The sequence below is a fragment of the Streptococcus sp. NSJ-72 genome (assembly GCF_014334035.1).
Lineage (GTDB): Bacteria > Bacillota > Bacilli > Lactobacillales > Streptococcaceae > Streptococcus > Streptococcus constellatus.
Genome location: NZ_CP060489.1, coordinates 1 through 115343, shown reverse-complemented (window position 1 = coordinate 115343; position 115343 = coordinate 1). Strand labels below are relative to the sequence as shown.

Below are 115343 nucleotides of genomic sequence, written 5' to 3'. Positions count from 1 at the left end.
GAGTACAAACTATAAAGAAAGGCTGCACTCGTTCCTACAGCAATCAAACTATCCATATTCGGATGCCGTTTCGCCAAATTCCGAAAGCCACGCACATAAAAGCCCCAGCCTACCCAAATAGCCGGTAAAGTAAGGAAAAGCTGCGCCGATACAAAAGCAATGGGATGCACCGTGTGATCCAAAAAGGAAGGAAACGGCAAACCAATCATGCTCCCCATTGAAATATAAAGAAGTGGCACAGTTGCTCCTGCCGCAAACCAAATCTGACTCGCCATTTGGCGTACTTTTTCTTTCTTTTCTGCGACCTGTTTTGCATAATCAGACTGCTTTTGTTCTCCTTTTTCTGCCGCTTGGTAGCCAGCTTCTTTCACAGCCTCTAAGACTTGCTCACTTGCAAATCCTTCTTTGGGAAGAACTGTCAATTTTTCCGTAGCCAAGTTCACAGTAGCGTCTTCTACCGTTGAAAGTTCCTTGACTACCATTTCAATAGTCATCGCGCAGGCTGCACAAGTCATTCCAGACAATTTATACTCTTTTTTATCATTTTCCATTTCTTACTCCGCCATTTTGGATTTATTCATTTCATCTTGACAATGCACGCCGCAAGTACATTGACCCAGCGGACAATTGCATTGAACTCTTTTAGGTGCTTGTACCTGCTTTTCTTTTACAACATCTAGGATACGAGACAAATCCGTTTGACTAAATTGATTACTTTCTAGTATAGAAACCACTAAATCGCCATACTTGGTGTTACACATATTATCAAGCAAGGTACGCCAACTATTTTCCAAGTGCTCATCTTCTAAAATCAATGCATCATAGTAAAATTTCCCTTCAATCTTTTCCATTGAAATAAACTCTTTGGTTTTCAGGCGATTCAGCAAGGTTTTAACAGTAGCTGGTTTCCAATCAAAATCAGCTTCTAAACGTTCCACCACTTCGGTACTCTGGCTATGAGGATACGCCCAGAGCACGCGCATAACTTGCCATTCTGCCCTACTGATATTTTGTTGTTCCATTCTTTCTTATCTCTTTTCCGATTACACTTGTAATTTTCAATTCATTTATAGTTTACATCTGTAATCAGAAATTGTCAAGCAAAAAATCGAGAAGATTTCTCAACTCGATTTTTCTCATTTTGTATAGAAAGCAGTAATTTTTTCTTTGCTTCTTCTCAACTGACACAGACTAAAGCCTTAGATAAATAGGAGAATGAACGATAAGGAGACTCCCTTAAAATGAATTTCCTATTTTTTAAACTTCTTGCATACACTTTTCATCGTGCATCAATGCGCCAGCATTTCTTGAGCAATTTCTTGTCCACTTAATTTAGTTGGGTAGTAAGTTGGCCAATTTTCTAATTCGTTGAAAAGTGCTTCTTGACTTTCACCACCGTAGAAGATATGGAAATGCGCTGCTTTTGTTGGTGCAATATTATGGTCGCTAAATTGAACGTATTTATACTTACCTGCATCTGGGTCTGTCGCTTCAAACATGAAACGCACGCCTCGGTTTCCTTTAGAGTACGTCAATGTATGCTTGCCAACATATTTATAAGTATATTTCTTCTTTTGTCCGTTGACTACAAATTCCATAGTCTTATCTGTGATATTGATATGAGACACATCTGTCTTATAGCCTTTTTCATAATACGCTTTGTACTCAGCAGCTGTCATCTTACCGCTTAATTTTGCCTTGTAATCAAATACTTGGTCTAAAGTACCATCTTGTAAGTATGGATAAACTGATTGCCATTGACCTGCATAGTCAGACAAAGTACGGTCTTTGACAGCACTATCTTCAAAGTAGCCATTTTGTACAGTCTTTGTATTTTTTTCTTTTTCAGCAGAAATTTCAGTACCAGCTTGATCTGTCGTCTTTTTCAAAGCTTTCAAGTTTGATTGCATGATGGAAATGTAGTCTGCTCCATCTTTTGTTTGCTTTTCAGTCAAACTTTCAAGCGGATTAAGGACATCTAACTTCACACCTGTTTCTTTTGCCAATGTAGAAGCCAATGCTTGAGAAGCATTTTCTTCAAAATAGATATACTTAATATTGTTTTTCTTAATATATTTTGTCAATTCAGCCAAACGCGCTGCTGAAGGCTCACTATCTGGTGAAAGACCTGAAATAGGAACTTGTTTCAAACCATAATCCAATGCAAGATATCGAAAAGCAGCATGTTGCGTCACAAAACTTTTTTGTTTTGCATTTGCTAAACCAGTTGTATATTCTTTATCCAGAGTTTCTAATTTCTTAATGTAAGCTGCTGCGTTCTTTTGGAAAGTCGCTTTCTTATCGGGATAGCGTTTACTTAAGCTGTCACGAATATTTTCCACCATTTTAATAGCACGTTTTGGTGATAACCATACATGAGGATCGTATTCATGATGATGTCCTTCTTTACCATGATCATGATCTCCTTCCTCTTCTGTACCAGGCAGTAGCAACATCTTCCCAGTCGCCTTCACCACATTCACTTTACCTTTTTTCAAGGTTTTAAGCAATTTTGGCACCCAAGTTTCCATGTTTTCATTTTCATAAACGAAAGTATCTGCATCTTGAATCGTTGCAACCGCCTTAGCAGAAGGTTCATATTCATGTGGTTCTGTCCCTGCACCGATTAGCAATTTAACATTAGCAGTATCACCTGTCACTTGCTTAGTAAACTCATAAACTGGATAAAATGTTGTCACAACATTTAGCTTCCCATTTGCGCTTTTTTGATTGGAACAAGCCACTAAAAAGAGACTTAGTAAGCTTGCTACTAATAGACCAATTTTCTTCATTTTTCACTCCTATTTGATAAATTTTTTTAATAGATTCACTAGTAAAAATACACCAACAAAAATAATCGTAATACTTGCACTGGCTGGCGTTTCAGCATAGTAAGAAATATACAATCCAGCAATCATACCTACAAATCCGATAAAATTAGCTAATAGAATAACAGATTTGAAATTTTTCCCAAGCCGTAAAGCAATACTTGCCGGCAACACCATAATGGTCGATACCAACAGCGCACCTGCCGCTGGAATCATGAGAGCAATGGCAACACCTGTCACGATATTAAATAGAATAGACATAGTACGCACAGGTAGACCGTCCACAAAGGCTGTATCTTCATCAAAGGTCAAAATATACATTGGCCGAATGAAGAGAAAAGTCAACACAAGTACAATCGCCGCAATAACAAACAGCGAAATCACCTGCTCCGTACTAATCGTAACAATAGAGCCAAACAAATATTGGTCTAGGCTCATGGAACTGGAGCTTTTGCCCCTGCTCATCACAATCAAAGCAATAGCAAGTCCTGTTGACATTAAAATGGCTGTTCCGATTTCCATAAAATCTTTGTAGATAGTGCGCAAATACTCTAGAAAAACTGCCGCAATCATCACGATAATGACTGTTGAAATTGTAGGTGAAATACCCAATACCAAGCCAAATGCAACTCCTGAAAGCGACACATGACTAAGTGTATCACTCATCAAACTTTGACGACGTAGAATTAAAAACGTTCCTAAAATAGGTGAGAACAAACTCATAGCAATCACAGCCAGAAAAGCCCGTTGCATAAAATCATAAGTTAGTAAATTAAACATGGCTCACCTCCTTGTCACTCTCATGAACGTTGAAGCAGCGCCACGGCGAATCTTGATTTCGCACTAAATGGATATTGCGGTCTGCATATTTTCGGACTTCCTCTGGATCATGTGTAATCATCAGGACAGCCTTGCCATGCCGATGAGCACTATGGTGCATCAAATCATAAAATTCATCCTTACTACCAGCATCCATCCCTGTTGTTGGCTCATCCAAGACAAAAATATCCGGATCTGAAGCAAACATTCGTGCAATCACTGCCCGCTGCTTTTGCCCACCTGACAGCGAGCCAATCCGTTTATCGCGATTTTCCCACATACCAACTGCATCTAAACTGACTTTAATATGCTCCTCATCATGGGCATTTAAACGACGAAACCAACCTTTTCGTGGATAACGACCCGATTTTACAAATTCGTAGACAGTACTTGGAAAGCCTGCATTAAAGCTAGCAATTTGCTGCGGCAAATAAGCAATCCGCAACTTTTTACCAGTCGTATTTGTCTTAGAAATAGCGATCTTGCCAAATCGAGGCTGCAAAATTCCAAGACTAGCTTTTATAAGCGTTGTTTTAGCAGCACCATTTTCTCCCGTCAAGGTTACAAACTCGCCACTATCTAAAAAGTAGTTAATATGCTCCAACACAGGCTCTTTGTCATAATAAAAAGACAAATCTTCAACTGTGATATACCTCATCTTCCGATTTCTCCTACTAAGGTTTCTAAGAATTTTTGAATGATGACTTTCTCATCAGAACTATACTGATTGGCAATTTTTTCGTAGATTTCTATCGTATGGTGATGATGGTGTTGATGTTCAACTGCAACAGGCTTCGCCAATTCTGTCAAACGATAAAAAATGACGCGCGCATCTTTCACATCTTTAAATGGCTCCAACAACTCTTGCTTAATCAACGACTTAATGGCTTTTGTAACCGCTGCCTGACTGACATTCAAACGTTTCGCCAACTCTGAATTTGTCAAAGATTCCTCAGACAACAACATCAAAATATGCTCTTGAGTATTAGTCAATGGCATGCCACTCGTGCAAGATCCAATCAAAATCTCATGTTGATTCTCAGATTTTAAAATGATTTCATTTAAAAAACGATCAATTTCATGTGCTAACCGACTCATTTTACTCCCTTTCTGATTAACCAGTTAATTCTTTACTAGTTAAGTATATCATAAAGAAAATAAGAGTCAAGTGAAAATTTCAGTGTCTTTTTCATCAGAAAGGCTCGAGTATTACCTCAAGCCTTTATATAGCTTCTTTCGCGTTCGCTTTTGCCATGAAAATGGCTCCGACTCTTCCTTTGGTCGTTCCCATTTTTCATATCCTGTTCCTTCTAAACTTGTAATTGAATCCTTGGACAAATTTTTAATATAATCTTTCGTTCCATCTCGAATAAACTCCTGCGATGTTTCTCCATTCAAGCGTAACAAATTTGTATGTGGCTGCCAAATGAAAGAATACGTGACTCCTGTTTCTACCGAACGATACCGCAAATAGTGAACATTCTTCTTACTCACCCAGCTGTCTACCAACAAAAACAATTGTTGCCGATAGAGCAATTTTTGACCTTTAGAAAATATTTTTAAAGATGGAGTTGAATAATAAATCGTTTGACTTTCCGTTTTTCGAATGAGCAGGTAACTTCCTATCGGAGAATCGCTTGAATCCGTCGGAAAAATATAAAGAAAGAAAATGGGTAAAAGGAAAAATAAAGCTGGATACAAAATAAAAATAGATAGTAGCTGCCACATTGCACATCGAAAACTCCCTCTAGATAAAAATCCTACAATACGAGATAGGTTTATGGAAGTCACCGCTAGCAGAACCAAAGCAAACCGTGTCCTTAAAGACAACCACAAACTTGTCATCCACATTCCAAAAGAGTGAACAAGTTTCATCGCCTGTGAATCTAGCAATCTCTTTTTCTGATATAAACCATACTGTCTCAAATGATCTCCATAGTTGTGATTGCCTATATAAATAACTAACCATGCTAAAAACTTTTCTAAAGCTAGGACTGTTCCATAATAAAAAGAAAAAATCTTCAACCCGTCTGGAACACTCTCTAAAAAATAAAAATAGAAGCCAACGAGAAATTGAATAATAAAGATGAGAGATCCCACAATTGTCATTATATTGCTGATAAAGTAAAATCGCAAACACCTTTTATCTACATAATGTGCCACAACAATATATAAATACACTACAAATAAAGCAAATAATAACTGAAAATAAGGAATCCGATAAATCAATGTGTAATATAGATTAGATACCGTATTGACGACTTCGTTCGTGTCATCTTGCGCTAGATAAACCATGATACGAGTAATAATCAGTGGAAAAGTGAAGTAAACACTATAGCGATACAGAAAATCGTGCTTGTGCAGATGCTTCCCGTCCTCACCTCTAGCTTGATAATAACGCGTCCGGTTTAAAAAGAGATAAACAGGCAAGGCAACATAAAACAAACTTTTCATGCAACAACGTATGAAAACATTTGTTTTAGGACAAGCAGAATACTTATATACCAGATGCAAGTCCGTATCTTGAATCTCACGAAACAAGCTTTGATCCACCAATAGAGAATAAACGATATACAAATAGTAATAAGAACTAATCGTTATCCAAAACAGATCTTCTTGATCCATATAGACACCTCCTAAAATGCTGTATTTTGGGATAATTATAGTTATACATCTTTTTGAAGCATTTATCTATATTCTTTTTTCTCTATTTAAGCTCAAAAAAAGGAGACCTAATGAGACTCTCCATGTTTCATGAGGATTCTCACTAGATTTCCAATTTTAGACTTATATTTTTCCTACAAGCTTAATTCTATCAAGATTTTTTCTTAATAAGATAAACTGCACCAGCCAAAACAATGAGTCCAATGAAAATAGCTAACATATGAATGACAGTACCTGTCTTAGGTAAGCCCTTCTTCGGTGGAGTATAGCGATTTTCAAATGTCTTCACGTCCTTATCGTAGCTTACTTTAGCGTGCAACTGACCATTGCCATCGTCTGTCACTTCAACTGTAACTTTAATGACTTTCTTATCATAAGTGATTCCTTGAAGTTTTGTATCTTTTTCAGTGATGGTGTAATGATAGGTACCAGTTTTCGTGTACTCAATGGTGTCAAAAGTTACACTACCATCTTGAGCATTCTTCTTGCTTTGAGTAACTTTATCATCTTGGCCTTTCAATTCAAACTCAAACTCGCCATCTTTCAAAGCACGACCTGTCAAGGTTTTCTTAACAGAGAGTTGTGCGTTTGTTTTAGTAGCAGAATAAGTGTTCTTGAAGGTCTGATCATCTTTTTCATAAGCAACTTTTGTTACTAAGCGGCCTTGACCATCGTCTGTGACGGTGACAGTCGCTTTGATCACTTTGGTGTCATATTTCACACCGCCGAGCTTCGTATCTTTTTCGGTGATGGTGTAGTGATAAATACCTACCTTAGTATACTCAATGGTATCGAAAGTGACGCTACCATCTTGTGCATTTGTCTTCGTTTGGCGAACTTGATCGTCTGTACCAGTCAGTTCAAATTCAAATTCCCCTTCTTTGAGGTTACGACCTTCTAATAGCTTCTTAGCAGAAAGAGTTGCAGTGGCTTTATCTGCTGAATAAGTATTCGTGAAGGTGTTTTGGTTGTTTTCATAAGCAACTGTTGCATGTAGTTGACCTTTACCATCATCCGTGACAGTGACTGTTGCTTTGATTACTTTGGTGTCATATTTCACACCGCCTAAAGCACCAGCTTGTTCTTTAATGGTATAAGTATAAGTTCCAGCTGTTTTGAATGCCAACTCTTTAAATGAAATCTTACCATCTTTAGCGTTCTTAACGGTATCCACCACTTTACCGTTTGGATCAATCAAGTCAAAGGCAAATTCATTCGCTTCTAGGTCGCGACCAGTTAGCACTTTGTTCGCTTCTAATGTCGCAGTTGTTTCCTTAGCAAGGTAAGTATTGCGGAGGGTTGGATTAGCTGTATCGTAAGATACTTGGGCAACTAACTGACCATTGCTATCATCAGTAACTTTGACAGTCGCTTTGATTTCTTTCTTATCATAGGTCACACCACCTAAGCCATTGTCTTTCTCTTTGATGGTGTAATGATAAGTTCCGACTTTTGTATAGTCAATCGCATCAAAAGTAACACGACCGTCTGCTGCATTTTTCGTAGTCTGACGAACGTTGTCATCAGATCCGACTAATTCAAATTCAAACTCTTGATCGTTTAATGCACGACCTGTCAGTTCTTTGGTTACGCTTAGTTGTGCACTAACCTTTTGACTAGAGTATGTATTGTTGAAGGTTTGGTCATTGTTTTCATAGGTTACTTTTGAAACAAGCTGACCTTTACCATTATCGGTGACTTCAACTGTTACCTTGATGGTCTTGGTGTCGTAAGTCACACCACCCAATCCTGTATTTTTCTCAGTAATGGTGTACTTGTGAGTACCAACAGTTTGATACTTGATTGCATCAAATTGAACCTTACCAGCTTTGTCATTCTTCTTGGTTTGAAGAACGTCTGCCTTGCCGTCTTCTTTCAGTTCAAAGCTAAACTCGCCATCCTTCAAAGCACGTCCGGCTAATTTCTTCGTGACAGAGAAAGTAGCATCGGTACCTTTGGCAGTATATTTATTTGTAAAGCTTTGTTTAGAAATTTTATTCTTACCGCTCTCGTCAAGACCGAGGTAGACGATATTGTAAATCAACTGTCCATCCTCTTCCTGTTGAACACGAATGGTAACCTTAATTGGTTGTTTATCGTAGCCAACACCTGGAACCTTACCAGCTTTCTCTTTGATAAGGTAGTTGTAAAGACCAGTCTTGGTGAACTTAAGAGCTTTGAAAGGAATCGTACCATCCGCTTTATTTTTAACTGTTTGAAGTAGCTTGTTTTGTCCATCGTATAATTCAAACTCAAACTCGTCATCTTGTAAATTTCGACCCGTTAAGGCTTTTGTCACCTGCAGTGGCACTGTGATTTCTTTTGGTGTGAACGTATTCTTAAAGTTCTTTTTACCACCGTCATAAGTCACAGTAGTACTTAGCTTCCCTTTACCATCATCCGTTACTTTAACTGTGACTTTGACTTTGCTCGAGTCATAAGTAACTCCTGTCAGACCATTATTTTTTTCTGTAATGGTGTAGTGGTACTCACCTGCCTTGTCGTAGTTAATAGCTTGGAACTGAACTTTTCCTTGGGCATCATTTTTAGCCGTTTGAAGAACATCTGGCTTACCATCTTCCTTCAACTCAAACTCAAACTCTTGCGCTTTCAGTTTGCGACCCGTTAACTCCTTGGTTACATCGAAGGTTGCAGAAGTAGCTTGAGTGGTGTAGGTGTTGTTGAAGGTAGTGTCGTTTTTTTCATAGACAATTTCAGAATGTAGTTTTCCTTTGCCGTCATCTGTAATTTTGACAGTAGCTTTTACTTCTTTCGTATCATAAGTAATGCCACCTAACTGACCTTTTTTCTCTGTAATGGTGTAGTGGTACTCACCTGCTTTGTCGTAGTTAATAACTTGGAACCGAACTTTTCCTTGGGCATCATTTTTAGCCGTTTGAAGAACATCTGGCTTACCATCTTCCTTCAACTCAAACTCAAACTCGTCTTTTTGTAGCTGACGACCTGTCAGAACTTTGTTCACTTCTAATCGAGCGAAAGTCTTTCCTGGAGTATAGCGATTCTCAAAAGTTGGGTTTTTAGTCTCCTCACCAGCTTTCGAATAAGTGATCTTTGTAACTTCAAGCTTTCCTCCCTTATCTTCGACAGTTACAGTTGCCGAGATAAGATTCGGTTCATATTCAACTCCTGGAACATCACCAGCCTTTTCACTAATGGTATAATGATAGATTCCTGCTTTAGTATATTTAAGCTCTTTGAATTGAACCTTACCATCAGCCGTATTTTTTACAGTTTCTAAAATCTTTTTATTTCGTTGTAGATCTTTGAGTTCAAATTCAAATTCACCTTCTTGAAGAGGACGACCTGTTAAAACCTTTTTCACTTCTAACTTAGCAGATGTTTTAACTGGAGTATAGCGATTATTGAAAGTTGGTTTTTTAATTTCTTCTCCATCTGTCATATAAGTCACTTTGCTAACTTCAAGTTTACCGGATTTCTCCTTGACTTCTACTGTTACCGTGATAAATTTTTGGTCATAGGTAACTCCTGGTGCAGAACCTTTGTTCTCTCGGATAAAATATTCATAAGTTCCTGCTTTAGTATATTCCAATGATTTGAAATTGACCTCACCATTGGCGTTATTTTTAACAGTTTGCAAGATTTTACCGACAGTTGGACTAACTTCAGTATTATCAACCAAATCAAACTCAAACTCTTGCGCTTTCAGTTTGCGACCGGTCAATACTTTCTTAACGGAGAGTTGTACATTTGTTTTAGTAGCTGAGTATGTGTTCTTGAAAGTTTGATCATCATTTTCATAGAAAATTTCAGAATTCAGTTTTCCTTTGCCGTCATCTGTGACTTTAACAGTAACTTTTATTTCTTTCGAATCATAAGTGATACCACCTAGACCATTGTTTTTTTCTTTAATAGTGTAATGGTATTCACCTGCTTTAGTATATTCAACCGTATCAAACTGGACTTTCCCAGCTGCAGTGTTTTTCTTCGTTTGGTGAATATGATCTTCCTTACCAGTCAATTCAAACTCAAACTCGTCTTTTTGTAGCTGACGGCCTGTCAGAACTTTGTTCACTTCTAATCGAGCGAAAGTCTTTCCTGGAGCATAGCGATTCTCAAAAGTTGGGTTTTTAGTCTCCTCACCAGCTTTCGAATAAGTGACCTTTGTAACTTCAAGCTTTCCTCCCTTATCTTCGACAGTTACAGTTGCCGAGATAAGATTCGGTTCATATTCAACTCCTGGAACATCACCAGCCTTTTCACTAATGGTATAATGATAGGTTCCTGCTTTTGTATATTCAAGCTCTTTGAATTGAACCTTACCATCAGCCGCATTTTTTACAGTTTGGAGAACTTGTCCATTTTCTTTTAAGTCAAACTCAAATTCATTTTTTTGAAGTTTGCGACCAATTAATTTCTTAGTTACAGAAAGTTTTGTGCTTGTCTTCTCTGGAAGGTAATAGTTTGTGAACTTATTCTTTTCTTCTCTACCACCTTGGCCATCAATACCTTCATACTTGACAGTTGACACTAACTTACCAGACGCATCTCTTGAAATAACCACTGTCACATAGATATCGTTCGGATCATAATTAATCCCTTTTTCAGGGTTTACTTTGCGTTTTTCAGAAATAATGTACTTATGCGTACCTTCTTCAGTATAGTTAATTGGATCAAATGTTACTTTACCGTTGACATCATTTGTTTTTGTTTGAATTGGATTTTGGTCTCCCTCTTTCTTCAATTCAAATTCAAATTCTCTATCTTTAAGTTTCCGACCAATTAATTCTTTCTCAATTTGTAATTGTGTAGATACTTTTTCAATTTTTTTATTGACGATATCTTTTGTTATGGATTTAGTTGTTCCAAAGTCTTCTGGTTTAACCTTAATTTCTTTGCCTGTTAACTGATAACCATCTGGCGCTTTGATTTCTCTAATAGTATAATTATCTTTCAGCAAATTAGGAATCGTGACTTTTCCTGTACTATCCGTAGTGAAGTCTCCTACAACTGCACCATTCCGATCACGTGTTACCCTAAAGACTGCTCCTGCCAAAGATATTCCAGATGTTTCATCTTTTTTATGCAAGGTTATAGAATAAACATAGCCTTCTGCACTTCCGCCCGCCTCTAGATACATGTTTGGGCGAATCGTTTCTACAATTTTAGTTTGACTTGACCAAAGAGTCGCAGTATTTTTAATAATTTCACCATTTTGTAATTTATAGTTTGGCTTCGCCTTATAGATAACATGATAGCCTTCACCAGCTTTTATATCACCTAACCTGATAGAAAATGATGAATCAGATAGAAACTCTACTGTAAATTGACTTGTAACCTCAGTTCTGTTTTTCAAAACCCAACGATTGTTTTCAATAACCCATTTCCCTTTGTAAATTTTAAAACTATTTCTAATATAGGAAATTTTCGGTGTTGTTAAAATATCTGTTACTTTTGCATCACGGATTTCTTTCCCTGACGAATTCACGACAAGATCATAGGTGATGGTACTGTCCGATTGAAAATTACCCGATTTTATCAAATTATCTTGTGATGGCGGATTTGGACCTCCAAATTCTGGTTCTCCCACCTTAATCACTTTTCGATTAACTGCAATTTCGATTGGAACTTTTTTCTTTTCCTTTACGATATGATGATTAATATAAGTATAAAAATAAAAGCTACCCTTGATATCTGATTTGTCTTCAACATATTTTGTATAGATCAACTTTAACGTTCGATTCTCTGCATCAACAGCTGCACGAGCCACAACATTACCGTTTTTATCTACAATATCAAAATCAGAAGATTTTTCAAGAACAAGTTCCTTTGGAAGAGTTATTGTTGTATAGTCACCCTCTTGAACTTCATTATTAGGTAAGGTAAATGTTCCATTTATTTTAAACCGCTCCCATTGTTGCAACGGTTTGTTTAAGGGTTTCCCATCTTTATCTGTAATACTAAATTGCGTAATCGCGTCTATTTCTTTTGCTGCCCTTTTTGTTTTAGGAGCTGCTTGGGTATCTTTAGTATCTTTAGCAGCAGGTGGAGCTCCTGGCTGAGTCTCACTCTTTTCCTCTACCTTACTAGCTTTTTGTGAAGATGTATCTTCTTTTACTTGGCTAGCATCAGAGCTTTCTTCTTTTGAGGTGCTTGGCTTATTTTCCTGCTCATTTGAATTAGCTTCCGCTTTATTCTCAGTAGCAGGCTGCTGCCCCTGACTAGAACTAGTATCTGCTGCCTTTGGCGTTGACTCAGTAGGAGACGTTGGCTGTTCAGTCGTTCCTGTTTTCGGAGATGACTGAGTTGTCACTGTAGAAGATTGATTCGACAATGTCTGAGCAACAGCACTAGCTGGTGATAAGATTGTTGAAGCCAGCAATAATGCAACCCCAACAAGATTCATCGCTTTTTTAATCATGACGATTTCCTTTCTATGGTTTTTCAGGACTTTGTACAAAAGTACAAAACTCCACTAATACCATTATATCAACTACCTTATAGTCCTTTCAATCAAAATGCTCTATATTTTAGTTCTATTTCTTGACAAACTGTAAAGTTTTAAACACCCCATTGATATACAACAGGATAGTGCAGGTGGTTTACAAAACGTAAACTTTTTCCGATGATTTTGCTAGACTACATATATTTTTTAAATTAGAATATTTATAAGGAGGGAGCAAGATGGTACTTAATACGAGAGAAAAAATTCTAGAGGCTTTTTTTGAGCTTGCTATGGAACATCCAAATAAAATGCATTTTTCTTTAGCAGAAATTGCCAAAAAGGCTGGAATTTCAAGACAAGCCATTTATAAACGTCATTTCAATGGAAATCATGAAATTCTAGACTATATTCATAAAGAACTTGATGCTGAATTTCGAATGATTTTTCAAACTTATGATAAGAAAGTTTATCCTGATCCTTTTGTCTTTTTTGCAGAGGTAGTGATTCCTATCTTATACACCCACCGAAAACAAATCAGCTGTCTTTTTACAACAGCAGCAGATCCATATTGGAGGGAATTTTTACGAAATACCTATGGACAATGGATTGAACAACATATTACGATTGACTATCAAAAATTAAACATTCCAAAAGAAAAGGCTGCTCAAGTTCTTGTTAGAGGAATTTTGATCTTTATCGAAATTTGGATTACCCAACCTGAACCTACCCCTCCTGAACAATTTGCAGAAACCTTTTTAAAGTTGATTCATTTCCCTCTCACAGACTATGTTTGTTTCAAGCAAACTTCCTCTTCTAATGACAAACTGATCGTTACAAATAGTTTAGAAGGTAAAGAAAAAGACTAGGATAAGATTGTACTGCCTCCAAAAGTTAGATTTTTTATGTCTAACTTTTGGGGTGCGGTTCATAAGATTCCTAATCTTAGATAATAAGCTTACAACATACAATCGTTGTATAGGCTTTTAATAATGATGAAAACGAGATAGATTGTAATTTTCAATAATTCAAGTTATCTCGTTTTCTTTTTATGTTATTTTTTTGTGGACTGGATAATCAGATAAAAAATCCATATCAACACCAATCCTGCTAAAGCAAAAAGACTTCTCGCTAAAAGCAACAGCTCCGGATTGAAGGTTAACATGCCCCCTGTCAATAATAAAGCCAGAAAGACAAGGCTTAGTACAAGACGATTGGTCAAAGATTCGATACGACGAAATCGTTGATTGTAGTCTATCAAGTCATGATTAACAACCAAGCGACCATTCACCACCTGCTCCACTAGCTGGTGGAGCCGTCTTGGAATGCTTTTCCCATGCCGCAGCAAATAGAGGAGTTCGATTAAGAAAGAATCATAACTCAAGGTCTGGTGTAAAATATCTGATTTCATATTTTCAAGGAAATATTGCTTGGCTAAGGTCATCAGATTTATATTAGGAGCTAGCTCGCGAAAAAGGCCTTCAATTTGCAAAGCGGCTTTTTCTAAAATTGCCATCTGAGAAGGTACTTGTAAATGATGACGCCTACAAATCGCCACCACATCCTCAAACATATCTGTAATCGACAAGGAGCCCAACTCTAAATTACCGTATTTGGTTAACATGCGCTCAATATCTTGCTCTAATTGCAATTTATTGATTGGTTCACTAGTAGTCGTAATTGTTAGAATAGCCTGTGTCATCGAATCAATGTCTTGTGTCGTAAAACTAGACAGCATGTCGTTTAGAGACACACGAAAACCCGTTTCCAATTCCCCTGTAATTCCAAAATCAATAAAATAAATCTTTCCTTCATAGATTAAAAGATTACCTGGATGTGGATCACCATGAAAAAAGCCATCTTTAAATACCTGCTTGATAAAGCTCAACATGAGTTTCTGACCAATATCTGCCAAATCGTAACCCGCTTCTTGTAAAACAGCATATTGATTGATGCGGACGCCAGGAATGTATTCTTCCACAATTAAGTGTGGAGTAGTAAAGTCTGGATAGACTTTTGGCACGCCAACACAAGGAATCTCTTGATTGTAGCGAGCAAATTCGTCCATGTACTTAGCTTCATTGCGAAAGTCAATTTCGTTCAAGAGAGTGGTCTGCAACTGTTGTAGAATCTTTGGCAAATCCACCATAGGCAGCAAATGCTTAGGAAAATGACGAGCTAGGCGAATCAAGAGCGCAATGTCTTCTGTAATTTGCTCTTGAATATGCGGACGCTGAATTTTCAGCACAACTTCATCGCCATTTAACAAAACAGCACGGTGAGTTTGTGCGACGGAAGCACTTGCTAAATGTTCCTGCGAGACGTCTAAAAAAAGTTGCTCAATTGGGCGTTTTAACTCGTCTTCAATCGCAACCATGACGGTCTCTTTGTCCAAAGGTTTGACGTCATCTTGCAACTTGCTTAACTCTTTGATATAGATTTCTGGCAATAAGTCACTGCGAGTGGACAAAATTTGACCAATTTTTACAAAACTGGGTCCTAGTTGCTCAAAAGCTTCTCGCAATTGCTTAGGAGCTTTTTTCTCGTCCAGTGGCTTCCTTCGTTCTCTCAGATTGGACCAACCAACAGCACTAAAGGCTGTTAGAATCTCTCGTAAGCGTTTGTTTGCCATAAAGTTATCCTCCTTCTATTTATTATTGTCAATTTTTCTTTCAAATCCTGCTTTTAGTTTAGCAAAAAACGCAGTCTTTATAAAGTTGTGACTGCGTTATCATGGAAGACTATTCTTCTGTTTTTGAAAGCCCTTTAAGCAATTGGTCTAGTTTGTCTTCTAATCGTTCAATATCTTGCTTGGTTGCATATACATTATCTATTTGTTCAACTTGACTTTCAGCGGTTTGTTCTTTTGCTTTGCGCTTTAATTCTGACTGAAGTTGCTTGCCTTCATCCACCGTTAAGCGACCTTTGGCAATCAATTCTTTGACAAATTCACTAGCTTTATCATAGGTCATGGAAGTCAATCCAATTCCTGCCAGCAAAACTTTTTTCAATTCGTCCATCTTGACACCTCCATATATGAGAATTTTTCCACTTTCATTATAGCGCTTTTGAGCTATTTATTCTAGAGAAAAATGAAGTAATAAATCATTTAGAGCACAAAACGTTAATAGTGATTCACTTAAACTTTTATAAAGGTTAATGCTATCCTTATTTAAACAATAAAATACTTAAAATAGCTAAAATAGCGGGACCTCCTTGGGTCAAGATGATTTTCTTATTAGCTGTTACTGCACCGTAAACCGCGACACCGATAACAAACAAAACAAAAATGGTCACGATTTCCAAATTGTGTGAAATATACAAACCATACAGTAAGAAAAGTGCTAAAAAGGCGTTGTAAATCCCTTGGTTTTTAAACAAGGATGTGACGGACGGGCGAGACAATTCTTCCTTTGTCATGTTAAAGACTCGGCTGGTACTGTCTGACTGGGCGGCAATGCTTTCCAGATAAAAGATATAGAGGTGTTCCAGTGCGACAATAGTTGCTAATATAGTGGTAATAAGTGACATGTATTCTTCTTTCTAATGTTTTTCCACGGTAATCTGATCTAAGCAAGATACAAGTTTTTCTAAGAGGGCGCTCAACGTCTTTTGTTCATCAGCCGAGAGGATTTTTTCCATTTGCTTTTTGACATTTAAATGATCGGTCGGTGGTTCATGCAACAGTTGCTTTCTTGCAACATCCGTTACATTCACTAAAACCTCTCGTTGATTTTTTGGATTGCGACTTCGTTGAACATATCCATGCCCTTCTAAGAGCCTGAAATGTTGGGCCAATACTGCGCGGGATCGATTTTCAAGACTTCTTACACCGCTGCCTGATTACACGGAATATGATTCATCAAAAATGCCACGTTAAGCTCATTACGCAAAGAATTGCGCGATAGCCTGCTCCGTTGAATGTAGTTGATATAGTAGGTGATGAATGGAACCCTAGTTCTCCTTTTTAGTTTTGGTGATTCGTCAACTATTAACAAGTCAATTGTGGACTATAAAAAAAGAAAAGCAACTATTTTGCTTCCCTTTAACGGATTATCTTTTGTATATCTACTAACTGATTGATTTTTTGATTGATCGTTGGTCGGTAATCACAGAAATTGATGGATTGAATACTGCTGTTAAAGGCAACATCTACATCTAGCATTCGGTCACCGATATAATAAGTCATTTCTTTATTCAACTGATATTTTTCCACCAGATAATCCACCCCTTCTGGATCAGGTTTTCTTGCAAATCCATTAGCCGTCGTCACAATTTCTGTGAAATAATCCAAAATATCTAAATCAGCTAAAACTTGGTAGGCATTTTCCCCCTTGTGGGTATAAACAAACTGCTGAATACCTGCTTCCTGCGCCCAAGCAAGAATTGTCTTAGCACCATCCATAAGCTTAATTTGAGCATTCTTCTCTTGCAAGCTTTGCCCTCTAAATCGATTCATCTCTTCTGCATTCAAGCCTTTTTCTACTGCAACTGTTTCCAGCAATTTTTGAACAGAATGCCGCAAAATATAAGCATGGATACCCTCTCGGTCAAAGTCCAATCCATAGTGAGTATAAGTTTCTTCAATCCCCGCCAAAATAGCGTCATAGGAATCTAGTAATGTTCCATCCAAATCCCAAATAAAAGCTATTGTCATGTTCGCTCCCTCATTTTCCGTTGGTAGAGTATTTGTAAAAATAGCCAGCGAAAGCTATTGTCCAAAAGAGTAGCCGTCCAAACTCCAGGCAAGCCCAAGCCCAGCGTTACTCCCAGAAAATAGCCTGCTACAATGCGAATGAGCCACATACCAACCGTTGTGGCATAAAAAGGCAACTTAGCATTGCCCAACCCTTGCCAAACAGCTGTATAGATGACTGTTCCTGCTGTCATAGGCACTCCCAAAAGTGAAAACAGAACAACAGACAAACTAGCCTGAACAGCACCACCGTCAGTTGTATAAAATTGTGTTAACGGCTGCCCAAACCCAAAAAGAAACAGAGCTATCGGTAACATGAGGCTTAGAGATAACCAGTACGTCTGCTTTGTCAGCCTCCTAACTGCTTGAAGGTCTGCTTGTCCCACTGCATGAGCTACCAACATGACTGTTGCAGTAGCGACACCAAAGCTCGGCATGTAGTTAAACTGGGTCAGAACCTCTCCAATAGCATTTCCTGCGACGGCATCTGTCCCGAACTTAACAATAATAGCAATCATCACAACATCCCCAGCTCGCATCATCAATCGTTCCCCAGCAGCTGGCAGAGATAAGCGCAACAGTTCCCAATCCAGCTTCCAACTCCAATGCGACAAAGGTAGCGACAATTCTTTCCATAAAATGAAGACGCCCACCAGACGAGCTAAAATAGTTCCCAATGCCACTCCAACAATTCCCATGTGGAAAATAAAAATTGCAATGCTGGAAAAAAGAACATTAAGTAGATTGCTAAAAAAGCTGACATACATAGGCAGGCGGGGATTACTGGTCGCTCGAACCAAAGCCCCTAAACTTGTCATCATTCCCAAAAGAACAATTGTTCCTCCGATTAAAGCGAGATAGAGACCACCTGCATTAGCGACTGCAGGCTCCGTTCCCAACCAAGCCAATATTTGGCGTCCAAAAGCAAGCGAGAAAAGTCCCAGAAACCCACTCAGCATCAGGGTCAATTTAATGGCCTCACTAGTATGATAAGCTAGATTATCTCGGTCTCCTTCTCCTAAACTCTTAGAAATTAGACTGGATACCGCTGATCCTAGTGCAATAAAAATGGCCTGATAAATGCTAATCATATTGCCAGCAACCGAAACTCCTGAAATAGCCACCAGACCTAGACTAGCTACTAAATACGAATCTACCATTCCCATTAGCATCTGCAAAAAATTTTCCACCATGGCTGGCAAAGCTATGTTTAAAATCTTTTTATAAGTGGTCATGCATTATGAAACTCCTGCTTTGATTATACCCTTTGCTGTACGAGACTTGCAATAGACTGTTTATATACTTTTACAAGCCGAAAACTCTCAGGTGAGTCCCCTCTGAGTGTTGAAAATGGTTAAAGTCCTAAATCCTTTTCTACTGCCGCCTGCATCTGGCCAGCAGCAACAATCATTTTATGGCGGACTTCAGCCATTTCTATGCCATCCACGGCTGCTGGAATTGACACACCACTAAGATCATGTAACTGAGCCAAAGCTTCAAAATCATTCAGTCCGGTTTGTCCAGTCACAGCTTCGACTGCAACAACTGGGAATTTGTAAGGACTGGCAGTTGAAACAACGACTGTCTTCGTGTCATCACCTGTTTTGGTCCGATATTTTTGATAAACGGCTGATGCTACTGCTGTATGCGGATCTTCAATATAGTTAGATGTTTCATAAACCCGTTTGATTTCAGCCGCGGTCTCCTCTTCTGTGGCATATTCAGCCGCAAAGAGTGCTAGCATTTCTGAGTCAAAGTTGGTCAGCTCATACTGACCATGTTTTTTGAGATTGGTCATCAACTCTGCTGTCTTTTCGGCATTATTTCCTAACAGGTGGAAAATCAAGCGCTCTAGATTTGAAGAAACTAAAATGTCCATAGACGGGCTAGATGTCACCTTAAAACAGCGCTTCTTATCATAGATATGTGTTTTAAAGAAATCTGTCAAGACATTATTTTCGTTGGAAGCACAGATTAACTTGCCAACTGGAAGACCTATTTGTTTAGCATAGTAGGCTGCCAAGATATTACCGAAGTTTCCAGTTGGAACAGAAAAATTGACTGCTTCACCAGCTCGAATCTGATCGGTTTTAACCAATTGTGCATAGGCATAGACATAATAAACAATCTGCGGCACCAAGCGCCCGATATTCATGGAGTTGGCGGAAGAAAATTGCGACTTGTGTTCTGCTAGTTTTTTGCGAAGCACAGCGTTATTAAACATCTGCTTGACATTGGTCTGAGCATCATCAAAATTCCCTTCAATAGCCACTACATGAGTATTGTCCCCTGTCTGAGTCGTCATTTGCAGCTCCTGAACCTTGCTGACTCCGTCTTTCGGATAAAAGACGATAATCTCAGTCCCAGGAACATCCGCAAAGCCTGCCATAGCCGCCTTGCCTGTGTCGCCAGAAGTCGCCGTCAAAATGACAATTTTATTTTCCAAGCCGTGCTTTTTAGCTGCGGTTGTCATCAAGTGAGGCAGGATGGACAAAGCCATGTCCTTGAAGGCAATGGTCGCCCCGTGGAAAAGCTCTAGATTATACTGACCGTCTAGCTTAACCAAGGGAGCAATGGTCGGCGTATCAAACTTGTTATCGTAAGCATGGGCAATACAATCGTCTAGCTCTTGATCTGTGAAATCATCTAAGAAAGCAGATAAAATTAATTTTGCTACTTCTTGATAGGAAGCGTCTTTTAGTTTTGCAAAATCCAACTCTACCTGAGGATAAGAAATTGGAGTAAAGAGACCGCCATCTGTTGCCAATCCCTGCAAAATAGCTCGGCTAGCTGTCGTTGTATTGTTTGCGTCACGTGTTGATTGATAAACTAAAGTCATAAATTTTTATCCCTTTCGTGTAGTCTGTTCTATTATAACATGACTTATCAGAAAATTCTCGCATTTCTATGGAAAATACTAATGTGCGTAAACTTTTGGTTTATTCTTGCTTGCACGTCTAATCATCGAAAAGAAAAACAGACGTCAACTCATCAAAGCATCGTCCGTTTTGTTTTTTGATTATCGTTGTCAGCCATAGAACTGAATGTCAGTGACAGTGATTTTAAATATCGAGTATCCCACTACCGACTTATTACACAACATTATTTGGCTACCTCAGTTTTTTGAATACTCTCCCATCATTATTTCACTTTCATAACTCTCACTAGACTAGCTCGTTCAGCTTCTTCTAGCTTCATTTCGATATATTGAATAGTTTCTATGAGATCTGGAATAGTTGCATACTCTAAGCCATTGACCCGGCGGCGAGTTTTTTCAATTTCATCCGCCATCAACTGACAGCTCTTTTCAATCTCTGCTAAGCGCAAAAGATCTGGCAATAGGCTACTCATATCTTCAATCGTCTCATCCATCTGGCTGTTGGATGCCACGTAGCTATAAACTACATCTCCCTCATCATCACCGTAAGGATTGGCAATATGGGCATGCATCTTAGGAACTCGCACGCTCATGATATTTTCCTGTTCGATATGGAGATTGATTTCTCGCATAGGGACAGCAAAAATTTCTTCCACCATAAGGTCGCTTTCCAAAGCTTTTGCCAACACAAAGTCCTGCATATGACCAACTAGAGCTTCTTCAACTTTTTGGCGAAGGCGATTATTTTCGCGAACAGCTTCAATAAAACGACGCATCAGTTCATCTCGCTTATCCTTGAGAAGTTTATGACCGCGAGTAGCTGTTTTCAGGCGCTCTTTTAGATTGTTGAGTTCCATTCGAGTGGGTTTGATATTCAAACGAGTCATCGGCTCACCTCCTTAAGCTTGCCGCCTACTTTCTGGTAAATATTGGTCAATCATATCATCCTTAATCCGCTTAAGCTCCGTCCGTGGCAAGATAGACAACAATTCCCAACCTAAATCTAGGCTTTCTTCAATCGTTCGATTGGTATAAAATCCTTGATTGATATATTCTTTTTCGAATCGCTCAGTAAATTGTACATAGAGCTTATCCCTATCAGATAATGCAGACTCTCCTAGTACAACTGCTAATTCTTTGGCCTGTTTCCCTTGTGCATAAGCCGCAAAAAGCTGATTCATCGTTGCCGCGTGGTCTCCCCGAGTCTTTCCTTCGCCAGATCCTTTGTCCTTGAGACGCGAAAGGGACGGTAATACATTAATCGGCGGACGATAACCACTATTGTAAAGGTCACGCGACAGGATAATCTGACCCTCAGTAATGTAACCAGTCAAATCAGGAATGGGATGAGTGATATCATCCTCAGGCATGGTAAGAATTGGAATTTGTGTGACCGAGCCTTTCTTCCCTACCAAACGTCCCGCACGCTCATACAAAGTGGATAGATTGGTATAAAGATACCCCGGATAGCCTCGGCGTCCTGGCACCTCTCGACGAGCAGCGGATACTTCTCGCAAGGCCTCACAGTAGTTCGTCATATCTGTCATGATGACGAGAACGTGCATGTCCTTTTCATAAGCCAAGTATTCGGCAGCCGTCAAGGCAATTCGTGGTGTCGCAATCCGCTCAATAGCAGGATCATTTGCTAGATTGATAAAGAGGATAGAGCGGTCAATGGCCCCCGTCTCCCGCAAGTCATTCATAAAAAATTCGGCTTCTTCAAAGGTCGTCCCCATAGCTGCAAAAACGACTGCAAAATTTTCTTCTGAATTGAGCACAGTAGCTTGACGAGCAATCTGAGCAGCCAATTCCTTATGAGGCAGGCCCGATCCAGAAAAGACTGGCAGTTTTTGACCGCGTACCAAAGTATTGAGGTGATCAATAGCTGAAATCCCAGTCTGAATGAACTCATCAGGATAATCTCTTGCTACTGGATTGATCGCTTGACCGTCAATGTCCAGGTATTTCTCAGGCAAAATATCTGGACCACCATCAATAGGCTTACCCATCCCATTGAAAATCCTTCCGACCATATCTTCTGATACTGGCAACTCAAGAGGATGACCGGTAAAACGCACCTTAGTTTTCCCTAGATTGATTCCGCTAGAGCCTTCAAACAGCTGCACCATCGCCTTATCTTCTTGCACTTCTAAGACCTGCCCTTGACGCTTCGTTCCATCATGGAGTTGGATTTCCACTAATTCATTGAAATGCACCCCTTCTACTCGATCCACAATCATCAAAGGGCCGACAACTTCACTGACGGTACGGTATTCTTTAATCACGTTCATTGGTTGCTCCTCCTTGGGCAAGAATATCATGCAGTTTTTCCCGAATAGCGGTATCCAAACTGCGAATTGCTTCCAACTGATCCTCTGGGATAAATTTAGAGCGGGCAATCTGATCTCTCAACTCCACAGTACCGTTCATAATCTCAGTAAAATAGGCACCTAAATTCAAAGAACGGTTAGCTTCTTCATCAAACGTTAGGATATTAGTAAGAAGAGCTACTTGTTTTTTAAAGGAAGTGTAGGTATCCACTTCGTCAAAAGCATTCTGCTGCAGGTAGTCCTCGCGGATCATTTTTGCTGTATTCATGGTAAGACGATCCTTTTCAGACAGCGAATCCAGACCAACCAACCGTACGATTTCTTGTAGTTCACTCTCTTTTTGAAGAATGTTCATTGCCTTGGTTACCTTTTCTGACCAAGTCAACTGTTCATGCTGATTGATATAGTGCCCTACCTCATCTAGATAAAGTGAGTAAGAACTAAGCCAGTTGATAGCCGGAAAGTGACGACGTTGTGCCAACTGAGCGTCCAATCCCCAGAAGACCTTGACAATCCGTAGAGTATTTTGCGTGACGGGCTCCGAAATATCTCCACCTGGAGGGGAAACGGCACCAATTGCAGTAATACTTCCCTCGCGCTCGTCACTACCTAAGGTTTTCACCCGACCGGCTCGTTCGTAATATTCAGCAATCCGACTGCCGAGATAGGCAGGATAGCCTTCATCGCCCGGCATTTCTTCCAAACGCCCGGACATTTCCCGCAGAGCTTCTGCCCAACGTGAGGTCGAATCTGCCATAATGGCCACAGAGTAGCCCATGTCTCGGAAGTACTCAGCAATTGTAATTCCTGTATAAATAGAAGCCTCACGCGCCGCAACTGGCATGTTGGATGTGTTCGCAATCAGAACGGTTCGTTGCATAATTGACTGACCAGTTATTGGATCGATTAGCTCTGGAAATTCATTTAAGACATCCGTCATTTCATTGCCCCGCTCGCCACAGCCAACATAAATCACGATGTCCACATTAGCAAATTTGGCAACCTGATGCTGAACAACGGTCTTGCCAGCTCCAAATGGGCCAGGAACAGCAGCAGCCCCGCCCTTGGTGACTGGGAAAAAGGTATCAATCACGCGTTGACCCGTCACCAAAGGTTCCTCTGGGATCAGCTTTTGAGCAAATGGACGGCCTCTCCGGACTGGCCACCTCTGCATGAGACTGCCGACAAAGACAGAACCATCCGCACGCTCAATTTCATAGACTGCTTCTTCGACCGTGAAGCTACCAGCTTCAATAGCCGTCAGCCGACCACTAACACCAACTGGTACCAGAATACGATGCACTACCAGCTCGGTTTCTTGAACGGTGCCTAGAATATCTCCAGCTTGGACTTCATCGCCGACAGCTAGACAAGGTACAAAGTCCCACTTAGTCTCACGATTCAGATTAGGCAGCTGAACTCCACGTACCAGAAAATCACTCTGTGTCACCGTTTGAAAGCGTGCCAAAGGACGTTGAATGCCATCAAACATTTGCGAAATCAGCCCCGGCCCCAACTCAACCGATAACGGACTCCCTGTTGTTTCTACTGGTTCTCCTGGCCCAAGACCAGAGGTTTCTTCGTATACCTGAATAGAAGCCTCATCTTGACGCATCTCGATGATCTCCCCAATCAAGCCCAAATTGCCTACATGACAAATATCCTGAATGTTCGCTTCCTGCATTCCAGAAGCAACCACCAAAGGACCTGAAACTTTTATAATCTTTCCTTGACTCAAGTCTTGCTCCTTCTAATTTAAAATATTTTGTCCGACTGCTTTTTCTACATTCTCACGAATGCGTCCCCGTCCTAATCCCGTTATTCCTTTATGAGTCGGGATTAAAATAATCGCCGGCAGCACTTGCTTATCATAGTAAGCCAATGTTTCAGGGATTTCTGCAGCCACATCCTCTGTCAAATAAATAATGGCAAAATCTTCTCGACTCAGTCGGCGTAAAGCATTCACAGCATCAGCTGCTCCTGTGACTGGAAAAGTCTGAAAACCAATTAGACGAAAAGGTAGAATGGCATCACGATTTCCTACCACACCAATTTTATAAGTTTTACTGGCCATAAATCGGTCTCATCCTTTCTTTAATGTTTTCTACTGGAAGCTGATTTGTCAAACCGGTCAAAATAAGTCGAAGATTTTTCACTTCTAGCTCTTTCCCCAATAAATAGCGAGCTAATGGAAGTGGACCACTTGTTTCAAATCGTCCTTGCTCTAAGAGTTTAAACGGAACCAAGTCTGCTAAATATTCCAGTTCAAGATTTGTCAGCTTCCCCAAATGCATTTTTTCTTCATAAGAGCGCAATTCTGCATCAAATTCTAATGGGTTTACTTGAGAAAACCAGTCCGTTAGTTGCCCTTTTTCTGCTAACTCAATCCACTCTGCACTTGTCAAAGACCCATCATCAGATAAGAGTTGTGTCATAAAACTATGCGGTTTTTGGTGACGAATGGCACGCTGTACCGTTGTTGCATTGTAAAAATCAATCGTCAACCGTACCAACTGCTTAAGCCGCTCATCTTCAAATTCAGATTCCAACCTTTTTAAGTGCGCGAAATAAGCTAGATCCATTCCGATTTCTAGAACACGTACATCTTGGTAATCCTGATATTCTGCCCAAGTTGCTTCTATTTCATCCACCATCAATTTTGGACAGTATTCCGTGGAAAAGGTTGTAATCAGCTGCTCCAGCATGTCTAACGAATATGACCCGACAGGAATCAACAGATGCTTTAAATTTAAGCCTGTTGCCTTGTGCTTAAGCAACACTTTAAGATTATGATAGGTATATTTAAGCGTGAAAAACTCCACCAAAGCAGATGTTGGACTGACTTCAAAAGCCCATGTATACTCTGCAAACAAATGCTTCATGAGAAATCTCTCAATCGTATTTAAGTCAGTTAGTTGTTCATGATTCGGATTATATGCTGTCCCTTCCAAAGCTGCTGATCGACTTTCAGAACTTGAAGCTCGCAACAACTGCTCATACTGCGCAGGACTTAAGAAACTACTCTCATGAATACTAATTTCCGTATTAACTTGTGCGAAAGTATTGTCATTCATGAACAGTCTCCTTACTCTTCTTTATCTTGGAAAATAGCCTGAGCGAGCCGATAGCTTTCCTCCTGCCATAAAGAATCCACCAAATAACGGTAGAGATAGTTATCGTCAACATTCCCTCGCGAAAGGAGAAAACCCGCTTCTCCACTCACAGCTGAAGAAGCTAATTTCACTTGTGGATAACGCTCTAACAATTGTTCTAATTGAACGGCTGAATATTTACCAAATGTTCGTGAACCAAATGTCAAAACCAGCTCTTCTTGAGGATACTTTTTTAAGATCTGCTCCAAAAAAGCCTGTTCCTGTTTGAGCGACCAAGCCGCCATCTGCTCATAAGCTCCTGCAAATAATTCTTTCAAAATCCGTTGCTTGGTCGCCAAAGTAGATTGACGTTTTTCATTTTCAAGTTGCTGCACTTTACGCTGTACTTGACGTTTTAGCACTTTTACTTCTTGCTCACGTTGTTGCATTTTTTCTTGTTTCAGCCGTGCTTTTTGTTCTTTAGTTTCGCGATCAAGGGTTGCTTGGGCATTAGCTACTAACTGGCGCCCATTTTCATGCGCCTGCTCTAAAACCGAATCCCTCAATTGAGATTCAAATCCCATATCTGCCTCCTTCTATGAAATCAGATGGTTCAAGACCCTAAAAACTGTCTCATTTTCATTTTACATTCAAAACCATTAAAAGAGACACAACAAAGGCAAGGATAGCATAGGTTTCGACCATGGCAGCAAGGATTACTCCTTTCATTACGTCTTCAGGACGTTTTGCCAAAATCTGCATGCCTGCTGTCGCTACATTTCCTTGATATTTAGCAGAATAATAACCAACAATTCCAATTGGAAGTGCGGCAAAAAAGAGTGCCAAGCCTGTTTGGAGAGCCATTTCAGGTTGAACTTTAAAGAAAATTAAAATTCCAATAACAAAACCATACAAACCTTGCGTACCTGGCAACAACTGCAAAATCAAAGCGCTAACAAATTTCTCGGGCTGTTCTTTTAACAACGCTGCTGCAGCCTGACCAGTCGAGCCGACATTCCGCGCAGAACCAATACCACTAAGAAAAATCGCCAGAACCACACCTAGTGCTGCGAAAAAGGCACCGCCATAAGTTGAAAAATAAGATGAAAAAGCTTGCATAAATAAACTCCATTTCTAATAGTAAATACTATTTGTTTGATTGTTCTAATTGTCAATGATATAAAATTCTGTCTGAGCAATTAAAACAATTTCGCTGAACTACTTTTTGTAGCGAACATATTTCCCTGCTGGTTTCAAAGGTTTAAAGGCTTTTCCACCACCATCGTAGAATTTTCCAAAAAATTCAACAAAAATTAAACGTGCTCCATGCACATAGCCTGATAAAAAGGAGAGGAACATATTGATACTGTGAAGGGCGATAAATAGCACAATACCAATACTGAAGCGAGCAAAAGGAGGAAAGAGACTAACAATTAAGTTAAAGGCTGAACCAATGCTCGCACCTGCAAGACCCAAAGCCATAAGTCTCGTGAAACTCACCAAATCGCCCACATAACTGCTGATATTGTATAAATTAAACAATGCAGACCCCAATCCTTTCAAACTCTTAGCGCTGATAATAGAAACGAGTACAATACCCACAGCATTTATAATAGCAAGCCCTTGTCCGATCAAACCAGCAATAGCAAGCGATGGGAATAATCGACCCGCTGCTAATAAAGCCAGCCCGACGAGAATCAGCATCCAAGCAAAGCCTGAATTATAGGCTTCCGCATAGTCTTTCATGCGAATATTCTTTGCACCACTGAGATAAAGCCCTGTCATGACTGTAATAAACCCAATCACGACCGACATAATCAGAATGGTGATCACATCCGTACTGGTATCAACAATCGCAAAAGGCAATTTGAAACCAAAGAATGAACCGTAGATGACTCCCCAGAGTGCAACGCCGACTCCTAAAATTCTAAAAAAGCGTAAATTCTTAGCCAGATTTGGCTTGATATGTAGAGCCTTCAAAGCCCAACTTGTTCCACCAAAGAGCAACAAACCATAGCCAATATCAGCTGCCATCATACCAAAAAAGATAAAATAAAACAGCGACACAACGGGTGTTGGATCTTTGTCTTCGTACTTCGGCAGCGAATACATTTCCGTTACCAACTCAAACGGCTCAATCAGCGCATTGTTTTTGAGTTTTGTCGGCACGTGCTGTCGATCAGCTGCCGTCATTTCATGGATTTGAAGCAAGACAGCACCACCAAATTGCTGCGTGAGTCCCATTCTTAAATCTTCTATCTGCTCCTGCTCAATCCAGCCCTCTAAGGCAACCAAATTCTGTGTACTAGCAAGAGCTTCCTTGATTTCTTGACGAGAAGTTAAATTCAATACATAATCCAACTGACACTTGAGTTGTTTTAATTCTTCATTTGAAGATGTCAGTTGTATTTTTGTTGAAGTTATGAGTACTTCTTGCTCTTTTATCGTCGCTTGTAATGCTACCAAACGCTCCTTTGGCAATTCCTCAAAAGCATATTCAAACAGCTTGAAACCAAGTTCTGTCAAAACTGCTTGGGTTTCTTTAGCAACTTCTGCTTTACATAATACAAGGATTCCTTTTTCTGTACTGCTAGTAAAAACCTCTTGAACTTCCAGATTAGGATAATCCTGCAATCGAATATTGAACTGATTGTTTCCACTGGTTGGAATGGTTCCAACAAACGCACGAAGATGTTTAAATTGCTTAAGTGCTACTGGAGTAACGTCTAAACTTACCCATTTTTCCAACTCCGCTACTTCCGACTGAGCCGTTTCTTTGACTTCTTGTGCTCTTGCCAACACTTGAAATTGTTGCTGAATCGCCGCAAGAAACGCTTCTTCGTCACGCGCTTGTCCCATCTGTTCTAAACTGACAAAGCTTGTTTCCAACGGAGCTTCCTTCAATGCTTCCAGCATTTTTTTCTTAGGAACAAATGCTTGCAGGTTTTCAATCATACGTGCGAGTTTTTCCTGCCGCCGAGTCAAAGCTTGAAGGTGTTCCGAAAAAGATGTATCAGGATTCCACACTAACTCTTTCTCAAAAGCACCTTTCCAGGTCTCTTTTGTTTGTAAATCCTGAATTTCAACCGATTGGAGATTTTGCAGATAGGAAAGGATTTCATCCAACAATTCTTTTGGCAACAGCAGCGACAACTCCTGCATTTGACTAATTGCCATATTTTTCTACCACCCTGTCTACAATCATTTGCAGTAACGCCTCTTTTTTATTTGACAAAGCTGCTTGGACTTTTTCTTCGTTCTCTTGTTTCGTTTTTTCCAAGTCTTGTGTCAAGCTAGCAATCTCTTTTTCAGATTGTTCCTTTAACTCAATAAGCAACTGTTGTTTTTCTTCATCATAGGCTCGCCCTAGCTGCTTCAAATCCCTAGCAGCTTGGTCTTGCAACTCCCGAATCTGATGTTGATAACCAGCTAGCACTTCATCTGCTGCTCGCTCAATTTCTTGCATTTGCTCAAGAGTAGCATTCGTCATATCTTGCACCTCCTTTGTATCATACAATGGCTGTAACGTTTACTTGTGTAAATTATAACACATTTTCAAACCATTCGTCACAGAGTTTTATTCCTTTTCTGCGCTTAATTGAAATCATTTTACCGTGTGCTATTTATCAATCTACCCAGCGTCTTATTTTGTAAAACTATGTTATAATACAAATAGGTTTTTCAAAACATTTGTTCTATATCACTACAAGTAAAGAGAGTACATCTATGAAAAATACGCGACATATTATGGCGAGAATCGAAAGCCATTTTGACAGCATGACCGACTTAGAAAAGCGGATTGCAAACTACTTTTTAAATCCTTCTAGTATCTACGACGACCTTTCTTCGCAAAAAGTTGCGCAAACTCTTTTCATCTCCCAGGCGGCACTTACTCGCTTTGCAAAAAAATGTGGATTTAAAGGTTACAGAGAGTTTAATTTTCAATATATTCATCAATTGCAAAGTAATGTAGAAGAAACCAATCACTTACAACACGATGTGTCCCGTAGAGTTTTGCGAAATTATACTCAAATTCGACAACAGACAGAGGAATTGATTGATGAAGAAAAACTGTTGCGTGTGGTGCAGTTTATCGAAGAAGCGGATCGAGTGTATTTTTTTGGTATTGGTAGTTCAGGGTTGGTAGCTCGTGATATGAAACTGCGCTTCATGCGGCTTGGGGTCATCTGCGAAGCTTTGACAGATCAAGACGGCTTTGCTTGGACGACCAGTATTTTAGACAAAAATTGCTTGGTGATTGGTTTCTCTTTATCAGGACAAACCCAATCTATCATCAATAGTCTGATGGATGCCAAAGCAATGGGAGCTAAAACTGTATTGGTAACAGGCCAATCAGACAAAGTTGACCAACAATTTACGGAAATCATTCCTGTTGCCATTCAAAGCAAACCAGAGTATATTTTGCGCATCTCAGCTCAATTTTCTATGTTGCTGGTGATTGACTTACTCTATGCCTTTTTCCTTGAAATTGATCGGGAGAAAAAAGAAAAAATCTTCAACAGCTATTGGGAAAATAAAAAATTAAATGGTTACTACCAACGACATAAATAACAAAAGAGCAAGTTGAGTTCAGATTTTCCTGAGAACCTCACTTGCTCTTTTTATCTATTGTTGTTTATTTTTAAAATGATAATAGGCACCAAACATTCCTGCTGTATTTTGATAGTAAGCGAAAGCGAGCTTGGTTTTTTTAGCGATACTTGGTACCAAGCAGGCTTTCATAGCAGCCTCAATTCGAGGACGAAGAACGGCCTCTTGCTCCATAATGCCGCCACCTAAAATCACCACTTCTGGATTGACTACATAGCAAATATTCGCAATCCCTTGTCCTAGATAGTTAACCATGCGGTCAATGCCTTGGATACAGCGTGCATTTCCTTCTGTTGCTTCCTTGAAAATGCGCCGTCCATTCCACATAGCAGGATCTTCTCCGTGAAGTTCTGCTACATAATTGACCAAGGCCGTCGTTGAAGCCACATCTTGGAATGCACCATCTGACAGATACACATAACCGACTTCACAGGCTGAATTACTAAAGCCGTGAAAAACCTGACCATCCACCAGCAAACAGCCACCGATACCCGTCCCAATCGTCAAACAAATCGCAATGTTCGCTCCCTTTCCGCTCCCGGACATGACTTCTGCTAAGCCAGCACAATTAACATCGTTTTCAATCTCACAAGGAACGGCAAATGTTTCTTCTACCACTTTCTTGAACTGAGTACCTGCATAGTTCGGAATCTGAGGACCAGCATAAAAGATTTCTCCTTTATCTGGATCGACCATTCCGGCTGAGGAGATACAAACCCCAGCAACTGGAATTTGTTCTAAATAACGTGCTACAATTCCCTTTACCTTGCGCAAAATTTCTGGACCGCCCTTATAAGCCTCTGTTGGGATTTCATGTGCTTCCAGCAAGGTGTCAGTATCATCAATCAGACCATATTTGATATTTGTTCCACCAATATCAATGGCAATATATTTCCCCATAATCCACCTCTTTTTTATTACAAGAACGTTTCCTTAGCTGCACGAATCAAACGAGCTGCTTCTTCTACAATCGGACGATCTGTGCCTGTCACTGGTGTTAACGGAGCACGAACAGAACCAACGTTTAGATTTTCATTGATTTTCAAGACTTCCTTGATGACAGAATACATATTTCCATGAGCAGCAGTTAATTTTCCGATAATAGTGTTGATGGTAAATTGTAATTCTTTTGCTCTCTCCAATTCTTTGTCGGCAATCAATTGGTTGAGCTTTAAGAAAAGTTCTGGCATAACCCCATATGTTCCGCCGATACCTGCTCTTGCTCCCATCAGGCGACCACCTAAAAATTGCTCATCTGGCCCATTAAAGACGAGGTGGTCTTCCCCGCCAAGTGCTGCAAAGGTTTGAATGTCTTGGACAGGCATGGAAGAATTCTTCACGCCAATCACACGTTCATTTTTGAGCATTTCTGTATATAAACTTGGCGTCAGAGCTACACCTGCCAACTGCGGAATATTGTAGATCACAAAGTCTGTATGTGGGGCAGCCGCGCTAATAGCGTTCCAATATTGAGCAATCGAGTATTCTGGCAAACGAAAATAAATCGGTGGTATGGTCGCAATAGCGTCCACTCCCAAGCTTTCTGCATGGCGCGCTAACTCCATACTATCCTTGGTGTTGTTGCAAGCGACGTGAGCAATAATAGTTAATTTCCCTTTTGCCACTGCCATTACTTCTTCTAAAATCAATTTTCTATCAGCAACACTTTGGTAGATACATTCACCAGATGAACCATTGACATACAATCCTTGAACTCCTTTGACGAGAAAATATTCTACCAAAGCTCGCACGCGCTCTGGACTAATCTCGCCTTGATCATCATAGCAAGCATAGAAGGCCGGAATGACCCCTTCATATTTTTTTAAATCTCTCATATTTTATTCTCCAAGTTAATTGGTTTTATCGTTTATATTTATTAAAAATAGTTTCCATAATAGGCAATTGCAAAAATCCTAAGGCTGCAAAGCCAACTAATACAAAAAGAGTAAAGCCCAGTAGCAATACAAATCCTGAACTAGAGAGGAAAAAGACAATTACAGCTAATAAGGCTATCATCAAAAAGAACCACGGGAAATGCAAACTCACCATGATCAGTCCCGTTTGTAATAGATCTTTTACCGTCATTTCAAACTTAGCTGCCAAAGGATAGATGCATAAAAACAGCAAACTAGTAAAAATGATGACACCGATACAAGTTGCTTTTAACATTTGAAACAGCATTGTTTCCTGCTTCCAAAAAAGCACGAGGTCAAATAGACTGATTCCTACAAGTAGCAGTTCTAGCAAACCAAGTTTTAAACCGACTTTCCAATTTTTTCTAAATGCTTGCATGTACATCGCTGTGACTTTTACGCGACGCGCACCCTTGATTTCAAACAAAGTTTCATACAAGCTAATTTTGGCAATACCAATCGTAACAAGTGGTAGACAAGACAGCAGAAAAAGAAGATTGACTGTCACTAAATCAAGAATTTTTTCACAAATTCTCATGAATAAATTATCCGTATTAAAAATAGATTTCACTAACTGAGAGCTTTTGTTCTCCATGCTCAATCTCCTTTATTTTTCTAGTTAGTCAAATAGCACTTTTACCACGCATTTCTTGACCGTCAACCCCTTGCCAGCAAAACCATTTGGGTGATGAGCTTCTTCTGGTAAAAACGCCACAAAATTCCGATGATCCAAAACTAGCGGATAGACTTGGTTGCAAGTGTTAAAACCAATATCTTTCTCTGCATCATAAACTTTGCGAAGTTCCGTTTGCTCATAGCCATACTGGATTATTTCTCGCCCTTCCAAGAGAAAATGCAAATCCAAATAACGATGATGAAATTCAAAGCCATCATTCTCTTCTTGATTAAGCTCATTTTCCTGCACAAAGAAGAAAACTTTGTCTCCATTAATCTCATAGCGTCCTAACTCATAATTGCTTAAATCGTGAGTTAGGAGATAATCAATGGCACAATCTAAATGATTATGGATACTTTTGTAATGGGCGAGATTTTCCAATTCATCGAAAATCATTCGTTCTCCCTCCTTATCCTTTCACAGCTCCCATGGTAATACCTTGTGTGAAGGATTTTTGGAAGACAAGAAAGACGGTTACAATCGGAACAGCTGCCATAGCAGCACCAGCCATAATCAAACCATAATTCGTTGCCATTTCAGCTTGCATCGTTGCCACTCCAAGTGAAATCGTTAGATTCTGCCGCGATGTCAGCATGACCAATTGCATAAAGTAATCATTCCATGTGTTGATAAAGGTAAAAATGGCAAGGGCAGCAAAACCTGGTTTTACAATTGGAAAAGCTACATTCCAAAAAGTCCGAATTTCACCACAGCCATCAATCTTAGCAGATTCCAACAATTCCGTTGGGATATTTTCACTAAATTGCTTCATGAGGAAAACCCCAAAAGGCCAACCGACAAGAGGCAAAATAACTGCAGCTAGTGTATCATGAATTCCCATAAAGTTGACAATACGGACCAAAGGAACCAGTACTACTTGTTTAGGCAGAGCCATAGCAGCGATAAAAGTTGCAAAAAGAATCCGCTGCCCATAGAAACGTTTTTTAGCCAGAACATAACCCGCTAAGGCAGAAGTAATGCAGACCAAAAACATGGTCGCTAGCGAGATAAAGACACTATTCCACATCCATTGCAGGGCTGGGTTTTGCACCATCAGCTGTTGGAAATTTTCTAATGTTGGCATCTTAGGCCACCATTGAGGTGGAATGACGATCGTATCTGGCTGCGATTTGAAAGCCCCTGTTAAAATCCAATAGAAAGGAAAAACAAAGAGAACGGTCAACACCAAGAGAATAATCGTTGAAATTACCGTAAAGGCACTCATTTTTTTCTGTTTCATCTTGTCTCTCCTTTCTTTAATATTCGACGTCATTTCCAAGAATCTTGAATTGGGCGAAGCTAATCAAAGCAATCATGACAGCTAAAAATACTCCCATGGTATTAGCATAACCATATTCAGATAACTTGAAGGCTTTTTCATACAGGTAATACATCAATGTACTGGTTGAATAGTTTGGCCCTCCGGATGTCAACAGCTGAATCAAGGCAAAACATTGGAAGGAATTGATTGTTGTAATGATCGCAATATACAGAGTTGTTGGCAAAAGACTTGGCCATTTAATCTTCCAGAAAACTTGCAGCTCTGTCGCTCCATCAACACGCGCAGCTTCCACCAATGAATTGTCAATATTTCCCATAGCAGCAATATAGAGAATAATAGGCTGCCCGACAGAAGTTGTCAGCAAAATCACAATAATCGCCATCAACGCCCAATGCTTATCACCCAGCCAAGAAATATTCTGATTGATGACATGACCCGACTTCAGGACGAAATTCAAAATCCCTGACAGTGGGTCGTAAATCCATTTCCATACAACCGTTACAGCTACACTCCCTGTTACCACCGGCAGGAAGAAGACGAACCGATAAAATGACCGTGCAATCGCATTCTGACTATAGGTTTGAGAAGCCACAAACAAAGAGAACAACACAACAATTGGTACCGAACCAATAACGATAATCACCGTATTAATGAGAGATTTAATAAAGACTGGATCTTTAAACATTCGTGAGTAATTGTCCAATCCAACGAATGAAAAGGAAGTCATAGAATAATTAAAGAAACTCGTTACAAATCCCATCACCATCGGTGCCAATACAAAGACAATAAAGAATAATAGAACTGGTGCCAAAAAAGCATAGGAAATCACCGTTTCTCTCATTCTTATTTTATTCACTTTCACATTCAACACCTCATTTAGCTAGAGGAGATACTGACCTCCTCTTTTTGATAAAAAATTCCCTTTTCCTATTTTATGAAACCAACAACAGAAAAAGGGAAATCGTTACATTATTTATTTTTTACTTTTTTTAATGGTTTCATTTGCTTTTTCTGTAAAGGTCTTCAAAGCAGATTCAACTTTTTCATCGCCATTTGAAACAGATTGCAACATTGGGAACCAGAGTGTTCTCATTTCTGCAAATCCATCAATCGTATTGTAATATGGTGAATAATATTTTGTCCAAGTGCTGATTGTTTCCATCCGTTTGTCATTATACAATTTTCCAAATGAGGAACGGACTGGGAAGGCACCTGTACGAACAACATTTTTTGGCCCCCACTTTTTATCATCCGCAATAAATTTGACAAACTTTTTAGCAGCTTCTACTTTCTTTTTATCTTTATTGTTAAAGATACCAAAACCATTTACAAGGTATTCCAAAGCTGGTTTTCCGTTATCTGATGGGAATGGCACTTCCACAACTTCGACGCCACTGGCTTTCAAGAGTTTAGCTTGGATGCCTTTTTGCGCAGGTGCCCAAAGAACAGTATAAGAAGTTTGCCCATTCGCAAAGTTTTGAATATCTGCTCCACCATCGAATTGAGAGCCGTTTGTCATCAAACCATCTTTAATCCAGCTCACTGCTTTGTTCAAACCTTTGACAAAGTTTGGACTGTCCGTTGTATATTTTGTCACCTTATCATCTGTTACAGAACCACCATAAAGATTTGAAATGAAAGCACGTGTACCTTGGTCACCACCTTGACCATTACTGAAGAGTGATCCAGGAGTATACCCTTTAGCTTTCAATGCTTTTAATACTTTTTCAAAGTCAGCAGTTGTCCAGCCCTCTTTAACAAGGTCTAACACACCAGCTTCTTTCAGCATTTTCTTGTTCAATGCCATGTAAAATGGCGCAGAGCTAATTGGATACATATAGGCTTTGTCACCAGCTTTGCTAGCCTGAATGATTTGATTGTTATTGACATCTTTGACAAAATCATTTGTAAAGAGATCGTTCAATTCTGCCAATTTACCATTTTTACCATATTGAATGATCCGACCCGGTGCGTCAAAGAGGACATCTGGTGCTGTTCCTGCTTCAATCGCCGTTGTGATTTTTTCTGGACCAGATTTGAAATCAATTGTTTCTAGTTTCACTTTAATATCTGGATTGGCTTTTTCAAATGCTTTGATAATTTCTTTTTCATAAGTTCCAACACCATCGTTTGCTTTTTCTTGCGTGAAGACTGGGAAAGCCCACCAAGTAATCTCTGTCTTACCAGAAGAATTACCTGAATCAGCCGACTTGTTTGAACCACCTGAATTTCCACATGCTGCCAAAGATAAAATTGCAGCTCCTGCAACTAACGAACAAAGTATTTTCTTCATCCTCATATTGTTTCTCCTTTTATTGTCATCCTTTTTAGGATAAAATTGTTCCTACTTTTCACTTACTGCTGCAACAAAACGCTCTGTAATTTCTTTTGGACGCGTAATGGCACCACCTACTACAATTCCTCTAACACCTAAGTCATGAATCGTTTTAGCTTCACTTGGGTAATGAATTTTTCCTTCCGCGATAACATCCAAACCTGCATCACATAAATTTTTTATCAGATCAAAATCCGGCCCCTCACCTTGCAAACTATAAGAAGTGTAGCCCGACAAAGTTGTCCCTACAAAGTCCACACCCGCTTCTACCGCAGCAGCTCCCTCTTCAAAGGTACTCACATCTGCCATGAACAATTGATGAGGATATTTCTCCTTCACTTGCTTGATGAAATCCGCAATCTTTAAACCATCAAAACGCTCCCGCTTTGTACAATCAAAAGCAATCACTTCAATATCCAGAGCTGCTAGTTCATCAATTTCTCGCATCGTTGCGGTAATAAATGGCTCTTGAGGTGGATAATCTCGCTTGATAATACCAATAATGGGTAGCGAAGTGACCTCTTTAATTTCCTTAATATCCCGAACGCTATTCGCTCGAATACCAACAGCGCCTCCTTGTTCAGCCGCTTTCACTAAAAGAGGAATAACCCCACCTGCTTCAGTATAAAGCGGTTCATGTGGCAGAGCTTGACAGGAAACAATGATGCCATCTTTTATTTTGGCAATCAGCTCGTCTTTTGTCATTTTTGCCATAGACAGCCTTCTCCTTTACTATTGTAGATCGATTTTTAAAGCGCTTTCAATCTCACAGTGCTATTATAGCTGTTTTTTAAAACGCTTTCAATAACATCCGATATTTAGGTTCTAATTTCTGATAATGCTCACTTTTCTCTTAAATCTTGAAAGTAGTTTCAAGAAAACGATACCCAAAGCATCACAATCATTCACTCTCCTTCAAGGTTTGTAGTATTGAGAAAATCTCAATCATATCTTTTGCGACCATGTCAGCTTGACTCTGGTCAACAGGCATCCTCTTTTCTTCATAAGCAATAATCTTTAACCCTGCACTCTTAGCAGCAGCAATACCACAAAAAGAATTCTCAATAGCTACAGCATTTCCCACATTTATATCCAATTTTTCTAAAATAACTTGATAAATCGCTGGATTAGGCTTGCTTTCCGCAAAATCTTCACCACTGACAATCAAGTCAAAATATTCTTTAATTCCACAAGAAGTCAGAACTTCTATAATATGTTGATATCTAAAAGACGATACAAGTGCTACTTTTATATGATTTTTCCTAGCATATAAGAGAATCTGCACGATAGCTTTCTGAAACAATTCTTGGTAGTTTACCTCTTGATATTTTTCTGCTGCAAACTTGTCTAGTTGATGATCGATTGTTTCCAAAGATAAACTTGTCTGGCTGAGCTGTTTAATACAACGATAAAGAGCCATATAAGATTTTCCAACTAAAATCGAAAAATCTTGCTGAGACAACTCATTTGGACTTGAACTAAACAAGCACACAAATGCTTATTGTAATTGAAAATCTAGATATTCCGTATCCACAATGACACCGTCCATATCAAATACCAATAATTGAAGCATGATTGTCCTCTTTTTTCACAACTAGATTAAAGGAAAGCGCATATAACAGCAAGCGAAAGCAAAAATACTCCCCAATAGAAAAATCTCCCTGCTTTTACAGAGAGATTGTGACTGATAAACTGATTTATCTTTCAAAACCTGAATATATTGTCTACACAATTGACAAACGATTCAAATCAGAACAAACTTTACCGTCTATTTACGACGTCCTGGACGTTCTGCATAGCCATAGTAAGCGTCAGCCATGATTTCTTCCATATCAGCTACCATTGGCAAGCGTGGATTGGCTGGTGAACATTGGTCTTCATAAGCTAGAAGGGCAATTTCATGCAGACTATCATTCCAAACCTTTTCATCAATTCCTTGATCTTTGAAGTTCATCTTGATGCCGACTGCCACACCAAGATCATACACAGCTTTTGCATAAGCTTCAACTGCTTCTTCCGGAGTTGAGCATGGCAAACCAAGCATACGAGCGATATCTTGGAATTTTTCATCAGCTTTCCAGTAATTGTACTTAGGCCATGTTGTAGTTTTAGATGGACGAGTTCCATTGTAACGGATAACATATGGAAGCAAGATTGCATTGGTACGTCCGTGAATGGTGTGGTGAACAGCACCAATCTTATGCGCCATTGAGTGACTCATTCCAAGGAAGGCATTTGCAAAGGCCATACCAGCCATTGTAGAGGCATTATGCATCTTTTCGCGAGCTTCTGGGTCAGCTGTTTTTACAGATTTTTCCAAGTATTTAAAGACCAACTTAATAGTTTGAAGGGCAATACCATCTGTATAGTCATTAGCAAAGTTTGAAGTATAGGCTTCTGTAACGTGAGTTAGAACATCCATACCTGTATCTGCTGCGATAAATGCTGGAACAGATTCTACCAAAGCTGGGTCAACAATCGCAATGGTTGGCGTCAAAGCATAGTCAGCAAGTGGGTATTTACGATTGTTTGCTTTATCAGAGATAACAGCAAACGGTGTTACTTCTGAACCTGTACCAGATGTTGTTGGGATACCAATGTATTTCGCTTTCTTACCAAGTGATGGGAATTTGAAGGCGCGTTTACGAATATCCATAAATTTTTGAACAAGATCGCTGAAGTCAACTTCTGGTTGTTCATAGAACATCCACATTCCTTTAGCCGCATCCATTGGAGAACCACCACCGAGTGCAATGATTGTATCTGGTTCAAATTCACGCATTGCTTCAGTACCGCGGCGGACTGTTGTGATGTCTGGATCTGGTTCAACATCTGAGAAGACTTGAATCGTCACTTTATTTGCACGGAGATTCAATTGATCAATCACACGTTGCACAAAGCCAAGTTTTTCGATAGATTTATCGGTAACAATCATAACACGTTCAATGCCTTCGCAAGTTTGAAGATATTGGATTGAGTTACGTTCGAAGTAGATTTTTGAAGGAACTTTAAACCATTGCATATTATTTCTACGTTTCCCTACTTTCTTGATGTTGAGAAGGTTGATAGCGGATACGTTATCACCAACTGAGTTACGTCCGTATGAACCACATCCAAGCGTTAATGACGGAATGAAAGCATTATATACATCCCCAATACCACCGAAAGTAGATGGAGAGTTCCAGATGATACGCATTGCTTTTATTTCCGTACCGAAACGTTTTGCAAGAGTTTCGTCTTTTGTATGGATAGCAGCTGAGTGACCAAGACCGTTGAATTCAACCATTTGACGTGCTTTCTTAAGTCCGTCTTCAGTGTCTTCAGATTTCAAGACTGCAATAACTGGTGATAATTTTTCACGAGTCAAAGGTTCTTTTTCACCAACCTCTTTACATTCTGCTGCAAGAATGTTGGTATCTTCTGGAACAGTGAACCCAGCTTGTTCTGCAATCCAAACAGCTGATTTACCAACGATATTTGGATTTAGCTTAGCACCAGCACAGTTTTTGCTGTTCGCTTTAGCACCAAAGCAGAATTCTTCCAGAAGGGCTTTTTCTTTTTTGTTTACAAAATAAGTATGATATGATTTGAATTCTTCTACAAATTCATCATAGATTTCTTTATCAATGATAACTGCTTGTTCAGACGCGCAAACCATTCCGTTATCAAAAGATTTAGACATAACGATGTCATGTGCTGCTTGGCGGATATTAGCTGATTTTTCAACATAAGCTGGCACATTTCCAGCACCAACTCCAAGGGCTGGTTTTCCACATGAATAAGCAGCTTTTACCATAGCATTCCCACCAGTCGCAAGAATGGTTGCAATACCTTCATGATTCATCAAAGCTGTTGTAGCTTCCATAGATGGTTGAGTAATCCATTGCACGCAGTTTTCAGGTGCTCCTGCTGCAATCGCTGCATCACGAACGATTTGTGCTGCATGAGCAGAAGATTCTTGAGCAGATGGGTGGAAAGCAAACACAATTGGATTGCGTGTTTTCAATGAAATCAAAGATTTAAAAATCGCAGTTGAAGTTGGGTTGGTTGTAGGAGTTACACCACAGATAACACCAACTGGTTCAGCAATTTTAGTCAAACCTGTAATTGGATCATCTTCAATAACACCAACAGTTTTAACACCACGCATATTGTTAACAACATGCTCACAGGCAAAGAGGTTCTTCGTTGCTTTGTCTTCAAAGACACCGCGACCCGTTTCTTTAACAGCATGCTCAGCTAAGATACCGTGCGCATCAAGAGCAGCAACTGAAGCTTTTGCAACAATGTAGTCTACTTGTTCTTGATTTAATTTTCTCATTTCTTCTAGAGCAATTAGCCCTTTTTGAACAAGTTCGTCAACATGCTTTTCAGCAGCTAACTTTTTTTCTTCGGGAGTTAATGTTTTTTTATCAGCCATGTGTTCCTCCAATGGTTCTCAGGATTTTTAAAAATCCTTTGTTAATTTTTCACAAGATTATTATACCTTATTTTCTTTCTCTTGTAAACACTTTCAAGTAAACTTCACAAACTTTTTCTTTTATATTGTGAATCTGTTTCAAAACATGTATTTTCTACTGTGTTCTAAAGCATTGTTTGTGAATTTCAAAACACAAAAAATATATTTCACATACTTGAGCCAAGGTTTTATAGGCGAAAAGATTGTATCAAAGAGCCTTTTTTGCTGCCTTATTTACTCCGCTCACATGACACTCACTTCTTACGCTACACAAAAGCCATGAATCGCAATGCAATCCATGACTCCTAATTTATTTACTATTATTTCTTAACGGTTCCTTTTTTCGTTGCCTCCTCAATCGTTTGTTTGACGGTTTGAGCATAAAGTTCTCCACCCTTGGTGATTGTAGTCGACTCTGAACCAAAGTGTACGTAGTCTGTACCGTACCAAATTTCAGGATGTTCGATAGCTACCTGATACCAATCTGCTACAAAGACATAATCGTATTTTTTAGCCAATTCCAATTCATACTGACGTGTTTTTACAGCGATACTGGTCCCATCATGCGCTGTGCGTCCGTCATAAGGCGTTACCAAGATTAAGCGATGACCTTTCGGTAATTTTGCAATAAATTGATTGAGCAGACTTTCATAGTTGTCAACAGTATTAGCGCCCAACGCTAGCACAACATTTTCCAGAAGCACTTTATTGGAAATATCTGTTTGATAAACCTCCAATCCTGATGCTAAATTACGGCTAACAGCTGCATCTACTTGAGCCTCTGGCATAGCTTGTTTGAGCCATTCGCTTGCCCGTAAAGCAACAGAATCTCCGATAACAGTTGTTCCTTTCGTAACATTGTATTGGCTGGCTGTCGCATGATCAACTTGTGTACGAGTGATTTGCATTTTATTATCAGCTTGATTGAGTCCATTGACCAATAAATTTTCTTCAAAGGCACCGATTTTGGGAGCAGTCATCATAATGATCAATGTTATCAAGGTAAAAGGAATTAAACTATAAAATACAGGTATTGTGATCTGCTTAATATTCATTTTCAAGCCAAATACTTTGGGCTCTTTACCTGCTAATGTTGGCTCCAAAAGGTAAAAAGAGCCGGCAGCGAAAGCAAAGGAGAGAATGGTTGTCAAAAGCACAGCTAAACCATTGCTCATCAATTGAGAGAAAATGATATAGAATGGCCAATGGAACAAATAGACACCGTAGCTCGTATCTGCAATGAAAGTGATAATCGGTGGCTCATCAACATGTGGCGTCTTCTCATGGAGCACACGTGTTGCTAAAATCATCACTACTGAAAATACCGTTGCAAGAAGAAAACCAAACAGATAAGTCAATAAATTGTCAAACCTCAGAAGAAAAGTCAACAGTAGCAAAGCTACAAAACTTCCACCAAGTAGATAAAAGTTTTTTTTCAAATCAAGCGCTTGCTCTATTTTACGGAAAGGTGCTCCCAAGTCGCTCACACCTGAAACCGTAGCTAGAACACTTCCTACAAAAAATGGGAAGATATGAGTAAAACTCGAAAAGTAAATCACAGAAAAGTTTGAAGAGAAAAAACCTCTGACAAACATAGAAAGAAAACTAATGAAGAACAAAGCAGACGAAACAAGAAAGATGACACCACGAAATTGTCCAACATTCTTACTTTTCTTTGCTAAATACCATGTTGCCAACCCCCATAAAATATAGTAGTGCATTTCCAAAGCCAAGCTCCAAGTGTGCACAAAAAGGTGCGGGATAAATTGGCTTTCGTAATTTCCACCGGACAAGATTTCATAGAAATTGGTCATAAAGCCGAATGCAGCAGCGATTTGCGTTCCAATCCCCGCCACAAAATCTCTCCGAATTAAAAGCGTGAAAGGCATAACAACCAAAATCATTAGCACAAGCGGCGGCACAATCCGATAAAATCGCCGTCTCAGAAATCCTTTGATGTCAATTCCCTTGTTTCTGGCAAATTCATCAATCAAGAGAGATGTAATCAAAAAGCCTGAGAAAGTGAAGAAAATATCCACACCAATAAAACCGCCAGGAAAAGCTTTCTGGAAGAAATGGTAGAGCAGGACTAGAAGTAACCCTGTAATCCTCACTAATGAAAACCATTTAACGCGCATTTTGATAAATCCCCTGTTTAAACTTTCCCTTGTAGACAACATTGTCCTCTGTCGTCAATTTTCCTTGACCATCTGCTTGACCATTTACAAAATTTCCTTCATACTTCCAGCCAGCTTTAGCGGTAAAAGTTCCTTGCCCATTAAACGTTCCATTTTTAAAATGCCCTTTATAGACATCGCCATTTTTAAAAGTCAAGGTTCCTTGTCCACTCATTTTCCCACGAACAAGGCTACCATTGTACTTGATTGCTCCTTTATCCAACGTCAAAGCCCCTTGACTTGGAATCCCTGATGTAAAGGCAACAATCGCTGATATGACAATAACTGTTACTGTTAGCAACTCTAAATTATGCCTTGTAAGATAAATTTTATATTTTTCGTAAAATGCTTTTAGTGTATCCATTTTTTACTTAATCTTCGTTCTTCATCTGCTCCAGCCACTTTTGACAACCTTCCAATACAAGCTGATAGGTTTCATCAAAATCTCCTGTGTACCACGGATCTGGCACACTTTTCTCTTCAAATTGGAAAATTTTACTAGCATATTGCTTTGGCGCCATTTTCTTTAAATCCTGAAGATTGGATTGGTCCATTCCGATAATATAATCAAAACGTTCAAAGTCCTGTATTGATATTTGCTGCGAAGTCTTACCTTTATCATAAGGAATGGCATATTTCCTGAAAATTGCCTGCGTTCCAGAGTGAATTGGATTCCCATGTTCCCAATCCGAAGTCGCACGACTTTCAACATAAACTTCATCTGTCAAATCTTTCATCACAAATTCTGCCATTGGACTGCGACAGATATTTCCCAAGCAAACAAACACAATTTTTTTCATAGCATAGACCTCTTTACTATTATAACAAAATCTATAAAAATAGGAATTTTAACCCTTGAGATTTTTTCAATTCTTTATAAATCTCAAAAAAGCCGCCGATTGGGCGACTCTTATAGGGAGATTATTATGAAAAAGAAAAGTTTTTAGGAGTTCAAGTTAAGCTTCTCTCAACTTGTAATTATAGTATAACGATGCTGACTTAAATTTTTCTTAAAGATTTTTCTTTTTTCTAAAAAATTTTAAAGAAATTCAATTTGAAGATTGTTCCACTTCTTCTGCCAATCTTTTTTCTGTATTCTCATGTTATAGAGCTGCCTCCTGTCTGCATCTTCTAGGAAATGCGGAGTGGATGCAATTCGGAACTCTAGAATATCGTCTAAACCATAAGGAGCAAACAATTCCAACTGGTCGTTGTCCAATAAGCGAAGCCCAATTGCTGTACAGCGTTCTGGGTACTTGCTCATAGCATCTCTAGAATCTCGATAAGGTTCTGTATTAGGATTGTGAATATGCATATAAACCTGATTTTTCAGTTCCCAGTTATAGTTTGGATAGTTTTCTTTCAGTTTTGTCTCAATTTTAAGGGTTTCTTCATAAGAAATAGCTGGATCAAAGAAAATTACATCAACGTCTGTCTCTTTATCAAATCCCGGTTGATTTGACAAATAATTCCAGATAAAATTTCGTACACTGCCAGCAGCCAACCAACTATCTTTTAACTGCAAACTGCGAATCATTGTTAAAATCGTCATCAAATCTTTATCTGCAGTAAATTGATTTAAAATATCCTGCTCTGCTATTTTCATAAATCCTACTTTTCAAAATACTCATATCCTAGATGTTCATAAGCCTTGCGGGTCGCCACGCGCCCTGTTCTCGTCCGCATGACAAAGCCTTTTTGGATCAGATAAGGCTCATACATATCTTCAACTGTTTCTCGTTCTTCAGCGATATTAACCGAAAGAGTTCCCAGACCAACCGGGCCACCACCATAAACCTCAATCATGGTTTTAAGAATCTTCTGATCTACATAATCCAGCCCTTCTTGATCCACGTCCAGCATTGATAAAGCCTGATCAGTGATACGAGCATCAATCAAACCATCTCCCATGATTTGAGCAAAATCTCGTACGCGTTTAAGAAGCCGATTGGCAATCCGAGGCGTACCCCGGCTGCGCAGTGCCAATTCCTCAGCTGCTTCATGAGTGATATCCATTTCAAAGATTTCTGCCGTTCGCTCCACAATCTCAGTCAAATCTGCTTCCGCATAATATTCCATGTGACCAGTAATCCCGAAACGTGCGCGTAGAGGATTTGACAGCATACCTGCCCGCGTCGTTGCTCCAATCAGCGTAAAAGGCGGTAAATCCAAGTGAACGCTACGGCTGGTCTCCCCTGCACCAATCATGATGTCAATATAGAAATCCTCCATCGCGCTGTAAAGTACTTCTTCCACAGCCATGGGTAAGCGATGAATTTCATCAATAAAGAGGACATCTCCCGGATCTAGGTCATTTAAAATCGCTACCAAATCACCTGCTTTTTCGATGACTGGACCAGAAGTTTGCTTGAGATTGACTCCTAGTTCATTGGCAATAACAAAGGCCATAGTGGTCTTCCCTAGTCCCGGAGGTCCGAAAAGCAAGGTGTGATCTAGCGCCTCATCTCGCAACTTAGCTGCCTCAATAAAAATCTTTAATTGATTTTTGACCTTATCTTGCCCAATATATTCTTGCAAATACTGGGGACGAAGCGTGCGTTCTACTAACTCTTCGTCTCCCATCAATTCATTATCTAAAATTCTACTCATAACTATTATTATAACAAAAACATCATCAAATCCCAATTATCCGCATAAACACTGGAAATAATATGCACTAATCAATCAAATTACTACGTATGAATGAGTTTAAGTATATTGATACGGTTTATGATATGACATAAAAGTTTGTTATTTTGAGATTATATGGTATAATTAGTCATACAAATCATACGAAACATACTTAAGAGGAGACAAGCATGGCGAAAGCACCAAAAGGAAAATATGCATGGACAGCTACAGTTGGGGAAAAAGGTCAGATAGTAATACCGAAGCAGGCACGAGAGGTATTTCATATCAAGCCTGGTGATACGCTTCTGCTTCTTGGCGATGAAAAACGAGGTATCGCTATACCGCCTAAAGGAGCATTCGCACACTTGATGGAAGTGGCTTTTAAAGAGAAAGAAGATGAATAATATGGGATATGTTCTGGAAATAAATAATCTGACAAAAAAATATCCGGCTTTTGAATTAAAACCTGTTAGTTTTCATATTGAAGCCGGTGAAGTTATGGGATTTATAGGTAGAAACGGTGCAGGTAAAACGACAACTCTGAAATCGATTCTAAATCTTGTCCATCCTGATGCGGGCAGGGTTCGTATTCTTGGTATGGACTATCTGGATAACGAGGATAAAATTAAACAGCAGATTGGGTATGCAGTAGGTGGAATCAATTATTACAAAAGAGAAAAACTAAAGGATATTGTAGCCATTACTCGTACTTTTTATGAAAATTGGGATAATGAAACTTACCGTCATTACCTTACCGCATTTAAACTTGATGAAAGTAAGAAGATTATGGAACTTTCTGAGGGTATGAAGGTAAAATTTTACCTTACTTTAGCTCTTTCTCATCACGCCAAGCTTTTAATCTTGGATGAGCCGACCAGCGGGCTTGACCCCGTATCCAGAGATGAAATGAATGAAATTTTCCGTAAACTGGCTGAAAAAGGGGTAGCAATCTTATTTTCTACCCATATTACCAGTGATTTGGAGAAATGTGCAGATACGATCACCTACATCAAAAATGGAGAATTGCTTTTATCTGCGAAAAAAGAAGACTTTATCCGCCATTACACGGAGGAAATAGGTGGTGCACCAACACTTGAAGATATTATGGTGCATATCGAAAGAGAAGAGGTGAATCTGTGATGAAAAAACTTCTTTATAAGGAAATGAAACTGTCAGCAAATCCTTTGAGCTATTGGTTTATAGCTTTTTCAACTATGACGATGATTCCAGGATACCCTATTCTTGTCGGTTCCTTTTTTATCTGTCTTGGCATTTTCTATACCTACCAGCAAGTTCGGGAATACGATGATATTACCTACACGGTTATGCTGCCGGTAAGGAAAAAAGATGTGGTCTCAGCTAAGTATCTATTTGTTTTGTTCATCGAATTGATGGCTTTTGTCTTATGCACATTGCTAACGATTATTAGGATGAAATTTCTAGGTAATGCCGCTCCGTATGTAACAAATCCATTGATGAATGCAAATGCGGCTTATCTTGGCTATTTATTAGCTGTATTCGCGTCCTTTAATGGTATTTTTTTAGCAGGATTTTTTAAGACGGCTTACAAGATTGGGAAGCCTTTCATCTTATTCTGCGTAGTCGGATCTATCATAATATTCATGGGAGAAGTGTTACATCACATTCCCGGCTTGGAAAACCTAAATGATCCTGCAAATTTAAGCATACTGCAGGTTGCCATATTGGCGATTGGTATCACCGTGTTTATGTTATGTACTTGGTTTTCTTACAAAAAAGCTTTAAAAGATTTTGAAGAAATTAATTTGTAAATTAGAGTATATTAGTTAAACGTTCTTTGCTGATGAAATCAGGGCAAAAAATGACAGACTCATGTAGGCTCATATAGATAAAATTGAAATTCTGAAAGGTCGTGAAATGAATATGTGTAAGGAATGTTATGTTGATCAAAATAGAATAACACCACTTTTAAATCCTTTGGATTGTTTAACGAATCATACACAATATATTTGTGGCACTTGTGGTCGGTGTATTTGTATTGAACATGATTCAAGTCGCGGATTGCAACGGTGGAATTTTCCATTTAAATCATTAGAAATTGCAAAGCTGTATTTGAGAACTGCCGATTATACAGAAAAAAAGCCATGTGGTATTTATGAATTGAAAAGTGAAAAGGGCAGATTTTCGTATAAAATTTTTGTAAGCAATAAAGATTTGAAATTATATCTAAAAAAGAATAAAGGAAAAACTTGTGAAAAAATGGCGTCTGTTTTTTCAGTTGAAGAATATCAGGAATTTCCCAATACACAGGTGAGAAAATTGACTGCTGAAGAAGTGGAAACCTACATGGCGGAGAGATGCTGATGATACGAGAAGCTGTTAGAGAAGATTTATATGACTTGTTGAACCTATATCTGTCCTTGCATGAAAAAGAGATTCCGAAAGATATTGAAACTTTGAAGGGTACCTGGAATGCAATCATGGAAGATAAAAATCACCATATTATTGTAAAAGAGATAAATGGTCAGATCCTTTCATCCTGCGTTTGTGTCATCATTCCGAATCTAACCAGAAATATACGCCCATATGCCCTTATTGAGAATGTGGTGACGCATGAAGAACATAGAGGAAAAGGATATGCGACAGAATGTCTCTATTATGCTAGGGAAATAGCGATAGAAAACAATTGCTATAAAATAATGCTTTTGACGGGTACAAAGAACAAAAGTACATTAACTTTTTATAAGAATGCCGGCTATAATGCCGAAGATAAAAGAGCATTTATACAATGGATTGAGTAAAATAAATGCCGGACTGTCGGATGAATTTAGGATAAATTTTGCTCACAAGAGGAAAGAATTATGAGAACAGTAGATAAAAATGATATCGTAGCGGACCTGACACAACTGGGCCTGAAACAAGGGGATGTTGTCATTGTCCATACATCTTTAAAAAGTATGGGCTATGTATGTGGCGGAGCACAGGCTGTGATAGAAGCTCTAATTGAAGTGGTGACTTCTGAAGGTACCATTGTGATGCCGACACAGTCATGGAAAAATTTAGATCCGGAAACAGGTGTGCACTGGAATGCAGACGAGTCAGACTGGGATAAAATTAGAGAGAATTGGCCAGCATATGATAAACAGATAACGCCAACAAATACGATGGGAGCTGTTGCAGAAATGTTCCGTCAATGGCCAGGGAGTATCAGAACAGAACATCCAGCAAGATCAATTTGTGCATGGGGGAAACATGCTGAATATATTACAGTGGAACACAGCCTTTCAAATATATTTGGGGAGGGATCACCTATCGCAAAACTCTATGAACTTGACGCAAAAGTACTGTTATTAGGGGTTGGATATGATAAAAACACCTCCATACACTTAGCGGATGTCCGTGCAGAGTATCCTGGGAAACATGACTGTGTTGAGCATAGTGCCATACTTCAAGATGGTGTTCGAATATGGAAAGCGTATAACACCTTATTTGTTGACGGAGAAGATTTTGAGGATATAGGAAGCGCATTTGAGGAAAAGGGTCTTGCAAAGATAGGGAAAATCGGCAATGCCGATTCTAGATTGATGCAACAGCGTAATCTAGTAGATTTTTCCGTTTCCTGGATTGAAAAGCATCGTAAATAGGTTGAATTTAATCATTGTGAAGGAAACGATAAACTGGCTAAACTTTAGCAAAAATAAGTCAATAATTCTAAGTTTAACAGATAAACTTAGAATTTATAAAAGGAAATAACTAATGAAATCATATCAGGATATAAATAAAGAAACTATAGATAGATGGGTTGAAGAAGGTTGGGAATGGGGTAAACCAACTTCACATGATGAGTATATTAATGCAAAAAACGGAGAGTGGAATATTTTTCTTACTCCGACGGTTCCTGTTCCACATGAATGGTTAGGAAATTTAAATGGAAACAAAATCTTAGGTTTAGCATCAGGTGGTGGGCAGCAAATACCTATATTTAACGCATTAGGTGCAGATTGCACTGTGCTTGATAATTCGTCAAAGCAAATAGAAAGTGAATTTTTAATTGCTGAAAGAGAAGGCTATACTATTAAAGCGATTGAAGGCGATATGACAAAAGCTTTGCCTTTTGAGGATGAAGCCTTTGATATAGTATTTCATCCGGTTTCCAACTGTTATGTTGAAGATGTGCAGCCCATTTTTAATGAAGTATATAGAGTTCTGAAAAAGGGTGGAATTTTTCTGGCAGGATTAAACAATGAAATAAATTACATTGTAGATAATGAAGAAAAAGAAATTATTTGGAAAATGCCTTTTAATCCATTAAAAGATAAAACAGCCAAAGATTTTATGATAAAAGAAAATGCTGGCATGCAATTCTCTCACAATATGACAGAGCAAATAGGCGGACAGTTAAAGGCGGGGTTTACTCTGCTTGATATATATGAAGATACAAATGGTTTTGGTAGACTGCATGAACTGAATATTAAAACATATATTGCAACAAAATCAGTTAAATGATAGAAATAGAATTAAAATTTGTAGAGGTGTTAATATGGAAAACTGTGTTTATATTATTTCTGGGCCGCCAGGTGTTGGGAAAAGTAGTGTTAGCAAAGAGTTAGCTTACACATTTGACAAAAGTGCTGTTATAGAAGGAGACAGTATTTATTTAATGATTAAAAGTGGCTTGGTAGCACCATGGGAAGATGATGGCTACTATATGGATTTGTTCTGGGATAATGTCATTAGTATTACCAATAATTTACTTGCTAGAGATATGACAGTAATCATAAACTATGTACTATTTGAAGACCAAATTAAAAAAATGGAAGACTTCTTAAAAACGAAACAAATAAAATTAAAATATTGTGTGTTGCTAGCAGAAGAACAGACTCTTAAAGATAGAGATTCTTCTAGAAAAGAAATAGAAAGAATTGGTGAGTTATCCATTACATCAAGAAATGAATTTCTATCTAGAAATATGAATAAGAATTATTTGCTTTATACGGATCATTTAGATATTAAAGAAACTGTAAATAGAATAAAATCTTCAGATAAGTTTTTTGTTTAAGAGAGATAATATAGATTTTAAAAGGAATAGCATTAAAGGGTGATTACAGTTTTGATGAATTTAAAATAATTTTACACGGCGATTATTTACGGGAGTAACACATCACTATCTATACAAAAGAATCCTCCGTATTCTTATCAAAATCAGCAAAACACATGGACAGAGTGAAATCTGTTTGTGTGTTTTTTTATTTATATGGAATTTTTGGGTTGTTGATGCAACCAATCCCTCTTTCGCATCAATACCAAGAGTGAGAGGAAGCAAAGAGATAAAACTCACTTCCTTTTATTATAAAAATTAGGTTAGTAAACTGGTTTAACCGTAGATTTTACAAATAGACACTAAAGATTTTTATTTGATGATACTAATATGGAATAAGTATTTTAAACTGGTATTAAATAAAAACGACAGAACAATCAACTGCCGTTTTCAATATTCATTTTCATTTGCTTGTTGCATGATAAATGGTCGTGCTGGTAAAAATCTCACTCGCTTTTAAGATAACATCTGCTTTCAAGTCGCTATGAATGGCATCAGGAAGCGCCTGAGTTTCAAGAGCTAAGCCATTGTGCTGAATCATGGGATGCCCATTTAAAATGACCGTGTCATCCACAAAGTTTGCTGAGTAAGTCACCAAACAAGGTGCACTAGTTTTGAAAGTGAGGTAACGCCCAGATTCTGGCTCATAAAAAGAGCCAGCGTATTTCTGCTTTTTATCCAAAGCAAATGGATGATCTAAGCCTGATACAATCTGAATCTGCTCATCTTGATCTGCAAAAATATCCTTCATAGAGACGCCTTGGCAAAGTTGTTTTACAAAGTTATGTTCTGAATCTGGTATTTTAGCAGGTATTCCATCTGGTGCGATAGGATAGACACCGAGAGTATTCAGCTGCAAAATACAATGATCAATTGGCTGATTGAAATCGCCTGTTAAGTTAAAGTAACTGTGATTGGTTGGATTAACTAAAGTGTCCTTGTCCGTTTGAACTTGATACGAAACCTCTAGCTCACCCAATTCTGTTAAAGTATAAGAAACCCAGACCTTCAAATTTCCTGGGAAACCACCTGTTCCGTCTGTGCGTTCAATATAAAAAGTGACACTTTCATTCGTGACCTCTTCCACTTGAAAAATGGCACTATCCCAGCCAGTAGATCCGCTGTGATTACAATTTTCTGCATTATTGACCTCTAACGGATAGATTTCTCCATTCAACTCGAACTCAGCCTTTGCAATCCGTCCTGCAACTGGTCCAACGCTTGCGCCATATTTAGGGCTATTGCCTACATAAGCATCAAAAGAATCAAACCCAACTACGATATTTGTAAATTCATGATTTCTGTCCGGAGTGACATATTCTAAGACAGTCGCTCCATAAGTCATAACTTTCAAACGATAGCCCAAATCATTTTCAAATGTGTAAGAAACAATATCTTGCCCTTGAAATGTTCCGAAAATAGCTTCTTGATAAGATTTCATACAACTTTCCTTGTTTTTATTACCATTTTACATTTTCCTATTTTAAATCTCTAACTTCTCCATCCACGAAACAGCTGTTTCACGTAAGACACGATTTAAGTCATTAATATTTTGACGCCCTGTTTCATCCAACCAAGCTCTAGCTGCATCCACTCCTTGATCTGCAAAGACCGTAACAGCTTCTTTCCAGGTAGCACGACCACAAAGGACACCATTAAATTGAGAACCTGCCTCATGTGCCACTTTCAGTGTTTCTTGGAAAAGCTCTGCGCTAACTCCAGCACTCAAGAAAATAAATGGCAGATGCGTCGCATCAGATTGTTCCTTAAAGAAAGCCTTAGCTTCTGCGAGACTATAAACTGGTTCTACTCCATCTTTTGCAAAACCTTCTACAAAATGCATATTTACAGGAACTTCGACTTTTAAAACATCTACATTATAACGTGGTTCTGAAAAGAGCTTCATGGCTTCATTGACTTTGTGAGGTTTTACTTTTGCATAATCTGCATCTACTACACTAGTACACTTCGTATCATAAGTCAGAATTTCAAGGAAATAAGGTATATCTTCTGCGAGACATTCACTCCCTACTCGTTCGACCCAAGCTTGTTTGATATCATTGATTTCAGGTTTGTCATCTACATCATAATAAATCAAAACTTTGACTGCATCAGCGCCTAGTTCTTTAATGCGTTTAGCAGACCAATTTGGTAGCAAGTCTGGCAGGCGACCTTCTGTTGTCGCATCATACCCTGTCTTTTCATAAGCAACAATAAGACCGCACTCTGATGCCCGTAATTTAGTAGCGGGGACACCATATTCTGGATCCAAAAGAATAGAAGTTGCATACGGAGTCAACTGACTGGAAATCAATTGTTTAAACTCAATCAGTGCTTCATCGCCCGATACAGTACGTGCACCACTTGCCAGCATCTTTTTCAGCGAACCTCTCTGATCAATCGCCAAAGCTCCAATCATACCATTTTCATCTGACAGCTTCTTTAAATGTGATAACTTTTCGTGACTAATTTTTAATTTTTCCATAGATTCCTTCCTATTCTTTATCAAACGGGTGAATGATGACACCTTGCACAACACGGTTGACAGTTCCTGTCGGAGACGGTGTGTCTGGACGATTTTGAACCTTAAGGGATGTTAATAAGGCAAATAATTGACCATAGACAATATAAGGGAACACGCGATAAACATCATCTGCTAGTGATTGGCTAGAAAGAATGATCTGTTCAACATTTTCCAAATCTTCCCTCTGATCTGTCAATAAAATCACCTTGCGGGCAATATCATCTCCAGCCACTTCTCGTACTAAATCAAGATCATATAATTTGGTGTATGAGTCTGTCGAACCAAACACCACAATGACCGTTTCTTCATTTACTAATGATTTTGGACCATGGCGGAAACCAACAGGACTTTCATACATCGTCGCCACTTGTCCGGCAGTCAATTCCAAAATTTTCAGTTGGGCTTCATGCGCCAAGCCAAAGAATGGCCCTGCTCCCAGATAAATGACTCGATTGTAATCCAAGGACACCATCTTTTGAATCATTTCTGCCGAATCTAGCACCTTTTGACTCAAAGCTATTAAAGCAGAAATCTTCCCTTCTTTTACATCTAAATTTGCCTTGTCAAAGACGAGCAAAGCGGTTAACATCATAGACGTAAAGCTTGAGGTCATAGCAAAGCCAGCATCATTTGATAGTGCAGGCTGAAGCAAGAGCAAATTGCGTTCATCACCATGTGCTTGCTGCGCTAACTTCCCTTCTGCTGCACATGTAATTGTAATTTGGTACAGTTCCTCAACCAAGTCCTTTGCCAAATCAACTGTTGCCACACTCTCTGGCGAATTTCCGCTACGGGCAAAAGAAACCAAAACAGTCGGTATCTCTTTGTGTAAATACGCCAAAGGATTGGCTACAATATCCGTTGTTGCAATGGCGTTGAAATTCCACTTGCGTTCATCATACAGCTTTCTAAAATAAGGTAAAAGCGTATCTCCAACATAGGCTGATGTTCCAGCCCCTGTCAAAATAACCTTGATATAGTCATGCTTTTCATCAATACCATTTAGAAACGCTACAATCTCATCAGCTTGTGCTTTATAATTTTCAAAAGCCGTCTGCCAAACCTGTGGCTGTTGATAAATTTCTCTCGTGGTGATTTCTGCACCTAATTCAACTAATTTTTCCTTTGTATAATTGAGCATATTTCTCCTTTCTGCTTTGCAGATGTGATGTTTTCTATTAACCAAAAGAAGGGGGCGGGAAATAAGGATTTCTAAGAAATCCATTTTCTTATCCCCTCCTCCTTATTATACCAAGTATGCGCTTTCTCAGCCACTATTAACTGGATATATTTTTATTCATCTTCCTCATCATTCATTGCTGCCAACATATCATTGACCTTCACAATGTATCTGTTTGCTTTTTCAATATATTTCGCTTCCACACCAGTCAAGGCAGAATTGATAAATTCTATCACCATGGGCATATTCATTCCTGCATAGAGTTCAATTTGAAGTCCTTCCAAAATAAGGCGACTAACGACATTACAAGGTGTTCCTCCAAGCAAATCAGCAAAGACAATGTAATCATCTAGCTCTTTTACAGTCGCTAAAAATTTAGCCGTAAAGTCGTCTATTCCTTCTTCCGGAAGTAAGGGAACTGTATGAACGAATTCCAGAGGCCCCATAATCATTTCGGTACTTTTTTTCAATTCTTCACAAAAGTGACCATGGCTAACTAGTATAAGTTGTTTTGTCATTTATAGAAAAGCTCCTTTTAAACACCTAAGATTGGCGTATGAGTAAAGTGTGAAAGTGCAGAAACACCAATTGCAATAATAATGACAATAAAGATTGCTTTGGTTGAATTCATACCTTTCTTACCAAGCAGCCAATAAACAAATCCAGTAAACAATGCCGGAACCAAACGCGGGAAGATTTTATCCAACGTTTCTTGAAGATTAAACGTTACACCACCAAAACTTTGAGTATAGGTGAATTTGAAGTTAATCATCGTAGCAATTAAAGCAGCTACCATGAATGTTCCCAAAACAGTTGCAGCATCTGTGATTGCGGACAATTTATCCTGCATCGTTGTAACTAATTTAACGCCTTCTTTGTGGGCAAATTCTAATTGTTTCCAACGGAAAACGTTAATCGCAATCGTTACTCCTATCCAAAGGAAAATACCAAGAGGATTGCCATCAATGGCAAGACCTGCTGCCAAGCCACCCATGATTGCAGGAATAGTTGAACCAAAAATCGCATCACCAATCGCTGCAAATGGACCCATTAACCCAGTTTTAATCCCTGTAACAGTATCTTTAGCCGCAACCCCTTCATTTTCTTCAAGCGCAAGGTCAATCCCTGTCACCAAAGTATGGAAAAAGTTAGACGTGTTGAAAAATTGCGTATGTGTTCGCATCATTTCTTTTAATTCTGGCGTACCATCACCGTATATCTTACGCAACTGCGGCAAAATCATATAGAGATAACCTGATGCTTGCATACGCTCGTAGTTCCAACCCCATTGGAAAGTAAAGAGACTACGACGGTTGATTTGTTTAAAATCTTCTTTTGTTAATTTGTAATTAGAGTTCGTCATCGTCAATTTCCCCACTTTCTGATTGTTCCGCAGCAACAGTCACCACTTGTTTGTTGATAGCATTTTGATAGCTAAGAGCTGCTAAAGCAAAGCCAATAATCGCAATTCCAATCATTGGAAGCCCCTCAAACTTAGCTCCACCGAGAGCCTTTGCAATGGGTTTGACAGCACTTGATGCTGTCGCTAATGTTGAAATATAGTCAAAAACAACTTTCAACATTGCTGTAATGGCAAAGCCTAAACCAAGATAATGAAGGTTTTTCTTTACTGGAAGGTAACGAAGCAAAATTGCAAAACCGACACCAGGAAGCATTTTACCTGCAAGAATCAAACCATCTGCAATCCATTGTGCATTATTGGCAAGCCAATCGGAGAATGCTTTTACAGCATCCCCACCAAGCCACAAAGCTAAAAATACTGGAAGTGCTCGTGAAAGCCCCCATGGAATAGCACCGAGTAAGTAATTGCGTTCAACACCTTTGTAGTCAAATTTTTCAACCGCTGCATCAATACGATGTGCAAAGTAAGTTGTAGAGAAACGTCCAAGAACATCAGTATAAACCAGCAACGCTGCTACCGGAACTGCGATAGCTGAAATCGCCAATTCCGCTTTGATACCTGTAGCTACTGAGAAAGCTGTTGCAAGAACTGCACCAGAGGTTGCATCAATCCGAGAAGCACCGCCGAATGTTCCCACACCGAGTACAACCAGTTGTAAACTACCACCGATAAATAGGCCTGTCTTCAGATCACCCATGACCAGACCCGTAATAAATCCTGCAAAAACAGGAGATCCTGCTGATGAGTTAATCGTCAACTCATCCAAAATTTGATACGCTGAATACAGCGTTAGTAAGAGAATTTGCCACCATTGTATCATAACAATGACCTCCTAAATTTATTTCAATAATTTCATAAAGTCTTCAACTGGATCATTTGGAACCATTTGGGCTGTTAGAACCACACCTTTGTCATGTAATTTGTTAAATACGGCTACATCTTCATCCACCACATTGATCGATCGTGTGACCGAACGCGTTTCAGATGTCTGCGACATATTGCCCACATTGAGCGTTTCGATTGGTACTCCTGCTTCTACTAATCTCAAAAAACGATCTGCCTTTTTCGCAACAATGAGCAGACGCTGGCTATCGTATTTGCCTGCTAGGATATTTTCTGCCGCTTTTGCAACTGGTAACACACTCAATTTTACACCAGCTGGTGTCGCCAACTTCAAGCCACTCTTTTCAATAGTATTTTCTGCTACTTCATCATCTACAACCATAATACGTGAAATATTTAATTTTGTAGTCCAAAGATTGGCTACTTGCCCATGGATCAAACGTCCATCAATCCGATTAGCTATAATTGTCATAGTTTATCCCCCTTTATTGGTTTAAATGTAGGTTTATGAACTAAATCAATGAATTTACTATATTTTCCTTCGGTTTCAAAAATAATAATGCGATTGTTTCCAATCCGTAATAGACCATGTGGAATATAAAGTGATAAGGTTGGTCCAACATCCCAGAAACGGCCAATATTGACACCGTTGACAAAGACAATTCCCTTACCAAAATGGGTTAGATCTAAATACGTATCTTTAAGCATTTTCAATTCCGCATCAAACGCATAGAATGCTGGCTGATCTTCATGCCATTCTTTCGTAAAATCAATCGCTTCTGGATTTTTGAACTCTAATGGATACTGATTCCAATGAAGCATAAAATGGAGATCTTTGCAAACTCCTGTGCGAATACCTTTATGCTGCGTATCTGCCAGCAATTTATGTCCGTAGTTGACCCGTCCCATATTTTCCATGAGAATGTCAATTGTGTGATTGGTACCTTTTTCAGCAGCAACAAAGATGTCTTGTCCGATTTCTGTCTGGTATTGGGTCGTAATAAAGTTCCCGTCTACAAAAAGCTGCATCCGATCACGCCCGTCAATGACACGAACCCGTTCCTTATCCGCATCCCATTCTGCTTGTGTACGATAGAGCAGATAACCAACATTTTGGCCCAACTCTTCCATTTTCATAGGATACAGACTCTCGATTGGCTGCGCTATATCTTCTAAAGTCTCAAATAAGCTAACTTTCTCACTGAGCGGAATATTCTTTAACTCAAACGTTTCTTTTACCAAAGGCTCTCTCTGTGGATACTCTGGATAATATTTTTTTAACATTCGCTGAATGGCAAAGTATTTTGGTGTTGGATTTCCTTGTTCATCAAGGAGAGCTTCGTAATCATAAGACGTTACTTGTGGCAGGTCAATGTTTCCTCGCGCTGAACAACCATTCATGAACCCAAAATTTGTTCCTCCATGAAACATATAAAGGTTGATACTGCCTTGTTGTAAGACTTCGTGAACCGCTTCAGCTAATTCTTCTGGATCTCGCGTGACAGTTGGCTCTTTCCAACGATTGAACCAACCGTCCCAAAATTCCATACACATGAGTGGCCACTTTTTGCCATGCTCATCAAAGAATTCCTGCATCTGCGCAAAATTTTCTTTTGCCTTAGAGCCAAAATTCCCCGTTACAAACATATCATCCTCAATGAGCGTTCCTGCTCGCAAAGTAGCTCGCCACGGACCATCTGACGTAAAGAGCGGACAAGTCACACCTCGCTCTTGCATCATGTCTCGAACAGCTCTCAAGTATTCCTTGTCTTCGCCATAAGAGCCATATTCATTTTCTACTTGCATCATGAGAATACTGCCACCATTTTCCAAAAGATGTGGCACTAATCGTGGAAGCAATTCATCATAATAGTTGGCAACTGCAGCAAGATAAGCAGGATCAGAAGACCGAATTCTCATGTTTTCTTCTAAGAGCCAAGCAGGTAAACCGCCAAATTCCCATTCTGCACAGACATAGGGAGAACTCCGAAGAAGAACATACAGTCCCAAATTTTGTGCTGTTTGCAAGAATTTTTCTACATCAAGGATAGCTTCAAAATCAAATTGCCCTTTTATTGGCTCATGCATATTCCAAGGAATATAGGTTTCTACTGTATTAAAGCCCAGAGCTTTTAAATTATAAAGTGAATGGTACCAATCATCTGGCTGGATCCGAAAATAATGAATAGCACCAGATAATATTTTAAAAGGCTGTTGATTCAGATAAAATTCTTCTCTAATCTCAAATCTTGCCAAACCATTTCCCTCTTTCACACAATAATTTTCTTGTAATCGTTTACATAGGTTAATATAATATATTTTGCATGAAATGTCAATAGTTTTTTTAAAATTTAATAAATTTAACCATTTTATTGAAATTTATGGTAAAATTTTTTATGAGAGGGAAGTGAAAGAGAGGTGAACAATATGGCAATCCCTAAGTACCAATACATAAAAGACGAACTCAAAAGTAAGATTATCTCAGGTCAATTTGAAAATGGAGATAAATTTTATACAGAAGCTGAGCTAATCACAATGTACGATGTGAGTTCTATTACCGTTGTCAGAGCTCTAAACGAGCTAGCAAAAGATGGGTACATTATCCGCCAACAAGGAAAAGGAACATTTGTGTCACGCGCCCGCAAGCACAAACTCGTTGAATTTTCTGACGTTGAGATATTTCCTACCCAAACTGATCAAGTGACCGTTTTATCGATCGAACGTGGAAACGACTTAACAATTCTTGACAAGTTAGAGCTAAAGGGACATCAATTTTACTATAAAATTGAGAGGCTCCGTAAAGCGAAAGATATCCCCTACATCTATCATCAAACTTATATTCCAGAGCAATATATCAATGCCAACTATCCAAATCTTGAATATTATAGCTCTATCTACAACCGCTTTAAACAAGACTATCATATCCACATGAATGATGAGCACTTTGAAGAAACAAATGAAATAATCTTCCCGACACCAAAAACTGTTGCAACATTACTGGACATTGACACAAACTTCCCAACGGTCTTCCAAGTAAAAACAACACAGTTAGAAAGCACAGGGCAAATTCTAGAGTATAGCGAAGCCTACAAACGTGGCGACTTCTTTAAAATCAAGTTCGTGTCACGCAGTGGAAATCATTAATTATTTTTACGTAAAGAACATCTGAGCGTCAGTTGTTCTTTTTTATATCTTAAAATTATTATAACCTATCTAGACCAATTTTGAAACAAAAAAGTACTATTTCGAAAAAAATATATACTAAACACGAGATAAACTACTGTTCATCTCGCGTTTGTTTTATTTTAGGGAACTATATCGCAGTTTACACCAATCACAATATGTAGTATTTTGAAACAAGATTTTTGTAAATTTAACAATCATATTTTGTGGTTGTGTACAAGTATATAATTCCTTTATTTTAAATATCTTGCCTTTGATATTCTTACATCATGCTTAAAACAAGATTATAAAACAAAGCTCCTACAACACCACCAACGATTGGACCCAAAACTGGAATCCAAGCATAGGACCAGTCAGAATCTCCTTTATTCGCAATTGGTAAAACAGCATGCATGATACGCGGTCCCAAATCCCTTGCCGGATTGATCGCATAACCTGTCGTTGGACCAAGTGAAAAACCGACTGCAAAAATAACCATTCCTACGATGATAGGTCCTAGACCAGCAGCAACTTTATTAGGTCCAATTGCCATAATCGTAATGACGAGAACAGCCGTTCCCAATGCTTCACCTAAAAAGTTAGAGGCTGTATGGCGAATGGCTGGACCAGTTGAAAAACTAGCTAAAATCAAGCCGGAATCTTTCGTTTCAGCCCAGTGAGGATAGTAATGAAGCCATAGAACGAAAGCTGCAACCATTGCACCCAGCATTTGTGCAATAATGAAAGGAAAGACTTGCCCCCAACTAATCGCTCCAATAGAGGCCATTGCGAATGTGACCGCTGGATTCAAGTGAGCTGGACTAAAAAATCCGGATACATAAACCGCTACGGTACAGGCAATCCCCCAGCCTAAAACGATAGCAACCCAGCCGGTTCCTTCTTCTTTCGTCTTGCTCAAAACATTCCCGGCAACAACCCCGTCGCCAAGCAATACTAGGATAAAAGTTCCTAAAAATTCACCGAGATACTGAATCATAATCAAACTCCTTTATTTCTTAATTTCTAACTCTTTCAATTGTTCTTGTATGGTCGCCAAATCTGCACCAGCTTGCAAAAGAGCAGCCGCAGTATAAGCTCCTTCAACAATGGGAACATTGTTAATGATGATGTCTTTATCTGAAAAATCTGCTACTAGCTCCAGATTCATGCGAGCCGATCCAAGATCAAAGAAAGCTAAAATCTTCTCTGCTTCATTGGCTTCTACAATCGTTTGGACTTGCTCAAAACTTGTACCAATACCTCCATCTTCTGTACCACCTACATAGGTCAGTAAGACATCTTTGGCGACTTCTGAAATTAAATCCACAACGCCTTGAGCGATCCATTTTGAATGAGAAACCACGACAATCCCAACTTCTGTCATGCCAGTCTCTCCGCTTCTAGTAAGGCTTCAAAAAGCAAGCCTGATGAATACGAACCTGGATCAATATGCCCAATCGAACGTTCACCCACATAAGAAGCTCGACCTTTCGTTGCTTTCATATCTTTGGTTGATTCAACCAAAGCACGAATGGTTTCTTTGGTCAATTCTTCTCTTCGAATCGCTTCTACCACACCAGCCCAGACATCTACCATCGTTTTTTCACCGACGCTTGCTTTCCCACGCTTTTGAATCATATCAAGTCCTGCTTGAACAGCATCCACCAAGCTAGTGCCTTCCTTCTCAGCCTTCATTATTCCCATAAAGGCTGAGCCGTAAAGGGGGCCAGAAGCCCCGCCAACCTTGCTAAGCAATTGCATGGAGACAACTTGAAAGACTTCTGCTGAATTGGCAAAATCCTTTCCTTCCAAATTTTCAACGACAGCGGCCATACCGCGCGCCATATTTCCTCCGTGATCCCCGTCACCAATAGGGGTGTCTAACTCTGACAGATAGTCTTTATTTGCTTGAATTTTTTCGTTAAAGAGAAGCATCCATTTCTTTGCTAATTCTGCATCCATATCATACCTCCTACCAAGCAATTGTTGTAACAGGACTATTTAATGCGTCCACCCATTCTTTGTGCTCTAGCTTGATAAAGGTCAAAGAAATGCCTGCCATGTCAATAGATGTCATGTAGTTTCCTAATTTCTTATAGATAACTTCCAGACCTGCTGTTGCAAGGATTCCAGCCACATCGTTTGCAAAGACATACTGTTCCATGAGCGGTGTTGCACCCATGCCATTGATAAGGATTCCGATTTTATCGCCTGCTTTGAGTTCAAAAGAGTCTTTCAATTTTTCCACTAATTCTTGTGCCAATTCTTTAGACGGCTGCATTTTTTCTTTGCGATAACCAGGTTCTCCATGAATGCCGATTCCAAATTCAATTTCGTCATCAGCTAAGATAAAGCCGGGTTTCCCAACTTCAGGAACTGTTGCTCCGCTGAGAGCCAAGCCGACTGTGTGAATACTTTTGACCAGCTCATCAGCCAGAGCCTTGATTTCAGTCAGAGATTTGCCTGCACGCGCCGCATGACCTAAAATCTTATGTACAAAAATCGTACCCGCAACACCGCGTCGACCTTGCGTGTAAAGGCTATTTTCTACAGCAATATCATCATCGACAACAACACTTGCCACCTCGATTCCTTCCATTTCTGCCATATCTTGTGCCATTTCAAAGTTCATGATGTCACCAGAATAATTCTTGATAACCATGAACACACCTGCGCCTTCGTCTGCTTCTTTGATTGCCTGCAAGACTTGGTCAGGAGTTGGGGAAGTAAAGACTGCTCCGCAAATCGCAGCTGACAACATACCGTCGCCCACAAAGCCAGCATGAGCAGGCTCATGACCGCTCCCGCCACCTGAGATAATCGCTACCTTACCAGATTTTTCGCTATTTCGGGCAATGATGTCAAAGCCTTCTACACGATGCACCAAATCATTGTGGATATAAGCCAAACCGTCCAACATTTCGTCCACAACAGCCGTTGGTTGATTGATAATTTTTTTCATGAGTTTCTCCTTTGCTTTATTTTTCTTATTTTTATTGTAAAATTCTTTGCTCTTTTTTGGAACGGACAAAATTAGGAATATGTCCCTCTTTTTAGTTTTCCTATTGCATCATTCATGATAAACTAAGGATAGAACAGAAAAGACTAAGGAGTAAAAATGACATTATCCTTAATCACGAAAAAAAGGATTGCCAAATCCTTTAAAAAATTATTAAGCAAACAATCCTTTGAAAAAATCTCCGTTCGGCAAATTATGGAAGACGCCGGTATTCGCAGGCAAACTTTTTACAATCATTTTCTGGACAAGTATGAATTATTAGAATGGATTTTTCAGACAGAGCTGCGAGAGCAAGTGACGGATAATCTGGAATATATCTCTGGCTATCAGCTGCTGCAAGAATTACTGCATTATTTTAGCGTCAATAAGAGCTTTTATGCACAATTATTTGACATCGTTGACCAAAATGACTTTTCTTCTTATTTTCAGACCTATTGTCAGCAGCTTGTAACTAAACTCGTCAGAGAATATCATTCCTGCCCTTTCCACTCTGAAATGGAATATCAGTTTTTTATTCATTATCATAGTCAAGCACTTGCGAATGCTATCAAACATTTGCTGGATTTATCTGAGCAAGATTACGAGCAGCAGGCGCAACTCTTGACACAACTAATCAAAACAGCTATAGAAAATTAAGGCAAGTATATGGTTCACATTATCAATTCAATTCATTCAAGCATTCAGCAAAGCATCAATGCAATTACTCGCATGTATCCTCACCTTTCGCAGCTTAAACAGCTACCCGTCATCTATCACAATCAGCACGATTCTTCTGTCGTACCCATTATTTCAGGCGGTGGGAGTGGTCATGAACCAGCTCATTTTGGCTATGTGGGCGATGGTATGTTAGCCGCTGCTATTAGTGGTCCCATTTTTGTGCCACCTTGTGCTGAGCATATTTTGGAAACCATTCGTTTTCTGCATCGAGGTAAGGGCGTTTTTGTCATTATTAAAAACTTTGATGCAGACATTAAAGAATTTTCACAAGCCATTCATCAAGCACGCAAGGAAGGGATTCCAGTCAAGTACATCATTTCTCATGATGATATTTCTGTCGAAAAAAGTAATTTCCAAATTCGCCACCGTGGGGTTGCAGGAACGATTCTGTTACATAAAATCCTCGGGCAAGCTGCCAAAGAAGGGACTAGTCTAGATGAATTGGAAAAGCTCGCTCTTTCTCTTTCCACTTCCATTGCAACACTAGGAGTGGCTACAAAATCTACAACTTTACCAAGCCAGCAACTGCCTATCTTTGATTTGCCTCAAGGTCAAATTTCCTACGGAATTGGAATCCATGGAGAACCTGGTTATCGGATGGTGACGTTTGAATCTTCCGAACTGCTCGCTGTGGAGCTTATCAACAAAATCAAAATGAAATTCAAATGGCAAGAAGGACAAGAGTTTATTCTCCTCATCAATAACTTAGGTGGTACTTCAAAATTAGAAGAACTCGTTTTCACAGACGATATCCTGCAACTATTGGATATTGAGGGCTTGAAACTTTCTTTTATCAAAACAGGTCACCTCATCACAAGCCTAGATATGGCAGGGCTTTCTGTTACATTGTGCCGTGTTTCCAATACTTTCTGGCTGAAAGCCTTAGAAACCCCAACTAATGCTTTTGCTTGGTGAGAGAGCAAAAATCCAGAGAGTGGGACAAATTCCCACTCTCTGGATTTTTAATTTTATGTTAATCCAATCCCACGCGTTTAAAAATTTCATCTACGCGTTTAGTATAGTAAGTCGGATCAAAGATTTCGTCAATTTCTTCTTGGCTCAAGCGAGACGTGATCTCTGGATCTGCTTCCAGCAATGGTTTGAAGTCTACTTGATTATCCCAAGACTGAGCAGTCTTTGGCTGCACCAAGTCATAGGCTTGCTCCCGCGTCATGCCTTTTTCAATCAAGGTTAACATGGCACGTTGGCTGAAGATAAGACCAAAGGTTGAGTTCATGTTGCGCTTCATGTTTTCTGGGAAGACGGTCAAGTTCTTGACGATATTACCAAAGCGGTTGAGCATATAGTCAATGAGAATGGTCGTGTCCGGAGCGATAATCCGCTCAGCTGATGAGTGGGAAATGTCGCGCTCATGCCAGAGAGAGACATTCTCAAAGGCTGTCACCATGTGACCACGAATGACACGCGCAAGACCCGTCATGTTTTCAGAACCGATAGGATTGCGTTTGTGAGGCATAGCTGATGAACCCTTTTGCCCCTTAGCAAAGAACTCTTCGACTTCGCGCTGCTCAGACTTTTGCAGACCACGGATTTCCGTCGCCATACGCTCAATAGACGTCGCAATCAAGGCCAAAGCAGAGAAGTATTCAGCGTGAAGGTCACGTGGCAAGACTTGAGTCGAGATCTCCTGCGGACGGATGCCTAATTTCTCACAGACATAGCTCTCCACAAATGGCGGAATGTTGGCGAAGTTCCCAACCGCACCAGATATTTTCCCAGCTTCCACACCCGCAGCCGCAATCTCGAAACGCTCGATGTTGCGCTTCATTTCACTGTACCAAGTCGCTAGCTTGAGACCAAAAGTCGTCGGCTCCGCATGCACCCCATGGGTACGCCCCATCATGATGGTGAACTTGTGCTCCCTAGCCTTGTCAGCGATGATGTTGGTGAAGCGACGCAGATCCTCACGGATGATGTCATTGGCCTGCTTGTAGAGGTAGCCGTAGGCCGTATCCACCACGTCGGTAGAAGTCAAACCATAGTGGACCCACTTGCGCTCCTCGCCAAGCGTCTCAGAAACCGCACGCGTGAAAGCCACCACATCGTGGCGAGTCTCCTGCTCAATCTCCAAAATACGGTCGATGTCAAAGTCCGCCTTCTCGCGAATCAAAGCCACATCTTCCTTAGGGATTTCCCCCAACTCAGCCCATGCCTCGTCAGCCAAGATTTCCACCTCAAGCCAAGCACGGTATTTATTTTCTTCACTCCAAATATTCGCCATCTCAGGGCGAGAGTAACGATTTATCATTGTTAGTTTCTCCTATAATTTTATCTGCCTGATAGTAATGATGAAATAACTCCACCTAAAGTTCCTGATATTATATCTTTAATAAATTGTTGATTAAAAAATGATGCATTTTCTTTAACAATTACAGTAAATTCAGACTCGCTATTTTTGTCAGTTGCAGCAAGTAAATCCTTTAAAATTTCGATAGATTGCTCAGATAGAACAGAAGCATTGTTAACAATCTGTTGAAGTTGTTTAGAAAGTTCCGACCACGGAAACTCAACATTCATATTAGATTTTTCTAAAATAGAATCTGTAACAATATTTGAGTTAACATTGTTGTCCCCATTAAATGTGACATTATTACCCGAACCAAAATCATTTCCAACTACATTATCATTACCTGATACAGTTGTTTTATATGAGCCTGTTTCAAAAATATTTTGTTCCCCACCAATTTGTTGATGTTTTATATCAATAAAAGTGATCTGATTTTTATCACCAAAAGATTTTTTAATTACTTCATATACTTTGTCTCGAAATATTTCTTCCTTAAAAAACAAATAAGAATTTTTGCTAGACCCTAAATTGAACTCTATGTAATATTTTGTTTTAAGATATTTCTCATAACGGTTATATACAATATAAATGTACAAAGCCAAAAAAGTAATCGGAATGATATTTGGAATAAAATCTATCGGAAACATTATTAACATAATAGCTACAAAAACTATTTCTTTCAAAGAAATTCTAAACGCCAATGTTGCTTTTGTCATCATAGAAATATTATCTATCTGAATAACATCGTTTTGAGTAGCTATTGCATGCTCCTTTATGCTAAGAGTATCCGTTTCAATAGTATTATTTTCATTATTAAATAAATCTAAAATCATTATCCTTCTCTCTCCTTAAACTCCTCTTTCCCAATCCATACTGATGGGTAGTGATCTAGTGTATTCAAATCAGTATCCAATGGCAAATCATAGATAGCCAAATAGTTATCGGGGTATTGAGCAATTAATTCATCATATTTGGCTTGCACCTTGTCATGGTCAGCGCTAGCAAACAAGACTTCAACAACTGCTCCAGTCTTATCCTTTTCAACAAATGCATTAACGATAATTTGTATCATAGTAATCAACCTAGTTAGTAATCTATATTCAGTTTAGAGAATTTGATACCATCGTTCCTTTCTTTTATATTTATAGACAAATTAAGAAATCTTTACTATGACACATAAGCATATTTATTCTTTCTAGTTTATGCATCACTATCGATTTAATATGCATTATTAAAGATTTTCTCCAACGTTTCATTATTTTCAGCTACTTCGTCTAATTCTCGTTTCGTTGTATATCTTATATTCTGAGGTGGATATGTATTACCCAAATGAATCAAGTGATCATATTTTTGGGGTTCACCATCAAATATTACTTTCCAATATCCAAAAGCATTTTCAGATGGAATTATTTTTTTAACTTTTGCAATATATTGAATACCACTTCTAGGTTTTATTTCATATCCAGCAATATATTTAATTTTACTTCTTCTATTTTTTCCAATACGAATATCATACCATTCATTATCTTTTAAGAAAACTTGTTCAAACCCCTCCTTCTGTGCTGGAACAATGATAGTTAAGTCATCCTCTGACATTTCTTCTTTTGGAATTCCAATGTCAATTGAATTTTTTTGTTCTAAAATTTTCGTTTCATTTATAATTTCCTCATCAGTCTTTTCATTTAAATGAGCATAAAACTCAACATGAGAATCAAAGTCATCGTTGCTAAAATCTATTAAATTTGTAACTTGTCGGTCTTTTTTTAATTGTTGGTATTCTTTAAAGTATGCTCGTTTTATTTCACTATCCTCCGACTGAAGGGAATTACTTATTCTTTCAGCCTCTCCTATAAGTGGTTCCGTATTTCTTCTATCCGTTATACTTTCATTCTCGATCGAAGAGATTACTTCTTCAAGCTTATCATTTAATTCATCAACCTTCAATTTACAATTCTCATATTCTTTTTGTGAGAACTTTTTACAATGAGCAATTGTATTACGAGTCTTACGAATTTCTTCAAGTAGTTCATTTATCTCTGTCCCTTCCTTCTGACTACCTGTTAATAGCGAACTGTCCCAAAAACTTTTAGGGAAAAGAGTAGGACTAGGGACACTTTGTTCTTCAATACAATACTTTATGTGATCTATAAATTCTTCAGTTATAGCCCCTCTATCAAATATTTCTTTAATTAACTTACTAAATGTAAAATCATTTTTTTCCATATTTTTCAGGGTTGTTTGAAATTTGTCAAGTTTACCACTTTCATCAGAAATATAGAATAACTCTTTTAAAAATTCTTGAGTTTTTCTTTCAATATCGTGTAATTTTGAATATATTTTTTTAGAGTAGTAGCTACTTATTCCATCAAAAATACACCTAAACTCATTAAATTTATGTTCGTTCTTAGTTATTTCAGTAATAATAGAGTCAAAATGTTCTAAAGATTCAACATCCTCACTACTAACCGTTATAATACCCGTTGGTTTTTTTGAACTATTCTCATAAATTATATTAATATCCAACGTTTTATCATCTATTTCAGCCTTACCATTTTTTATATCTAATTTTTCTGGATTTTGCGTCAAATTCCGAATTAAAACCTCTTTGTTAGAGATAATATTATTTCCAGTTATTTTAAAAATATATTTCTGATACATTACCAATCAATCCCTTCCCCAAACTCTCTCACTTCATCAGGCTTATCACTAAAGAGGGTCACATGCCCCATCTTTCGGTTGTGCTTCGCTTCTATTTTACCATACATGTGGAGATGGGCACTAGAGTTTTTGGAGACATATTCTTGAGCTTGTTGAATGTGCTGACCGAGGACGTTGAGCATGACGGCTGGGGCGTGGAGTTTGATGGCTGGCAATGGTGCTCCGAGAATGCCCAGAATATGGGTATCAAACTGCGAAAAGTCGCAAGCTTCGATCGAGTAGTGCCCAGAGTTGTGTGGACGTGGAGCAATCTCATTGACGATGATGTCATCAGCTGTCGCAAACATCTCCACGCAAAGAGTTCCAGACAGATTAAGCTGTTCTGCGATTCGCACCGCCATGGTTTTAGCTTTCTCAGTTAGACTATCAGAAATACGAGCTGGGACAATAGTCTTAGACAGGATATTGTTGCGATGGATGTTTTCCTGAACAGGGAAAACCGTCACATCCTTGCCATTTCCTGACACGATGACGGAAATTTCAAGGTCAAAATCGACAAATTCTTCCAAAACGCAGTCTGCCGAATCAGCCAGCGCATAGGATTCTTCCAAGTCTTCTGCCGAACGAATGACCTTTTGCCCGTGTCCATCATAACCACCTGTCGCAGTCTTGAGGACATGGTTTTTCGACAGGTCCATATCCGCCAAGTCTTGGCTAGAAGTCACGACTTTGTAGGGTGCAACGGTGACTTGGGCCTTGTTTGAGAGAAAATCCTTTTCAAAGATCCGATTTTGAGAAATGCGGAGCAGGTCAGTCCCTTGAGGGAGTTGACCCTCCTTGATGACGGCATCCAAACTGTCAGCATCGACATTTTCAAACTCATAGGTCAGGACATCGCAACGCTCAGCCAACTGACGGAGGGCGTCCACATCATTATAAGGCGCCACGATGATTTCCGCCACGCGAGAGGCTGGACAGTCCGCTGCTGGATCCAGCGCGATGACCTTGTGCCCCATGTAGATAGCAGAAATAGCCATCATCTGACCCAGCTGACCGCCACCGATGATTCCGATTGTTTTAGATGAGCTCATTCGTAGACTCCTCAGCGATTTTTCCTTGTTCTTCAGCAAAATCAGCTAGTGCTACTGCTAGATCTTGGTCTTCAATCGCCAAGATCCGAAGGGCAGTCAGGGCAGCGTTGGTTGCTCCCGCGTCACCAATGGCCATAGTTGCCACAGGCACACCGCCCGGCATCTGCACAATAGAGTAAAGCGAGTCCAGACCGCTGAGTGCGCGTGATTTGACAGGTACGCCGATGACAGGCAGAGTGGTTTTGGCCGCTACCATACCTGGCAAATGAGCTGCGCCACCAGCACCAGCGATGATGACCTTGATACCGCGACTGCGGGCTTCTTCTGCATGCTGAAACATGAGGTCAGGCGTGCGGTGGGCAGAAACGACTTTCTTTTCGTAGGCAACACCGAAGCGATCTAAAACTTCAGCAGTTTTTTGCATGGTAGCCCAGTCAGATTTGGAGCCCATGATGATAGAAATAATTGGTTTTTTCATAACATTCTTCCTTTTTTGACAGTTTCCTTAAGTAGTGGGGACGTAAGCGACCGCCTATGGCGTTCCATTGCTTAAATTCGAGCCCAGGGTCTCGAAATTTCCCTAGACGATTAACCGTGGTTAATCATCTTTTCACTACGGAAGAAACTGTCGGATTCTAGCAACCTTCGGTTGCTTTAGAAAACACTAATTTTTAAACGAGTAGATTTAATCTTTAATAGATTTACTCCCGATATCTTTCCGATAAAAGAGGCCAGTTGTTTCTTGTTCTGCAAGTTTCTTATAGATTTTGTCCTGCGCAGCCTTGACGCTGTCGGCTGTAGTAACCAGCATGTAGACGCGGCCGCCGTTTGACAAGAGCAGCTGGCTATTGCCATCAAACTTAGCCCCTGCATAATAGGTGATTATGTCGCCACCGGTCTTTTCTGGCAGAAGCACCCCTTTTTCGTAGGCGAGCGGATAGCCATTTGAAGCAACCACCACGCCTAGGGTCACGCCCGAATCCAGCCAAGTGATATCAGGGTTCCTGCCAGCCAAAATGTCCGTGATATTCTGTGCAAAGTCAGAAGTCAGGCGCGGCAAGATAACTTGGGTCTCGGGATCGCCAAAGCGAGAGTTGAACTCGATAACCTTAGGACCGTCCTTAGTCAAGATAAGCCCCGCGTAGAGCACGCCAAGATAAGGGCGACCCTCAGCAATCATACCCTCAAGCACTGGCTTGATAATAGCATCAACCGACTGGTCAATCACGCTTTTCGCCAGATGAGGAACAGGAGCGTAGGCCCCCATGCCGCCTGTGTTTGGTCCCTTATCACCATCATAGGCCCGCTTGTGATCCTGCGCCGCAGGCATAATGTAAAACTTGTCCCCATTGACAAAGGCAAAGAGCGAGAATTCCTCGCCATCAAGGAACTCCTCAATAACCACGCGCGCACCCGAGTCGCCGAACTTATTGTCCAGCAGCATTTCATGCGCCGCCTCGACCGCCTGCTCCACGGTTTCAGCCACGACCACTCCCTTACCCAATGCCAAGCCATCCGCCTTGACCACGATTGGAGCGCCCTGCTTTTCGATGTAGCCTTTAGCTTTCTCGAAGTCGGAAAATGTGCCATAGGCTGCTGTCGGAACGCCGTATTTGACCATGATTTCCTTAGCAAAATCCTTAGACCACTCCAGCTCTGCTGCTAACTTAGTTGGGCCAAAAGCCTCAAGCCCAGCTTGGTTAAAGTCATCAACGATACCAGCCGCTAGCGCATCATCAGGACCAATAAAGGTCCAAGCAATAGCATTTGCTTTGGCAAACTCAATCAACTTGGAATGTTCGGAAATTCTGATATTCACCAAATCCAAACCATCCAGAGTCATCCCGTCATTTCCAGGTGCGACAAAAACCTGCTCCACACCATGAGACTCCAATAACTTCTTGGCAATCGCATGCTCACGACCACCAGAACCAACAACCAAAAGTTTCATAATTGCCCTCTTTGCGAATTATTTATATCAATTATACCACAAATGTTCGTTTATACCTTTGTTTATCGTGAAATATTTTGATAATAATAAAATCTTATTGTCATTTCTAATTTTTTAATTCAATTTTCGCTTTTTTTCATTTTTTCCCGAATAATCTAAATGGAACTATCCAAATTATTTATTCAAAGGAGATTTATGAAAAAATATAGTCAATTGTTTTTACTATCCAGCGCCCTTTTGAGTGTTTTTTCAGCTCAACTAACAGTTCAAGCCTCGGAAGCAAATAATGCTTCAAAAAGCTCAAATCCAACAACCCTTGCTAGCGATGTTACTGTCAATGTTTCTGGCAATAGCATTTCTATCAACTACATACGTTCACAAGCCCAAAACCCCTACACCATTTCCCATGCTGTTTGGTCTGATGAAAATGGGCAAGATGACCTTAAATGGTATTCCGCATCTCAAACATCAACAACTGTTGATTTGAGCCAACATTCTGGGTACGGTACTTTCCATGTCCATACATATATCAACATCAATGGAAAAATGATCGGTTTAAATGGAACGACTTTCACTCTGAATAAACCTACTAGTCAAACAAAAATTACGACAGCTGGACAGATTGGGCAAATTCATTTTACACGCAATAAAGATCAAAAAAATTCTAAAATTGTTCATGCCATTTGGTCTGAAGAAAATGGTAGTGATGATCTCAACTGGTACGATGCTGAACAGGAAATAACTAAATTTGACTTTTCCAAACACAAGGGTTATGGGAGATATTTTGTAGATACTTATGAAAATAAAAATGGTAAAATGATTTATCAGTCAGGTACCACTTTTAACCTTGAAAAACCAAATCCTACTATCCAAACTAGTTTTCCAGAACCTGGCATCATGGATATTCAGATCAAAAATGTCCCTGAAACAATCTATAAACTAACTGTTCCAACTTGGTCTGATAAAAACGGACAAGATGATCTTCAATGGTATGCAGCTACTAAAAATCCTGATGGAAGCTACAATGTTAGAGTTGAGCTAAAAAAACATAACTATGACACAGGAACTTATCACATTCATCTTTACGGAGAAAGCTATGTCAAACCAGAGTTTACTGGCTTAGCTGGAACTACGGTACAAGTTCGTCCCGATCAATTACCTTCGGAAGAAGAGCAAAAGCCATTATTCTCTGTTGAAAATATCAATCAAGAACAAGGAACATATACGGTCAAAATTAAGGAAACTTCAAAATCCAAATCCATTCAATCTGTTCGCATTCCTATTTGGAGTACTACAAATCAGAGTAATATCAAATGGTACACAGCTACTGACAATGGAGACGGAACTTTTTCAACAACCTTTAATATCCGCAATCATCAGGCTTTGTCTGGAACCTATATCAATCATATTTATGTAAAATATAAAGACGGTAGTGAGCATAGTTATGCAACAGATTCGGTTAGCATGTTCGCAGAACAGATAAAAACGAAAGTAGCTGTCACGAAACGCTCGATCTACAATTATGAAGTAACAGTGACAGATGCTTATGGAGATGGAAATATCATCCTGCCTACCTGGTCTGAAGTCAACGGGCAAGATGATATCCAGTGGTACACAGCTACTAAAACCGGAAATGGTATCTACAAGTTCACTATTGATACGCAAAAACACACTGGTAGTGGGCTTTTCCACACACATGTCTACCGCAATCTCAACGGTAAAATGATTGGACTAACAGGTACGAGCTATCAAGTAGAGAAACCTGTTATTTCTTTCCAACCCAATTATGCTGCTGCAACTACTTATCCAAAAGGGCAATGCACTTGGGGCGCTAAAGCTCTAGCACCTTGGGCTGGCAACTACTGGGGCAATGGTGGCGATTGGGCTACTAGTGCCAGACGTGCTGGTTTTAAAACAGGAACAACTCCACAAGTCGGAGCTATTATTTGTTGGACAGATGGTAGTTACGGGCACGTTGGAGTCGTCACTCACGTGGCCTCAAACACCCGTATTCAGATTCAAGAGGCAAACTACGCTGGGAAACAGTACATTGGGAACTTTCGTGGCTGGTTTAATCCCCATACAGCAGGACAAGGTGCAGTTAGCTATATTTATCCAAAATAACTCTCTCTAAACAACTTTAAAAACCTTGGAAAAAATTCCAAGGTTTTTTCTGTTCTCAATGTCTAAAATGTCTCACACCCGTAAAGACCATAGCAATGCCGTATTTATCAGCCATATCGATAGACTCTTGGTCACGGACGGAACCGCCGGGTTGGATGATAGCTTTGATACCAGCAGCTGCAATTTCTTCAACGTTATCAGCAAACGGGAAGAAAGCGTCAGAAGCAAGAACAGCCCCGTCAAGGCGATCTTTAGCTTGGTCAATGGCGATGCGAACAGAAGCGACACGATTGGTCTGACCTGGGCCGACACCAAGTGTCATGTGGTCATTGGTCACGATAATGCCATTAGACTTGACATACTTGATGGCTTTCCAAGCAAATTCAAGAGCAGTTTCTTCCGTTTTAGTTGGCTGGCGCTTGGTAACGACCTGCCAATCGGCTGGACTTTCTTTGACCACGTCTTGATTTTGCACAAGGAGGCCACCAACCACGCCAGTATACTCTTTTTCAGCCTCGCTAGCTTCTTGAGCGTCAAAGGGAAGTTGCAGAATACGCAGATTTTTCTTTTTGGTTGTGAGAATAGCTAGCGCTTCGTCTGTATAAGATGGCGCAATGATGATTTCTAGGAAGATAGCGTGCATCTTCTCAGCTGTCGCTGCATCAACCTCACGGTTTAGGACAACAATGCCGCCGAAGATCGAAACTGAATCAGCCTCATAAGCGTAATCCCAAGCTGTTTCAATGTCATCAGCCTGACCGATACCACATGGATTCATGTGCTTGAGCGCCACAACGGTTGGACGGTTTTTAAAGTCACGAATGACACGGATAGCCGCATCAGCATCGCGAATATTGTTGAAGGACAATTCCTTACCGTTGAGCTGCTGAGCAGAGGCAATAGAATAAGCAGTTGGCAAGGCTTTTTGGTAGAAATCCGCATCCTGCTGTGGATTTTCACCATAACGCATTGGCTGCTTGAGGTCATAAGTCAAGTTGAGTTTTTCAGGTTTTTCTTCACCCACTTGAGCAGTGAAATATTCAGCGATGAGGGCATCGTAAGCTGCGGTGTGACGGAAAACTTTAGCTGCCAGACGCTTACGAGTTTCATAAGTTGTTTCTCCGTTCGCTGACAATTCGTCAAGAACCTCAGCGTAGTCAGCAGGGTCAACCACAACCGTCACACTGGCATGGTTTTTAGCTGCTGAACGCAGCATAGATGGTCCGCCGATATCAATATTTTCAACCGCATCCGCATAGGTTGCATCTGGTTTAAGAATAGTCTCCTTGAATGGGTAAAGGTTGACAACGACCAAATCAATCGGTATGATGCCATGTTCTTTCATAGCATTAACATGACTATCAAGGTCTCGGCGCGCCAAGAGACCGCCATGAATTTTAGGGTGAAGAGTCTTGACACGACCATCCATCATTTCAGGAAAGCCAGTCACATCGTCAATAGCGATGGTGTCAATCCCTGCCTTGTCAAGGGCAACCTTAGTTCCGCCGGTTGAGACGATTTCCCAACCCAAGTTTTTCAATTCTTTAGCAAAGTCAACAATGCCCGCTTTGTCTGAGACGCTGATAAGTGCGCGTTTAGTCATGTTTTTTCCTTTCATTTTATCAATAGATTCCTTCAAATTATCTAAACTAAAGACTGGCGATTATAGTCTGTAATCTGATTTCCAAGCTCTTGCAACAATTTCCTTACCTCAAGCTTACTTGTTTCACTTTCATAAACACTTCGCAGTTCTGCATCTGTCGCACCAATCAGAGTGACAAATTCTACTTTTCCATGAGGAGTATCTAGAGGCTTAGCTAGATTGTCACTAGCGGTCAGAAAACCTGTCAGTTTAGATTTCTGCTGGATATCGATTCCTACCGTTTGCTTCATATAAATATATTCTTCTGGTAAAACTACTTTACCTGTTTTAAAAATATATCTTGCAACATACTGCAATAAACCACAGCCATTTTTGATTTCTTCTTCGTCATTAGTAGATTTCTTTAACTTAAAAGTCAATTCAATCCCATAACCACTGTATTCTGAGTCGGTGCTTTCTTTTGTATATAACTCCGACAAGCCATAGCTGACAAAATGCCAAAAATCTCCCGCATCGTAGACACTTATACCGTCAAGCGGATCTGGACCCCCAAACATATACTTGACAACCGTCCCATAATGAAGAGGATTGGGCTGATCAGGATATAAACGATCAAATTCTGCATCAATCGCTTCCCATCCTGGAGCGCTATCATCTGTATCTTCAGATTTAACAACAGTCTTATCTCCATCTTCAATTGGTGTCTCTTCACTGGAAAATTTCTTCTTAAAAAAATCAAATAGACCCATAAAATTCTCCTTAGCTAACGCCCCTACTCATGATTTACCAACCCTGATAGAGATAGTTTATGAACAGGTCCTTACCTTTACCATAAAATCATCTCTCACTACCTTCTTATCTTCTCTCGACCCCTAAACTCTCCAGCACTTGAGGATAGAGCTGATACTCGGCAGCATGGATGCGTTCTTCAAAACTTTCAATCGTGTCATGAACTAGCCGTGGGACACGGACTTGTTTAATGACCTTGCCAGTATCCACACCTGAGTCCACCCAGTGAATGGTCACGCCGCTCTCAGTGACACCGGCATTCCAGGCATCTTCGATACCATGAGCACCTGGAAATTCTGGCAAATAGGCTGGATGGATATTGATAATGCGGCCTTGATAGGCAGCCAGCAAGGTTGGGCCAACGATTTTCATGTAACCAGCTAGGCAAACAAGATCAATAGCATATTTTTCCAAGAGGTCAATGATAGCCTGCTCATAGGCAATTTTGTTGTCAAATTCCTTGAGTTCAAAGGTGTAACTTTTGATACCGAGATTTTTAGCACGCTCCAAGACATAGGCATCACGATGGTCAGAGAAAACAAATTCTACTGGGAATTGCTCGCCGATGACCTGAAAATTTGACCCATTACCAGAAGCGAAAACAGCAATTTTTTTGCTCATTATTTGATTACCACACTTGCGTCAGCTTTTTTCACGATACGCCCAAGCTCATAAACAGGCTCATCAAGGACTTCCTTGACACGGTCAACCTTTTCAGGACTGACAGCCAGCATGAGCCCGATACCCATGTTGAAGATTTCAAACATTTCGTCGTGCTTCAGCTCACCATATTTTTCAAGCGCCTTGAAGATTGGCAGAACTGGCACCTTGTCTTCTTCGATTTCGGCTGCCAAATCGTCCCCAAACATACGTGGGACATTTTCGATAAAGCCGCCACCTGTGATGTGGGCAATACCGTTGACTAATTCTTCCTTAATCAATGGCAGAGCTGCTTTGACATAGATACGAGTAGGTTCAAGTAAGACATCTTTGAGTTTTTTACCTTCCAATTCTGGCAGTTCTTCTTCACCAGTATAGTCTGCAAAGACACGGCGGACAAGCGAATAACCGTTTGAATGGATACCGCTGGAAGCCAATCCCAGTAGCACATCTCCTTCTTTGACTTTTGAGCCGTCGATGATTTGTGATTTTTCAGCCACACCGACCGCAAAACCGGCCAAGTCGTAATCGTCTTCGCCATACATACCCGGCATTTCGGCTGTTTCGCCACCAATCAGACCAGCACCAGCTTGGACACAGCCTTCAGCCACACCAGCAACCACCTGCTCTAGTTTAGCAGGTTCATTCTTACCCGTTGCAATGTAGTCTAGGAAATAAAGGGGTTCAGCACCCGCAGCAATGATGTCGTTGACACACATGGCCACACAGTCCTGACCAATAGTGTCGTGCTTGTCATATTTAATCGCAAGCATGAGCTTAGTTCCGACACCGTCCGTTCCTGAAATCAAGACAGGCTCTTTGACGTCCAGCCGGGACAAATCAAACATCCCACCGAAGCCACCAAGAGTTCCCAGAACACCAAGACGCTCCGTACGCGCCACATGTTTCTTAATCCGAGCAACAACCTCGTATCCCGCCTCAACATCAACACCAGATTGAGCGTAAGCATTTTTTGTCATAATAATTTTCCTTCTCTTTTTTGTCAAAAAACCATATTGAAGATTGCGACGTTTTTTCAGTCAAACCATAATTTTGACTGAAAAAGCTAGTCAGGTCTTTAGCTTTGGCCCCATAGGACAAAGCGTCCACTGACAAATGCTTTAGCCTTTAGTCAGTGGTAAGACGTGGAGCGTAAGCATTTTTTTCTGTCATAATATTTTCCTTCTTTTTTCTTCGGAAATAGCAGAGCTGCTATTGAGTTCGGTCTATCAATAAAAACTAACCTTCTCATCCAAGCTTCTACGATAATCTTTCTCGTAATCATAAATCGGTGTTGGGTACTCTCCATCAAAGTAAGCAACACAGAGACCGCCGTTTGGGGCATTTGTTTCAAGTCCGATAGAGTCAATCAAGCCGTCAATAGACAAGTAAGTTAGGCTATCTGCACCGATAATCTGGCGTGTTTCTTCAACAGAATGATTAGCCGCAATCAATTCACGCCGTGTTTGAATATCAATTCCATAGAAACATGGATATTTTAGAGGTGGGCTAGCAATTGCCACGTGAACTTCTGTAGCTCCAGCTTCTTTCAAGAGCTGAACGATACGACGTGAAGTTGTCCCACGCACGATGGAGTCATCAATCATGACGACACGTTTGCCCTTAACCACTCCAGATACGGCAGAAAGTTTCATGCGAACCCCTTGCTCACGCAGTTCTTGCGTCGGCTGGATAAAGGTTCGCTGAGTGTATTGATTTTTGATGAGACCCATTTCATTTGGCAGTCCTGATTCTTCGGCGAAGCCCATAGCTGCGCTGAGTGAGGAATTAGGTACACCAACCACAATGTCTGCCTCATGTTTGAACTCACGCGCCAACTGTACTCCCATACGTTTACGAGCAGTGTGGACATTGACCCCGTGAATATTTGAGTCAGGACGGGCAAAGTAGATGTATTCCATTGAACAAATAGCCAGCTGTGTATCTGTCGTGTAAGTGTCGTACTGGATACCACTGTTATCAATGATAACCACTTCACCCGGCTTGACATCACGAATCCACTCGGCACCCACCACTTCAAAGGCACAGGTTTCGCTGGAAACAACGATGGCACCATTTGCCATTTTACCAATAGAAAGCGGACGAAAACCGTTTGGATCAAGAGCTGCAATCAGCTTATCTTCCATCATCAGAAGATAGGCAAAACCACCTTTGACCGTATTGAGCGCTTCCTTAACCTTGCCCATAAAGCTTGGATTATGGCTGCAGCGAATAAGATGAGCCAGAATTTCCGTATCAGATGAAGAAGAGAAAATAGCGCCGTTATGTTCTAATTCTTTCTTCAGGGTTTTCGTATTGGTCAGGTTACCGTTATGTGCCAGACCAAATTCCATATCGTAAAACTTAAAATGGAAAGGCTGGATATTATCAATAGAGGCTTCTCCAGCCGTTGCATAACGGACATGCCCAATAGCAGCCTGACCTGTTAATTTTTCCAAATTAGCTGGATTTTTGAAAACTTCTGAAATTAATCCTGTATCACGATGTCGTATCAATTTGCCAGCATCATTTGTCAGAATGCCAGCACCTTCTTGACCACGGTGTTGCAGACTATGCAGTCCAAAATAAGTGACTTGAGCTGCTTGAGGATGTCCCCAGATACCGAAGACCCCACATTCTTCGTTGAGAGATTTTACTTCGTATGTCATTTTATATACCTTTTGTACTTAAATTCTAGGCATCAATAAATTTACTTGCCAATTTATAAACTTGGTTAATTTCTTTACTTTCTAATTTCCAATTTTTCAACTCAATTTTAACTAAATCTGGAAATTTTTTACTAATGTCTCTTAAAGCATTCCCTACTGATTTTCTAACATATTCGCTTACATCCTCTTTTAAGTCAGCTATTCTTCTGATAGCTTCATTTGGGTTCTCTTTAAAGTATGGTCTATTTGTCCATATTCTTAACCCTTCTGTAACAGCTCTCCTCGTATGGAGATTGCTACTTTTTAACCATTCATCAATAATTGGAAGTGCTTTTTTATATCCTGTTTTCTTACAAAATTCATCAAACGCCTTTGCCAACACTTCTTGAACTCTCCAGTTACTATCTTTAGAAACTTCATCTCTCATAAATATTAAAATTTCTTTATCTTTTGATAAGTATCCGAAAAGGAATACAGCGTACATTCTTACTTGGTAAACATCAGATTGATAAGCTAAAAATGCTAATTTCTTGATATACTCACCATCGTTGGATTTATAATCAGTTAAGGCTCTTTGTTCTTCCTCTTTAAATCCGTGTTCTATAAGTGAAAAATCTTTTTCTAGCCTTGCAACATACTGTTTCATAATATCCCTTCTGCAAATAGGCTATTTCCCAGTAAAGTATTTCACTGCACTTTCAAATAGGCCTTGGTCTTTGTTACCTGGGATGTTTTGGAAGAGGCCATTTTCATAGCGTTCCGAGTGTCCCATCTTACCAATGATTTGACCGTTCTTACTCGTAATCCCTTCAATAGCGTTGAGCGAACCGTTTGGATTGTATTTAGAATCCATAGAAGGCTTACCATCAAAGTCCACGTATTGGCTCCAGATTTGACCATTGTCACGCAGTTCCGCAAATTCTTCAGCTGTCACGACAAATTTCCCTTCACCGTGAGAGACTGGAATCGCATGAATATCACCAACCTTAACACCTGCCAACCATGGAGAGTTGGTATTAGCGATACGAGTTTCCACCATCTTAGCCACGTGCTGGTTGGCATCATTGTAGAAGAGGGTTGGGCTTGTCTCACCAACTTCTTCAAAGTCACCATAAGGCAGAAGACCTGATTTGACAAGAGCTTGGAACCCATTACAGATACCGATGATGAGGCCACCCTTTTCAATGAAGCTGTCAATAGCAGAGCGAACTTTTTCATTAAGTAAGATATTGACGATAAACTTAGCCGAACCATCTGGCTCATCTGCTGCTGAGAAGCCACCAACAAAGAAGATAATATTGGCTTTAGCAATGTTGTCAACCATGGTGTCAACAGAAGCCTCAATTGCTGCTTCATTAAGAGTCACGAATGGCACCAAGTTGACTTTGGCACCAGCTTGTTCAAAGGCCTTAGCTGAATCGTACTCTGAATTGGAACCAGGGAAAACTGGGATATAAACCAGAGGCTGTGCAATTCTTTCTTTAGCTTTTATAACAGCATCAGATACCACAACAGGTACTTCTTGAAGAACTGTTGACTGTTCAAACTCGGTTGGATAAACATCTTCCAACTTACCTTCAAAGGCTGCAAGTAATTTCGCAGCGGACAAGTTGACACCATTAACAGTTATTGTAAATTCTGCAACAGTTTGACCAATTTTCATTGCGTCAGCAATGACTTCATCAGATGTAAAAACAAAACCACCAAGCTGAGCTGTCAAGCTGCTGTCAAGCTCAGCTATTTCTACAGTTGCACCAATACGGTTACCAAAGCTCATAAGTGCTAAACTTTCAAGAACACCACCGTATTTAACAGCTGAAGCTGCTGTTACTTTATGCTTAGCCTGAATAGCTTCAAATTGTGCAAAGTTAGCCTTGATATAATCAAAATCAATATCTTCTGAAATAGCCTGTCCTGGGACGTAGTAAATATTCTCCCCAGCAGTCTTAAACTCAGGAGAAAGCACCTGGCGACTATCTACTGTTGTCACACCAAAGGCAACCAAGGTTGGCGGTACCGTCAATTCTTCAAAGGTCCCTGACATGGAGTCCTTACCACCAATTGATGGTAGCCCAAGCTGGATTTGTGCCTCGATCGAACCAAGCAGAGCAGCTACTGGCTGACCAAAGCGATCCGCTTGTTTATCCATGCGTTCAAAGTATTCTTGGTAAGAGAAACGCGCACGAGACCAATCAGCACCTGTTGCTACCAAGCGAGCTGTTGCTTCAATAACAGCGTAAGCTGCACCATGATAAGGTGACCACTCCGCAATATAAGGATTGAATCCCTGTGCCATGACAGAAGCCGTTGTTGTTATACCATTTTGTACTGGCAATTTTTGCACAGAGCTTTCAGTAGGTGTGATTTGATAACGACCACCGATTGGATGATTAACTGTTGAACGTCCAACCGAGCTGTCAAAGATAGTTTGCAACCCTTTTTGACTAGCGTGGTTAAGGTCAGACAAGACTTTCGCTGTGTCTGCTTCAAGTGTTGCTGCTGATGTTGTACGCACCGCAGGAAGGGCAACATCCTTATCCACAACATTTGCATCAACAACCACACGCACACCGTTGGTATCAAGGAAAGCACGTTCCAAGTCAACGATGGTTTCACCCTTCCAAGTCATGACAAGGTTTGGTTTTTCAGTAACAGTCGCGACAACAACTGCATCAATGTTCTCTTTATGACATGCTGCAATAAAGGCGTCCACATCACTTGGACGAACAACAACAGACATGCGTTCTTGTGACTCAGAAATGGCAATTTCGGTACCGTTAAGACCTTGGTATTTTAGTGGCACTTTGTCCAAGTCAATTTCAAGACCATCTGCCAATTCACCAATAGCCACACAGACGCCGCCAGCACCAAAGTCATTTGATTTCTTGATGAGACGAGTGACATTGCCATTGCGGAAAAGACGTTGAATCTTACGTTCTTCAATAGCATTCCCTTTTTGCACTTCGGCACCTGCTGTCTCAACCGATTCAACCGTTTGAACCTTGGATGAGCCTGTAGCACCACCGACACCGTCACGTCCTGTTTTTCCACCAAGAAGGATGACCACATCACCAGCTTCTGGTTTTTCACGCACGACATTTTCTTTTGGTGCCGCACCGACAACAGCACCTAGCTCCATACGCTTAGCAACAAAGCCTGGATGGAAGTACTCTTTGACATAGGTAGTCGCAAGTCCTATTTGGTTCCCGTATGACGAATAGCCGTGCGCCGCCGTTTTAGAGATGACTTGTTGCGGCAATTTACCAGAACGTGTTTCTGCTATTGGTGCGGTAATATCACCTGCACCTGATATACGCATAGCTTGGTAAACATAAGAACGACCTGACAACGGGTCACGAATAGCACCACCAATACAAGTTGCAGCTCCGCCAAAAGGCTCAATTTCCGTTGGGTGATTGTGGGTTTCATTTTTGAACATAAGCAGCCAAGGTTCTTTGATACCATCTACATCTACCTCAATTTCAATCGAGCAGGCATTGATTTCGTCCGACACTTCCATGTCGTCCAAACGCCCATTAGCACGCTCATAACGACCAAAGATCGTCGCCATATCCATAAGCGTCTGTGGCTTTTCAGAACGTCCCAATTCGTCACGCATGGCAATATATTTATCGTAAGTTGCCTGCAATTGTTTTTGGAACTTAGAAGCTGAAAAGTTAATATTTTTCAATTCTGTCTCAAAAGTCGTGTGACGGCAATGGTCAGACCAGTAGGTATCCAAAACTTTCAATTCTGTTTCTGTTGGCACACGCCCAATTGATTTAAAATAATCTTGAATAAAAACAAGATCATCCACTTCCATAGCCAAACCTTGTTCCGCCTTGTAAGCCGCAAAATCTTCAGCTGTATAAGTCTTGAAGAAATCCAAATTTGGAATTGTTTCGTCAGAAGTTGAAAATTCCTGCGGACGAATAGACAAGGTAATATCTTTGAAACGCGAATCAACTGGATTCAAAAGATAATGCTTCACCGCTTCCAACTCAGATGCATCAATATCCTTATTAACCAGATAAAGCTGGGCAGTATTAACCGTTACGTTGCTGTCACTACCAAGTAAGAGCAAAGCCTCTTGTGAACTTGCTGCCCGCTGGTCAAACTGACCCGGCAAAGCTTCAATAGCAAAAAAAGCATGGCTGTTAAGATCCGCCTGCACAGTTGCTTCATCTAAAATTGTATCTGTCACCTGCTCAGAAAAGATATGCTTTTGCGCACGCGCAAACAGGCTTTCTTCTAAATTAAAGATATCATAAACCTGCACAATACGTAAAATTTTTAAGGAGGTTAACTGCAAATTATGTGTTAGTTCTTTGACCAGTGACTCCGATTTAATGCTAAAGTTAGCTTTTTTCTCAACAAAAATACGTCTATCCATGTTCAATCCTTACTTAAGTTCTTGCAATTTTTCCCATACCACTTCGTAAACATCCGTTAATTCTCCTAACCCTCTTCGGAAGACATCTTTGTCCATGTGATGCCCTTGCGCATCCCAAAGACGACAGTTATCTGGTGAAAACTCATCTGCTAGGATAATTTTACCATCTTTATCAAAACCGAATTCCAATTTAAAATCAATTAATTTAAGTCCGATTTGATGGAACCAATCTGACAAGAGTTTGTTTATCCGACGTGTTTCAGCTTTAATATAGGCAATATCTTCATCGTTAGCAAGCTTTAAAAATTTCACATGTTCATCATTAATGAAGGGATCATCCAACTTATCATTTTTATAATAAAATTCGACAATTGGCTCTTCCAGTTCGATTCCTTCTTCCAACCCAAAACGTTTAGAAAAAGAACCTGCTGTCACATTACGCAGAACAACTTCAAGCGGAATAATGCTGACCTTTTTATTCAGTTGTTCTGTTTCTGATATTTTTTCAATGAAATGCGTTGCAACCCCAGCTGCATTTAATTTTCTAAAAATGAGAGATGAGATTTGATTATTAAGAACACCCTTCCCTTTAATCGTCTCTTTACGAGCGCCATTAAGCATTGTCGCTTGGTCTTTGTAACGTGCAACAATGATATTTTCATCATCTGTCAAAAATAAATCTTTAGCTTTTCCCGAATATAATAAATCACTCGTCATTTTAATATTCGCCTTTCGTCTTTTTCTGACTTAAGTCTATCATATTGGAAATAGTTTTTCAAGAAAATAACGTACAATAATGATAAATAACAAAAAAACAACTGGTTTTTCAGTTGTTTTCTTACAATTGATTTCTTATAGAGATAAAATGTTCGCTTTTATCCTTTGTTCAAGTTTTTCTGTACGCAAGCGACGACATCGCTCACATTATTCAAACTATCTATATCTTCGTCTGAAATTTCAATGTTAAATTCATCTTCTACAGTTAGAATAAATTCCATCAAATCCACCGAATCCGCTTTTAAATCATCTTTTAAACTCAATTCTTTAGTGACAACAAAATGTTCACCCTGACTTTCCTGAATAATTTCTATAATTTTTTGATAAATTTCTTGTTCTGTCATTTTACTTCTCCTGAAAATTCTTGTACCGCTTTTCCAACAACATCTGTTTCTAACATTGTACGAATTTGGCGAATCGTGCTGTAAACTGCTTTCGCATCACTCGCCCCATGTGTTTTAACAACAGGTGCCTGCACTCCAAACAAAACAGCACCGCCTACCTCAGAATAATTTAAACTACTCTTCAAAGACTTTAGACTGTCTTTCAGCAACACTGCACCTAGTTTTGCTTTCCAGCCACTATCTAAAATAGATTTTTTAAGCTGGCTCATAATTCCCATGGCGGTTCCCTCCATAGCTTTCAATACTGCATTACCTGTAAACCCATCTGCTACAACAACATCCGCTACATGATCCATTAAATCACGCGCTTCCACATTTCCAATAAAATTCAATGAGGCATCCGACACTAACAAATCATACACTTCCTTACGAAGCGAATCTCCCTTACTGCTTTCAGTTCCGTTATTTAACAGCCCAACACGCGGTTGCTTGACTCCTCGTACATTTTCAGCATAAAATGACCCTAAAATAGCATACTGATGCAAATGATGAGCCGTATTTTCTGCATTAGCTCCCAAGTCCAACATATCAAATCCTTTTCCATCTGTCGTTGGTAATGTGGACATCAAACCCGGACGGTCAATATTCTTGATACGACCGACGATGAAGAATCCAGCAGCCAAAAGCGCTCCAGTATTCCCCGCAGAAAGAATGGCATCAGCTTCTCCAGTCTTTACCGCTTTGGCCGCTAACACCATACTGGCATTTTTCTTCTTACGAATAGCTTTAGTCGGCTCATCATCTGAATTGATTTTTTCATCTGTATGAACAATACGAACCCGCTCAGTTGCCTTTAAATACTGCTTGATTTTTGCTTCATCTCCATAAAGGATGACTTCAACATCCGAAAAATCGTTCAGGGCTTGATTAACCCCCTCTACAATAGATTGTGGGGCATAATCACCACCCATGGCATCAATTGCTATTTTTTTCATTTCGACTCCTTGTTCTTTAAGATTTCTCCCCAGTCTCCCAGAGAATCAATAAATTTTTTGGACTTTAGATGAATCCCAACATATTCTTCATAAATTTGATCAATCACTTTTCGCAATTGTTTTTTCAATTCAGATTTCAAAGAAATTGTCTCCAGTTCACTAAATTGAACAGCCTGAAATTGGTCTAATAAGTAAGGAATATTGGGCTCCAAATGACTCCGTCGCTCGTCCTTGTCGTAATGCTCCGGACATAAAACGCCACTATAAGTAAAAGAAAAATCAAACGGTAGCCCTATTTGGTGGCAAAAACAACACTCATGAAAATTCAAAGAAACACCAAAACGCGATAAAATTTGAATTTCAAAAATATTTGTCAAGACTTCATAGTCCAAACCTTGCTCCATCAATTCTAATGTTTTTTGCAAAAAAACAAAGAGAGCAGAATCTATTTCATTATCCTGAATACTGGCATCCGCCAGAGCTACCACATAAGTCGCATAAGCCATTGTAAAAAGATCATGATTGATATGCTGAAAAGTTCTAATTTCTTGATAATCATCAATATAACTTAAACCGTCATCATTTATTTTCATCAAAAAATCTGCCATTACTAGTGGTTGAATAACCGGATTCAACTTAGAATTTCTAGCATGTTTCACGAAAAACATTCGCTTACCCGCTTGCTCTGTGAAAATTTTGACCAACTTATCATTTTCTCGGAAATTACGATTATAGAGAACCAAACCTTTACTTGTGATAGATTTCAGCATATCCCTCCATATATTCCTTAAGTCGCTTCATTGCTTCCTTTATCGTATCCATGCTGGTCGCATAAGAAATACGTACATATCCTTCTCCATACCGCCCAAAAGCAGCACCAGGAATGAAAGCAACTGCTTTTTTATGTGCAAAATCCTTCAAAAAAGCAAAAGAATCTTGATTATAGTCAGCTGGAATTTTAGCAAAAATGTAAAATGCACCGTCTGGCTTGATAATCGTAAAGCCCAATTCTGTCATTTTTTCTATAATGTAATCGCGACGCTCAATATATTCCCTTTTCATTGGCTCTGCATCATCTTTACCTACTGTCAATGCTTCCACTCCTGCAAATTGAGCCATCGTATTTGCAGCTGTTACCAAGTACTGATGACTCTTAATCAACTGAGCAGTAAATGCTGCTGGAGCAAAGGTAAAACCCAAACGCCATCCTGTCATCGCATGCGATTTAGACAAACCATTGATAACAATCGTTTGCTCTGGTAAAAATTCTGCAATAGATACATGTGGCTGCTCGGTATAAGTCAGCTCAGAATACACTTCGTCGCAAACAACAAAGACATCATACTTTTTCAAGACATCGGCTAAATCAGCTATTTGTTCACGAGAATAGGTAATGCCCGTAGGATTAGCTGGGTAATTTAAAATAACAGCTTTTAATTTATCTCCTTGCTCCAAAATCGCTTTTTCCAACATATCAGGTGTTAAAACAAAATCATTTTCTGTCGTATCAATCTCAACAACTTCTGCCCCAATAAGATTAACAATCGGCTCATATCCTGGATAAGCAGGTGCGGGTAAAAGCACCTTATCTCCTTCTTCTAAAATAGCCGTCAACGTAGCAGACAAAGCTTCAGTTGCCCCAATTGTCACTAAAATTTCTGTTTCAGGATCATAAGAAAGATTGTATTTTTCTTTTACAAATTGACTGGCTGCCTGACGCAATTCTAACAGCCCACTCATGCCTGTATAATGACTCTTGTTTGCATCAATTGCCGCTTTTGCAGCTTCTTTTACATGATCTGGAGTTGTAAAATCAGGCTCTCCTAATGTCAAACGAAGAACTCCAGGAATGCTCGAAATAGATTGATCAAATTGCCGAATCAAAGAAACTTCAATTTTATCTAAATTTTTGTTAAAACGTTTCGTCAAATCCATATCTTACCTCCAAAATCTGATAGAACTATTATACTATAAAATCAAAAACTTGTTAAATCAATACTTTAGCGAGAGTATCTCCGCTATTTCTGCAACCTATCTGGACAAAGTCTTTTTTATTATTCAAAAAAAATAAAAAAATAGCATAATATTGAGGAAAATTCATCACTTATCGTCTAATTGAAACAAAAAAATCACTCCAGCTATCAGAGTGATTCCTATCTAGATTTCTTATGAAAGAGCCGTTAAAGTTTCAAATAGTGGCGAAAGAGGACGTTTTTCATGAATACGTACGATAGCCTCTGCCAAAAGATGTGCAATCGAAATTTGTTCAATTTTATCAATTAAACGTTCTTCTGGTAAATAAATTGTATCTAATACGATCAATTTTTTAATTGCTGATTTTTGAATATTATCCATAGCAGGACCTGAAAGTACTGGGTGAGTACAGCTTGCATAAACCTCTACCGCACCTGCCTCAGCAAGCGCATCAGCAGCATGGCAAATTGTCCCAGCCGTATCAATCATATCATCAATCAAGATACAAGTCTTGCCTTCTACCTTACCAATGATATTCATCACTTCACTCGTATTCATCTTATCCACGCTACGTCGCTTATCAATAATCGCAATCGGTGTTTTCAAAAACTCAGCTAATTTACGAGCGCGCGTCACACCACCGTGATCAGGGCTGACAACCACATAGTCAGTACCTGTCATTCCACGACGTTCAAAATAATCCGCAATGAGAGGAGCACCCATGAGATGATCTACTGGAATATCAAAAAATCCTTGAATTTGAGCTGCATGCAAATCAATTGTCAACAAACGATCCACACCTGCCACTTGCAACATATTTGCAACTAATTTTGAAGTGATCGGTTCACGAGCGCGTGCCTTTCGATCTTGACGAGCATAACCATAATAAGGCATAACAACATTGATAGACTCGGCGCTTGCACGTTTCAATGCATCCACCATAATCAAAATTTCCATCAAATTATCATTGACAGGAGAACTCGTTGATTGCAAAATAAAAACATGTTTCCCGCGGATAGATTCTTCAATATTAACCTGAATTTCCCCATCGGAAAATTGACGCACAGTTGACTTTCCAAGCTCTATGCCAATCTCTTGAGCAACACGTTTAGCCAATTCTTGGTTGGACGAAAGAGCAAAGAGCTTTAAATCAGAAAACGACATAATTTCCTCCAGTATGTATTCGTTTCTTTGTAAACCAGTTACAAATATTCTCCAATTAACATTGTAACCCTTTTTAGTTAATTTTTCAATCAAAAATAAAAAACGCATCATGCGCTTTTTATCTCTTTATTCTTTATTCATTAATTTGGATAGATGTAAGTAAATGAGCCTTGTCCTGCAGCAGCTGGATTGAACCAACCACGGTAATTTCCAATAGCTTGATTACCTGCATAGTTTGCTTCAGATACTTGAATACGTGTAGGTGATTCTACAGCTGTCACCACGGCAACATGACCATAACCACCATCATTCCACGAAATGATTGCACCAACTTGAGGTGTTGAACCTGTACGGAAACCAGCCGCAGCTGCACTTGCTGCCCATTGAGCACCATTACCCCAATAATCCCCAGCCCACGGAGCTAATGTTTTCGCTCCCCAAGTACATTGACCAACTGGATAAGTTGAAGCTGAAGAACTATAAGTAGGACGACTAACAGTTGATGTAGTTGATGTAGAACGAGTCGTCACATTTGTTTGAGTTGGAGTAGCTGCTGAAGCGCTATTATTCACCGCTTGCACCTGTGCCTCAAAATTTGTATTTGCTGAAGAAACGACTGCTTGTGCTTGTGCTGCTTGTTGTGCTTTATAAGCTGCTTCTTGTGCTGCTGCTTCTTCCGCAGCCTTTTGTGCTGCTGCTTTTTGAGCTAACAATGAATTCTTTTCACCTTCAGCAGTTGCTTTTTCTGCAGCAAGATTTAACTGAGCTGCTTTTAATTCAGCTTGTTTAGTAGATAATGTTTTTGCATCATTTTCAAGTGTTTGTTGATTTGCAATAACGGTATTTATCGCTTCATTATTAGCTATTTGTTTTTCAGAAATTGCTTTTTTATCTTGCTTTTGTTGCTCTAACATTTTATTGTTTGCTGAAACAATTTCATTCATCGCAGAAACACGTGAAATGGCTTCTGTGATAGATTTTGAATTTACAATTGTATTGATATAACTTGTAGCCGTACCACTCGTTTGGGCACTACGTGCTTGATTAGCCAATGATTCGTTGCGCGCTACAATATTTTTAGACAAAGCTTCAATTTCAGCTGATAATTTCTTTGACTCAGCTTGGAGTTTATCATTTTCAGCTTTCAATTTTTCTTGTTGAGCTTGGATGGATGAGACTTGACTTTGAATTTGATCTACCTGAGCTTGAGCTGATTTTTGTTGATCAGTCAAACTATTAATTTTGCTATCTTGTGCGGCGATTTTATCATCAGTGGAATCTGCATGTACATTTACAAGAGATGCTCCTTGTGCAAGAACCATTGTACTTAATAAGATTGACGTAAGTAATTTTTTCTTCATAAACAATTATACTCCTATTCGATAAGACATTTATAAGTATAACAAAAAAAGGCATTGAGTATGTTACGCCTTTATTACATTTCTATTTCCAATTTATCATAAATTTTTATCATAAATATATCTTTTCCAAAATTGGTCGAATCAATAAAAAGAATAATAAATTGAACACCATCGTCGGAGCCATTGTATAAACGACAAAATCTGCAAAAGACATTCGAGTCAACTGAGTAACATTTGCCAAAGCAAACGTAGCTATTTCAAAGAAAAATACCAAAATAGCAACTGACAAAAAGCGACTAACTCGATTAGTCATCAAAACAGAATTGTATTTACTAACAACAATCCCACTTAAAGGCAATAATAATGTCGAAAGACCAATAATATGAAAATAATAAGCGTCATACAATAGACCGATTAACAATAAAATAACAAAATTAATATTTTCCGAGAAATCTATAGAAACGTACAAAATTAAAATAAGTAAAAGATGACTGAGTAAGTGAATATCATTCGAAAAAAGATTAGTCAAAAGATTTGAAAGATGACCATCTATTAACATCACAACAAATAAAACCAAAAAAGGTAAAACGTAGTTTTTAAAAAATTTCATATCAATTTCCTACCAATGTTACCACACGAATATCTGACAAATCTGCACTCGGTTTTACAAATACCTCTTTTGTTAAATGATCAGATTTTTCAGTAACAGAAAGAACTGTTCCGACTGGAATATTGGGAATGTTATACGTTCCTAAACCGCTTGTCACAACTTTCTCACCTTTTTTAATTGTATCCGAACTGTTTAACTGACTGATAATGAAAGCAGATTTTTCTTTACTGTAGCCAACAATCACTCCATAAATAGTGCTTGTCTCCGTTTGAATTCTTACTGAAATATTGTCAACATTTTTATTGTTTGTTAAAAGATTTACTCGACTAGAATGAGCAGCAACATCTTTCACACTACCAATCAAGCCACCATTTGCCACTGCTAACATTGTATTTTGAATCCCATTTTGACGACCAGCATTGACAGTTAATTCAGATAACCAAGAAACAGGCATACGCGTGATAACATCAGATGAAACCGTCTTTTTTGACTCATAGATATTTTTCATTTCTAATAGTTGTCTTAATTGAGCATTTTCATCTTTTAATGAATCTAAATCAGCCGATTGTTCTTCTACTTTAAATAAAGTCTTTTTTAATTGCTTATTTTCCCTATATGTTCGCGATAAATCAGTCAAATCTGATTTAACATCCGCTAAAAAACTAAATGGTTTTGAAACAATATTATCCAAAATAGAAACAACATTAGAAGCTTCATTCACCACACCTAAAGAACGAGTAGTAACCAAAAGTACAGAAGTTATTATTATCAAAACAGCAGTCATAATAAGAAATTTGGATTTTTTCATATGATTCACTCTACTCCAAAATAGATACAATATCTATCACACAAGATTCACAGATAACAGAAAAGGAGATAGCTATCGCTACACTCCTTAAATACGGAGAATGGGGGATTCGAACCCCCGCGCCAGTTACCCGACCTAACGATTTAGCAAACCGTCCTCTTCAGCCTCTTGAGTAATTCTCCAAAAATATTATGGGCACGAGTGGACTCGAACCACCGACCTCACGCTTATCAGGCGTGCGCTCTAACCACCTGAGCTACGCGCCCAAGTTCAAAAACTTGGTGTGAACATCTCCGTTCAAAGCGGGTGACGAGAATCGAACTCGCGACAACAGCTTGGAAGGCTGTAGTTTTACCACTAAACTACACCCGCTTAATCAATTAAACAAATGGCGCGAGACGGAATCGAACCGCCGACACATGGAGCTTCAATCCATTGCTCTACCAACTGAGCTACCGAGCCTACCTATTGCGGGAGCAGGATTTGAACCTACGACCTTCGGGTTATGAGCCCGACGAGCTACCTAGCTGCTCCATCCCGCGCTATTCCTACTAAGGAGGATGTGGGATTCGAACCCACGCACGCTTTTACACGCCTGACGGTTTTCAAGACCGTTCCCTTCAGCCAGACTTGGGTAATCCTCCACAATATAACAAAATGGACCTTGTAGGACTTGAACCTACGACCACTCGGTTATGAGCCGAGAGCTCTAACCAGCTGAGCTAAAGGTCCAACAAGATCAATTATAGCGGCGAAGGGGATCGAACCCCCGACCTCCCGGGTATGAACCGGACGCTCTAGCCAGCTGAGCTACACCGCCATAGCATCGGGAAGACAGGATTCGAACCTGCGACACCTTGGTCCCAAACCAAGTACTCTACCAAGCTGAGCTACTTCCCGTATAGGTAGAAAAACCGAAGCCCTCAGACCTCTTCCCCATGCACCCTAGAGGAGTCGAACCTCTAACCGCCTGATTCGTAGTCAGGTACTCTATCCAGTTGAGCTAAGGGTGCTCTTTCCTATGCCGAGGACCGGAATCGAACCGGTACGATTGCTTCCAATCGCAGGATTTTAAGTCCTGTGCGTCTGCCAGTTCCGCCACCCCGGCTCCCTCAAGCGAACGACGGGGTTCGAACCCGCGACCCCCACCTTGGCAAGGTGATGTTCTACCACTGAACTACGTTCGCATCCTTTTCTTCTTATGCCGGCTACATGACTTGAACACGCGACCCTCTGATTACAAATCAGATGCTCTACCAACTGAGCTAAGCCGGCTTATCTTCTATGCGGGTGAAGGGACTTGAACCCCCACGCCGTTAAGCGCCAGATCCTAAATCTGGTGCGTCTGCCAATTCCGCCACACCCGCCTGTGACTATGACCCGTACTGGGCTCGAACCAGTGACCCTTTGATTAAAAGTCAAATGCTCTACCAACTGAGCTAACGAGTCTCTCTAATGTATCTCTATACACTAAAACGGTCCCGACGGGAATCGAACCCGCGATCTTCGCCGTGACAGGGCGACGTGATAACCGCTACACTACGGGACCTATTCTTTCTAGAATGATGGGAGTTAACGGGATCGAACCGCTGACCCTCTGCTTGTAAGGCAGATGCTCTCCCAGCTGAGCTAAACTCCCTTGGAATGGAGTTTAGCTCAGCCAACGGTGAGAAACTTCGTTTCTCTTATCCACCGATTGAAATGTCGATTCCCTCTCCATTTCAACTAAGCTAAACTCCCCTTTGCTAAGCGACTACCTTATCTCACAGGGGGCAACCCCCAACTACTTCCGGCGTTCTAGGGCTTAACTGCTGTGTTCGGCATGGGTACAGGTGTATCTCCTAGGCTATCGTCACTTAACTATATGAATGGACTCGGTCAAAAGTTTCGCTTCCTCTATCTCCCAAGCCAAAACATCCACTGGATATTTCGTCCACTCAAAATTGAATAACGCTCTCAAATCGTTTCAAGCATAAACTAAACATTCTGTGCTCTCAATAAAATTGTACTCGGGCTAAATCCTTGGAAAAAAGATAAATGGTCTGGTGATCATTGAACACTACTCCCATTTCCTATTTCTCAAGGGGATTTTTCACCCTTAGTAACTAATCTAGGATAAGTCCTCGAGCTATTAGTATTAGTCCGCTCCATTGCTCACACAACTTCCACTCCTAACCTATCTACCTGATCTTCTCTCAGGGCTCTTACTGATATAAAATCATGGGAAATCTCATCTTGAGGTGGGTTTCACACTTAGATGCTTTCAGCGTTTATCCCTTCCCTACATAGCTACCCAGCGATGCTCTTGGCAGAACAACTGGTACACCAGCGGTAAGTCCACTCTGGTCCTCTCGTACTAGGAGCAGATCCTCTCAAATTTCCTTCGCCCGCGACGGATAGGGACCGAACTGTCTCACGACGTTCTGAACCCAGCTCGCGTGCCGCTTTAATGGGCGAACAGCCCAACCCTTGGGACCGACTACAGCCCCAGGATGCGACGAGCCGACATCGAGGTGCCAAACCTCCCCGTCGATGTGAACTCTTGGGGGAGATAAGCCTGTTATCCCCAGGGTAGCTTTTATCCGTTGAGCGATGGCCCTTCCATACGGTACCACCGGATCACTAAGCCCGACTTTCGTCCCTGCTCGAGTTGTAGCTCTCGCAGTCAAGCTCCCTTCTACCTTTACACTCTACGATTGATTTCCAACCAATCTGAGGGAACCTTTGGGCGCCTCCGTTACTCTTTAGGAGGCGACCGCCCCAGTCAAACTGCCCGTCAGACACTGTCTCCGTAGATGATCAACCTACCGGGTTAGAGTGGCCATAACACAAGGGTAGTATCCCAACATCGCCTCCATCGAAACTGGCGTCCCGATCTCATTGGCTCCTACCTATCCTGTACATGTGGTACAGACACTCAATATCAAACTGCAGTAAAGCTCCATGGGGTCTTTCCGTCCTGTCGCGGGTAACCTGCATCTTCACAGGTACTAAAATTTCACCGAGTCTCTCGTTGAGACAGTGCCCAAATCATTACGCCTTTCGTGCGGGTCGGAACTTACCCGACAAGGAATTTCGCTACCTTAGGACCGTTATAGTTACGGCCGCCGTTTACTGGGGCTTCAATTCATACCTTCGCGTTACCGCTAAGCACTCCTCTTAACCTTCCAGCACCGGGCAGGCGTCACCCCCTATACATCATCTTACGATTTAGCAGAGAGCTGTGTTTTTGATAAACAGTTGCTTGGGCCTATTCACTGCGGCTCAGTTAAACTGAGCACCCCTTCTCCCGAAGTTACGGGGTCATTTTGCCGAGTTCCTTAACGAGAGTTCTCTCGCTCACCTGAGGCTACTCGCCTCGACTACCTGTGTCGGTTTGCGGTACGGGTAGAATATAGATTAATGCTAGAAGCTTTTCTTGGCAGGGTGACATCACTCACTTCGCTACTAAACTTCGCTCCCCATCACAGCTCAACGTTACAGATATAAGCATTTGACTCATACCACGCCTCACTGCTTAGACGTGCTCTTCCATTCGCACGCTTGAGTTAGCCTTCTGCGTCCCTCCTTCACTCTATACTCTAGTACAGGAATCTCTACCTGTTGGCCATCGGATACACCTTTCGGTCTCTCCTTAGGTCCCGACTAACCCAGGGCGGACGAGCCTTCCCCTGGAAACCTTAGTCTTACGGTGGATGGGATTCTCACCCATCTTGCGCTACTCATACCGGCATTCTCACTTCTATGCGTTCCAGTGCTCCTCACGGTACACCTTCGCCACACATAGAACGCTCTCCTACCATACCTATAAAGGTATCCACAGCTTCGGTAAATTGTTTTAGCCCCGGTACATTTTCGGCGCAGGGTCACTCGACTAGTGAGCTATTACGCACTCTTTGAATGAATAGCTGCTTCTAAGCTAACATCCTAGTTGTCTGTGCAACCCCACATCCTTTTCCACTTAACAATTATTTGGGGACCTTAGCTGGTGGTCTGGGCTGTTTCCCTTTCGACTACGGATCTTAGCACTCGCAGTCTGACTGCCGACCATAATTCTTTGGCATTCGGAGTTTATCTGAGATTGGTAATCCGGGATGGACCCCTCACCCAAACAGTGCTCTACCTCCAAGAATCTTCATGTCGACGCTAGCCCTAAAGCTATTTCGGAGAGAACCAGCTATCTCCAAGTTCGTTTGGAATTTCTCCGCTACCCACAAGTCATCCAAGCACTTTTCAACGTGCCCTGGTTCGGTCCTCCAGTGCGTTTTACCGCACCTTCAACCTGCTCATGGGTAGGTCACATGGTTTCGGGTCTACATCATAATACTAAGTCGCCCTTTTCAGACTCGGTTTCCCTACGGCTCCGTCTCTTCAACTTAACCTCGCATCATAACGTAACTCGCCGGTTCATTCTACAAAAGGCACGCTCTCACCCATTAACGGGCTCGAACTTGTTGTAGGCACACGGTTTCAGGTTCTCTTTCACTCCCCTCCCGGGGTGCTTTTCACCTTTCCCTCACGGTACTGGTTCACTATCGGTCACTAGGGAGTATTTAGGGTTGGGAGATGGTCCTCCCAGATTCCGACGAGATTCCACGTGTCTCGCCGTACTCAGGATCCTGCTAGGTATAAAGACTATTTTAAATACGAGGCTCTTACTCTCTCTGGCAACCTTTCCCAAGGTCTTCTTCTATAATCTTTACGTCCACTTCGCAGTCCTACAACCCCGAAGAGTAAACTCTTCGGTTTGCCCTCCTGCCCTTTCGCTCGCCGCTACTTAGGCAATCGCTTTTGCTTTCTCTTCCTGCAGCTACTTAGATGTTTCAGTTCACTGCGTCTTCCTCCTCATATCCTTAACAGATATGGGTAACAGGTAGTACCTGTTGGGTTCCCCCATTCGGACATCCCTGGATCTACGCTTACTTACAGCTCCCCAAGGCATTTCGTCGTTTGTCACGTCCTTCTTCGGCTCCTAGTGCCAAGGCATCCACCGTGCGCCCTTACTAACTTAACCTTATTTTGACCTTTCAGTCATAAACTCATTAATATTCACAGCGTTTCGGTTTATTTTCTTGTTACTATTTGATATCGTTATTCAATTTTCAATGGGCTAATTAGGTTCGTGTTCAACTTCTTTACCCGTTGAACACCTATCCTATCTTATCTAGTTGAACAAGAATCTCATTTCTTTGCATCCTAGATAATGGAGCCTAGCGGGATCGAACCGCTGACCTCCTGCGTGCAAAGCAGGCGCTCTCCCAGCTGAGCTAAGGCCCCACAAGACCTCTCAAAACTAAACAAAACGAACTCAATGGCTTCCGATTTTTCCTTAGAAAGGAGGTGATCCAGCCGCACCTTCCGATACGGCTACCTTGTTACGACTTCACCCCAATCATCTATCCCACCTTAGGCGGCTGGCTCCTTACGGTTACCTCACCGACTTCGGGTGTTACAAACTCTCGTGGTGTGACGGGCGGTGTGTACAAGGCCCGGGAACGTATTCACCGCGGCGTGCTGATCCGCGATTACTAGCGATTCCGACTTCATGTAGGCGAGTTGCAGCCTACAATCCGAACTGAGACTGGCTTTCAGAGATTAGCTTGCCGTCACCGGCTTGCGACTCGTTGTACCAGCCATTGTAGCACGTGTGTAGCCCAGGTCATAAGGGGCATGATGATTTGACGTCATCCCCACCTTCCTCCGGTTTATTACCGGCAGTCTCGCTAGAGTGCCCAACTGAATGATGGCAACTAACAATAAGGGTTGCGCTCGTTGCGGGACTTAACCCAACATCTCACGACACGAGCTGACGACAACCATGCACCACCTGTCACCGATGTACCGAAGTAAAGCTCTATCTCTAGAGCGGGCATCGGGATGTCAAGACCTGGTAAGGTTCTTCGCGTTGCTTCGAATTAAACCACATGCTCCACCGCTTGTGCGGGCCCCCGTCAATTCCTTTGAGTTTCAACCTTGCGGTCGTACTCCCCAGGCGGAGTGCTTAATGCGTTAGCTGCGGCACTAAGTCCCGGAAAGGACCTAACACCTAGCACTCATCGTTTACGGCGTGGACTACCAGGGTATCTAATCCTGTTCGCTCCCCACGCTTTCGAGCCTCAGCGTCAGTTACAGACCAGAGAGCCGCTTTCGCCACCGGTGTTCCTCCATATATCTACGCATTTCACCGCTACACATGGAATTCCACTCTCCCCTTCTGCACTCAAGTTAAACAGTTTCCAAAGCCTACAATGGTTGAGCCACTGCCTTTCACTTCAGACTTATCTAACCGCCTGCGCTCGCTTTACGCCCAATAAATCCGGACAACGCTCGGGACCTACGTATTACCGCGGCTGCTGGCACGTAGTTAGCCGTCCCTTTCTGGTTAAGTACCGTCACTGTGTGAACTTTCCACTCTCACACACGTTCTTCCTTAACAACAGAGCTTTACGATCCGAAAACCTTCTTCACTCACGCGGCGTTGCTCGGTCAGGGTTCCCCCCATTGCCGAAGATTCCCTACTGCTGCCTCCCGTAGGAGTCTGGGCCGTGTCTCAGTCCCAGTGTGGCCGATCACCCTCTCAGGTCGGCTATGTATCGTGGCCTTGGTGAGCCGTTACCTCACCAACTAGCTAATACAACGCAGGTCCATCTGGTAGTGATGCTCTTGCATCTTTTAACATCTTACCATGCAGTAAAATGTCTTATGCGGTATTAGCTATCGTTTCCAATAGTTATCCCCCGCTACCAGGCAGGTTACCTACGCGTTACTCACCCGTTCGCGACTCACTGATGAAATTGTAGCAAGCTACGGCTTCATCGGTGCGTTCCACTTGCATGTATTAGGCACGCCGCCAGCGTTCGTCCTGAGCCAGGATCAAACTCTCATATAAAGTTTGAGCTCTCACTCATTTCTGTCACTGACAGATTTATTTTTCTTTTGTTTGACGGACTGTCTCTCAACAGTCGCCTGCACATTGGTTCGTCTTGTTCAGTTTTCAAAGGTCTTTATCGCCCTCAAGCGACAACTATCTTAGTATATCACCTCCTCCTCTTCTTGTCAATACTTTTTTTCATCTTTTTTTATTTTCCTCTAGCTTTTTCTTTCATCGTAATCTTGTAAGTAGGTCCGTAACTCCCGAAGCATCGCTTGGCGTCCTTGAAACCGTTCATCTGCTAGTAAGCGCTCATACTGTTCTTGTTTCTCTGGACTTAGCTGTTTTTGATAGCTCTTTAGTTGGTCTCGGAGAATCACCAATTCATCCAAATAGAGTTCTTTCAGGCTGAGCTTGTGACCTATCTCGCTCACTTCCTCATAGACTTGACGGTCTAGTTTGCGCTTTTGGCTTTCTTGTTTACGCAGGATGTCCTTGATGTGATTACGGAACTTGGTCTTATAGTAAACATAGAGACGACTTTCTGACTCTACCAGTTGCGGAAAGCGACTCACCAACTCATATAAGACCAGCATCCCTTCTTGGTCCCAATCACTTAACTCCCACAGGTGGACATAATATTCCCGGCGACACTTCAGTACGATCCCTCTCACTTTGTCATACAACTCCTTGAAGTCCATTTCATAACCCTCCTTTTTTCTTTAGTATAACAAGGAGAGGAACATTTGACTTCCTTCTTTTCTCTTCCGACTTCTATTTGTGCCTTTCTGACAACCTTAGCCCAAGCAATTACACTTCTGGGATAAATTGTGAACGTTGAGAGAGAAGAGGTTATCTCTATATCGAAAAATTGTATTCATTCTCTCCATTTAAATTTATACAGTCCTCTATACGAATTTGTTTCTGCCGAAGAATCCTCACAGAGATTACGAAATTTAAATAACGCCTGCTTACGAAATTGCTTTTATAGGAAAAGCAATTTCGTAAACAAGCGTCTACGGTGATTATCATAAGATGAGTGTTCCCGCTAGGAAAATCCTAGCGGTAGACCAGAGCTAGACTAAGAGTAACTTGACTCCATCATCATAACACTCAACAAAATTGATAAAAATTATACTAATTCAATGATAGCCATTGGCGCTGCATCACCACGACGTGGTTCAGTTTTAAGGATACGAGTATATCCTCCTTTACGTTTTGAATAACGAGGTGCTAAATCAGAGAATAGTTTTTGAAGGGCAGTAGTTGAAGTATATTTTGCTGTTTCTTCATCGTGGCTTCATAGATGGTCACGCTTTTTCGCTCACATAAGTCCCGTATGATTCTTCCGATACTTGCTTTGTATCTACCGTAAATGAGCTGACGACGATACTTGGGGGACGAAAACAATATGATATTTACAATTCCACTTGGTATGTGATAAGCTTTCATTAGCCTCTCTCATGGACTACCTCTTTTGTGATAGTTAGTAGTGGCAGGGAAACCACTTCTATATTGGCATTTTAGGAGGTTCTTTTCTTACCACGATAAAAGCTAACCGGAACTACTAGTACAGCTAGTGGTTTGCAAGAGACAATAATGCAAGAGAGGACGAACTTCGTCCTCTCTTAATGTTAACTGATATCAAACTTACTACAGTTGACAATGAGCCATTTTTGTATTTTAAACTTATTCTGGCTTTTGCTCTTCCATTTGGGATTTCACTTCATCATAACTCAAAGCATGCGAAGAACTTACACTTGGTTCATCAGGCATTTCGCCAGTTTCATACAATGATTTAATTTGATGACTATCAAGTGTTTCGTATTTAAGAAGAGCTTCTGCAATCAATTTATGCTTTTCACGATTGGATTGGATAATTTCTGCTGCTTTGTTGCGCGCTTCATTAAGCAAATTACGTACTTCCTCATCAATTTCATATGCAGTCTGCTCGGAAATTGATTTTTGTGGACTTGCAGCACCAAACATTGCATGGTTTCCTTCATATTGAACTGGACCGAGTTTTTCACTCATACCATACTCTGTTACCATCGCACGTGCCATTTGTGTAGCTTGCTCAAAGTCATTTGAAGCACCTGTAGTTTGGACATTGAAAATAATTTCCTCAGCAACACGTCCTCCCATCAATCCTGCAAGTTGTTCCTTCATATCTTCTTTAGATAAAAGAGTTTGATCTTCTTTCGGGAGAGCAATCATATATCCACCCGCACGACCACGAGGTACAATAGTTACCTTGTGAACAACACGTGCATTTGATAAAACAAGCCCAACAATTGTATGTCCTGCTTCATGATACGCAACAATTTGACGATCACGTTGTGAAACTGTCTTATCTTTTTTAGACGGTCCTGCGATAACTCGGTCCTCTGCTTCATCAATATCAGAAGCATCAATAACTTTTTTATTCCGACGTGCTGCAACAAGAGCCGCTTCATTTAAGACATTTTCCAAGTCAGCACCAACAAAACCAGGCGTTTGTTGAGCAACTAGTTCTAAGTCAACATCTTCTGCAAGAGGTTTATTTCTAGCATGAACACGCAGAATAGCTTCACGACCCTTCACATCAGGCTGACCAACCAAAACTTTTCGATCAAAACGACCGGGACGAAGAAGAGCTGGGTCTAAAACATCACTTCGGTTAGTAGCAGCAATGACGATAATTCCTTCATTACCTTCAAAACCATCCATCTCAATCAAGAGTTGATTAAGGGTTTGTTCGCGCTCATCATTTCCTCCACCGAGACCGACACCACGTTGACGACCAACAGCATCAATTTCATCAATAAAGATAATCGCTGGAGCTGCCTTTTTTGCATCTTCAAAAAGAGAACGAACACGACTAGCACCGACGCCAACAAACATTTCAACGAAATCTGAACCTGAAATACTAAAGAATGGAACACCTGCTTCTCCAGCAACAGCTTTAGCAAGAAGGGTTTTACCAGTTCCTGGAGGACCTTCAAGAAGAACACCAGCTGGTATACGAGCCCCTAGTTTTGTATAACGTTTAGGATCTTTTAAAAATTCAACAACTTCAACTAATTCTTGTTTTTCTTCTTCCGCACCTGCTACATCAGAAAAGCGCACCTTTATATCTTCTTTATTTGTCGCACGAGCTTTATTACGTCCAAAACTCATAGCTCCACGCGCTCCGCCGCCTCCGCCTTGGTTCATCATAGAAAACAGGAAGAAAGCAAAGATAGCAAATGGCACCAGAGTAGTCAACACCTGAATCCACACACCGCTTGAACTTTCACGTTTAATAGTGATTTCAGTTCCCTTAGCTGAAGCTAATTTTTGTAATTCAGATACTGTTAAATCTGAAGGCAAAATAACACTAGTAAAGCGACTTACAGATGTAGAAGAGGGAGTAAAAAACTGAATACCCGTGTTATCTTTTACTTTCTTTTCTTTCTTATAAGTACCTGCAACTTCAATAACACTACCATTTGGTTGATAGCTAATATCCTTTACATTTCCATTTTTAATTTCTTTAACTAGCTCAGTATAGTTAATTTGTTGACTACGACCTACAGAACTTCCAGCTGAAAAATACTGAAAACCTGTAATAACAACAACAATAATTAAAATATATAAGAAAGGATTTTTTATAAAACCATTATTTTGTTTATTTTTCATCTATCTATCAATATACCTTTTTATTTTGTATAAACTTCTTCTTTTAAAACACCTACATAGGGAAGATTCCGATAATTTTCATCAAAATCAAGACCATAACCGACTACAAATTCATTTGGAATCGTAAAGCATGTGTAATCTGCTTCAATATTAACTTTTCGCCCTTCAGGCTTATCCAAAAGTGTGGCAATTTTAACAGATGCAGCCTTTTTTTCTTTAAATAATTCACAAAGACTTTTCAATGTTTTTCCTGTATCGATAATATCCTCAACAAAAAGAATATGACGTCCAGTAACATCTTGATCAATGTCTTTTATGATATTAATCACACCACTACTAGCAGTTCCGCCATGATAGCTTGACACTAACATAAAATCCATTTCAATGTGGGTATCAACATGCTTTATCAGTTCTGCCATAAAAGGAATAGAGCCCTTGAGAATTCCTACAAAAATAGGATTTTGCCCCTCATAATCACTAGTTAATTGAGCCCCTAGTTTTTGGGCTGCTGTTACGATCTCATCATGTGAAACCAAAACTTTCTTAATGTTTTGTTCTAGCATCTCTTTTACCTATCTAAATTTTGTATATAAAGTTTGTTATACATTATATCATTTTTTTGACTCTTACTCAAATCACTTGTTACGATTCCAGCAATTGCTAAAATTTTTCCATTTTGCTCAATAATAATAGCATTTTTTCTTTGATCTATAGGGATTTTTTGATTAATAAAATAACGACGAAGCTTTTTATGGTGTTGGTTCAAAATAATTTCATCTTGTTCTTTTCTATGTCGAAGTAAAACTTCTGTTTCACGTGAAACAAACACTTCTTGGATTTCTTTGCCACGAAGTTCTTTTCCAAAAGAAAAGCGATAATGACCATATTCCACAATGTCGTTATATTTTAACAAAATTGAATCTTCTTTTAAATCAGACTGTGGACTGATTTTACGAATCTCAAAATAATCATAATTTTTATATAATTCATAATCTGATTTAATCAATTGAGAATAGTTAGATTTTTTATTCAAAATAGTTAAAAGATCAGCGAACTGTGCTTTGCTTACTTGTAAATCAGGAAATTTCTTTAAATAAGTCTGTAGCAAAAAACTTTGTACACAATAAGGTTGGTATTGGAATTCCTTTACATTTGTTAATTCAATATTTTTCGTTAAATATGCTAATGCATCTTGCATTTGAGAAATCTCTGTTCCCAATTCTATTAAATGTTTTTTTAGTTGTGGATTTTCTTTTTCCAAAATTGGGAAATAATCGTTTCGAATCCGATTGCGCAAGTAATGATTTTCTTGATTTGTCCAATCTTCAAAGTGAAAAATAGTAGGGAAATCTGATTTTTGAAAAGAAAGCAACGGTCGTATCAATTCTCCATTTGCAAATTTTTGTTTTTCTTTCATTCCTGAAATATGAAATAAACGACTGCCACGCAAAATTCTCATAAAAATTGTTTCTGCTTGGTCATCAGCATGATGTGCTGTTACTAATGCTGTACATTGTTCCTCTTTCATGATTTTTTTGAAAAAAGTATACCGAAAGTCACGTGCTTTTTGTTCTGAAAATGGACCAGAAAAACTCGATGTAAAAATCTTTACACCAAGTTTCTTTGCTATTTTTTTTAGTTCTTCTTCCTCAAAATCAGATTCTTTTCTCACTCCATGATTAATATGAGCAAGTAAAATTTCTACTTCTAATTTTTCACGATACTTATAAAGCCAGTCAAACAAGGTCATAGAGTCTAGTCCACCAGAAATAGCAAGTAAAATTCTTCTATGATATTTAAAATAGCCTTTTTTTTGCACCAATTGAAAAAATCGTTGTTCCATCATTTCAAAACCTCATAAATATCATCTGCTATTTGAGAAATGGTATCATAATCAGAATGATTTGTAAAAATAGACAGAACAAAAGGAGAGCTGGCATAAACAAGAGCAACATCATGCTTAAAATCATAAGCATCCCCAATTTTATGGGCAACTTTTACATTTATATTTTTAGAAATACGCTGCTCATCAAAATTTGTTTGCGATAATGCATTGATAATATCACCATTTTGTTCATAGATAGCTTCCATCACATTTCCTGCCATCTTTGCTGAAGCATTGCGTTTTTCCACATCCCACTTTTTCCCAGCAATTTGCTTAATTGTTGTTTGATAAGTACTGTCTGATTGATTAGTAATATAATATCCTAAAATATTTGTAGCTGCATTATCTGATTCTTTTGCAATATGGTTCATCAAATCTTGAATGCTGTAGTCCTTATTATCTGATTTTTTAGAAATGCTTCCACTACCTTCGGTATCATAAGCACCTGAATAGTCATTTACAGCAGGGATATATTTTAAACCAGAGGATAGCCTATATTTTCCTTCATTTAATTGCTTCTGAGCATAATAAAGAATAAGAAGTTTTGCTACACTAGCAGAATACATTTCCACGTCTGGGTTAATACCAGCAGTTTTTCCAGAATTTAGTTGTTTTACATAGATAGAATAGTGTGTTTTATTGTACTTACTTCTTAAAATTTCTTGAACTTTATCCATACGATTGTCTGTATCAGACAGATATTTCATATCAATCCAACCTTTGCCTTCAACATAAGCATACTTTCCCGATGCTGTCTCAGCCAGTTGAGTAATTTTCACTGAATGATAAGGTAGCAGATTTGTCTTAACTTCTTTTGTTCCGTTTACAAAAGCTTGATTATAAACTACAAATGACGGCTTGAGCCACATTGTTTGAGAAACAACTATGCTTGATTGAACAACATCATCATAAATCATTCGTTTATCAGCAGGAACGAATTTTCCATCAGCGAGTTTAAATACTGGAATACCTTGTTCATTGACCTGTAATTCAGAAAGTTTAATTGATGTATTCGGAGTTAAATTCCCAGCTACTTTTTCCAATTTTAATGATGTATAAGTTGGGATTTGCTCATAAACATTTGGATTTGTTGGAAGATTAGTATAATAGTTACTGTATATCGTACTAGTGATTTCATACTGTTGCTTTGCAGTCAGTTCTACATCTTGTTCTGTACTTACTACTATGTTTGCAGTGAAAAATGCCGGCAACAATAATAAAAATAATAACTTACGCATAATCTCCCCTTTCCTTTTTGAACTCTTCTAATTTCAAAGCTTGATTCTTTTTGGACAACTCTTCTAATTTTTCATCTGAAAACTCCAAAAATTGTTCAACTGTTTGTAATAAATTTTCCATTTTTACTGTGGCAACAATCCTGGGATTGTATAAACACGTTCTCCTTGCTTAGAATAATAGTATTTGGCGCGTGCATACTTAGCAGCATATTCTTCATCTTTTAATTTATTAGCAAAAGCTTTTTGAGATTCTTTTTCGTTACTTATTTCTTCATATTTCTTTTGCAAATGTGTCAATTGTGATCGACGTTCTAGTAAATTTTGATAACTTTGAATCAAATTAAATGTCGGTAAAATAAACAATAAGATGACCAAAATCAATACCCAACCCATAAAGCGATTCTGTTTTCTTCTTTCCTGCTCTAAATAACGGCGATGTTGATTTTCATCTCGTATATAGCGATTATTTAATTGAATAATATTTCTAGCCATCTACTTCTACCTTTGTTTCTTTTATAATGTCATACATTTTAGCGGCGTCTTCTTTTTTCGTGCTATCTTTCATTTCCAGAACACGGACTAATAAAATTTTATTTCCAAAACGAATCTCTATTTCATCATTGATTTTTAAATTTGCTGAACTTTTAGCTAAAATTCCATTTACTTTGATTCTTCCCTTATTGGCTACTTCTTTAGCGATAGGACGACGTTTTATAATACGGGATACTTTCAAATATTTATCTAATCTCATAAAGTTACCTCAATTTATTATTTTACCATTTTTTAAAAAAATATTATAGATGAAAGTAAAACTTTACAGAATTGTAAAGTTAGCAATCTTTCTTTTGATTTTTAATTTCTACTAATTTTTCAGAAAATTGCAGAAGTTCTTCTAAAATTTTATAATCTTTTTTATTTTTTACATTAAATATAACTTCAATCAATCCTTTATTTTCTGAAATTCTTGCTTGTAAATCTGTTACGGAAAGGGCTTCAAAATAATCTTGGGTTAAGAAAAAACGTTGAGAAACTTTTTCAAACCGAACCACTACAGATTGTTGTTTTCTCTCAATGAGTTGCACAAAAACTTGATCTAAATAAAATTTTATAAGACCAATTTCCAATAGAAAGGCAACAACATCTGGATATTCTCCGAAACGATCAATCAACTCATTCTGTAATTCTTCATAATTTACACGACTGTCAATCTCATGAATCCGTTTGTAAATTTCAATTTTTTGCCTTTCATCAGCAATATAATCACTAGGAAGATAGGCATCAATTTGTAAATTAATTTCAGCATTTCCTTTTTTCCTTTTTGTCTCTTTTCCTTGTCTCTTAGCAATAGCTTCCTCCAGCAATTGAGAATACATTTCAAATCCAACAGAATCAATAAAGCCAGACTGTGAACTCCCTAAAATATTTCCTGCACCACGAATGGATAAATCACGCATAGCAATTTTAAAACCAGAACCCAATTCTGTAAAACCTTTTATAGTTTCTAAACGTTTTTCAGAAACTTCTGTTAAAGACTTGTCAGGATGATACATGAGATAAGCATATGCAATACGATTGCTACGACCAATACGCCCTCGCAATTGATATAAAGTTGATAATCCCATGTGATCTGCATTTTCAATAAAAAGAGTATTAACATTAGGAATATCAACACCAGTTTCAATAATCGTCGTTGTTACTAGAAGATCATATTCCCCATTGATAAAATCAAGTAAAGTACTTTCAAGAAGAATTTCACTCATTTGACCATGCACATATCCAATAGAAGCCTCTGGAATCAGTTCTTTCAATTCTGAAACTTTTTGCTCCATTGTGTCAACTTTATTGTAAAGATAGTAAATCTGCCCCCCTCGATCCATTTCTCTTAAAACTGCATCTCTAATGACTGTTACATTATTTTCTAAAACATAGGTTTGAACTGGATAACGATTTGTTGGAGGAGTTTCAATAACTGATAAATCACGTATACCTAACATAGACATGTGAAGCGTACGAGGAATAGGGGTCGCCGTCAAGGTTAAAACATCAACTTTCGTTTTCAACTCTTTTAATTTTTCTTTATGTTTAACTCCAAAGCGTTGTTCCTCATCAATAACAATGAGTCCCAAATCAGCAAATACAATATCTTTTGACAGGAGGCGATGCGTTCCAATAATAATATCCACCTGCCCTTTTTTTATTTTTTCTAAAATTATTGTTTGTTCTGATTTACTTTTAAAACGACTTAATACTTCAATATTAATAGGAAAATCATTGAAACGTTCCTTAAAATTCGTATAATGTTGTTGTGCTAAAACCGTAGTGGGAACTAAAATTGCCACTTGTTTATGATCGTTTACTGCTTTAAAAGCAGCTCTCATAGCTACTTCCGTCTTTCCAAAACCAACATCTCCCACTAAAAGACGATCCATAGGATGATCACTTTCCATATCTTTTTTAACTTCTTTTATAGAACGCAGTTGATCTTCTGTTTCTACATAAGGAAAATCATTATCAAATTCTTGCTGATAAATATCATCACTAGAAAACGCAAATCCCTTTAGTTGACTTCTTTCTGCGTAAAGTTTGATTAAATCCTCAGCAATATTTTCGACCTGATGTTGCACTCTCTGTTTATTTTTTTGAAAACGCCCATCATTTAATTTATTAAGCTTAGGCGCTTTACCATCACTTGCAACATATTTAGATAGTAAGTGAATCTGATCAACAGGAATAGAAATACGATCTGCATTTTGATATTGAATAGTAAGATAATCACGATGAATTCCTGAAATTTCAATCGTTTCAATTCCTAAATATCGACCAATTCCATGAACATTATGAACAACATAATCTCCTTTTTCCAGCTCATTATAATTTTTCAAACGTTCAGCATTAGAAATATTTTGCCTGCGAATTTTTCGTTTTACTTTTTTTTGCAGAATATCATATTCAGTGATCAAAACGATTTTTTCGTCTATAAAATCAAATCCTTGAATTAAATGTCCTTTTACTAACTGAACAGTATGTTTATGAATCTTGGCATCATTTACATAATCAAGTGGAATTTCATATTCTTGTAAAGTTTTATGTAAACTTTGTAAAGACAATAAAGAATTTGATTGTATAATAACTGTATAGTTAGATCTTTTATATCGACTAATTTCCTCTTTCAAAAGCTGAAATTGACTAAAAAATTCCTGCATAGGATACTCATTAAACTGATAAAGAGAATCAAATTTTAAATTTCCTAATCCTTTATGAAAATTTGAAAAGAAGGTAGCTGGTTTATACTTTCTAAATATTGAATATGTATCTGCAAAATAAGATTGATTTGCAACAGCTTTGCTTTTTTGTAAACTTTCTGTCAATAAATTTGTTGCTTCTAATTGAAATTGAGCATTCTTATTCATAATCTTTTGAAAGTCATCAAAGAAAATTGGGCTATGTTTTGGAAGATAATCAAGAATTGTCCATTCATTTTGATAAAAATAAGACAATAATTTTCTAATATCAGCATGTTGAGTCTGTTCTTTTATACTAGTTAAAATTTCCTCTAAATAGGATTTCAACGTCAAATCTACAGTTTTTTCTATAAGATTTTCTATTTTTTTCTGTGCATTTCTATAATCTACTTTAGTAAATATGATATCTGTAGCAGGATGAATACGCACATGTTCTACATTTTGAATAGAAATTTGATTTTCAGGATTAAATAGACGAATACCATCAACTTCATCACCAAAAAATTCAATTCGAAAAGGCATTTGACTAGAGCGCTCAAAAATATCTAAAATATCACCTCGAAGACTGAACTCCCCTTGATTCAATACTTGTGATACTTGTTTATAACCTGAATTTGACAATTGATGAATTAAATCTTTTAATTCATATTCACTTCCTATTTTCAAATTAATATAAGCCGAATTAAAGTTAATGGGATTAGGTAAAAATAGTTGACTAGCAGCCACATTAACTATTAAAAATCCTGATTGTTGAGAATCTAATAAGAAATCTAGAGCTTCTAGACGAGCAAAAATCTTTTCTTGAGAAGAGAAGACAAACTCAGCTAATGGAGTATCATCTGCAAGAAATGTATATACTTTTTCCTCTCCCAACAATCCAATCAAATCACTAGAAAGTTTCTCCGCTTCACTATAACTAGACGTTAAAATCAGAATTTTATGATTCTCCTCTACACAAGAGGCCATGGTGATAGCCTTACTTGAAGATGACAATCCCATCAATAGTTGTCGAGTTGATTTATTTAGATTTTTTTGCCAATCAGCTATTTGTTTATTTTGATTAAAAAACTCAATAATATCCATTTTTTATCCATTGTATTGTTGCATTGTTTGTTCAAAATCATTAGACTGTAAATAACACTTTACAGCATCGTCAACCTTGTCAAGTGTATTTGAAATTATAGCATAATCTTCTTTTGCAAATTTTCCTAGCACATGGTGAATAATTGTCATATTATTTTTGGGACGACCAATACCAATTTTAATTCGTTTAAATTCTTGAGTTCCAATATGTTTAATAATTGATTTGATACCATTATGCCCACCAGCAGATCCTTTCGTCCTAAGTCGTATTTTTCCTACTTCCATATCTAAATCATCGTAGATAACTACTAAATCCTCAATATCTAATCCATAATAGGATAACAGAGCATGAACAGCCTTCCCACTCTCATTCATAAAAGTTGTCGGTTTTATAAAATACACTTTCTCACCATTAAAAAAGGTAGAAGCTAGTTCTGCTTGAAAAATTTTATCAACTGTAAATGTTAATTGTTTTTCTTTACATAGTTTGTCAACCATCATAAATCCGATATTATGTCTTGTTTCAAAATATTTTTCTCCAGGATTTCCTAACCCTACAAACATCTTTACCATTTTTTACCTCCAAAAAGACCAAAAGGGCTGGAAAAGTTTTTCCAACCTTATTTATATTTAATTTACATTACTTTACACATTAAATCTAAATTCCATAATATCGCCATCTTGAACGATATATTCTTTTCCTTCTTCGCGTAGCCGTCCTGCTTCCTTGACTGCTTTTTCACTCCCATATTTTACTAAATCATCATAAGACATGGTTACAGCACGAATGAAGCCTTTCTCAAAGTCTGAGTGAATAATTCCAGCTGCTTGTGGTGCTTTTATGCCACGTTTAAATGTCCAAGCTCGAACTTCCTTTTCTCCTGCTGTAAAATAAGTTCCAAGTCCTAATAAATGATAAGCTGCTCTGGTTAATTTATCAACTCCAGATTCATCTAAGCCCATTGCTTCTAAAAATTCCACCCTATCTTCATCATCAAGTTCAGAAATTTCTTCTTCAGCACGCGCAGATATGACAACTACCTCTGCATTTTCAGTTGCTGCAAATTCGCGAATTTGTTGAACATAATCAATATTATCAGGATCTGCTACCTCATCTTCACCAACATTAGCAACATAAAGCACTGGTTTTGTGGTCAATAAAAATAATTTTTTGACAATCTTTTGTTCTTCCTCATCAAATTCAATGGTACGAGCTGATAAACCATTTTCCAAAACTGGCTTAATTTTTTGCAAAACATGAAACTCAGCTACTGAATCTTTATCTTTTTGGGTTCGAGCAACTTTTTCCACACGTGCATAGCGTTTGTTGATACTTTCCAAATCTGCTAAAATCAACTCAAGATTAATTGTTTCAATATCAGCCATTGGGTCAACAAAACTCGACTCACGTCCTTGCTCACGCATAACATTTTCATCATCAAAAGCCCGCACTACATGAACGATAGCATCTACTTCACGAATATTAGCTAAAAATTTATTACCAAGGCCTTCACCCTTCGACGCTCCCTTGACAATACCTGCAATATCTGTAAACTCAAACGTTGTTGGTACAGTCTTTTTAGGAACAATAAGTTCTGTCAACTTCTGTAAACGGACATCTGGTACTTCAACCATACCAACATTAGGGTCTATCGTCGCAAAGGGATAGTTAGCTGCTTCTGCTCCCGCTTTTGTAATTGCATTAAATAAAGTGGATTTTCCAACATTAGGCAATCCCACAATTCCTGCTGTTAAAGCCATTTCGCGCTTCCTTTCATCTTTTCAATTCAATAAATCATTATACCATATTTACAGCCATTTGACTTACAACTTAATCATTTTAATAAAATATTGCATTTACCTCATAAAAATATTATAATTTTATTAAGCTATAGGAGGTAAATACCATGAAAAAAAGTTATTTTAAACAATTGTTACTTGGCTTTGTTACAATTGTTTCACTAATTATCCTTGGAGCATGTGGAGCCCAAGAAAAAACAATGTCATTCCAAAGAATTGATCAAAATTTACAATATGACTTACGATTAACTTATTATTATAAAGGAGATATTGTCACAAAACAAACTACTGATTCATTTTGGTCTTATAAAACATTAGGAGCTACTAAAAAAGAAGATGTTAAAGATAGAATTGATAAAGCTTCACAAATGTATCAAAATATTAAGGGGATTAAAGAAAAAGTTGTTTATGAAGATAAAGGAGTTAGAGAAAGTTTAGAAATTAACTTCAATAAAGTAGACTTTGATAAATTAGTAAACTTACCTGGAATGTACACAGATAAAAATACAAGAAAATCTAAAAAAGTTAGCATGAAAGCTAGTAAAAAGTTCTTAACAAGTAAAGGTTTTAAAGAAGTTACAGATGGTAAATTTGAAAAATTAAAATAAAATTAAAACGGGTGGTTTATTTGTCTTGCACCTTACGGAGCGAGACGGACTGAAAGTCACATAATTATGAAAAAAGTTCTAGGAAATTAATTTCCTAGAACTTTTTTCAATTTTCGTCCAAAATCATATCGGCTCATCATCACAATATGTTGACAATTTGTACAGCGAATTTTAATATCTGCACCTACTCGAATAATTTCCCAACGATTTGCTTTTTTGCCTGTGGATTTAATGATACAAGCATGTGGTTTTTTCATTTCAACAAAATTTCCTACATTATACATTAATTTGTTCTCACTGGTGTAATCAATTGAATAAAGTTTTCTGTGTCATCATTTGGTACCAAAGTGAATGGGCGAACAGCTGAAATAAAGCTGATTGTAACTTTTTCACTGTCAATAGCTTTTAAAGAATCAATTAAATAAGTTGGATTGAAACTAATGGTTAAATCTTGACCTGAAATACTTTCAGTATCAATTTCTTCATTCACACGTCCAACTTCAGGGGAGTTAACATGTGCACTAACTACACCATTTATAATTTCTAATTTTACTGTTCCATTTTGAGTCGCATTTGAAAGAAGACGTGCACGTTCCATTGCATAACGAAGATTGTTAGTATCAAAAGTAATTATGTTATTAAAATCAGTTGGAATTAAACGATCGGTATCAGGATAGTTTCCTTCAAGAAGCCGTGTATAAAAGCTAATATTTTCACTTCTAAAGAGCAATTGATTATTTGTGAAGTAAATTTCTACTGTTTCAATATCATCCGTAAAAACGGCTGAAAATTCACGTAAAGAACGACTAGGAATAACAACATCAAAGTTATCTCCATTTTTTTCTAAAATAATTTGCTTTTGACTCATCCTATGAGAATCTGTTGCAACTGTCTTTAAATTTTTATTTTCTGTTAAGACAAAATGAACTCCTGTTAAAATCGGACGACTTTCTTGTGTACTAGCCGCAAAAGCTGTCTCATTAATGATATTTTTAAGAACACTTGTTTCAAGAACCAAGGGATTACTTGCTGAAATTTCTTGAATACGAGGATATTGATCTGCATCTTTTCCTTTTAAAGTGATTTCTGATTTTCCACTTGTTAGGACAATCTGCTTTTGATCAATTTCTTTAAAATCAAGTGTTATATCAGGAAGACTTGATACTACATTGATGAAAAAAGTTGCTTCAAGTAAAATAGAGCCCGAAGAAGTTACTAAAAGCCCTGCATTTTCGTTTTTAATTGAAATAAAATTTTCAATAGAGATTTGACCATTAGAGCCAATCAATGTAATCCCTTCATTTGTGACATCAATTTTTACTGTAGAAAGAATTGGTATAGCATTTTTGTGACTAATAGCCCGCTTGGTGATATTTAAAGCTTGTAAAAATAAATTTTTATTGATTGAAAAGTTAATCATAGAAACTCCTTTTATTATTTTATGATTATTAAGTTAGTAGTAATAGTAGTTTGTGTGAAACTTGTGGAAAAGTTTTCAAATTAGTGTTCGAATGCAGAAATAAACTTGTTTATAAATTGTGAATAACTTTAACTCTTTTTCTACAGTTATACACAATTATTTGATTTTATTCTTTATATTTTCTATTTCTAAGCGAAGATTATCATCTGTTTCGAGCATTGTTTTAATTTTTCCATGAGCATGTATAACTGTCGTATGATCTTTGCCGCCAAATTCTCTTCCAATTTTTGGAAGGCTATTATCAGTTAACTCACGAGCAAGATACATAGCTACTTGTCTAGCAAGAACAATATTTTGAATACGACGACTTCCTTTCATTTCTTTAACGCTAACGCCATAGAAATTTCCAACTTCTGTTTGGATTTTATCAATTGGAATAACTAACATTTGACTTGCATCTTGTTTTCGAGCTCGAATAGCTTCAGCAGCAACATCAATTGTAATTTCTTTAAGATTTTTCACTCTGGCCATGAGAGAAATATCATTTAAGGCACCCTCTAAATCTCGAACATTTGAATCAAATTGACCTGCTAAGTATTCCAAAGTATCATTTGGAAAAATATAGTCTAAATCTTCTATTTTATTGCGTAAAATGGCAACTCTTGTTTCGAAATCTGGTGGGGTAATATTTTGAGTTAATCCCCATTTAAAGCGCGTGACTAAACGTTCTTCAAGATTGTCCAGATGATCAGGACTACGGTCACTTGTTAGTACAATTTGTTTATTATCTCCATGCAAAGCATTAAAAGTATTAAAAAATTCTTCTTGAGTGGAAACTTTCTTTCCTCCTAAAGATTGAATATCATCAATCAATAAGAGATCAAGGCTTCGATAAGTTCTCTTAAAGCTTTCCATTTCACCTAATCGAAGGTGTTCTAAAAAGTCGTTGATAAAAGTCTCAGCAGGAATGTATTTTACTCTGGCATCTGGTATATTTTCTAAAATTTGATTTCCAATTGCGTTTAGTAAATGGGTTTTTCCTAAGCCTGGACCACCATAAATAAATAACGGATTATAAGTTGTTGCCAAATTTTCAGAAACAGCAAGTGCAGCTGATAGTGCCCAAACATTTCCATCACCTTGAACAAAATTATCAAATGTATATTTTGTTTTTAAACCAGTTTCAATAGGAGGAAGGCTTGGTGTAATTACTGAATGATTTGTATTTGTTGACTGATTAACCTCATCCTTCTCTTCTTGAAAGATATAATGCATTGTAATTTGATTATTGTACACTTCAAAACCTGCAGTAATGATAACATCTGCTAAATTTTGTTCCCAAAATAATTGTTTGACTGTACTATCGAGAAGTATAGTAGCTTGAAAATTTTCAACTTTAATTAATCGAGCTCCTGCAACGAAATAATCATACGTATTTTTTTTGATTTGTTTTTGAGCTAATTCTAAAACACGCGCCCAAAAATTAGCTTCTTGTGACAT

The 115343-nt window shown here is 39.2% G+C and carries 102 protein-coding genes, 18 tRNA genes, 3 rRNA genes and 3 pseudogenes (1 of these 126 running past the window's edge); 15 read left to right on the top strand and 111 right to left on the bottom strand.

Annotation, left to right across the window (positions count from 1 at the left end):
• From H8787_RS00625 to H8787_RS00590, 8 genes are all read right to left on the bottom strand, one after another.
• A protein-coding gene (locus H8787_RS00625; protein ID WP_187328014.1) for a heavy metal translocating P-type ATPase crosses the window boundary here: on the bottom strand, window positions 1-551 show its beginning. 1702 nt of this gene lie to the left of the window's left edge; the window shows 551 of its 2253 coding nt (coding positions 1-551); its start codon is at window positions 549-551; the stop codon falls past the left edge of the window.
• A 3-nt stretch (window positions 552-554) separates the two neighbouring features.
• On the bottom strand, window positions 555-1022 hold the full coding sequence (locus H8787_RS00620; RefSeq protein WP_187328013.1) for a CopY/TcrY family copper transport repressor: 468 nt from the start codon (window positions 1020-1022) through the stop codon (window positions 555-557).
• A 267-nt stretch (window positions 1023-1289) separates the two neighbouring features.
• Window positions 1290-2792, bottom strand: coding sequence for a zinc ABC transporter substrate-binding protein AdcA (locus H8787_RS00615; RefSeq protein ID WP_187328012.1), 1503 nt, complete (start codon window positions 2790-2792; stop codon window positions 1290-1292).
• Window positions 2793-2801: 9 nt separating this feature from the next.
• Window positions 2802-3608, bottom strand: a complete 807-nt coding sequence (locus H8787_RS00610; protein WP_006269729.1) for a metal ABC transporter permease — start codon at window positions 3606-3608, stop codon at window positions 2802-2804.
• On the bottom strand, window positions 3601-4305 hold the full coding sequence (locus H8787_RS00605) for a metal ABC transporter ATP-binding protein (RefSeq protein WP_006268902.1): 705 nt from the start codon (window positions 4303-4305) through the stop codon (window positions 3601-3603). The genes H8787_RS00610 and H8787_RS00605 overlap by 8 nt, the downstream gene beginning before the upstream one ends.
• Window positions 4302-4745, bottom strand: a complete 444-nt coding sequence (locus tag H8787_RS00600) for a zinc-dependent MarR family transcriptional regulator (protein ID WP_187328011.1) — start codon at window positions 4743-4745, stop codon at window positions 4302-4304. Before H8787_RS00600 ends, H8787_RS00605 begins: the two co-directional genes overlap by 4 nt.
• A 111-nt stretch (window positions 4746-4856) precedes the next feature.
• Window positions 4857-6272, bottom strand: a complete 1416-nt coding sequence (locus H8787_RS00595; RefSeq protein WP_187328010.1) for a hypothetical protein — start codon at window positions 6270-6272, stop codon at window positions 4857-4859.
• Between the two features lie 190 nt (window positions 6273-6462).
• Window positions 6463-12711: a Spy0128 family protein gene (locus H8787_RS00590; protein WP_187328009.1), complete on the bottom strand. Its 6249-nt coding sequence runs from the start codon at window positions 12709-12711 to the stop codon at window positions 6463-6465.
• Window positions 12712-12974: 263 nt separating this feature from the next.
• On the opposite strand from H8787_RS00590, the gene H8787_RS00585 reads away from it, so the two are divergent.
• On the top strand, window positions 12975-13601 hold the full coding sequence (locus H8787_RS00585) for a TetR/AcrR family transcriptional regulator (protein WP_187328008.1): 627 nt from the start codon (window positions 12975-12977) through the stop codon (window positions 13599-13601).
• Between the two features lie 185 nt (window positions 13602-13786).
• Here the strand turns inward: H8787_RS00585 and H8787_RS00580 are convergent, their stop codons facing one another.
• From H8787_RS00580 to H8787_RS00505, 16 genes and pseudogenes are all read right to left on the bottom strand, one after another.
• Window positions 13787-15364, bottom strand: coding sequence for an ABC1 kinase family protein (locus H8787_RS00580; protein WP_049493837.1), 1578 nt, complete (start codon window positions 15362-15364; stop codon window positions 13787-13789).
• A 109-nt stretch (window positions 15365-15473) separates the two neighbouring features.
• Complete coding sequence (locus H8787_RS00575; RefSeq protein WP_006270381.1) at window positions 15474-15752, bottom strand: phasin family protein; 279 nt, start codon at window positions 15750-15752, stop codon at window positions 15474-15476.
• Between the two features lie 148 nt (window positions 15753-15900).
• A complete protein-coding gene (locus H8787_RS00570) occupies window positions 15901-16263 on the bottom strand; it encodes a DUF1304 domain-containing protein (protein ID WP_115262774.1) in 363 nt (120 codons plus the stop codon).
• A 12-nt stretch (window positions 16264-16275) separates the two neighbouring features.
• A pseudogene (locus H8787_RS10195) lies at window positions 16276-16638 on the bottom strand (MarR family winged helix-turn-helix transcriptional regulator).
• A gap of 139 nt (window positions 16639-16777) precedes the next feature.
• Window positions 16778-17389, bottom strand: a complete 612-nt coding sequence (locus tag H8787_RS00560) for an HAD-IA family hydrolase (RefSeq protein WP_187328007.1) — start codon at window positions 17387-17389, stop codon at window positions 16778-16780.
• A complete protein-coding gene (locus H8787_RS00555) occupies window positions 17386-18663 on the bottom strand; it encodes an MATE family efflux transporter (protein ID WP_187328006.1) in 1278 nt (425 codons plus the stop codon). The genes H8787_RS00560 and H8787_RS00555 overlap by 4 nt, the downstream gene beginning before the upstream one ends.
• A gap of 119 nt (window positions 18664-18782) precedes the next feature.
• Window positions 18783-20267, bottom strand: coding sequence for a threonine synthase (gene thrC, locus H8787_RS00550; RefSeq protein ID WP_187328005.1), 1485 nt, complete (start codon window positions 20265-20267; stop codon window positions 18783-18785).
• Window positions 20268-20569: 302 nt separating this feature from the next.
• Complete coding sequence (locus tag H8787_RS00545; protein WP_187328004.1) at window positions 20570-21193, bottom strand: V-type ATP synthase subunit D; 624 nt, start codon at window positions 21191-21193, stop codon at window positions 20570-20572.
• Window positions 21194-21205: 12 nt separating this feature from the next.
• Entirely contained in the window at window positions 21206-22597 is a 1392-nt protein-coding gene (locus H8787_RS00540; RefSeq protein WP_187328003.1) for a V-type ATP synthase subunit B, read from the bottom strand.
• Complete coding sequence (locus H8787_RS00535; RefSeq protein ID WP_187328002.1) at window positions 22584-24374, bottom strand: V-type ATP synthase subunit A; 1791 nt, start codon at window positions 24372-24374, stop codon at window positions 22584-22586. Before H8787_RS00535 ends, H8787_RS00540 begins: the two co-directional genes overlap by 14 nt.
• Before the next feature lie 12 nt (window positions 24375-24386).
• Window positions 24387-24710 (bottom strand): V-type ATP synthase subunit F, encoded by a 324-nt coding sequence (locus tag H8787_RS00530; protein WP_006270371.1) that lies wholly within the window; start codon window positions 24708-24710, stop codon window positions 24387-24389.
• Window positions 24700-25710, bottom strand: coding sequence for a V-type ATPase subunit (locus H8787_RS00525; RefSeq protein WP_049476204.1), 1011 nt, complete (start codon window positions 25708-25710; stop codon window positions 24700-24702). The genes H8787_RS00530 and H8787_RS00525 overlap by 11 nt, the downstream gene beginning before the upstream one ends.
• Window positions 25711-25721: 11 nt before the next feature.
• On the bottom strand, window positions 25722-26312 hold the full coding sequence (locus H8787_RS00520) for a hypothetical protein (protein ID WP_187328001.1): 591 nt from the start codon (window positions 26310-26312) through the stop codon (window positions 25722-25724).
• Between the two features lie 55 nt (window positions 26313-26367).
• Entirely contained in the window at window positions 26368-26847 is a 480-nt protein-coding gene (locus H8787_RS00515) for a V-type ATP synthase subunit K (protein WP_003071156.1), read from the bottom strand.
• A gap of 99 nt (window positions 26848-26946) precedes the next feature.
• Window positions 26947-28905, bottom strand: coding sequence for a V-type ATP synthase subunit I (locus tag H8787_RS00510; RefSeq protein ID WP_187328000.1), 1959 nt, complete (start codon window positions 28903-28905; stop codon window positions 26947-26949).
• A complete protein-coding gene (locus tag H8787_RS00505; RefSeq protein ID WP_003027241.1) occupies window positions 28895-29218 on the bottom strand; it encodes a hypothetical protein in 324 nt (107 codons plus the stop codon). Before H8787_RS00505 ends, H8787_RS00510 begins: the two co-directional genes overlap by 11 nt.
• 236 nt (window positions 29219-29454) lie before the next feature.
• Between H8787_RS00505 and H8787_RS00500 the strand changes: the two genes are divergently transcribed.
• A complete protein-coding gene (locus H8787_RS00500) occupies window positions 29455-30300 on the top strand; it encodes a MurR/RpiR family transcriptional regulator (protein WP_006270388.1) in 846 nt (281 codons plus the stop codon).
• 54 nt (window positions 30301-30354) lie between these two features.
• On the opposite strand, the gene H8787_RS00495 is transcribed toward H8787_RS00500, so the two are convergent.
• The 15 genes from H8787_RS00495 to ruvB form a co-directional block, all read right to left on the bottom strand.
• Window positions 30355-31239, bottom strand: coding sequence for an ROK family protein (locus H8787_RS00495; RefSeq protein WP_006270385.1), 885 nt, complete (start codon window positions 31237-31239; stop codon window positions 30355-30357).
• A gap of 17 nt (window positions 31240-31256) precedes the next feature.
• Window positions 31257-32174, bottom strand: coding sequence for a dihydrodipicolinate synthase family protein (locus tag H8787_RS00490; protein WP_187327999.1), 918 nt, complete (start codon window positions 32172-32174; stop codon window positions 31257-31259).
• A gap of 25 nt (window positions 32175-32199) precedes the next feature.
• Window positions 32200-32847: a DUF624 domain-containing protein gene (locus tag H8787_RS00485; RefSeq protein ID WP_006269059.1), complete on the bottom strand. Its 648-nt coding sequence runs from the start codon at window positions 32845-32847 to the stop codon at window positions 32200-32202.
• A gap of 24 nt (window positions 32848-32871) precedes the next feature.
• Window positions 32872-33324 (bottom strand): YhcH/YjgK/YiaL family protein, encoded by a 453-nt coding sequence (locus H8787_RS00480; RefSeq protein ID WP_187327998.1) that lies wholly within the window; start codon window positions 33322-33324, stop codon window positions 32872-32874.
• A 13-nt stretch (window positions 33325-33337) separates the two neighbouring features.
• On the bottom strand, window positions 33338-34168 hold the full coding sequence (locus H8787_RS00475; protein ID WP_020997532.1) for a carbohydrate ABC transporter permease: 831 nt from the start codon (window positions 34166-34168) through the stop codon (window positions 33338-33340).
• A gap of 16 nt (window positions 34169-34184) precedes the next feature.
• Entirely contained in the window at window positions 34185-35072 is an 888-nt protein-coding gene (locus tag H8787_RS00470) for a carbohydrate ABC transporter permease (RefSeq protein WP_003074939.1), read from the bottom strand.
• A 111-nt stretch (window positions 35073-35183) separates the two neighbouring features.
• Window positions 35184-36509, bottom strand: a complete 1326-nt coding sequence (locus H8787_RS00465) for an ABC transporter substrate-binding protein (protein WP_037596356.1) — start codon at window positions 36507-36509, stop codon at window positions 35184-35186.
• A gap of 45 nt (window positions 36510-36554) precedes the next feature.
• Entirely contained in the window at window positions 36555-37259 is a 705-nt protein-coding gene (locus H8787_RS00460; protein ID WP_006270386.1) for an N-acetylmannosamine-6-phosphate 2-epimerase, read from the bottom strand.
• 187 nt (window positions 37260-37446) lie between these two features.
• Entirely contained in the window at window positions 37447-37965 is a 519-nt protein-coding gene (locus H8787_RS00455; protein WP_262350644.1) for an HAD family hydrolase, read from the bottom strand.
• Window positions 37966-38313: 348 nt separating this feature from the next.
• Window positions 38314-40965, bottom strand: a complete 2652-nt coding sequence (gene adhE / locus H8787_RS00450; RefSeq protein ID WP_187327996.1) for a bifunctional acetaldehyde-CoA/alcohol dehydrogenase — start codon at window positions 40963-40965, stop codon at window positions 38314-38316.
• Window positions 40966-41324: 359 nt separating this feature from the next.
• A complete protein-coding gene (locus tag H8787_RS00445) occupies window positions 41325-43142 on the bottom strand; it encodes an acyltransferase family protein (RefSeq protein ID WP_187327995.1) in 1818 nt (605 codons plus the stop codon).
• The gene (locus tag H8787_RS00440) at window positions 43132-43545 is read right to left on the bottom strand and encodes an MORN repeat-containing protein (protein ID WP_039677546.1); all 414 of its coding nucleotides are present in this window, start codon (window positions 43543-43545) and stop codon (window positions 43132-43134) included. Before H8787_RS00440 ends, H8787_RS00445 begins: the two co-directional genes overlap by 11 nt.
• A gap of 7 nt (window positions 43546-43552) precedes the next feature.
• A complete protein-coding gene (locus tag H8787_RS00435) occupies window positions 43553-43981 on the bottom strand; it encodes a low molecular weight protein-tyrosine-phosphatase (protein ID WP_003027217.1) in 429 nt (142 codons plus the stop codon).
• A 239-nt stretch (window positions 43982-44220) separates the two neighbouring features.
• Complete coding sequence (locus H8787_RS00430; protein WP_048800200.1) at window positions 44221-44787, bottom strand: nucleotidyltransferase family protein; 567 nt, start codon at window positions 44785-44787, stop codon at window positions 44221-44223.
• Between the two features lie 5 nt (window positions 44788-44792).
• Entirely contained in the window at window positions 44793-45791 is a 999-nt protein-coding gene (ruvB, locus tag H8787_RS00425) for a Holliday junction branch migration DNA helicase RuvB (protein WP_187327994.1), read from the bottom strand.
• A gap of 209 nt (window positions 45792-46000) precedes the next feature.
• Here ruvB and H8787_RS00420 point away from each other — a divergent pair, with 209 nt between their 5' ends.
• From H8787_RS00420 to H8787_RS00385, 8 genes are all read left to right on the top strand, one after another.
• Window positions 46001-46216, top strand: a complete 216-nt coding sequence (locus H8787_RS00420) for an AbrB/MazE/SpoVT family DNA-binding domain-containing protein (protein ID WP_187327993.1) — start codon at window positions 46001-46003, stop codon at window positions 46214-46216.
• A gap of 1 nt (window position 46217) precedes the next feature.
• Window positions 46218-46952, top strand: coding sequence for an ABC transporter ATP-binding protein (locus H8787_RS00415; protein WP_222848867.1), 735 nt, complete (start codon window positions 46218-46220; stop codon window positions 46950-46952).
• Window positions 46952-47602, top strand: coding sequence for an ABC-2 transporter permease (locus H8787_RS00410; RefSeq protein ID WP_187328355.1), 651 nt, complete (start codon window positions 46952-46954; stop codon window positions 47600-47602). The genes H8787_RS00415 and H8787_RS00410 overlap by 1 nt, the downstream gene beginning before the upstream one ends.
• Window positions 47603-47714: 112 nt before the next feature.
• Window positions 47715-48155, top strand: coding sequence for a hypothetical protein (locus H8787_RS00405; RefSeq protein WP_070668741.1), 441 nt, complete (start codon window positions 47715-47717; stop codon window positions 48153-48155).
• Window positions 48155-48592: a GNAT family N-acetyltransferase gene (locus tag H8787_RS00400; protein WP_187327991.1), complete on the top strand. Its 438-nt coding sequence runs from the start codon at window positions 48155-48157 to the stop codon at window positions 48590-48592. The genes H8787_RS00405 and H8787_RS00400 overlap by 1 nt, the downstream gene beginning before the upstream one ends.
• A 60-nt stretch (window positions 48593-48652) precedes the next feature.
• Window positions 48653-49435, top strand: a complete 783-nt coding sequence (locus H8787_RS00395) for an aminoglycoside N(3)-acetyltransferase (protein ID WP_187327990.1) — start codon at window positions 48653-48655, stop codon at window positions 49433-49435.
• Between the two features lie 112 nt (window positions 49436-49547).
• Window positions 49548-50297 carry a class I SAM-dependent methyltransferase gene (locus H8787_RS00390; RefSeq protein ID WP_187327989.1) on the top strand — a complete coding sequence of 250 codons (750 nt, stop codon included), beginning with the start codon at window positions 49548-49550 and terminating at the stop codon, window positions 50295-50297.
• Between the two features lie 34 nt (window positions 50298-50331).
• Window positions 50332-50850: an AAA family ATPase gene (locus tag H8787_RS00385; protein WP_187327988.1), complete on the top strand. Its 519-nt coding sequence runs from the start codon at window positions 50332-50334 to the stop codon at window positions 50848-50850.
• A 442-nt stretch (window positions 50851-51292) separates the two neighbouring features.
• Here the strand turns inward: H8787_RS00385 and H8787_RS00380 are convergent, their stop codons facing one another.
• From H8787_RS00380 to H8787_RS00345, 8 genes are all read right to left on the bottom strand, one after another.
• Complete coding sequence (locus H8787_RS00380) at window positions 51293-52330, bottom strand: aldose epimerase family protein (RefSeq protein ID WP_048800207.1); 1038 nt, start codon at window positions 52328-52330, stop codon at window positions 51293-51295.
• A gap of 42 nt (window positions 52331-52372) precedes the next feature.
• On the bottom strand, window positions 52373-53374 hold the full coding sequence (lacD, locus tag H8787_RS00375) for a tagatose-bisphosphate aldolase (RefSeq protein ID WP_187327987.1): 1002 nt from the start codon (window positions 53372-53374) through the stop codon (window positions 52373-52375).
• A gap of 10 nt (window positions 53375-53384) precedes the next feature.
• Window positions 53385-54554 carry an SIS domain-containing protein gene (locus H8787_RS00370; protein ID WP_048800209.1) on the bottom strand — a complete coding sequence of 390 codons (1170 nt, stop codon included), beginning with the start codon at window positions 54552-54554 and terminating at the stop codon, window positions 53385-53387.
• A 152-nt stretch (window positions 54555-54706) separates the two neighbouring features.
• The gene (locus H8787_RS00365; RefSeq protein WP_037596319.1) at window positions 54707-55111 is read right to left on the bottom strand and encodes a PTS sugar transporter subunit IIA; all 405 of its coding nucleotides are present in this window, start codon (window positions 55109-55111) and stop codon (window positions 54707-54709) included.
• 17 nt (window positions 55112-55128) lie between these two features.
• Window positions 55129-55956: a PTS system mannose/fructose/sorbose family transporter subunit IID gene (locus H8787_RS00360; RefSeq protein WP_003071224.1), complete on the bottom strand. Its 828-nt coding sequence runs from the start codon at window positions 55954-55956 to the stop codon at window positions 55129-55131.
• Window positions 55943-56836, bottom strand: coding sequence for a PTS mannose/fructose/sorbose/N-acetylgalactosamine transporter subunit IIC (locus H8787_RS00355; protein ID WP_003071226.1), 894 nt, complete (start codon window positions 56834-56836; stop codon window positions 55943-55945). Before H8787_RS00355 ends, H8787_RS00360 begins: the two co-directional genes overlap by 14 nt.
• A gap of 18 nt (window positions 56837-56854) precedes the next feature.
• The gene (locus H8787_RS00350) at window positions 56855-57331 is read right to left on the bottom strand and encodes a PTS system mannose/fructose/N-acetylgalactosamine-transporter subunit IIB (protein ID WP_187327986.1); all 477 of its coding nucleotides are present in this window, start codon (window positions 57329-57331) and stop codon (window positions 56855-56857) included.
• Complete coding sequence (locus H8787_RS00345) at window positions 57328-59115, bottom strand: glycoside hydrolase family 35 protein (protein ID WP_187328354.1); 1788 nt, start codon at window positions 59113-59115, stop codon at window positions 57328-57330. The genes H8787_RS00350 and H8787_RS00345 overlap by 4 nt, the downstream gene beginning before the upstream one ends.
• 171 nt (window positions 59116-59286) lie before the next feature.
• On the opposite strand from H8787_RS00345, the gene H8787_RS00340 reads away from it, so the two are divergent.
• The gene (locus H8787_RS00340) at window positions 59287-60003 is read left to right on the top strand and encodes a GntR family transcriptional regulator (protein WP_003071231.1); all 717 of its coding nucleotides are present in this window, start codon (window positions 59287-59289) and stop codon (window positions 60001-60003) included.
• Window positions 60004-60304: 301 nt separating this feature from the next.
• Here the strand turns inward: H8787_RS00340 and H8787_RS00335 are convergent, their stop codons facing one another.
• Genes H8787_RS00335 through dhaK form a run of 4 tightly spaced genes read right to left on the bottom strand, consistent with a single transcriptional unit; the run spans window position 60305 to window position 62983 of the window.
• Window positions 60305-61018: an MIP/aquaporin family protein gene (locus tag H8787_RS00335; protein WP_003071233.1), complete on the bottom strand. Its 714-nt coding sequence runs from the start codon at window positions 61016-61018 to the stop codon at window positions 60305-60307.
• A 12-nt stretch (window positions 61019-61030) separates the two neighbouring features.
• Entirely contained in the window at window positions 61031-61405 is a 375-nt protein-coding gene (dhaM, locus tag H8787_RS00330; RefSeq protein WP_003071235.1) for a dihydroxyacetone kinase phosphoryl donor subunit DhaM, read from the bottom strand.
• Window positions 61402-61983: a dihydroxyacetone kinase subunit DhaL gene (gene dhaL, locus H8787_RS00325; RefSeq protein ID WP_003071239.1), complete on the bottom strand. Its 582-nt coding sequence runs from the start codon at window positions 61981-61983 to the stop codon at window positions 61402-61404. Before dhaL ends, dhaM begins: the two co-directional genes overlap by 4 nt.
• Window positions 61984-61993: 10 nt before the next feature.
• Window positions 61994-62983: a dihydroxyacetone kinase subunit DhaK gene (dhaK, locus tag H8787_RS00320; RefSeq protein WP_187327985.1), complete on the bottom strand. Its 990-nt coding sequence runs from the start codon at window positions 62981-62983 to the stop codon at window positions 61994-61996.
• A 156-nt stretch (window positions 62984-63139) separates the two neighbouring features.
• On the opposite strand from dhaK, the gene dhaS reads away from it, so the two are divergent.
• Both dhaS and dhaQ read left to right on the top strand, forming a co-directional pair.
• On the top strand, window positions 63140-63676 hold the full coding sequence (dhaS, locus tag H8787_RS00315) for a dihydroxyacetone kinase transcriptional activator DhaS (RefSeq protein ID WP_003071245.1): 537 nt from the start codon (window positions 63140-63142) through the stop codon (window positions 63674-63676).
• Window positions 63677-63685: 9 nt separating this feature from the next.
• Window positions 63686-64672, top strand: coding sequence for a DhaKLM operon coactivator DhaQ (gene dhaQ / locus H8787_RS00310; RefSeq protein WP_003071247.1), 987 nt, complete (start codon window positions 63686-63688; stop codon window positions 64670-64672).
• Window positions 64673-64730: 58 nt separating this feature from the next.
• Here the strand turns inward: dhaQ and purB are convergent, their stop codons facing one another.
• The 7 genes from purB to purD form a co-directional block, all read right to left on the bottom strand.
• Entirely contained in the window at window positions 64731-66026 is a 1296-nt protein-coding gene (gene purB, locus H8787_RS00305) for an adenylosuccinate lyase (protein WP_187327984.1), read from the bottom strand.
• Window positions 66027-66046: 20 nt separating this feature from the next.
• A complete protein-coding gene (locus tag H8787_RS00300; RefSeq protein ID WP_049476180.1) occupies window positions 66047-66898 on the bottom strand; it encodes a hypothetical protein in 852 nt (283 codons plus the stop codon).
• Window positions 66898-67137, bottom strand: coding sequence for a hypothetical protein (locus tag H8787_RS00295; protein WP_049476179.1), 240 nt, complete (start codon window positions 67135-67137; stop codon window positions 66898-66900). Before H8787_RS00295 ends, H8787_RS00300 begins: the two co-directional genes overlap by 1 nt.
• A 146-nt stretch (window positions 67138-67283) precedes the next feature.
• The gene (locus tag H8787_RS00290) at window positions 67284-68723 is read right to left on the bottom strand and encodes a hypothetical protein (protein ID WP_070668671.1); all 1440 of its coding nucleotides are present in this window, start codon (window positions 68721-68723) and stop codon (window positions 67284-67286) included.
• Entirely contained in the window at window positions 68723-69814 is a 1092-nt protein-coding gene (purK, locus tag H8787_RS00285; RefSeq protein ID WP_187327983.1) for a 5-(carboxyamino)imidazole ribonucleotide synthase, read from the bottom strand. Before purK ends, H8787_RS00290 begins: the two co-directional genes overlap by 1 nt.
• Window positions 69801-70292 (bottom strand): 5-(carboxyamino)imidazole ribonucleotide mutase, encoded by a 492-nt coding sequence (purE, locus tag H8787_RS00280; RefSeq protein ID WP_187327982.1) that lies wholly within the window; start codon window positions 70290-70292, stop codon window positions 69801-69803. Before purE ends, purK begins: the two co-directional genes overlap by 14 nt.
• A 207-nt stretch (window positions 70293-70499) precedes the next feature.
• Window positions 70500-71765: a phosphoribosylamine--glycine ligase gene (purD, locus tag H8787_RS00275; protein ID WP_187327981.1), complete on the bottom strand. Its 1266-nt coding sequence runs from the start codon at window positions 71763-71765 to the stop codon at window positions 70500-70502.
• 195 nt (window positions 71766-71960) lie between these two features.
• On the opposite strand from purD, the gene H8787_RS00270 reads away from it, so the two are divergent.
• Entirely contained in the window at window positions 71961-73889 is a 1929-nt protein-coding gene (locus H8787_RS00270) for a GBS Bsp-like repeat-containing protein (protein WP_187327980.1), read from the top strand.
• Window positions 73890-73944: 55 nt separating this feature from the next.
• Here H8787_RS00270 and purH read toward each other — a convergent pair whose 3' ends face one another.
• The 50 genes and pseudogenes from purH to ychF all read right to left on the bottom strand — a co-directional run bounded on the left by purH (window position 73945) and on the right by ychF (window position 111776).
• Window positions 73945-75492: a bifunctional phosphoribosylaminoimidazolecarboxamide formyltransferase/IMP cyclohydrolase gene (purH, locus tag H8787_RS00265; RefSeq protein WP_187327979.1), complete on the bottom strand. Its 1548-nt coding sequence runs from the start codon at window positions 75490-75492 to the stop codon at window positions 73945-73947.
• Window positions 75493-75533: 41 nt separating this feature from the next.
• Entirely contained in the window at window positions 75534-76241 is a 708-nt protein-coding gene (locus tag H8787_RS00260) for a suppressor of fused domain protein (protein WP_048800325.1), read from the bottom strand.
• Window positions 76242-76347: 106 nt separating this feature from the next.
• Entirely contained in the window at window positions 76348-76902 is a 555-nt protein-coding gene (purN, locus tag H8787_RS00255; RefSeq protein ID WP_187327978.1) for a phosphoribosylglycinamide formyltransferase, read from the bottom strand.
• The gene (purM, locus tag H8787_RS00250) at window positions 76902-77924 is read right to left on the bottom strand and encodes a phosphoribosylformylglycinamidine cyclo-ligase (RefSeq protein WP_187328353.1); all 1023 of its coding nucleotides are present in this window, start codon (window positions 77922-77924) and stop codon (window positions 76902-76904) included. The genes purN and purM overlap by 1 nt, the downstream gene beginning before the upstream one ends.
• Window positions 77925-78170: 246 nt before the next feature.
• Window positions 78171-79610: an amidophosphoribosyltransferase gene (purF, locus tag H8787_RS00245; protein WP_187327977.1), complete on the bottom strand. Its 1440-nt coding sequence runs from the start codon at window positions 79608-79610 to the stop codon at window positions 78171-78173.
• A gap of 25 nt (window positions 79611-79635) precedes the next feature.
• On the bottom strand, window positions 79636-80256 hold the full coding sequence (locus tag H8787_RS00240; protein ID WP_003071279.1) for a DNA alkylation repair protein: 621 nt from the start codon (window positions 80254-80256) through the stop codon (window positions 79636-79638).
• A gap of 21 nt (window positions 80257-80277) precedes the next feature.
• Window positions 80278-84003, bottom strand: a complete 3726-nt coding sequence (locus tag H8787_RS00235; protein WP_187327976.1) for a phosphoribosylformylglycinamidine synthase — start codon at window positions 84001-84003, stop codon at window positions 80278-80280.
• 9 nt (window positions 84004-84012) lie between these two features.
• Window positions 84013-84720, bottom strand: coding sequence for a phosphoribosylaminoimidazolesuccinocarboxamide synthase (purC, locus tag H8787_RS00230; protein WP_006270101.1), 708 nt, complete (start codon window positions 84718-84720; stop codon window positions 84013-84015).
• Between the two features lie 158 nt (window positions 84721-84878).
• Entirely contained in the window at window positions 84879-85124 is a 246-nt protein-coding gene (locus H8787_RS00225; protein WP_006270090.1) for an acyl carrier protein, read from the bottom strand.
• The gene (gene plsX / locus H8787_RS00220) at window positions 85121-86119 is read right to left on the bottom strand and encodes a phosphate acyltransferase PlsX (RefSeq protein ID WP_006270084.1); all 999 of its coding nucleotides are present in this window, start codon (window positions 86117-86119) and stop codon (window positions 85121-85123) included. Before plsX ends, H8787_RS00225 begins: the two co-directional genes overlap by 4 nt.
• The gene (gene recO / locus H8787_RS00215) at window positions 86116-86889 is read right to left on the bottom strand and encodes a DNA repair protein RecO (protein ID WP_115262733.1); all 774 of its coding nucleotides are present in this window, start codon (window positions 86887-86889) and stop codon (window positions 86116-86118) included. The genes plsX and recO overlap by 4 nt, the downstream gene beginning before the upstream one ends.
• Window positions 86867-88054: a pyridoxal phosphate-dependent aminotransferase gene (locus tag H8787_RS00210; RefSeq protein ID WP_048800332.1), complete on the bottom strand. Its 1188-nt coding sequence runs from the start codon at window positions 88052-88054 to the stop codon at window positions 86867-86869. The genes recO and H8787_RS00210 overlap by 23 nt, the downstream gene beginning before the upstream one ends.
• A 231-nt stretch (window positions 88055-88285) precedes the next feature.
• The gene (locus H8787_RS00205; protein ID WP_020997513.1) at window positions 88286-89257 is read right to left on the bottom strand and encodes a ribose-phosphate diphosphokinase; all 972 of its coding nucleotides are present in this window, start codon (window positions 89255-89257) and stop codon (window positions 88286-88288) included.
• A 140-nt stretch (window positions 89258-89397) separates the two neighbouring features.
• The gene (gene pcsB, locus H8787_RS00200; RefSeq protein WP_126441036.1) at window positions 89398-90618 is read right to left on the bottom strand and encodes a peptidoglycan hydrolase PcsB; all 1221 of its coding nucleotides are present in this window, start codon (window positions 90616-90618) and stop codon (window positions 89398-89400) included.
• 109 nt (window positions 90619-90727) lie between these two features.
• Window positions 90728-91228, bottom strand: coding sequence for a rod shape-determining protein MreD (mreD, locus tag H8787_RS00195; protein WP_003071293.1), 501 nt, complete (start codon window positions 91226-91228; stop codon window positions 90728-90730).
• Between the two features lies 1 nt (window position 91229).
• Window positions 91230-92036 carry a rod shape-determining protein MreC gene (mreC, locus tag H8787_RS00190; RefSeq protein WP_187327975.1) on the bottom strand — a complete coding sequence of 269 codons (807 nt, stop codon included), beginning with the start codon at window positions 92034-92036 and terminating at the stop codon, window positions 91230-91232.
• A 94-nt stretch (window positions 92037-92130) separates the two neighbouring features.
• Window positions 92131-92218 (bottom strand) — tRNA-Ser (locus tag H8787_RS00185).
• A gap of 10 nt (window positions 92219-92228) precedes the next feature.
• Window positions 92229-92302, bottom strand: a tRNA-Ile gene (locus H8787_RS00180).
• Between the two features lie 35 nt (window positions 92303-92337).
• A tRNA-Gly gene (locus H8787_RS00175) sits at window positions 92338-92408 on the bottom strand.
• Window positions 92409-92425: 17 nt separating this feature from the next.
• Window positions 92426-92498 (bottom strand) — tRNA-Phe (locus H8787_RS00170).
• 6 nt (window positions 92499-92504) lie between these two features.
• Window positions 92505-92578 (bottom strand) — tRNA-Met (locus tag H8787_RS00165).
• Between the two features lie 12 nt (window positions 92579-92590).
• A tRNA-Ser gene (locus H8787_RS00160) sits at window positions 92591-92680 on the bottom strand.
• Window positions 92681-92694: 14 nt separating this feature from the next.
• Window positions 92695-92768 (bottom strand) — tRNA-Ile (locus H8787_RS00155).
• 14 nt (window positions 92769-92782) lie between these two features.
• A tRNA-Met gene (locus H8787_RS00150) sits at window positions 92783-92856 on the bottom strand.
• Between the two features lie 6 nt (window positions 92857-92862).
• A tRNA-Pro gene (locus H8787_RS00145) sits at window positions 92863-92936 on the bottom strand.
• A gap of 39 nt (window positions 92937-92975) precedes the next feature.
• A tRNA-Arg gene (locus H8787_RS00140) sits at window positions 92976-93049 on the bottom strand.
• A gap of 9 nt (window positions 93050-93058) precedes the next feature.
• Window positions 93059-93144: transfer RNA gene (locus tag H8787_RS00135), tRNA-Leu, on the bottom strand.
• 7 nt (window positions 93145-93151) lie between these two features.
• Window positions 93152-93223 (bottom strand) — tRNA-Gly (locus H8787_RS00130).
• A 15-nt stretch (window positions 93224-93238) separates the two neighbouring features.
• Window positions 93239-93311, bottom strand: a tRNA-Thr gene (locus H8787_RS00125).
• A 10-nt stretch (window positions 93312-93321) separates the two neighbouring features.
• Window positions 93322-93403, bottom strand: a tRNA-Leu gene (locus tag H8787_RS00120).
• A 9-nt stretch (window positions 93404-93412) separates the two neighbouring features.
• A tRNA-Lys gene (locus tag H8787_RS00115) sits at window positions 93413-93485 on the bottom strand.
• Between the two features lie 27 nt (window positions 93486-93512).
• Window positions 93513-93585, bottom strand: a tRNA-Asp gene (locus H8787_RS00110).
• 17 nt (window positions 93586-93602) lie between these two features.
• Window positions 93603-93675: transfer RNA gene (locus tag H8787_RS00105), tRNA-Val, on the bottom strand.
• Between the two features lie 105 nt (window positions 93676-93780).
• A 5S ribosomal RNA gene (rrf, locus tag H8787_RS00100) occupies window positions 93781-93896 on the bottom strand.
• Between the two features lie 251 nt (window positions 93897-94147).
• Window positions 94148-97050, bottom strand: a 23S ribosomal RNA gene (locus tag H8787_RS00095).
• A 190-nt stretch (window positions 97051-97240) separates the two neighbouring features.
• Window positions 97241-97313: transfer RNA gene (locus H8787_RS00090), tRNA-Ala, on the bottom strand.
• A 56-nt stretch (window positions 97314-97369) separates the two neighbouring features.
• Window positions 97370-98925, bottom strand: a 16S ribosomal RNA gene (locus tag H8787_RS00085).
• Together the 16S, 23S and 5S rRNA genes with 18 tRNA genes alongside form the textbook arrangement of a ribosomal RNA operon.
• Before the next feature lie 200 nt (window positions 98926-99125).
• Entirely contained in the window at window positions 99126-99608 is a 483-nt protein-coding gene (locus tag H8787_RS00080; RefSeq protein WP_187327892.1) for a sigma-70 family RNA polymerase sigma factor, read from the bottom strand.
• Window positions 99609-100039: 431 nt separating this feature from the next.
• A pseudogene (gene rplQ / locus H8787_RS00075) lies at window positions 100040-100207 on the bottom strand (50S ribosomal protein L17); the annotation flags it as partial.
• Window positions 100204-100372 (bottom strand): annotated as a pseudogene (locus H8787_RS00070) (transposase); the annotation flags it as partial. The pseudogenes rplQ and H8787_RS00070, both read right to left, overlap by 4 nt.
• A gap of 224 nt (window positions 100373-100596) precedes the next feature.
• Window positions 100597-102567 (bottom strand): ATP-dependent zinc metalloprotease FtsH, encoded by a 1971-nt coding sequence (ftsH, locus tag H8787_RS00065; protein ID WP_187327974.1) that lies wholly within the window; start codon window positions 102565-102567, stop codon window positions 100597-100599.
• 20 nt (window positions 102568-102587) lie between these two features.
• Window positions 102588-103130 (bottom strand): hypoxanthine phosphoribosyltransferase, encoded by a 543-nt coding sequence (hpt, locus tag H8787_RS00060; protein ID WP_020997510.1) that lies wholly within the window; start codon window positions 103128-103130, stop codon window positions 102588-102590.
• Window positions 103131-103135: 5 nt separating this feature from the next.
• Window positions 103136-104413 carry a tRNA lysidine(34) synthetase TilS gene (gene tilS / locus H8787_RS00055; RefSeq protein WP_039677726.1) on the bottom strand — a complete coding sequence of 426 codons (1278 nt, stop codon included), beginning with the start codon at window positions 104411-104413 and terminating at the stop codon, window positions 103136-103138.
• Complete coding sequence (locus H8787_RS00050) at window positions 104410-105690, bottom strand: serine hydrolase (protein ID WP_187327973.1); 1281 nt, start codon at window positions 105688-105690, stop codon at window positions 104410-104412. The genes tilS and H8787_RS00050 overlap by 4 nt, the downstream gene beginning before the upstream one ends.
• Complete coding sequence (locus tag H8787_RS09970; protein WP_006268873.1) at window positions 105683-105811, bottom strand: SP_0009 family protein; 129 nt, start codon at window positions 105809-105811, stop codon at window positions 105683-105685. The genes H8787_RS00050 and H8787_RS09970 overlap by 8 nt, the downstream gene beginning before the upstream one ends.
• A gap of 2 nt (window positions 105812-105813) precedes the next feature.
• Window positions 105814-106182 carry a septum formation initiator family protein gene (locus H8787_RS00045; protein ID WP_003071674.1) on the bottom strand — a complete coding sequence of 123 codons (369 nt, stop codon included), beginning with the start codon at window positions 106180-106182 and terminating at the stop codon, window positions 105814-105816.
• Window positions 106175-106441: an RNA-binding S4 domain-containing protein gene (locus H8787_RS00040; protein WP_187327972.1), complete on the bottom strand. Its 267-nt coding sequence runs from the start codon at window positions 106439-106441 to the stop codon at window positions 106175-106177. The genes H8787_RS00045 and H8787_RS00040 overlap by 8 nt, the downstream gene beginning before the upstream one ends.
• A 79-nt stretch (window positions 106442-106520) precedes the next feature.
• Complete coding sequence (gene mfd, locus H8787_RS00035; RefSeq protein WP_187327971.1) at window positions 106521-110015, bottom strand: transcription-repair coupling factor; 3495 nt, start codon at window positions 110013-110015, stop codon at window positions 106521-106523.
• 3 nt (window positions 110016-110018) lie between these two features.
• Window positions 110019-110588 (bottom strand): aminoacyl-tRNA hydrolase, encoded by a 570-nt coding sequence (pth, locus tag H8787_RS00030; RefSeq protein ID WP_187327970.1) that lies wholly within the window; start codon window positions 110586-110588, stop codon window positions 110019-110021.
• Between the two features lie 72 nt (window positions 110589-110660).
• Window positions 110661-111776 (bottom strand): redox-regulated ATPase YchF, encoded by a 1116-nt coding sequence (ychF, locus tag H8787_RS00025; protein WP_006270350.1) that lies wholly within the window; start codon window positions 111774-111776, stop codon window positions 110661-110663.
• Between the two features lie 146 nt (window positions 111777-111922).
• On the opposite strand from ychF, the gene H8787_RS00020 reads away from it, so the two are divergent.
• Window positions 111923-112423 (top strand): YehR family lipoprotein, encoded by a 501-nt coding sequence (locus tag H8787_RS00020; protein ID WP_003071664.1) that lies wholly within the window; start codon window positions 111923-111925, stop codon window positions 112421-112423.
• An 86-nt stretch (window positions 112424-112509) separates the two neighbouring features.
• Here H8787_RS00020 and H8787_RS00015 read toward each other — a convergent pair whose 3' ends face one another.
• The 3 genes from H8787_RS00015 to dnaA form a co-directional block, all read right to left on the bottom strand.
• Window positions 112510-112707 (bottom strand): DUF951 domain-containing protein, encoded by a 198-nt coding sequence (locus H8787_RS00015; RefSeq protein WP_003071662.1) that lies wholly within the window; start codon window positions 112705-112707, stop codon window positions 112510-112512.
• The gene (gene dnaN, locus H8787_RS00010; RefSeq protein WP_187327969.1) at window positions 112707-113843 is read right to left on the bottom strand and encodes a DNA polymerase III subunit beta; all 1137 of its coding nucleotides are present in this window, start codon (window positions 113841-113843) and stop codon (window positions 112707-112709) included. The genes H8787_RS00015 and dnaN overlap by 1 nt, the downstream gene beginning before the upstream one ends.
• A 156-nt stretch (window positions 113844-113999) precedes the next feature.
• A complete protein-coding gene (gene dnaA / locus H8787_RS00005; protein ID WP_187327968.1) occupies window positions 114000-115343 on the bottom strand; it encodes a chromosomal replication initiator protein DnaA in 1344 nt (447 codons plus the stop codon).

Coding starts and splice junctions, on each gene's coding strand:
- H8787_RS00300 (WP_049476180.1), bottom strand. CDS start 66,898: ATGATTTTAGATTTATTTAATAATGAAAATAATACTATTGAAACGGAT.
- H8787_RS00385 (WP_187327988.1), top strand. CDS start 50,332: ATGGAAAACTGTGTTTATATTATTTCTGGGCCGCCAGGTGTTGGGAAA.
- purN (WP_187327978.1), bottom strand. CDS start 76,902: ATGAGCAAAAAAATTGCTGTTTTCGCTTCTGGTAATGGGTCAAATTTT.
- H8787_RS00615 (WP_187328012.1), bottom strand. CDS start 2,792: ATGAAGAAAATTGGTCTATTAGTAGCAAGCTTACTAAGTCTCTTTTTA.
- H8787_RS00520 (WP_187328001.1), bottom strand. CDS start 26,312: ATGGGATTTGAATCTCAATTGAGGGATTCGGTTTTAGAGCAGGCGCAT.
- H8787_RS00585 (WP_187328008.1), top strand. CDS start 12,975: ATGGTACTTAATACGAGAGAAAAAATTCTAGAGGCTTTTTTTGAGCTT.
- purK (WP_187327983.1), bottom strand. CDS start 69,814: ATGAGCTCATCTAAAACAATCGGAATCATCGGTGGCGGTCAGCTGGGT.
- H8787_RS00555 (WP_187328006.1), bottom strand. CDS start 18,663: ATGACCACTTATAAAAAGATTTTAAACATAGCTTTGCCAGCCATGGTG.
- H8787_RS00460 (WP_006270386.1), bottom strand. CDS start 37,259: ATGGCAAAAATGACAAAAGACGAGCTGATTGCCAAAATAAAAGATGGC.
- H8787_RS00340 (WP_003071231.1), top strand. CDS start 59,287: ATGGCAATCCCTAAGTACCAATACATAAAAGACGAACTCAAAAGTAAG.
- H8787_RS00435 (WP_003027217.1), bottom strand. CDS start 43,981: ATGAAAAAAATTGTGTTTGTTTGCTTGGGAAATATCTGTCGCAGTCCA.
- H8787_RS00420 (WP_187327993.1), top strand. CDS start 46,001: ATGGCGAAAGCACCAAAAGGAAAATATGCATGGACAGCTACAGTTGGG.
- H8787_RS00620 (WP_187328013.1), bottom strand. CDS start 1,022: ATGGAACAACAAAATATCAGTAGGGCAGAATGGCAAGTTATGCGCGTG.
- H8787_RS00605 (WP_006268902.1), bottom strand. CDS start 4,305: ATGAGGTATATCACAGTTGAAGATTTGTCTTTTTATTATGACAAAGAG.
- H8787_RS00580 (WP_049493837.1), bottom strand. CDS start 15,364: ATGGCAAACAAACGCTTACGAGAGATTCTAACAGCCTTTAGTGCTGTT.
- H8787_RS00395 (WP_187327990.1), top strand. CDS start 48,653: ATGAGAACAGTAGATAAAAATGATATCGTAGCGGACCTGACACAACTG.
- adhE (WP_187327996.1), bottom strand. CDS start 40,965: ATGGCTGATAAAAAAACATTAACTCCCGAAGAAAAAAAGTTAGCTGCT.
- H8787_RS00225 (WP_006270090.1), bottom strand. CDS start 85,124: ATGACAGAACAAGAAATTTATCAAAAAATTATAGAAATTATTCAGGAA.
- H8787_RS00240 (WP_003071279.1), bottom strand. CDS start 80,256: ATGAAACAGTATGTTGCAAGGCTAGAAAAAGATTTTTCACTTATAGAA.
- purF (WP_187327977.1), bottom strand. CDS start 79,610: ATGACATACGAAGTAAAATCTCTCAACGAAGAATGTGGGGTCTTCGGT.
- H8787_RS00380 (WP_048800207.1), bottom strand. CDS start 52,330: ATGAAATCTTATCAAGAAGCTATTTTCGGAACATTTCAAGGGCAAGAT.
- H8787_RS00500 (WP_006270388.1), top strand. CDS start 29,455: ATGAAAAATACGCGACATATTATGGCGAGAATCGAAAGCCATTTTGAC.
- ruvB (WP_187327994.1), bottom strand. CDS start 45,791: ATGAGTAGAATTTTAGATAATGAATTGATGGGAGACGAAGAGTTAGTA.
- H8787_RS00020 (WP_003071664.1), top strand. CDS start 111,923: ATGAAAAAAAGTTATTTTAAACAATTGTTACTTGGCTTTGTTACAATT.
- H8787_RS00415 (WP_222848867.1), top strand. CDS start 46,218: ATGGGATATGTTCTGGAAATAAATAATCTGACAAAAAAATATCCGGCT.
- mreC (WP_187327975.1), bottom strand. CDS start 92,036: ATGAAAAAATCCAAATTTCTTATTATGACTGCTGTTTTGATAATAATA.
- H8787_RS00365 (WP_037596319.1), bottom strand. CDS start 55,111: ATGACAAAACAACTTATACTAGTTAGCCATGGTCACTTTTGTGAAGAA.
- H8787_RS00595 (WP_187328010.1), bottom strand. CDS start 6,272: ATGGATCAAGAAGATCTGTTTTGGATAACGATTAGTTCTTATTACTAT.
- purD (WP_187327981.1), bottom strand. CDS start 71,765: ATGAAACTTTTGGTTGTTGGTTCTGGTGGTCGTGAGCATGCGATTGCC.
- purB (WP_187327984.1), bottom strand. CDS start 66,026: ATGATAAATCGTTACTCTCGCCCTGAGATGGCGAATATTTGGAGTGAA.
- purC (WP_006270101.1), bottom strand. CDS start 84,720: ATGACGAGTGATTTATTATATTCGGGAAAAGCTAAAGATTTATTTTTG.
- pcsB (WP_126441036.1), bottom strand. CDS start 90,618: ATGAAGAAAAAATTACTTACGTCAATCTTATTAAGTACAATGGTTCTT.
- H8787_RS00540 (WP_187328003.1), bottom strand. CDS start 22,597: ATGAACGTGATTAAAGAATACCGTACCGTCAGTGAAGTTGTCGGCCCT.
- H8787_RS09970 (WP_006268873.1), bottom strand. CDS start 105,811: ATGGAAAATTTATTACAAACAGTTGAACAATTTTTGGAGTTTTCAGAT.
- tilS (WP_039677726.1), bottom strand. CDS start 104,413: ATGATGGAACAACGATTTTTTCAATTGGTGCAAAAAAAAGGCTATTTT.
- plsX (WP_006270084.1), bottom strand. CDS start 86,119: ATGAAAAAAATAGCAATTGATGCCATGGGTGGTGATTATGCCCCACAA.
- H8787_RS00485 (WP_006269059.1), bottom strand. CDS start 32,847: ATGGAGAACAAAAGCTCTCAGTTAGTGAAATCTATTTTTAATACGGAT.
- mfd (WP_187327971.1), bottom strand. CDS start 110,015: ATGGATATTATTGAGTTTTTTAATCAAAATAAACAAATAGCTGATTGG.
- mreD (WP_003071293.1), bottom strand. CDS start 91,228: ATGAAATTTTTTAAAAACTACGTTTTACCTTTTTTGGTTTTATTTGTT.
- H8787_RS00040 (WP_187327972.1), bottom strand. CDS start 106,441: ATGAGATTAGATAAATATTTGAAAGTATCCCGTATTATAAAACGTCGT.
- H8787_RS00405 (WP_070668741.1), top strand. CDS start 47,715: ATGTGTAAGGAATGTTATGTTGATCAAAATAGAATAACACCACTTTTA.
- H8787_RS00475 (WP_020997532.1), bottom strand. CDS start 34,168: ATGAAACAGAAAAAAATGAGTGCCTTTACGGTAATTTCAACGATTATT.
- hpt (WP_020997510.1), bottom strand. CDS start 103,130: ATGCTAGAACAAAACATTAAGAAAGTTTTGGTTTCACATGATGAGATC.
- H8787_RS00590 (WP_187328009.1), bottom strand. CDS start 12,711: ATGATTAAAAAAGCGATGAATCTTGTTGGGGTTGCATTATTGCTGGCT.
- H8787_RS00455 (WP_262350644.1), bottom strand. CDS start 37,965: ATGGCTCTTTATCGTTGTATTAAACAGCTCAGCCAGACAAGTTTATCT.
- purH (WP_187327979.1), bottom strand. CDS start 75,492: ATGACTAAACGCGCACTTATCAGCGTCTCAGACAAAGCGGGCATTGTT.
- H8787_RS00570 (WP_115262774.1), bottom strand. CDS start 16,263: ATGTCACTTATTACCACTATATTAGCAACTATTGTCGCACTGGAACAC.
- H8787_RS00400 (WP_187327991.1), top strand. CDS start 48,155: ATGATACGAGAAGCTGTTAGAGAAGATTTATATGACTTGTTGAACCTA.
- H8787_RS00545 (WP_187328004.1), bottom strand. CDS start 21,193: ATGACTCGTTTGAATATCAAACCCACTCGAATGGAACTCAACAATCTA.
- H8787_RS00350 (WP_187327986.1), bottom strand. CDS start 57,331: ATGACAATTATAGCTAATCGGATTGATGGACGTTTGATCCATGGGCAA.
- dhaL (WP_003071239.1), bottom strand. CDS start 61,983: ATGGATGCAGAATTAGCAAAGAAATGGATGCTTCTCTTTAACGAAAAA.
- H8787_RS00560 (WP_187328007.1), bottom strand. CDS start 17,389: ATGACAATAGCTTTTATTTGGGATTTGGATGGAACATTACTAGATTCC.
- H8787_RS00530 (WP_006270371.1), bottom strand. CDS start 24,710: ATGGCCAGTAAAACTTATAAAATTGGTGTGGTAGGAAATCGTGATGCC.
- H8787_RS00205 (WP_020997513.1), bottom strand. CDS start 89,257: ATGTCGTTTTCTGATTTAAAGCTCTTTGCTCTTTCGTCCAACCAAGAA.
- pth (WP_187327970.1), bottom strand. CDS start 110,588: ATGGTAAAGATGTTTGTAGGGTTAGGAAATCCTGGAGAAAAATATTTT.
- dnaN (WP_187327969.1), bottom strand. CDS start 113,843: ATGATTAACTTTTCAATCAATAAAAATTTATTTTTACAAGCTTTAAAT.
- dhaM (WP_003071235.1), bottom strand. CDS start 61,405: ATGACAGAAGTTGGGATTGTCGTGGTTTCTCATTCAAAATGGATCGCT.
- H8787_RS00495 (WP_006270385.1), bottom strand. CDS start 31,239: ATGGGGAAATATATTGCCATTGATATTGGTGGAACAAATATCAAATAT.
- H8787_RS00260 (WP_048800325.1), bottom strand. CDS start 76,241: ATGGGTCTATTTGATTTTTTTAAGAAGAAATTTTCCAGTGAAGAGACA.
- recO (WP_115262733.1), bottom strand. CDS start 86,889: ATGCTGAAATCTATCACAAGTAAAGGTTTGGTTCTCTATAATCGTAAT.
- H8787_RS00235 (WP_187327976.1), bottom strand. CDS start 84,003: ATGGATAGACGTATTTTTGTTGAGAAAAAAGCTAACTTTAGCATTAAA.
- dhaQ (WP_003071247.1), top strand. CDS start 63,686: ATGGTTCACATTATCAATTCAATTCATTCAAGCATTCAGCAAAGCATC.
- H8787_RS00410 (WP_187328355.1), top strand. CDS start 46,952: ATGAAAAAACTTCTTTATAAGGAAATGAAACTGTCAGCAAATCCTTTG.
- H8787_RS00015 (WP_003071662.1), bottom strand. CDS start 112,707: ATGTATAATGTAGGAAATTTTGTTGAAATGAAAAAACCACATGCTTGT.
- dhaS (WP_003071245.1), top strand. CDS start 63,140: ATGACATTATCCTTAATCACGAAAAAAAGGATTGCCAAATCCTTTAAA.
- H8787_RS00610 (WP_006269729.1), bottom strand. CDS start 3,608: ATGTTTAATTTACTAACTTATGATTTTATGCAACGGGCTTTTCTGGCT.
- dnaA (WP_187327968.1), bottom strand. CDS start 115,343: ATGTCACAAGAAGCTAATTTTTGGGCGCGTGTTTTAGAATTAGCTCAA.
- H8787_RS00270 (WP_187327980.1), top strand. CDS start 71,961: ATGAAAAAATATAGTCAATTGTTTTTACTATCCAGCGCCCTTTTGAGT.
- ychF (WP_006270350.1), bottom strand. CDS start 111,776: ATGGCTTTAACAGCAGGAATTGTGGGATTGCCTAATGTTGGAAAATCC.
- H8787_RS00390 (WP_187327989.1), top strand. CDS start 49,548: ATGAAATCATATCAGGATATAAATAAAGAAACTATAGATAGATGGGTT.
- H8787_RS00490 (WP_187327999.1), bottom strand. CDS start 32,174: ATGAGAGATTTAAAAAAATATGAAGGGGTCATTCCGGCCTTCTATGCT.
- H8787_RS00465 (WP_037596356.1), bottom strand. CDS start 36,509: ATGAGGATGAAGAAAATACTTTGTTCGTTAGTTGCAGGAGCTGCAATT.
- H8787_RS00575 (WP_006270381.1), bottom strand. CDS start 15,752: ATGGACGAATTGAAAAAAGTTTTGCTGGCAGGAATTGGATTGACTTCC.
- H8787_RS00440 (WP_039677546.1), bottom strand. CDS start 43,545: ATGGATACACTAAAAGCATTTTACGAAAAATATAAAATTTATCTTACA.
- H8787_RS00290 (WP_070668671.1), bottom strand. CDS start 68,723: ATGTATCAGAAATATATTTTTAAAATAACTGGAAATAATATTATCTCT.
- H8787_RS00430 (WP_048800200.1), bottom strand. CDS start 44,787: ATGAAAATAGCAGAGCAGGATATTTTAAATCAATTTACTGCAGATAAA.
- H8787_RS00295 (WP_049476179.1), bottom strand. CDS start 67,137: ATGATACAAATTATCGTTAATGCATTTGTTGAAAAGGATAAGACTGGA.
- H8787_RS00480 (WP_187327998.1), bottom strand. CDS start 33,324: ATGATTTTCGATGAATTGGAAAATCTCGCCCATTACAAAAGTATCCAT.
- H8787_RS00370 (WP_048800209.1), bottom strand. CDS start 54,554: ATGCTCAATTATACAAAGGAAAAATTAGTTGAATTAGGTGCAGAAATC.
- H8787_RS00335 (WP_003071233.1), bottom strand. CDS start 61,018: ATGATTCAGTATCTCGGTGAATTTTTAGGAACTTTTATCCTAGTATTG.
- H8787_RS00360 (WP_003071224.1), bottom strand. CDS start 55,956: ATGACGAACTCTAATTACAAATTAACAAAAGAAGATTTTAAACAAATC.
- H8787_RS00445 (WP_187327995.1), bottom strand. CDS start 43,142: ATGCGCGTTAAATGGTTTTCATTAGTGAGGATTACAGGGTTACTTCTA.
- lacD (WP_187327987.1), bottom strand. CDS start 53,374: ATGGAAAAATTAAAAATTAGTCACGAAAAGTTATCACATTTAAAGAAG.
- purE (WP_187327982.1), bottom strand. CDS start 70,292: ATGAAAAAACCAATTATTTCTATCATCATGGGCTCCAAATCTGACTGG.
- H8787_RS00355 (WP_003071226.1), bottom strand. CDS start 56,836: ATGATACAATGGTGGCAAATTCTCTTACTAACGCTGTATTCAGCGTAT.
- ftsH (WP_187327974.1), bottom strand. CDS start 102,567: ATGAAAAATAAACAAAATAATGGTTTTATAAAAAATCCTTTCTTATAT.
- thrC (WP_187328005.1), bottom strand. CDS start 20,267: ATGACTTTAGTTTATCAATCAACACGTGACGCAAACAATACAACGACA.
- H8787_RS00050 (WP_187327973.1), bottom strand. CDS start 105,690: ATGCGTAAGTTATTATTTTTATTATTGTTGCCGGCATTTTTCACTGCA.
- H8787_RS00210 (WP_048800332.1), bottom strand. CDS start 88,054: ATGGATTTGACGAAACGTTTTAACAAAAATTTAGATAAAATTGAAGTT.
- H8787_RS00525 (WP_049476204.1), bottom strand. CDS start 25,710: ATGAATGACAATACTTTCGCACAAGTTAATACGGAAATTAGTATTCAT.
- H8787_RS00600 (WP_187328011.1), bottom strand. CDS start 4,745: ATGAGTCGGTTAGCACATGAAATTGATCGTTTTTTAAATGAAATCATT.
- H8787_RS00515 (WP_003071156.1), bottom strand. CDS start 26,847: ATGCAAGCTTTTTCATCTTATTTTTCAACTTATGGCGGTGCCTTTTTC.
- H8787_RS00045 (WP_003071674.1), bottom strand. CDS start 106,182: ATGGCTAGAAATATTATTCAATTAAATAATCGCTATATACGAGATGAA.
- H8787_RS00505 (WP_003027241.1), bottom strand. CDS start 29,218: ATGACGAATGCTACTCTTGAGCAAATGCAAGAAATTGAGCGAGCAGCA.
- H8787_RS00510 (WP_187328000.1), bottom strand. CDS start 28,905: ATGGCAATTAGTCAAATGCAGGAGTTGTCGCTGCTGTTGCCAAAAGAA.
- H8787_RS00080 (WP_187327892.1), bottom strand. CDS start 99,608: ATGGACTTCAAGGAGTTGTATGACAAAGTGAGAGGGATCGTACTGAAG.
- dhaK (WP_187327985.1), bottom strand. CDS start 62,983: ATGAAAAAAATTATCAATCAACCAACGGCTGTTGTGGACGAAATGTTG.